This window comes from Paraburkholderia unamae (genome assembly GCF_003268775.1).
GTDB lineage: Bacteria > Pseudomonadota > Gammaproteobacteria > Burkholderiales > Burkholderiaceae > Paraburkholderia > Paraburkholderia unamae.
In genome coordinates, this window is the sequence record NZ_QLSU01000001.1 from 346030 (window position 1) to 460446 (window position 114417).

The 114417-nt window shown below is 65.5% G+C and carries 106 protein-coding genes and 1 pseudogene (2 of these 107 cut by a window edge); 53 read left to right on the plus strand and 54 right to left on the minus strand.

The genetic code is table 11. The annotated features are described in order from the left end of the window. Positions 1-452, plus strand: the final stretch of a protein-coding gene (locus C7401_RS01415) for an efflux transporter outer membrane subunit (protein WP_112169524.1). 1075 nt of this gene lie to the left of the window's left edge; the window shows 452 of its 1527 coding nt (coding positions 1076-1527); its start codon lies off the left edge, out of view; the stop codon is at positions 450-452. Between the two features lie 19 nt (positions 453-471). On the opposite strand, the gene pbpC is transcribed toward C7401_RS01415, so the two are convergent. The 3 genes from pbpC to C7401_RS01430 all read right to left on the minus strand — a co-directional run bounded on the left by pbpC (position 472) and on the right by C7401_RS01430 (position 9964). Beyond that, entirely contained in the window at positions 472-2745 is a 2274-nt protein-coding gene (pbpC, locus tag C7401_RS01420) for a penicillin-binding protein 1C (RefSeq protein WP_112169526.1), read from the minus strand. Continuing rightward, complete coding sequence (locus C7401_RS01425; protein WP_112169528.1) at positions 2742-8807, minus strand: alpha-2-macroglobulin family protein; 6066 nt, start codon at positions 8805-8807, stop codon at positions 2742-2744. Before C7401_RS01425 ends, pbpC begins: the two co-directional genes overlap by 4 nt. A gap of 368 nt (positions 8808-9175) precedes the next feature. After that, entirely contained in the window at positions 9176-9964 is a 789-nt protein-coding gene (locus tag C7401_RS01430) for an SDR family NAD(P)-dependent oxidoreductase (protein ID WP_112169531.1), read from the minus strand. A gap of 111 nt (positions 9965-10075) precedes the next feature. On the opposite strand from C7401_RS01430, the gene C7401_RS01435 reads away from it, so the two are divergent. Next, positions 10076-10636, plus strand: coding sequence for a TetR/AcrR family transcriptional regulator (locus tag C7401_RS01435; RefSeq protein ID WP_112169533.1), 561 nt, complete (start codon positions 10076-10078; stop codon positions 10634-10636). A gap of 145 nt (positions 10637-10781) precedes the next feature. Here the strand turns inward: C7401_RS01435 and C7401_RS01440 are convergent, their stop codons facing one another. Next, positions 10782-11096: a DUF4148 domain-containing protein gene (locus C7401_RS01440; RefSeq protein ID WP_112169535.1), complete on the minus strand. Its 315-nt coding sequence runs from the start codon at positions 11094-11096 to the stop codon at positions 10782-10784. Positions 11097-11358: 262 nt separating this feature from the next. Here C7401_RS01440 and C7401_RS01445 point away from each other — a divergent pair, with 262 nt between their 5' ends. After that, on the plus strand, positions 11359-12753 hold the full coding sequence (locus tag C7401_RS01445; protein WP_112169537.1) for a selenium-binding protein SBP56-related protein: 1395 nt from the start codon (positions 11359-11361) through the stop codon (positions 12751-12753). Between the two features lie 14 nt (positions 12754-12767). Continuing rightward, a complete protein-coding gene (locus C7401_RS01450; protein WP_112169539.1) occupies positions 12768-13415 on the plus strand; it encodes a hypothetical protein in 648 nt (215 codons plus the stop codon). Positions 13416-13438: 23 nt separating this feature from the next. Here C7401_RS01450 and C7401_RS01455 read toward each other — a convergent pair. The 3 genes and pseudogenes from C7401_RS01455 to C7401_RS44230 form a co-directional block, all read right to left on the minus strand. Further along, a pseudogene (locus C7401_RS01455) lies at positions 13439-13816 on the minus strand (Rossmann-fold NAD(P)-binding domain-containing protein); the annotation flags it as partial. Between the two features lie 444 nt (positions 13817-14260). After that, positions 14261-15895, minus strand: coding sequence for a P-loop ATPase, Sll1717 family (locus tag C7401_RS01460; protein WP_258396792.1), 1635 nt, complete (start codon positions 15893-15895; stop codon positions 14261-14263). 27 nt (positions 15896-15922) lie between these two features. After that, positions 15923-16186: a hypothetical protein gene (locus C7401_RS44230; protein WP_146757871.1), complete on the minus strand. Its 264-nt coding sequence runs from the start codon at positions 16184-16186 to the stop codon at positions 15923-15925. Between the two features lie 565 nt (positions 16187-16751). Between C7401_RS44230 and C7401_RS01465 the strand changes: the two genes are divergently transcribed. From C7401_RS01465 to C7401_RS46065, 3 genes are all read left to right on the plus strand, one after another. Then, positions 16752-17555, plus strand: a complete 804-nt coding sequence (locus tag C7401_RS01465; RefSeq protein ID WP_112169541.1) for a lipid II flippase Amj family protein — start codon at positions 16752-16754, stop codon at positions 17553-17555. A gap of 60 nt (positions 17556-17615) precedes the next feature. After that, positions 17616-18326, plus strand: a complete 711-nt coding sequence (locus C7401_RS01470) for a Type 1 glutamine amidotransferase-like domain-containing protein (RefSeq protein WP_258396793.1) — start codon at positions 17616-17618, stop codon at positions 18324-18326. Positions 18327-18597: 271 nt separating this feature from the next. Beyond that, complete coding sequence (locus C7401_RS46065; protein ID WP_373864415.1) at positions 18598-18918, plus strand: helix-turn-helix domain-containing protein; 321 nt, start codon at positions 18598-18600, stop codon at positions 18916-18918. A gap of 16 nt (positions 18919-18934) precedes the next feature. Here C7401_RS46065 and C7401_RS01480 read toward each other — a convergent pair whose 3' ends face one another. Next, entirely contained in the window at positions 18935-20125 is a 1191-nt protein-coding gene (locus C7401_RS01480) for an MFS transporter (RefSeq protein WP_112169545.1), read from the minus strand. A gap of 766 nt (positions 20126-20891) precedes the next feature. On the opposite strand from C7401_RS01480, the gene C7401_RS01490 reads away from it, so the two are divergent. After that, positions 20892-21743, plus strand: coding sequence for an NADPH-dependent oxidoreductase (locus C7401_RS01490; RefSeq protein WP_112169548.1), 852 nt, complete (start codon positions 20892-20894; stop codon positions 21741-21743). A 94-nt stretch (positions 21744-21837) separates the two neighbouring features. Next, positions 21838-22749: a ketopantoate reductase family protein gene (locus tag C7401_RS01495; protein ID WP_112169550.1), complete on the plus strand. Its 912-nt coding sequence runs from the start codon at positions 21838-21840 to the stop codon at positions 22747-22749. A gap of 111 nt (positions 22750-22860) precedes the next feature. Here C7401_RS01495 and C7401_RS01500 read toward each other — a convergent pair whose 3' ends face one another. The 5 genes from C7401_RS01500 to C7401_RS01520 form a co-directional block, all read right to left on the minus strand. After that, complete coding sequence (locus tag C7401_RS01500; protein WP_112169552.1) at positions 22861-23310, minus strand: PaaI family thioesterase; 450 nt, start codon at positions 23308-23310, stop codon at positions 22861-22863. A 146-nt stretch (positions 23311-23456) separates the two neighbouring features. After that, positions 23457-24746 carry a benzoyl-CoA 2,3-epoxidase subunit BoxA gene (gene boxA, locus C7401_RS01505; protein WP_112169554.1) on the minus strand — a complete coding sequence of 430 codons (1290 nt, stop codon included), beginning with the start codon at positions 24744-24746 and terminating at the stop codon, positions 23457-23459. A 54-nt stretch (positions 24747-24800) separates the two neighbouring features. Continuing rightward, positions 24801-26228 carry a benzoyl-CoA 2,3-epoxidase subunit BoxB gene (gene boxB / locus C7401_RS01510; RefSeq protein WP_112169556.1) on the minus strand — a complete coding sequence of 476 codons (1428 nt, stop codon included), beginning with the start codon at positions 26226-26228 and terminating at the stop codon, positions 24801-24803. 68 nt (positions 26229-26296) lie between these two features. Next, positions 26297-27967 (minus strand): 2,3-epoxybenzoyl-CoA dihydrolase, encoded by a 1671-nt coding sequence (gene boxC / locus C7401_RS01515; RefSeq protein ID WP_112169558.1) that lies wholly within the window; start codon positions 27965-27967, stop codon positions 26297-26299. A 122-nt stretch (positions 27968-28089) separates the two neighbouring features. After that, on the minus strand, positions 28090-29037 hold the full coding sequence (locus tag C7401_RS01520) for a helix-turn-helix transcriptional regulator (RefSeq protein WP_112169560.1): 948 nt from the start codon (positions 29035-29037) through the stop codon (positions 28090-28092). A gap of 156 nt (positions 29038-29193) precedes the next feature. Here C7401_RS01520 and C7401_RS01525 point away from each other — a divergent pair, with 156 nt between their 5' ends. The 5 genes from C7401_RS01525 to C7401_RS01545 all read left to right on the plus strand — a co-directional run bounded on the left by C7401_RS01525 (position 29194) and on the right by C7401_RS01545 (position 34963). After that, positions 29194-29664, plus strand: coding sequence for a DUF4863 family protein (locus C7401_RS01525; protein ID WP_112169562.1), 471 nt, complete (start codon positions 29194-29196; stop codon positions 29662-29664). Positions 29665-29734: 70 nt separating this feature from the next. Then, positions 29735-31369: a benzoate-CoA ligase family protein gene (locus C7401_RS01530; RefSeq protein ID WP_112169564.1), complete on the plus strand. Its 1635-nt coding sequence runs from the start codon at positions 29735-29737 to the stop codon at positions 31367-31369. A gap of 10 nt (positions 31370-31379) precedes the next feature. After that, positions 31380-32228 (plus strand): alpha/beta fold hydrolase, encoded by an 849-nt coding sequence (locus C7401_RS01535; protein ID WP_112169566.1) that lies wholly within the window; start codon positions 31380-31382, stop codon positions 32226-32228. 354 nt (positions 32229-32582) lie between these two features. After that, positions 32583-33944, plus strand: coding sequence for a sensor histidine kinase (locus tag C7401_RS01540; protein WP_224039285.1), 1362 nt, complete (start codon positions 32583-32585; stop codon positions 33942-33944). Next, a complete protein-coding gene (locus tag C7401_RS01545; protein WP_112169568.1) occupies positions 33941-34963 on the plus strand; it encodes a response regulator in 1023 nt (340 codons plus the stop codon). Before C7401_RS01540 ends, C7401_RS01545 begins: the two co-directional genes overlap by 4 nt. A 71-nt stretch (positions 34964-35034) precedes the next feature. Here the strand turns inward: C7401_RS01545 and cqsA are convergent, their stop codons facing one another. From cqsA to C7401_RS01575, 6 genes are all read right to left on the minus strand, one after another. Further along, positions 35035-36336, minus strand: coding sequence for an alpha-hydroxyketone-type quorum-sensing autoinducer synthase (cqsA, locus tag C7401_RS01550; RefSeq protein ID WP_112169570.1), 1302 nt, complete (start codon positions 36334-36336; stop codon positions 35035-35037). A 642-nt stretch (positions 36337-36978) separates the two neighbouring features. Next, the gene (locus C7401_RS01555) at positions 36979-38148 is read right to left on the minus strand and encodes a GGDEF domain-containing protein (RefSeq protein WP_112169572.1); all 1170 of its coding nucleotides are present in this window, start codon (positions 38146-38148) and stop codon (positions 36979-36981) included. Positions 38149-38259: 111 nt separating this feature from the next. Further along, positions 38260-38745 (minus strand): DoxX family protein, encoded by a 486-nt coding sequence (locus C7401_RS01560; RefSeq protein ID WP_112169574.1) that lies wholly within the window; start codon positions 38743-38745, stop codon positions 38260-38262. A 30-nt stretch (positions 38746-38775) separates the two neighbouring features. After that, positions 38776-39561: an HvfC/BufC N-terminal domain-containing protein gene (locus C7401_RS01565; protein WP_112169576.1), complete on the minus strand. Its 786-nt coding sequence runs from the start codon at positions 39559-39561 to the stop codon at positions 38776-38778. Then, positions 39558-40394 (minus strand): MNIO family bufferin maturase, encoded by an 837-nt coding sequence (gene bufB, locus C7401_RS01570; RefSeq protein WP_112169578.1) that lies wholly within the window; start codon positions 40392-40394, stop codon positions 39558-39560. Before bufB ends, C7401_RS01565 begins: the two co-directional genes overlap by 4 nt. 28 nt (positions 40395-40422) lie before the next feature. Beyond that, positions 40423-40692: a BufA1 family periplasmic bufferin-type metallophore gene (locus tag C7401_RS01575; RefSeq protein ID WP_112169579.1), complete on the minus strand. Its 270-nt coding sequence runs from the start codon at positions 40690-40692 to the stop codon at positions 40423-40425. A gap of 416 nt (positions 40693-41108) precedes the next feature. Between C7401_RS01575 and C7401_RS01580 the strand changes: the two genes are divergently transcribed. The 8 genes from C7401_RS01580 (at position 41109) to C7401_RS01615 (ending at position 47333) form a co-directional block, all read left to right on the plus strand. After that, positions 41109-41681 carry a sigma-70 family RNA polymerase sigma factor gene (locus tag C7401_RS01580; protein ID WP_112169580.1) on the plus strand — a complete coding sequence of 191 codons (573 nt, stop codon included), beginning with the start codon at positions 41109-41111 and terminating at the stop codon, positions 41679-41681. Further along, positions 41678-42319 carry a DUF1109 domain-containing protein gene (locus tag C7401_RS01585; protein WP_112169581.1) on the plus strand — a complete coding sequence of 214 codons (642 nt, stop codon included), beginning with the start codon at positions 41678-41680 and terminating at the stop codon, positions 42317-42319. Before C7401_RS01580 ends, C7401_RS01585 begins: the two co-directional genes overlap by 4 nt. A gap of 58 nt (positions 42320-42377) precedes the next feature. Continuing rightward, positions 42378-42665, plus strand: a complete 288-nt coding sequence (locus C7401_RS01590) for a DUF2795 domain-containing protein (protein ID WP_112169582.1) — start codon at positions 42378-42380, stop codon at positions 42663-42665. A 142-nt stretch (positions 42666-42807) separates the two neighbouring features. Next, a complete protein-coding gene (locus C7401_RS01595) occupies positions 42808-43158 on the plus strand; it encodes a response regulator (protein ID WP_112169583.1) in 351 nt (116 codons plus the stop codon). A 231-nt stretch (positions 43159-43389) separates the two neighbouring features. Beyond that, entirely contained in the window at positions 43390-43608 is a 219-nt protein-coding gene (locus C7401_RS01600; protein ID WP_112169584.1) for a hypothetical protein, read from the plus strand. Positions 43609-43794: 186 nt separating this feature from the next. Next, complete coding sequence (locus C7401_RS01605) at positions 43795-45984, plus strand: phosphocholine-specific phospholipase C (RefSeq protein WP_112169585.1); 2190 nt, start codon at positions 43795-43797, stop codon at positions 45982-45984. A gap of 72 nt (positions 45985-46056) precedes the next feature. After that, positions 46057-46707: a TetR/AcrR family transcriptional regulator gene (locus tag C7401_RS01610; RefSeq protein WP_112169586.1), complete on the plus strand. Its 651-nt coding sequence runs from the start codon at positions 46057-46059 to the stop codon at positions 46705-46707. Positions 46708-46808: 101 nt separating this feature from the next. Further along, positions 46809-47333: an RrF2 family transcriptional regulator gene (locus C7401_RS01615; RefSeq protein ID WP_112169587.1), complete on the plus strand. Its 525-nt coding sequence runs from the start codon at positions 46809-46811 to the stop codon at positions 47331-47333. A 9-nt stretch (positions 47334-47342) separates the two neighbouring features. Here C7401_RS01615 and C7401_RS01620 read toward each other — a convergent pair whose 3' ends face one another. Beyond that, positions 47343-48548 (minus strand): NAD(P)/FAD-dependent oxidoreductase, encoded by a 1206-nt coding sequence (locus C7401_RS01620; protein ID WP_112169588.1) that lies wholly within the window; start codon positions 48546-48548, stop codon positions 47343-47345. A 286-nt stretch (positions 48549-48834) separates the two neighbouring features. Continuing rightward, complete coding sequence (locus C7401_RS01625) at positions 48835-50073, minus strand: YbfB/YjiJ family MFS transporter (RefSeq protein WP_112169589.1); 1239 nt, start codon at positions 50071-50073, stop codon at positions 48835-48837. Between the two features lie 263 nt (positions 50074-50336). Here C7401_RS01625 and C7401_RS01630 point away from each other — a divergent pair, with 263 nt between their 5' ends. Then, the gene (locus C7401_RS01630) at positions 50337-51131 is read left to right on the plus strand and encodes an SDR family NAD(P)-dependent oxidoreductase (protein ID WP_112169590.1); all 795 of its coding nucleotides are present in this window, start codon (positions 50337-50339) and stop codon (positions 51129-51131) included. A gap of 118 nt (positions 51132-51249) precedes the next feature. Here C7401_RS01630 and C7401_RS01635 read toward each other — a convergent pair whose 3' ends face one another. From C7401_RS01635 to C7401_RS01645, 3 genes are all read right to left on the minus strand, one after another. Next, positions 51250-51414 (minus strand): DUF1328 family protein, encoded by a 165-nt coding sequence (locus C7401_RS01635; RefSeq protein WP_027820439.1) that lies wholly within the window; start codon positions 51412-51414, stop codon positions 51250-51252. 325 nt (positions 51415-51739) lie between these two features. Further along, positions 51740-52585 carry an alpha/beta hydrolase gene (locus tag C7401_RS01640; protein ID WP_112169591.1) on the minus strand — a complete coding sequence of 282 codons (846 nt, stop codon included), beginning with the start codon at positions 52583-52585 and terminating at the stop codon, positions 51740-51742. Between the two features lie 145 nt (positions 52586-52730). After that, positions 52731-53057: a hypothetical protein gene (locus C7401_RS01645; protein WP_112169592.1), complete on the minus strand. Its 327-nt coding sequence runs from the start codon at positions 53055-53057 to the stop codon at positions 52731-52733. Between the two features lie 80 nt (positions 53058-53137). Between C7401_RS01645 and C7401_RS01650 the strand changes: the two genes are divergently transcribed. Next, positions 53138-53833: an SOS response-associated peptidase gene (locus C7401_RS01650; protein WP_112169593.1), complete on the plus strand. Its 696-nt coding sequence runs from the start codon at positions 53138-53140 to the stop codon at positions 53831-53833. A gap of 43 nt (positions 53834-53876) precedes the next feature. Here the strand turns inward: C7401_RS01650 and rhaS are convergent, their stop codons facing one another. From rhaS to rhaM, 6 genes are all read right to left on the minus strand, one after another. After that, complete coding sequence (gene rhaS / locus C7401_RS01655) at positions 53877-54884, minus strand: rhamnose ABC transporter substrate-binding protein (protein WP_112169594.1); 1008 nt, start codon at positions 54882-54884, stop codon at positions 53877-53879. Positions 54885-55009: 125 nt separating this feature from the next. Continuing rightward, positions 55010-56029 (minus strand): ABC transporter permease, encoded by a 1020-nt coding sequence (locus C7401_RS01660; protein ID WP_112169595.1) that lies wholly within the window; start codon positions 56027-56029, stop codon positions 55010-55012. After that, positions 56022-57077, minus strand: a complete 1056-nt coding sequence (locus C7401_RS01665; protein WP_112169596.1) for an ABC transporter permease — start codon at positions 57075-57077, stop codon at positions 56022-56024. Before C7401_RS01665 ends, C7401_RS01660 begins: the two co-directional genes overlap by 8 nt. After that, complete coding sequence (locus C7401_RS01670) at positions 57074-58615, minus strand: sugar ABC transporter ATP-binding protein (protein WP_258396795.1); 1542 nt, start codon at positions 58613-58615, stop codon at positions 57074-57076. Before C7401_RS01670 ends, C7401_RS01665 begins: the two co-directional genes overlap by 4 nt. Before the next feature lie 32 nt (positions 58616-58647). Further along, complete coding sequence (locus C7401_RS01675) at positions 58648-59553, minus strand: amidohydrolase family protein (RefSeq protein ID WP_112169598.1); 906 nt, start codon at positions 59551-59553, stop codon at positions 58648-58650. Between the two features lie 20 nt (positions 59554-59573). Continuing rightward, complete coding sequence (rhaM, locus tag C7401_RS01680) at positions 59574-59888, minus strand: L-rhamnose mutarotase (RefSeq protein ID WP_112169599.1); 315 nt, start codon at positions 59886-59888, stop codon at positions 59574-59576. A 203-nt stretch (positions 59889-60091) separates the two neighbouring features. Between rhaM and C7401_RS01685 the strand changes: the two genes are divergently transcribed. Further along, positions 60092-61084, plus strand: a complete 993-nt coding sequence (locus C7401_RS01685) for a LysR family transcriptional regulator (protein WP_112169600.1) — start codon at positions 60092-60094, stop codon at positions 61082-61084. A 28-nt stretch (positions 61085-61112) separates the two neighbouring features. Here the strand turns inward: C7401_RS01685 and lra1 are convergent, their stop codons facing one another. The 8 genes from lra1 to glpD all read right to left on the minus strand — a co-directional run bounded on the left by lra1 (position 61113) and on the right by glpD (position 70377). Next, entirely contained in the window at positions 61113-61895 is a 783-nt protein-coding gene (lra1, locus tag C7401_RS01690) for an L-rhamnose 1-dehydrogenase Lra1 (protein WP_112169601.1), read from the minus strand. Between the two features lie 41 nt (positions 61896-61936). Beyond that, the gene (gene rhmD, locus C7401_RS01695; RefSeq protein ID WP_112169602.1) at positions 61937-63115 is read right to left on the minus strand and encodes an L-rhamnonate dehydratase; all 1179 of its coding nucleotides are present in this window, start codon (positions 63113-63115) and stop codon (positions 61937-61939) included. 23 nt (positions 63116-63138) lie between these two features. Further along, the gene (locus tag C7401_RS01700) at positions 63139-64485 is read right to left on the minus strand and encodes an MFS transporter (protein WP_112169603.1); all 1347 of its coding nucleotides are present in this window, start codon (positions 64483-64485) and stop codon (positions 63139-63141) included. Between the two features lie 95 nt (positions 64486-64580). Next, complete coding sequence (locus C7401_RS01705) at positions 64581-65333, minus strand: SDR family NAD(P)-dependent oxidoreductase (protein WP_112169604.1); 753 nt, start codon at positions 65331-65333, stop codon at positions 64581-64583. After that, entirely contained in the window at positions 65330-66193 is an 864-nt protein-coding gene (locus tag C7401_RS01710; protein ID WP_112169605.1) for a fumarylacetoacetate hydrolase family protein, read from the minus strand. The genes C7401_RS01705 and C7401_RS01710 overlap by 4 nt, the downstream gene beginning before the upstream one ends. A gap of 223 nt (positions 66194-66416) precedes the next feature. Then, positions 66417-67133, minus strand: a complete 717-nt coding sequence (locus C7401_RS01715) for an MIP/aquaporin family protein (protein WP_112169606.1) — start codon at positions 67131-67133, stop codon at positions 66417-66419. Between the two features lie 109 nt (positions 67134-67242). Continuing rightward, positions 67243-68745, minus strand: a complete 1503-nt coding sequence (glpK, locus tag C7401_RS01720) for a glycerol kinase GlpK (RefSeq protein ID WP_165841784.1) — start codon at positions 68743-68745, stop codon at positions 67243-67245. Positions 68746-68826: 81 nt separating this feature from the next. Continuing rightward, positions 68827-70377 (minus strand): glycerol-3-phosphate dehydrogenase, encoded by a 1551-nt coding sequence (gene glpD / locus C7401_RS01725; RefSeq protein WP_112169608.1) that lies wholly within the window; start codon positions 70375-70377, stop codon positions 68827-68829. Positions 70378-70933: 556 nt separating this feature from the next. Here glpD and C7401_RS44805 point away from each other — a divergent pair. Continuing rightward, positions 70934-71092, plus strand: a complete 159-nt coding sequence (locus C7401_RS44805) for a hypothetical protein (protein ID WP_181565480.1) — start codon at positions 70934-70936, stop codon at positions 71090-71092. Positions 71093-71172: 80 nt separating this feature from the next. Here C7401_RS44805 and C7401_RS45445 read toward each other — a convergent pair whose 3' ends face one another. Further along, positions 71173-71628 (minus strand): DUF2471 family protein, encoded by a 456-nt coding sequence (locus C7401_RS45445; RefSeq protein ID WP_258396796.1) that lies wholly within the window; start codon positions 71626-71628, stop codon positions 71173-71175. 12 nt (positions 71629-71640) lie between these two features. Between C7401_RS45445 and dinB the strand changes: the two genes are divergently transcribed. After that, a complete protein-coding gene (dinB, locus tag C7401_RS01735) occupies positions 71641-72795 on the plus strand; it encodes a DNA polymerase IV (protein ID WP_112169788.1) in 1155 nt (384 codons plus the stop codon). Between the two features lie 26 nt (positions 72796-72821). Here the strand turns inward: dinB and C7401_RS01740 are convergent, their stop codons facing one another. The 3 genes from C7401_RS01740 to C7401_RS01750 form a co-directional block, all read right to left on the minus strand. Then, the gene (locus C7401_RS01740; protein WP_112169610.1) at positions 72822-73949 is read right to left on the minus strand and encodes a pyridoxal-phosphate-dependent aminotransferase family protein; all 1128 of its coding nucleotides are present in this window, start codon (positions 73947-73949) and stop codon (positions 72822-72824) included. Between the two features lie 279 nt (positions 73950-74228). After that, positions 74229-74660: a hypothetical protein gene (locus C7401_RS01745; RefSeq protein ID WP_112169611.1), complete on the minus strand. Its 432-nt coding sequence runs from the start codon at positions 74658-74660 to the stop codon at positions 74229-74231. A gap of 36 nt (positions 74661-74696) precedes the next feature. Continuing rightward, a complete protein-coding gene (locus C7401_RS01750; RefSeq protein ID WP_112169789.1) occupies positions 74697-75626 on the minus strand; it encodes a LysR family transcriptional regulator in 930 nt (309 codons plus the stop codon). Between the two features lie 99 nt (positions 75627-75725). On the opposite strand from C7401_RS01750, the gene C7401_RS01755 reads away from it, so the two are divergent. Together C7401_RS01755 and C7401_RS01760 are read left to right on the plus strand one after the other, a co-directional pair. Then, positions 75726-76232, plus strand: coding sequence for a GNAT family N-acetyltransferase (locus C7401_RS01755; RefSeq protein ID WP_112169612.1), 507 nt, complete (start codon positions 75726-75728; stop codon positions 76230-76232). Positions 76233-76646: 414 nt separating this feature from the next. After that, entirely contained in the window at positions 76647-78311 is a 1665-nt protein-coding gene (locus C7401_RS01760; protein WP_112169613.1) for an MFS transporter, read from the plus strand. A 59-nt stretch (positions 78312-78370) separates the two neighbouring features. Here the strand turns inward: C7401_RS01760 and C7401_RS01765 are convergent, their stop codons facing one another. Then, positions 78371-79207, minus strand: coding sequence for an IclR family transcriptional regulator (locus tag C7401_RS01765; protein WP_181565471.1), 837 nt, complete (start codon positions 79205-79207; stop codon positions 78371-78373). A gap of 139 nt (positions 79208-79346) precedes the next feature. On the opposite strand from C7401_RS01765, the gene C7401_RS01770 reads away from it, so the two are divergent. The 7 genes from C7401_RS01770 (at position 79347) to C7401_RS01800 (ending at position 87535) form a co-directional block, all read left to right on the plus strand. Continuing rightward, positions 79347-80426, plus strand: coding sequence for a cyclase family protein (locus C7401_RS01770; RefSeq protein ID WP_112169615.1), 1080 nt, complete (start codon positions 79347-79349; stop codon positions 80424-80426). A gap of 10 nt (positions 80427-80436) precedes the next feature. Further along, positions 80437-82047 carry an AMP-binding protein gene (locus C7401_RS01775; RefSeq protein WP_112169616.1) on the plus strand — a complete coding sequence of 537 codons (1611 nt, stop codon included), beginning with the start codon at positions 80437-80439 and terminating at the stop codon, positions 82045-82047. Continuing rightward, positions 82044-83216, plus strand: coding sequence for an acyl-CoA dehydrogenase family protein (locus C7401_RS01780; protein ID WP_112169617.1), 1173 nt, complete (start codon positions 82044-82046; stop codon positions 83214-83216). The genes C7401_RS01775 and C7401_RS01780 overlap by 4 nt, the downstream gene beginning before the upstream one ends. A 48-nt stretch (positions 83217-83264) precedes the next feature. Further along, entirely contained in the window at positions 83265-83993 is a 729-nt protein-coding gene (locus C7401_RS01785) for an SDR family oxidoreductase (protein ID WP_112169618.1), read from the plus strand. 59 nt (positions 83994-84052) lie between these two features. Further along, positions 84053-85279 carry an ABC transporter substrate-binding protein gene (locus tag C7401_RS01790; RefSeq protein ID WP_112169619.1) on the plus strand — a complete coding sequence of 409 codons (1227 nt, stop codon included), beginning with the start codon at positions 84053-84055 and terminating at the stop codon, positions 85277-85279. A gap of 65 nt (positions 85280-85344) precedes the next feature. After that, positions 85345-86490 (plus strand): NADH:flavin oxidoreductase/NADH oxidase, encoded by a 1146-nt coding sequence (locus tag C7401_RS01795; RefSeq protein ID WP_112169620.1) that lies wholly within the window; start codon positions 85345-85347, stop codon positions 86488-86490. 142 nt (positions 86491-86632) lie between these two features. Then, positions 86633-87535, plus strand: a complete 903-nt coding sequence (locus C7401_RS01800) for a LysR family transcriptional regulator (RefSeq protein ID WP_112169621.1) — start codon at positions 86633-86635, stop codon at positions 87533-87535. A 21-nt stretch (positions 87536-87556) separates the two neighbouring features. Here C7401_RS01800 and C7401_RS01805 read toward each other — a convergent pair whose 3' ends face one another. The 3 genes from C7401_RS01805 to C7401_RS01815 all read right to left on the minus strand — a co-directional run bounded on the left by C7401_RS01805 (position 87557) and on the right by C7401_RS01815 (position 89874). After that, a complete protein-coding gene (locus C7401_RS01805) occupies positions 87557-88441 on the minus strand; it encodes an MBL fold metallo-hydrolase (protein WP_112169622.1) in 885 nt (294 codons plus the stop codon). A gap of 66 nt (positions 88442-88507) precedes the next feature. Continuing rightward, complete coding sequence (locus C7401_RS01810; RefSeq protein ID WP_112169623.1) at positions 88508-89170, minus strand: 3-oxoacid CoA-transferase subunit B; 663 nt, start codon at positions 89168-89170, stop codon at positions 88508-88510. Further along, on the minus strand, positions 89167-89874 hold the full coding sequence (locus C7401_RS01815) for a 3-oxoacid CoA-transferase subunit A (protein ID WP_112169624.1): 708 nt from the start codon (positions 89872-89874) through the stop codon (positions 89167-89169). The genes C7401_RS01810 and C7401_RS01815 overlap by 4 nt, the downstream gene beginning before the upstream one ends. 241 nt (positions 89875-90115) lie before the next feature. Between C7401_RS01815 and C7401_RS01820 the strand changes: the two genes are divergently transcribed. From C7401_RS01820 to catC (C7401_RS01835), 4 genes are read left to right on the plus strand one after another with little or no spacing between them, the layout of a single operon-like run. After that, positions 90116-91435, plus strand: coding sequence for an acetyl-CoA hydrolase/transferase family protein (locus C7401_RS01820; protein WP_112169625.1), 1320 nt, complete (start codon positions 90116-90118; stop codon positions 91433-91435). A 21-nt stretch (positions 91436-91456) separates the two neighbouring features. After that, on the plus strand, positions 91457-92806 hold the full coding sequence (locus C7401_RS01825; protein ID WP_258396814.1) for an MFS transporter: 1350 nt from the start codon (positions 91457-91459) through the stop codon (positions 92804-92806). 42 nt (positions 92807-92848) lie between these two features. Further along, entirely contained in the window at positions 92849-93169 is a 321-nt protein-coding gene (gene mmlI, locus C7401_RS01830) for a 4-carboxymethyl-4-methylbutenolide mutase MmlI (RefSeq protein ID WP_112169627.1), read from the plus strand. A 47-nt stretch (positions 93170-93216) separates the two neighbouring features. Beyond that, positions 93217-93495, plus strand: coding sequence for a muconolactone Delta-isomerase (catC, locus tag C7401_RS01835; protein WP_112169628.1), 279 nt, complete (start codon positions 93217-93219; stop codon positions 93493-93495). 21 nt (positions 93496-93516) lie between these two features. Here catC (C7401_RS01835) and C7401_RS01840 read toward each other — a convergent pair whose 3' ends face one another. After that, the gene (locus C7401_RS01840; RefSeq protein ID WP_112169629.1) at positions 93517-94296 is read right to left on the minus strand and encodes a DeoR/GlpR family DNA-binding transcription regulator; all 780 of its coding nucleotides are present in this window, start codon (positions 94294-94296) and stop codon (positions 93517-93519) included. A 147-nt stretch (positions 94297-94443) separates the two neighbouring features. Between C7401_RS01840 and C7401_RS01845 the strand changes: the two genes are divergently transcribed. The 3 genes from C7401_RS01845 to C7401_RS01855 all read left to right on the plus strand — a co-directional run bounded on the left by C7401_RS01845 (position 94444) and on the right by C7401_RS01855 (position 97180). Next, the gene (locus C7401_RS01845; RefSeq protein ID WP_112169630.1) at positions 94444-95832 is read left to right on the plus strand and encodes a nucleobase:cation symporter-2 family protein; all 1389 of its coding nucleotides are present in this window, start codon (positions 94444-94446) and stop codon (positions 95830-95832) included. A 144-nt stretch (positions 95833-95976) separates the two neighbouring features. Next, positions 95977-96579, plus strand: coding sequence for a helix-turn-helix domain-containing protein (locus C7401_RS01850; protein WP_112169631.1), 603 nt, complete (start codon positions 95977-95979; stop codon positions 96577-96579). Between the two features lie 52 nt (positions 96580-96631). Continuing rightward, positions 96632-97180, plus strand: a complete 549-nt coding sequence (locus C7401_RS01855) for a GNAT family N-acetyltransferase (RefSeq protein WP_112169632.1) — start codon at positions 96632-96634, stop codon at positions 97178-97180. Between the two features lie 8 nt (positions 97181-97188). Here the strand turns inward: C7401_RS01855 and C7401_RS01860 are convergent, their stop codons facing one another. Further along, positions 97189-97497 carry a hypothetical protein gene (locus tag C7401_RS01860; protein ID WP_112169633.1) on the minus strand — a complete coding sequence of 103 codons (309 nt, stop codon included), beginning with the start codon at positions 97495-97497 and terminating at the stop codon, positions 97189-97191. A gap of 353 nt (positions 97498-97850) precedes the next feature. Here C7401_RS01860 and C7401_RS01865 point away from each other — a divergent pair, with 353 nt between their 5' ends. After that, positions 97851-98132: a hypothetical protein gene (locus C7401_RS01865; RefSeq protein ID WP_112169634.1), complete on the plus strand. Its 282-nt coding sequence runs from the start codon at positions 97851-97853 to the stop codon at positions 98130-98132. Positions 98133-98249: 117 nt separating this feature from the next. On the opposite strand, the gene C7401_RS01870 is transcribed toward C7401_RS01865, so the two are convergent. Continuing rightward, positions 98250-100535 (minus strand): NADP-dependent malic enzyme, encoded by a 2286-nt coding sequence (locus C7401_RS01870; RefSeq protein WP_112169635.1) that lies wholly within the window; start codon positions 100533-100535, stop codon positions 98250-98252. Between the two features lie 152 nt (positions 100536-100687). Between C7401_RS01870 and C7401_RS01875 the strand changes: the two genes are divergently transcribed. After that, positions 100688-101653 (plus strand): LysR family transcriptional regulator, encoded by a 966-nt coding sequence (locus C7401_RS01875; protein WP_112169636.1) that lies wholly within the window; start codon positions 100688-100690, stop codon positions 101651-101653. A 25-nt stretch (positions 101654-101678) separates the two neighbouring features. Here the strand turns inward: C7401_RS01875 and C7401_RS01880 are convergent, their stop codons facing one another. Continuing rightward, positions 101679-102464 (minus strand): DinB family protein, encoded by a 786-nt coding sequence (locus C7401_RS01880; protein WP_112169637.1) that lies wholly within the window; start codon positions 102462-102464, stop codon positions 101679-101681. Positions 102465-102603: 139 nt separating this feature from the next. Then, positions 102604-103926, minus strand: a complete 1323-nt coding sequence (locus C7401_RS01885) for an MFS transporter (RefSeq protein WP_112169638.1) — start codon at positions 103924-103926, stop codon at positions 102604-102606. 314 nt (positions 103927-104240) lie between these two features. Here C7401_RS01885 and C7401_RS01890 point away from each other — a divergent pair, with 314 nt between their 5' ends. The 8 genes from C7401_RS01890 (at position 104241) to C7401_RS01925 (ending at position 110336) form a co-directional block, all read left to right on the plus strand. Beyond that, a complete protein-coding gene (locus C7401_RS01890; protein ID WP_112169639.1) occupies positions 104241-104984 on the plus strand; it encodes an IclR family transcriptional regulator in 744 nt (247 codons plus the stop codon). A gap of 105 nt (positions 104985-105089) precedes the next feature. Continuing rightward, positions 105090-106142 (plus strand): cyclase family protein, encoded by a 1053-nt coding sequence (locus C7401_RS01895; RefSeq protein ID WP_112169640.1) that lies wholly within the window; start codon positions 105090-105092, stop codon positions 106140-106142. A 45-nt stretch (positions 106143-106187) separates the two neighbouring features. After that, a complete protein-coding gene (locus C7401_RS01900; protein WP_112169641.1) occupies positions 106188-106889 on the plus strand; it encodes an SDR family oxidoreductase in 702 nt (233 codons plus the stop codon). A 2-nt stretch (positions 106890-106891) separates the two neighbouring features. After that, positions 106892-107860, plus strand: coding sequence for a 3-hydroxyacyl-CoA dehydrogenase (locus C7401_RS01905; RefSeq protein WP_112169642.1), 969 nt, complete (start codon positions 106892-106894; stop codon positions 107858-107860). 60 nt (positions 107861-107920) lie between these two features. Continuing rightward, entirely contained in the window at positions 107921-109252 is a 1332-nt protein-coding gene (locus tag C7401_RS01910; protein ID WP_112169643.1) for a short-chain fatty acid transporter, read from the plus strand. Between the two features lie 49 nt (positions 109253-109301). Beyond that, entirely contained in the window at positions 109302-109586 is a 285-nt protein-coding gene (catC, locus tag C7401_RS01915) for a muconolactone Delta-isomerase (protein ID WP_112169644.1), read from the plus strand. Positions 109587-109598: 12 nt separating this feature from the next. Next, positions 109599-109895, plus strand: coding sequence for a YciI family protein (locus C7401_RS01920; RefSeq protein WP_112169645.1), 297 nt, complete (start codon positions 109599-109601; stop codon positions 109893-109895). Positions 109896-110159: 264 nt separating this feature from the next. Next, entirely contained in the window at positions 110160-110336 is a 177-nt protein-coding gene (locus C7401_RS01925) for a DUF1328 domain-containing protein (RefSeq protein ID WP_112169646.1), read from the plus strand. 10 nt (positions 110337-110346) lie between these two features. Here the strand turns inward: C7401_RS01925 and C7401_RS01930 are convergent, their stop codons facing one another. The 3 genes in view from C7401_RS01930 to C7401_RS01940 are tightly spaced (at most 13 nt apart) and all read right to left on the minus strand, a layout consistent with a single transcriptional unit that may run on beyond the window. Then, positions 110347-111297, minus strand: coding sequence for a dimethyl sulfoxide reductase anchor subunit family protein (locus C7401_RS01930; protein WP_112169647.1), 951 nt, complete (start codon positions 111295-111297; stop codon positions 110347-110349). Beyond that, positions 111298-112182 carry a 4Fe-4S dicluster domain-containing protein gene (locus C7401_RS01935; protein ID WP_112169648.1) on the minus strand — a complete coding sequence of 295 codons (885 nt, stop codon included), beginning with the start codon at positions 112180-112182 and terminating at the stop codon, positions 111298-111300. 13 nt (positions 112183-112195) lie between these two features. Next, a protein-coding gene (locus C7401_RS01940) for a molybdopterin oxidoreductase family protein (RefSeq protein WP_112169790.1) crosses the window boundary here: on the minus strand, positions 112196-114417 show its 3' portion. Its footprint extends 634 nt past the window's final position; 2222 of the gene's 2856 nt are visible here — the last part of the coding sequence; the start codon falls outside the window, past its right edge; it ends in the stop codon at positions 112196-112198.

Sequence of the window (114417 nt, forward strand, 5' to 3'; positions counted from 1 at the left end):
CGGCCAACGGCCAGCGCGCCCGCGTGCGCGCGGCCGAAGCGGCGACGGGCGGCGCGCTCGCGCATTTCGACGGCGTGGTGCTCAATGCGCTGCGCGAAACGCAGTCGAGCCTTGCGACCTACGCCGCCGACGACCAGCGCGCCGATTCGCTTCGCACCGCTTACGATTCCGCGAAGCAGTCGGCGGACGAAACGCATCGTCTCTATGCCGCGGGCCGCGAACCGTTCCTCTCCGATCTCGACGCCACACGCACGCTCACCAGCGTGCATGCGCAGGTGGCGGCGGCCGAAGGCCAGGTTGCGCTCGACCAGGTGCGCTTGTTCCTCTCGCTTGGCGGGGGCTGGGAAGGCAACCGGGAAGCGGAAGCACAAAAGGCATCGCCGCAGGGATCGCATCCTGGCTCGCAGAACGCGAATGCGCCGTCGGCAGCCTCGGCTGCGTCCGCGGACTAGGGCGCTTATCGCCTATCGCTCAGTGCGCCGCGCCGACTTGCGCGGCGTCGGCGCGCATTGACTTGGGCGGCTTCGCATTCGCGCCGCGCACCTCGAAGCGCACCGTGTCGGTCACCTGCCCGCTCGCATCGACGAGTTCCAGCCGATGCTTGCCCGGCCACGGCAGCCACGCCACGCGCGCGGCGCCGCCCAGTGCCTTGCCGTCCAGCCGCCAGTTCACGCGCGCCGTCGACCCGCTGGCGCGCTCGAACCATACGCGCTGACGCTGCGCGGGAATGTCGGGATCGAGCGCGAAGATCGTGCCGTCCACGGGGCTGCCGATCTGCGCGGGGCCACGCGCGAGGTCGGCCGCGTTTGAGGCGAGTCCCACCTGCGGCGTTGCCGTGCCCGCAATGAACCACTCGTTGCGCGAGGGCTCCACCGCATCGGCGAACTGCACGCGCACGCGCTCCACGCCGGGCGGCGCGGCAGGCGCGACGCTCGGCACGCGCCGGTGCAGATAACCGACGAGCGCGGCCCACACCGGCGCCGCGCCGCTCACGCCCGAGACGTCCCACATCGGCGAGCCGTCCGCGTTGCCCACCCACACGCCCACCGTGTAGCGCGAGGTGTAGCCCACCGTCCAGTTGTCGCGCATGTCCTTGCTCGTGCCCGTCTTCACGGCGGAAAACATGCGCGTGTCGAGCGGGCTGTCGAAACCGAAGGTGCGCGTGCGGGCATTGTTGTCGGCCAGCACGTCGGTCACGATGAACGCGGCCTCGCGGCTGAACACGCGCGCCGCAACGCCATGCGGCGCCTGCGCGTCCGGCATCTCGACCACCGGCGCGACCACGCCGCCGTTGGCGAGCGCGCGATACGCGTTCGTGAGCGTGACGAGGCTCACGTCCGCGCTGCCCAGCGCGAGGCTGAAGCCGTAGTAGTCGCCGGACTGCGTGAGCGGCAGGCCGAGCGCCGTGAGCGTTTTCGCGAAACGGTGCGGCGTGACCATCACGAGCGTGCGCACGGCCGGCACGTTCAGCGACGAGCCGAGCGCGGTGCGCACGCTCACCCAGCCCTTGAAGCCCTTGTCGTAGTTCTGCGGCATGTAGAGGCCACCGCCCGCCGCGAGATCGAGCGGCGCGTCGTCGAGCAGCGAGGCGGTCGTCACGCGGCGCTCGTCGATGGCCTGGGCATAGAGAAAAGGCTTGAGCGTGGAACCCGCCTGGCGCAGCGCGAGCGCCGTATCGACTTCGCGCGCCTTCGATAGTCCGCCTGATGAGCCGACCCACGCGAGCACCTGGCCCGTCGCGTTGTCGAGCACGACGACAGCGCCGTCCTGCACGTTGCGCGGGTGCGCCCGCGCGTTGAGTTCGATGAGCGTGCGCGTGAGCGTGTCGCGCGCGTAGCGTTGCAGGTTCGGGTCGAGCGTCGAGCGCACGCGCATGCCGGGCGCGGGATGCACCGCGTTCGCGATCTGGCGCGCGAAATGCGGCGCGAGTTGCGGCGAGTTTGCGCTGCGGCCGTCGAACGACGCGTCGTCGCTCGCGCCGGCCGGACGGGCGAAGGCCATTTGCACGAAGGCGTCGAGGTTCGGACAGCCCTTCCCGGTGTTCGCAAGGTTCGCGGCGTTCGCCGCGTTCATGTCGCGCAAAATGCGGCATGCGCGCGTGGCGACCTTCGTATAGGGCGCGTTCGGCGCGCGGATCAGCGCGGCGGCCACGGCCGATTCGCGCTCGTCCAGGCCTGATGGCGCCTTGCCGAACAGCGTTTGCGACAGCGCCGCGAGGCCCACCGTCTCGCCGCGAAACGGCACGAGATTCAGATACGCTTCGAGTATCTGATCCTTGCGCCAGTCGCGTTCGAGCCGCAGCGCGTCCACCGCCTGCACGGCCTTTTGCGTGAGCGAGCGCTGGCCCGAGTGCTTCGGGTCGTCGTCGAGCAAACCCGTGAGCTGCATCGTGACCGTCGACGCCCCGCGTGTGCGCGTATTCCACAGGTTCGCCCAGGCCGCCGCCGCCGCGCCGCGCCAGTCCACGCCGCTGTGTTCGTAGAATCGTTTGTCCTCCGAAACAACGATTGCCTCGCGCAGCGCGGGAGAAACGTCCGCGAGCGCTACCCAGTCGCCGCGCCGCGCGGTGTGCTCGACCCGCGTGCGTTGCAGCGGCGTGCCGTCGCGCGCGAGCAGCACCCAGTCCGAGCTTTGCCACTCGCCGCGCACGTCGTCGAAGGTGGGCAGCGCGAACGCAGCCAGCGGCAGCAGCGCCACGCAAAGCGCGACGGCGGGCAACGCAGCCCTGTGCGCGCCGCGCCTCATTGCGTGGCCGCCTTCACGATCATGGGCGCGTTCGGCGCGACGCCGAACGTGGCCGGCGCGTACAGCGCCTCGACGCGCGTGGGCGGCAGCCCGAACGTGCCGACGTTGTTGAGCCGCACGGTGTACTCCACCGACACCTTGCCCTTGGGCAGATACTCGTAGTACGCGCGATAGCCGTCGAAGCCGCGCTCGACGAATGCGGGCCACGGGCCGTTCTCGTCCTGCTTCTCCCCTTGCGTGGCCACCGCCGAATCGCGCCCGAGCCCCGAGCCGAGGATGGTCGCGCCCGCAGGCACGGGGTCGCTCACGACCACCCAGGTCATATCGGTTTGCGCGTCGATATCGAGGCGCACGCGCACGACGTCGCCGCGCGTGTACGCGCCCTTCACCGCGGCGTCCACCGGCGTGACGGTCTTCGTGATGCGATAGCCCGCCGCGAACGGCGCGCGCAGCGCGACGGCGGCGAGGCTTTCCACGGTGGCCCACGGTTTGCCGGTTCCCTCCTGGGTCAGCGTGAGCGGCATGGCCGTGTGCTGCGCGGGCCACGCCAGCAGCGCGCTGCGCGCGGGCGCGGCGCGCGTGGCCGCAGTCGCGGTGCTCGCGGCACTCGCCGCTTGCGCGGGGGCGTTCCACGCAATCGTGCGCGACGTGTCGCCAAGCTGGATCTTCGTCGTGCCCGTTACCGGCTCATGCTCGAACGCGCGCGAGAAACGCTCCACCGCGAGCGAGCCGTACACGTTCGCCGTCGTCGTGCTCCACGCGCCGTTGCGTTGCAGCGCGAGCAGCCCCGCCACGAGGCGCGGCATGTCGTCCTTCCACGCGGGGTCGTCGGCGAAGGCGAGCGCGAGGCGCGCTGCGTTGACTTCCGGGCCTGTCATGAGCCACCACAGGTCGTCCCCGGCGGCGGTGGAGAACGTGAGCTGCGTGCCCTGCCACGTGAGGCGCGCGCGCAGGATCTGCCCGAGCTGCGCCAGTTTCGCCGCGCGATCGGGCACGTCGCGCATGCGCGCGAGCGCTTCGGCGTAATCGATCACCGCGGACGTGGGCCACTGGTTCGGCGCGATCTCGATCGAGCCGAATTGGCGCGCGTTCGCCGCGCCATAGCGCGAGAGTGCGTCGATGGCGGCCAGCTTGCGCAGATCGAGGTCGCGGCGCGGCGACCACGGATTGCGCTCGATGCGGCCTTCCACGAAGCGCGTGAGACCGTCCACCATCTTGCCGCGCAGGGCGTCGGACAGCGCGAATCGCGGGTCGAGCTTCGAGGCTTCGTCGCTCACCGTCAGCAGATACGCCGTGAGCGCGGTGCTGCCACGGCTCGCGCTGTCGTCGGCAGGCGGGAAGTAGTTGGCGAGACCGTCGCGGTCGAGATACACGGGCATGCGCGCGAGCACCGTTTGCCAGCGAGCGGGGTCACGCAGGCCGATCGCAATCGAGCTCTGCTGCTCGAGGCATGAAAACGGATAGCGCTCGAACCAGCGCCGCACGCCCTGCAAGCCGTCGGCGAGCTTCGGTTGCAGCGACACCGCAATGCCGCCGCGCAGCACGCCTGCCTTCGTCGCGCTCGCGTTCGCGGGCGCAGCGACGGGAATCGCGAGCGTGCCGTCCACCTGCGCGAGCGTGGCCTGCTGCACGGTCACGGGTATCGCCGCGCTCACCTGTTGCGAGAGCTTCACCGCATCGGCCGCGTGCGCGCCGCCCTGCTCCGCCGCGCTCACGTTCCACACGAGCGCGGGCCGTTCCGCTTCGGCGAGTCCCTCGGGCACCGCCACCGTCCACGCCACTTCACGCGACGCATTGGGCGCGAGGTCCACGGTCTGCGCGGCAAGCGCAACCGGCGGCGCGTTCGGCGTGACGAGCACCTTCATCGCGCGCGTGGTCGTATTGCGCAACGTAAATTGCGCACGGAACGTGTCGCCCTCGCGCACGAGCGGCGGCAGGCCCGAGATCAGTTGCAGGTCCTGCGTGCTCTCGATCGTCGCACTACCCGTGCCGAAACGCTCCGCGCCGCTCGCCGCAATCGCGACAATGCGAAAGCGCGTGATGGCGTCGTTCAGCGGCACCGTCACCTGCGCCGCGCCATTCGCGTCGAGCGTCACGCGCGGGTTCCAGTAAAGCAGCGTGTCGAAGAGTTCGCGCGTCGCGCCATGCCCGCCGCCGCCGCCCGCGGGCACCGCCTTGCGCCCGAAGTGCCGCCGCCCGACGATCTCCATTTGCGCGGTGGCCGTCTCCACGCCATAAGCGCGCTGCTGGAGCATGGCGTCGAGCAGATCCCAACTGCGGTTCGGCATGAGTTCGAGCAACGCTTCGTCAACGGCGGCCACGGCGATCTGCGTGCCTGCGGGCACCGGCTGGCCGCCAGGCAGTCGCACGCGCAACTGTACGTGCGACGTGCCGCGCACCGGGTAGCGCTTCGCATCGGGCGTGACGCTCACCGCGAGCCGGTGCGCCGCGTCGCCCACGCGAATCTGCGCGAGACCGTAGCGGTAAGCGGGCTTGGAGAGATCGACGAGCGGCGTGGGCGCTTCATACTGGCGGCCTTCATACCAGAACGCACGCGCCCATTCGAGCGGCGCTTTCCAGCCCCATGTGAAGAACGAATACCACGGCACTTCGTGAATGCGCCCGCGCAACGCGAGCACGGAAACGTAGACGTTCGGCCCCCACCTGTCGCTCACCTTCAATTCGACCGTTGGATCGCGCCCATCGAGCTGCACGACGTGCGTTTCGATGATGCCCTCGCGTTCCACGGCCACGAGCGCCGTGGCGAAGCGAAACGGCATGCGCACCTGGAAGCGCGCGGTCTCGCCCGGCTCGTAGCTCGTTTTCTCGGGCAGCACGTCGATGCGATCGGTGTTCTCGCTGCCGAACCACAGTTCGTCCTCGCGCGTGACCCATACCGAGGTCGTCGCCGTCGCGGCATGACCGTCGCCGTCGCGCGCCGTCGCCACGAGATCGATATTGCCCGCCTCCTTGAGCTTCGCGTCGCAGGTGAGCAGGCCGTGGTCGTCGCTCGTGCCGCTGCACAGCGTGCCGAGATCGCGCGTTTCGGTGTGGTTGTCGTAGGCGTAAAAGCCGCCCACCATGCGCTTGCGCGAGGTGGTCGTGATCTTCGCGACGCCGCGCACCTCGAGCTTCACGCCCGCGTGCGGCTTGCCCTGCAAGTCGAGCGCGAGCGCCGTGACCGGCACGCTCTTGCCCACCGACACCCAGCGCCCCGACTTGATGCCCGCCACCACGGCCGCGGGCCAGAGCGTGGCCGCGCCGCTGATGGTCTGCACTTCGCCGTTCGGGTCCGCGAAGGTCGCTTCGAGCGCGAGCCGCCTGGGCGCGTCCACGACCGGCAGGTTCTTCAGGACGATCTGTCCCGCGCCGTTGCGGTCGAGGGTGAGCGGCTCCTTGTCGGCCACGAGCTTCGCCACCTCGCTGTCTTCCTGCGCGCCGTTGTCCTCGTCTTCGGATGCGTTGTCGCCCTTGCTCGCGCTCACATACGGCGCGAAGCTGAAATCGCCGTACGTGGCGGCGAATGCGGGCGTAGTGTCCTTCACGAGCGCCGAGACCTGCACGGGCAAGCTCGAAGCCGCGCCGCCCGAAACATAGTCGATCTGCACCGCGACGGCCGCCTGCGTGGACGCGACCAGCGGCGACGCCGTTTCGTTGCGCACGCCTATCGTGCCCTTGAGCACCGGCAGGCGGAACGCTTCCACGCGGAAGCTGCCGCTGTCGTAGCTCATGTGGAGGGTGTCGGCGCTGGTGTCGCTGGTATTGTCGTCCGCCGTGTCGCCACCGTCGCTTGCTGCGCTCGCGTTTGCATTGCCGTCGTCCAGCGAAACGTCGTATTCACCCAGCTTCGCCTCCGGCGGCAATACGAAGGTCGAATCGGCCGTATGGTCAGCGGACCATTTGAGCGGCAAATGCCAGGTTTGCCCGCTGCCCGCATGGCGTATCGTCACGCGCGTGGGATATTGCTGCGGGAACGCGAAGCCATGCATGGTCTGCGCGCGGATGAAATGCTTCATCGAAACCGTTTCGCCCGCGCGCAGCAATGTGCGGTCGAATACGGTATGCGCGCGCACCGTAGGCTCCACGCTCGTGTCGGTCGGCACGTTGAAGCGCCACGACTCGATGCCGCGATTCCAGTCCGACTGCACGAAGGCCATGTCGGGACCGGTTTTCGGGTCGTCGATGCGCGCCGAGACGAACAGTCCGCTGTAACTGTTTTCGCCGCAGTCCCGGCGGTTTGAAAGCGGTCCGTCGATCTTCAGCAGTCCGTGCGAATCGGTCTTGCCTGTCGCGAGCGTGTCGCCGTTGCAGTCCGAAACGTGCACGTCGGCGCCTGCCACCGGCTCGCCCTTGTCGAGCGTCGTCACCCACACCACGCTGTTCTCGCGGCCCTGCTTGAAATGCACGCCGAGATTCGTGATGAGCACCGTCGTGCGCACGTACATCGGCGCGGGCTTGCCGAGCAGCGACGCCCCGAGCGAAGGCGACGCCAGCTCGATCACATAGAAGCCCGGCTTCGGCACCGGAATGCCCACCACCTCGAACGGCCGCAGCGTCTTCGGATCGGCCTTCGGCAGTGCGAGCGTCTGCACGCCGGGCTGGCCGTCGAGCAGGGAAAGCGAGCGCACGTCGATGATGCGCGCCTTCGCGCCGCTTTCGCCCGTGCCCTCGCCCTCATCGGCCGTGCGCGGGATCACTACCGGCGACTTCGCGCGCGCGAGCATGCCCGGCATCAGCTTGTCGATCTCCGTTTCGCTCATGCCGTAGCTGTCGAAGCGGTCGACGAGACGCATCCAGCGGCGCATGTCGAGATCGGATTGCACCGCGAGCCTGGCGAACTTCGCCTCGCCCGAGTTGAGCCCCTGCACGTGCAGGTCAGCCTCGACATTGCGCAGCGTGACCGGCACGAGCGGCGGCGTACCCGGCTCCGCATAGCGCTCGATAATGCCGAACGTCGAGGACGGGAATTTGGCGAGCGGCGGCATCGGCGCGGTGGCCGTGCGCAACGGGAACAGGTCGGCGTTGGCGAGCGGCCTCCCACTCACGTCCTTGAGGCCAGCGGGCGCGGTGATCGTGAGCGTCGTGTGGTCGGGCAACGGCGCGGGGAACGAGATCGACGATACTTCGGCATCCTTGTCATTCTTGTCGAAGGCCGGCGCGATTTCGCCCTTCGGCCCTTGCAGGCGGAACTGCTGCGCGTCGGCGCGCGCAATCGGCGCGCTCAGGTCGATGCGCACGGGCCGCAGCGGCGTGCACGGCGCCTTCGCGTTCTCGCGCTCGCAACTCATGCTCGCTGTAAACGGCGCACGCACGGTGAAGTCGAAGCGGCGCTCCACGTCGTTGGGCGTGCCGTTCGGGCCCAGCACGCCCTTGCCATAGACAAGCTGCATCTTCGCGCTGGCAGGCAGCATTTGCTGGCAGGCGAGCGTGAGCACGTTCGCACTGTCCTTCTCCAGCCGGAAATGCTTGAGCAGCGCCGCGCGCGTGGGCGCATCCACGCTCTGCACGGGAATGCGGTTGCCGAGTCCGCCCGACTCGCACCAGACGTGCTCGAGCACGGAGGCCGGCTTGGCGGGACCGTTGAGCTTGAGCACGAACACCTGGTGCTCCTCGATCTCGCTGCCCTCACCGCTATAGGGCCGCATGCTCACCGGGAACGGTCCGCCCGTGGAGAACGCGAAGCGGCGTCCGCCCAGCACGGCGTTGCCCGCCTGCGACTTGAGCCCGTCGACGAGGTTGACGCTGCATTGCGTGTCGGGCGGCAGGTCGGCGGCGAAGTCGTAGGCCCATGTCTTCGCGTCGATCCAGCGGCCTTGCCCCGCGCCTGCCGCCGCATTGCCGCACTGCACGCGCGCGGGGTCCTTCGCGTCGGGTGCGCCGAACGCCACCATCGCCTCGTCGAACTTCACCACCACCTGGCGCACCTGCGCCACGGTCCCCTGCGGCGAGACGCTCACCGTGCGCGCGGCGTGGGCGCGCCATGCCCACGCCATGCATGCGCCCAGCACCAGGGCAAGCGCGAACGTCCACCATCCGCCTGTTTTTTGTGTTATGCGTTGCATCGTCCGGTCCTCGTTTGCGCGTACGCCGCGCGACGATTGCCGCGCGGCGTGCGGTGAATGGTACAGGGCGGCGCGAGGCCGCGCGCCAGGAGTGGCCGGCGCAGCGCTCGCGCAAGCGGCGCACGCCGAACGCATGCGCCGGCGCACAGCATGCCGTGATCCGCGCGCCGTCCATATCGGAAAGCGCTGAATCTGCGAGCGGGCAAACGGGAAGGGAGCGGCTGAGGGAGGGAGGGGTCCAGCGAGGCGCGTGAGCGCGAACGAACGAGGGATGACGTGAGCGAGTGAAGGACCGGCGCGACGCACGCCGGATCCGGCGAGCGGTCATAGAGGCAAGCGACCCGGCGGGCCGCTTGCGAAACATCGGGCTACACGGTTTCGCGATAGCGCGCCGCGGGCTGCGATTGCCCGAAGTTCGCGAACATGGCCACTCGCGCGGCCTCGTAGTCGGCCCACTGCTGCGCGTCGGGCAGCGGCGGGATCGTCACCGTTTCGCGGCGGTCGTAGCCCACCAGCGCCGCATCGACGAGATCGCCCGCTTCCATCACGGCCGGCAGCGCATTCACATCCTTGCCCGAGCGCTGCCAGATCTCGGTGCGCGTGGCGCCGGGCACGACAGCCTGCACATACACGCCCTTCGGCCCGAGCTCCAGATGCAACGACTGCGAGAAGTACAGCACGAACGCCTTGGTCGCGCCGTATACGCTCGAACGGAACTCGGGCGCGAGGCCGATCACCGAGCCGATGTTCACGATCGCCCCGCGGCCCTCGCGCGTGAAGCGCGGCGCGACGGCCGCGGCGAGACGCGCGAGCGCCGTCACGTTCAGATCGACAAGGCCGCCCACGGCTTCGGGGCCCTGCTCGACGAACGTGCCGGGAAGGCTCGCACCGGCATTGTTGATCAGCACGCCGATGCGCGAGTCGGAGGCGAGGCGCGCTTCGAGCTGCACCAGGTCCGCATGCGACGCGAGATCGGCGCGCCGGATTTCCACGTTCACGCCATCGCGCTCGCGCAGCCGCGCGGCCAGGTCCTCCATACGGGCGCGGTCGCGCGCCACCAGCACCAGATCGTGGCCGCGCGCGGCGAACCGATCGGCATAGACAGCGCCGATTCCCGTGGACGCGCCGGTGATCAGCACAGCAGGTTGAGCAGACATCGAAACTTCTCCTTTGAGATTCCGTTTACATGATGAACGTCATGTAAACGGAATCATGATGACCATCATGTATAATGTCAAGCATCGATCGAAGCCAGAGCGGAGAAAACAATGAGGGTCAGTCGCGAGCAAGTGGCGATCAACCGCCAGCAGATTCTGGAGGCCGCCAGCCGGCTCTTTCGCGAACGCGGTTACGACGCGGTCACGGTCGCTGATGTGATGAGCGCCGCCGGACTCACGCACGGCGGCTTCTATGGCTATTTCAAGTCGAAGGACGACCTGGTCGCGCAAACGCTCGCCCATGTGTTCGAGCAAGGCGAAGGCGGCGACGCCGATCTCGCGCGCTACGCGGCGCGCTATCTCTCGCCCGCGCATCGCGACAACGTGGCGGGCGGTTGCCCCATGGCGGCGCTGGGCGCGGAAACGGCGCGGCAAACCCCCGAAGCGCGCGCGGCGATGGCCGCAGGCGTGGAGCGGCAGATCGAGCGCTTCAGCGCGGGCATGGAAACGGGGGACGCCGCGGCGGCGCGGCAGGCGGCGATCGGCGGCTGGGCCGCGATGGTGGGTGCGGTCGTGCTCGCGCGACTGTGCGACGATCCGGCGTTGTCGAACGAGATCCTCGAAGCCACGCGCGCGTGGATTGGCGAACGCGAGGCTGCGGCGCGCGACTGAGGCCGCGCTGGCCGCCGGCGCTCATGAGCCACGCTCACGCGCCCGATAAAAACGCCCGTGGCCGCGCAATGGCGCGGCCACGGGCGTTTATTACTACGTCATGCGAATCAAATGCCGCTCAACGCGGCCACTGAACTCAGTTCAATCAGTGCGCGTTATAGATCGGCGGCGAGTAGCTGCTGACCGCACCATCGGTGCGCGAACCGCTTTGCGAAGAACCATTCGTGGCGGGACCATAGCCGCTGGTTTGCGCATTCACACGCGACTGTGCCTGCTGCAAATCCGCCGGATAGTACAAGTCGTTCACCGAGGGGCGATAACCGGCGGCTTCGAGCTGCACGAGTTCGCCGCGCACCTGTGCACGGGTCACGGGACCATTATTGCCTTGCGACTGAGCAAACGAAACGGCCGGAACGACCAGCACGGCGGCGAGCGCAACGGCCTTGATAAGCGATTTCATGACCAACCTCCATTAACTTGATTGAATCGGCGCAGTTTCCTGCCTGCATCCGTTGGGTACCAGTGTAGGAAGATGAGCCATGCGAATAAACGCTACGAACGCGAATTCACTGTTTTCGCAGAACGTATAATCGCCGCGCGTCGCGCTCATTGCCAAAATGCATAAGCTTCTATCGCCACGGAATATGGAACACGTGCGCAACGCACTGTCGCTCTCTGGTGCATGATGAGGACTCTTTCGAGTAATCGATGAGGGGGTGACAATGGCGAAGTGGCAACCCGACCCGACCTTCTACCCGTCCGCGCGCCTCGCGGCCGACGCGCCGGCGGAAACACTGGCCTATGTGGCGAGCTTCGACCCCACGCGCAGCGTGCCCGATTCGCTCGACGTGGTCGATCTGGACCCGCGCTCGCCGGAGTTCGGCCGCATCGTGCATCGGCTGCCCATGCCCAATGTCGGCGACGAACTCCATCATTTCGGCTGGAACGCATGCAGTTCGTGCCTCTGCCCCAACGCGCCCCATGCCCATACGGAGCGCCGCTATCTCGTGGTGCCGGGGCTGCGCTCCTCACGCATCCATATCGTCGATACGAAGCCCGACCCGCGCCGCCCCCATATCGCGCGCGTACACGAGCCCGAGAGCGTGGCGCAACGCGCGGGCTACACGCGCCCTCATACGGTGCATTGCGGGCCGGATGGCATTTACGTGACATCGCTTGCCAATGCGCAGGGCGAGGCGCCCGGCGGCATCTTCCTGATGGACCACGAAAGCTTCGACATACTCGGCCAGTGGGAGATCGACCGCGGCCCGCAGGAGCTAGCCTATGACGGCTGGTGGCACCTGGGCTACGACACGCTCGTCACGAGCGAATGGGGCCTGCCCGCGGCCTTCGAAAACGGCCTCGTGCCCGAGGTGCTGCTGGGCGGACAGTACGGCCACCGCCTGCACTTCTGGGATCTGCACACGCGCAAGCACAAACAGGTGCTCGATTTCGGCGCGGAAAACCAGCTCGTGTTCGAACTGCGCCCCGCGCACAACCCCACACGGCCTTATGGCTTCGTGAATTCGGTGATCAGCCTGAAGGATCTCTCCGCCTCCATCTGGCAGTGGTATCGCGACGGCGACGCATGGGCGGCGCGCAAGATCATCGAGATTCCCGCCGAGCCCGCCGACCCCGAACATCTGCCGCCGATGCTCAAGGGCTTCGCGGCCGTGCCGCCGCTCGTCACCGACATCGCGCTTTCGCTCGACGACCGCTTCCTCTACGTGGCGTGCTGGGGCACGGGAGACCTGCGCCAATACGATGTATCGGACCCCGAACATGCGCGCCTCACCGGTTGCGTGCGCATCGGTGGCATCGCCGCGCGCGCCGCGCATCCCCGGGCTCCCGGGCGGGCGCTGAACGGCGGCCCGCAAATGGTGGAGGTGAGCCGTGACGGCCGCCGCGTGTATTTCAGCAACTCGCTCTATGGCGCCATCGACGCACAGTTCTACCCCGAAGGCATCGACGGCTGGATGGTGAAGCTCGACGCCGCGCCCGACGGCGGCATAGCCTTCGACGAGCGTTTTTTCATCGACTGGCCCAAGTCGCACCGTCCGCACCAGATCCGGCTCGAAGGCGGTGATTGCTCTTCTGATTCGTACTGCTATCCATAAGCGCCGGAACAGGCATGAATGACCTCTTCGGCGCACACTGGGCCGCCTGGGCGGCGGTGGTAGGCAGCGGCGTGTTTCACGGCGCGAATCCGGCGATGGGCTGGCTCTTCGCGACCGCGCTCGGCCTGCAACGCGGCAGCCGCGCCGCGCTGTTGCTCGCCCTGCCGCCTATCGCGCTTGGGCATGCCGCGTCGATCCTGCTGTTCACGTCCTCGACGGCGGCGCTGGGCGCGCACTTGCCGGGCGCCGCGCTGCATTGGGGCCTCGGCGCGCTCCTGATCGGCTGGGCCGCGTGGCAGCACGCGTTTGGGCACCGGCACCGTGTGCGCGTGGGAATGACCGTTGGCTTCGTCGGGCTTGCGGCGTGGTCGGCGTTGATGGCGACGCTGCACGGCGCGGGACTGATGCTGATGCCGGCCATGCTGCCGCTGTGCGGCGGCGGCGCGGGCGGCCTCGCGTCGGGCGCAGGCAACCCGCTCGCCGTCCCGCTCGCGCTCACCGCGCTGCACACGCTCACGACGCTCGCCACCACGGGCGCCATCGCCCTGCTCGCCTACGAGTACCTCGGGCTCGGCGTGCTGCGGCGCGGCTGGATCAACTTCGACTGGCTATGGCGCGGCGCGCTCGTGGCCACGGGAACCTTGATGATCGCCACCGCTTGAGCCGCGAACGCCTGCCATCCACCTCAATTGCCCGCCGGATAATCCGCGCTGAGACTCGCATCGCGCCAGGCCTCGATCTCGGCCAACGCCGCGCGCAAGCGGTTCGTCACCGCATCCACGCCAAACGCACCGAGCACGAGATGGCGCGGCGGCTTTTCCGCTTCGGCAATGCGGATCATCGCCTGCGCGGCCCGCGCCGGATCGCCCGGCTGATGACCGCTGCCTTCGGCGGTGCGCTTCATGCGCGCGCCCACCGTTTGCGCGTAATCGTCGATACGGTTCGGCGTCTGCACGAGCGAGCGGCCCGCCCGGTCCGTGCGAAACGGCCCCGGCTCCACACAGGTCACGTTGATGCCGAGCGGACCGGCTTCCGCGAGCAGTGAATCGGAGAATCCCTCGACGGCGTGTTTTGATGGTGTTTACTCAAACAACCCGTCGCGCAAACCGGGAAAGCCTTGCTGTGCAAGGCCTTCCGGTCAGCGGTTCAGACAATCAACCACCCAGCGACCGCTACACGAGCTGGCTCGACCCGGCCAGAAGCGGTCTTTCTCAGTGGGTTGGCAAATGTCTGTTGACGAGCGACGAGCTGCCATTTTGCTAGGCGACGTCCGGCGATTCGGCTGACTGACCTACATCCTATTGTAATTTCCGCTTAAGCGATCCGTTCGCAGGCGCCTCGCCAAGGCACAGCATTTGTCATCACAACCCGCAAAGCGATTACTTTTTATAACGATCGCCCTATGAGTTATAAATAGCATTGTCTGGAGTGCCTCCTGAAATCCTCCCTCTTTGTTACGGACGGCAGTTTCGGCTTTCGCCACTACGGCGCCCCACATATCCTCTATTTAGTTCGGCTTCACGCCAAGTCTCGCCCACGCCATGGGGTGAATGAACACCTCCGAGTTGGCCCGAATTTGCCCGTCTCCAGGCGCATTAATATCCATATAAGCCCAAATCTGACTATTGAAAGAAGACAGCTTTAGACCCACTACGCCTATCGAGTAAAGCGCCTTTATAAGCTCAACGCGGAACGCATGAGCGTTATCATTATTTATAAATGCAAATCCAGCGCGAATTACTGGATCAGTTGCATACTCACCATCAAAACACTTGGTGACAGCAAAATCGTTGATGCGATCTTTATGAATCTGAGATAATCTGAATTTAAGCGGCATTTGCTCTATCAGTGGCAGATACTCCAAGAAACCTGGATAATGAGTAACCCACTCAAAACCCAGTGCATTCATTCGCGCCGCTGAATATTCTATTTCCGCATTACGAACCGTCTGAACCGTAACCTGCCCCTTTCCCTCAGACCGCTTTAAACATTCGTTTATAAATGAGATCGCATCCCTCGGGCGGTAGTGAGTTCGCTCCAGCAGATAATCAACAAAATCCTCTTTACCGATTTTCCTCGGAAATAAATCAACTAATTCGATTGACGACAAAGTATACTGCTCTCGCACCAGTCGAATAATTCGCTCATTGATCATCTTTATCAAAAGGGATTTTTCCCATCGAAGCTGCAAAAAAAGCGCGGCGTATTTTTCCTCTTGAAATCCTGCATCACGGGTTCGCTTAAACACTGTCTGAATAAGATCTTGGCGCAACGCCACAATTATCTTTACGTTCACAATGCTTCGGAAAGTCTTCACACATTCGATCAAAGCGCGAATCAGCCTGTACCGAAGTTCGTCATCGACCCAGTTTTCATCAAGGCGGTCAATAACAAGGTAGTATTTTTGCTGGGGATCCGTAAATATTTCCTCGTTCATCAATGCAATCACGTCGGCAAGCGCTTTAATTTGAATCGAATTTATAACGGTCTGTGCTTTGTTAACGACCTCCGTCTTACGCTCGTCCACTTTCTTGATGCTTCCGCTTACATCTGCCTTCAATGCACCGATGTCCGCTCCAAGCTTCGACGTGATTTCCCCCTCAAGCTTTTCCGTAACTTCTTTCACCCGATACTCGGTCTCTTGCCAAAATGTATCACCCCATTTTGACAAGTAATCAAAAGCACGTTCCTTAGCTTGATCTTTTCGCTTCAGTGCAGGAATAAATCCTGCGATCCAGCTACGAGTCTTCTCTTCGCTAGTGAGATGGCAACGCCGTTTTAGTAGCTCGACAGCAAAAACATGCTTCCAGAGCAGTCCGTAGAAAATATCTAGCTTAACCCCCGACTTCTCCAAGGTTACAAGAATATCGGAGTTTGAAAGATAATTGAGGGAGAGGTTTTCCGGAGAGACAACAATGACGTTACTCATCCTTTCAACCAAATGGTTGATCAACGCGGTCTTCCCTGATCCTGTCCGTCCGACAATTATGCGATGGGGTGATCGGCAGTCTTTCAGCGTTTCGAAGTCTCCCGTATCCACGAAACACGACGACAAAAAGTCTCCGTCTGATTCGGCGTCGAGCTCGCCGATTGACGCGCCGCGGCGAAGCCGGAAGTGAAAACCGTGATGGGTCTCTGTCATTTCAGTTTGAGCTTATTTGCCGTTCGATCATTTCGTTTTTCGCGTCGGGCGACGCTGCAAGCGAAGGCTTTCAGCGTACAGAATATCGGAAAATATGGTGGCGAACAAACCACCCGACATTGGAAAACGAAAGCGGATCGGCTTCGGCGTCGACGGGAAGGGCTGCATCGCGCGCACGTGCGCCTCAGTTCGCTTTGCGACGTAATCCAAACTAGGCGTCCATTCGTAAAGCCTTTCACTTTTCAGGTGCGTCGAAGAGACCCCGTGAGCGCCGCGCACGTCGTACACCATGCGCTTGGCCTACGAAAGAGTCCCATCCTGGACGGTATCCCGCATCGCTCAGGCGGGTGCACGATGAACAGCAACAACATGCACGTCGAGATATGGATCTGCTCCCTGCTTGCTAAGTCCATGCGGTGTTCGCTGGCGCCATCGTTCGAGGGAATAAAGAATTAACCCTTGAACAGGCGTCGCCCAGACTCGCGCAGAATTCGTAGTCGGGAGGCTGAGCGACCGTTTTTCGACGAGGTTTGGACGTTCAGAGAAGCGCACTGACGGTCAGCAATGGGTCGGGTCCGGCCAACGGCCTCGCCGACCGGCGTGAGCCCCTTCCGCAAGCCATCCACGCCTCTGTTGGATGATGTTTACTGATATGCATATCGCACGACCTGTGAAAGCCTTACAGGGCAAGGCTTCCCGGTCAGCAGTTCAGACGATCAACCACCTGGCGAACGCCACAGAGGCTGGCTCAACCCGGCCAATTCCGGTCACACGACGAGTGAACCAAAGTCGTCAACAATCGGAGCGGCAGTGTACAGTCGTAGGCTTCGATTCATGCCAACCGTGTGCCGACGACATGGACATTCAGCTGTTGATCATATGCGGGCTCACATTCGTAATCCACGTGATTGCGACGCTAGCGTACGCGGTTCGGATTGCCGGCGTTCGCACGCGCCGTATCGCCGTGTCATTCTCCCTATTCGGAATCATCGCCCTTGTTTCCCGGACGGCAAATTCCTTTCAGGGACCATTCATTGCGAAGCGGGTTGAACTGGATATCGCGCATCACCTGGAGCATGGTTTGCTCGGGGACTTTCGGCTTTTTCTGCTAACCGCCACGGTGGCAAGCACTGTCGGTGCGTTTCTGATTCCCACGTTTCAACGTTATTTCAGCCGCGCTGTCGACCACTTCCAGGCAAATCGCTCGATCCCTCGTCTGATACTCCATATCTTCAGTCGAGGAGGCGTCGGCTACATTCGGCTTGGAGCGCGGCTTCCGTCCCGACACAACGTCACCCAACTAGCGACTGGAGCAGGCGTTTCCTGGAGAGTCATCGGACTCAACGTAATCGCGATGGCGATCTGGACAGTCGGCGTTTTCGCGTCGCTCTATGCTGGATACCTGAAACCAGATCTGCGCGTTACATGTGCGAATCTGTCGTCCGTTATCAATGGCTTTGCGACGGTGGTGTTGGCCGTCGTCATTGATCCGCAAGTCTCAGTCATGACTGACGATGTAATTGAAGGTCGGATTTCGGAAAACAGCTTCCGGCGAGCAATCACAACCCTCGCGGGTGCGCGTGTGCTCGGGACGCTGTGCGCTCAGGCGGTGCTCGTCCCTGCGGCATTGATCATTGTTCGCATCGCCGAACTCATTTAGCGCTGCGACCCATACCGGAAACGTGCCTGGCATCGGGCGGCGAGCAAGTCCCATCCGACGATGGATTCCATTTCGTCGACAATCCCAAAACACTTTGAATTCGCCGGAGACTTCGCTGTGCGCATGTACCTTTCTTCCTTCGATGTGGGCGCCAGACCAGAACAACTCGTCGGCCTGGTCGGCGGTCAATTGCGAGCGGCAATTGTCGTCAACGCACTTGACCATCGCGAAGCGGCGCGCGCCCAATGGCTGGAGAGTCAGACAATCAAACTTCGAGCACTTGGCTTTACGGTGCAGGAACTTGATCTTCGGCAGTTCTTCGGAACAACCGATCGCCTGGATGAGACACTCGAGCAGTTCGACGCGGTATGGGTCAACGGTGGGAACGCATTCATACTTCGCAGGGCGATGAAGCAGAGCGGATTCGATGTCGTGATAGCGGAATTGCTCGAACGTGACAGAATCGTCTACTCGGGATTCAGTGCAGCGGCGGTCGTTGCGTCGAGCACGCTGCGTGCACTCGATCACGTCAGCGACCCCACCGAAGTTCCTCCGGGATACGATCCGGCAGTGGTCTGGGACGGACTTGGAATCTTGCCGTTTTCCCTCGTCGTGCACTTTCAATCCGATCATCCCGAGTCGGAGGCCGTCGGTGAGGAGGTCGCATTCTATGAGCGCCACCAAATGCCATACAGGACCTTGAAAGATGGCGAGGCTTTTGTCATGGACAGCATGCGGTGCGAGATCGTTGGCCCGTGCCGTTGCGAATGACCGGTATCCGGGACGGCAAGTGTCCCTTGCGGCACGGGTCCGGCCAACGGCCTTGCCCACGGGCGTGCCCCCCTTCCACGCGCCCTCTACGCCTCTGTTAAATGCCATTTACCTGTATAAATCGCCGCGCGAATCGCGAAAGCCTTACTGGGTAAGGCCTTCCGGTCAGCGGTTCAGGCAATCAACTACCTGGCGACCGCTACAGGGGCTGGCTCGAACCGGCCACAATCAGACGATGCATTTCCGAGCGCGCACGTCCGTCATCGTCCGCATGGCAGACCGTCGTCGAGCCGGGCGGTCGGGCATCGCACCGTCACGTCGTCAAACTCATGCGTCGGGTCGCACAGTTGCGCACGAATCGGGCGGGTCGATAGTCTCCGAATGGAAAGGTATCGGGCCGACATTCGGACGATGGCGTCAGCAGATGCGTCTGATGGGGTCCATCACGCTCGTTCTCCAAGGTGCGCCGATCACGCAGGTTGATCTGAGCAGCGGATATGAAAGCCAAAGCGCCCACGCCGTGGCCTTCAAAAAGCACTTCGGAATTTCGGCGTCCGGGTTTTGGCGTTCGGCCCAGCGCCTGGAGTCGTGATGACGTCCTCCTGTGTTCACCTACCCGGACTACCGGAGCGAACATGGATGATTGCCGCAAACGCCGTGAATGCTATCCCCGCCACACACACTCCGACCCAATGAAATCGAGGCCATGCATACGCGCCGACCGCTGACCCGAGCGCTCCGCCGCTGAAGTAGCAGACCATGTACACGGTATTGAGGCGACTGCGCGCTTCTGGTTTTAGCGCGAAAACACGCGATTGATTTGGCGTTTGCATCACCTGAAGGCCGGCGTCGAGTACGATCACGCCAATCGTCAATCCAGTCAGACTTGACGCACACGCCAGCAGAATCAAGAACGAAGTCGCAATGAGAAGAATGGCGAGCCATATGGCCGTACGCGGCCCGCGCCGATCAGCGAGCTTTCCAGCCCACGGGGCAGCAAGTGCACCGACCAGACCGACAATGCCAAACAACCCCGCACTCTGGGAACCGAGATGAAAGGGGGCGTCGGCCAGGAGCAGCGCAAGCGTCGACCAGAACAGGCTGAATGCCGCGAACAGGCTCGCTCCGATCAGGGCCGCTTCCCTCAAGCCACGCAATTCCACGGCAAGATCCCAAAGCGAAGCCACCAGCTTGCCATACGGCAACGCGGAGGTGGGCTGGCTTGCGGGCAGCGCATGGCGGACCACGATCGCCAATGCGGCCATCGCTACGATCGCAGCCCCAAACACAGCTCTCCAGCCCAGATACTGGCCGATAGAGCCTGACACTGTGCGCGCGAGCAAAATGCCTATCAGCAGTCCACTCATCACCGTCCCAACGGCCTGTCCACGGCGGGCTGGATGTGCAACTTCGGCAGCAAAGGGCCCCGCCTGCTGTGCCAACGTGGCAAAGACACCCAGCAGGAAACTCGCACCGATCAGAGTCAACAACGTCGGGGCTAAGGCGGCAATGAGCAGTGAAATACAAACCCCCGCTGTCTGCCACTCGATTAAGCGGCGTCGATCGAGTTTGTCGCCCAACGGAGCGAATAGCAGCATCCCGGTTGCGAAACCGATCTGGGTCGCAGCAGGCACGGCACCTGTCCACGAAGCGTAACCGGGAAAGGACCGCTGAATGCTCTCAAGCAAAGGTTGGTTGTAGTAGATATTTGCAATGGCCGTCCCGGCAATAATCGCCAGGATTGAAAACACACGACGCAAAGATTGATCCGGGCGGTTCGAGAGTGATGATGTTGGCATGGCGCGCAATCAAGATCCTTCATCGTCGATACCCTACCAGTGCATCAGACGTCGTCAGCCGCGATAAAGCGCCATGCGAATCGGTGCATGGATGCTTTTCGTGGGGCGTAAAGGGAGGCGCGGTAACGCTCGAGAAGCAGCGGGGGAAGTGGCGGTAGGCCGCTGCGAAGGCCGCTTAAAGGAGCCGCGATGGGAGCTCCAAGCGAGCTTGAATCTTAGCATGGTGCCGGGTTGAATGGCCGCGCAATGCGCGGGAGCCCTCGCTCTCACGACATTAGTCGATAGCCGAGGTCACAAGAGAGCGGATTTTCGCCAATAACGAACACTCGCCCGTTTATCGAGATCGTCCGCAACGGGTCGAGTCCGGCCAACGGGTCCGCCGGCGGGCGTGCGCCACTTCCGCAAGCCCTCTACGTCTCTGTTCGAGGCCGCGTAATAGCCCGGACCCCGGAAAGCCCGCGAGCCCCGCCACCGTTGTGATATTGATCACGTGGCCCTTGCGGCGCGCGCGCATACCGGGCAATACGGCGCGTGTGAGCGCGCAAAGGCCGAACGGCGCGGTGGAAGGCACCCGCGCGCGAAACCGGCTGGCGCGCGGGCGCAAATCCGGACGATAGCGGCCATGCCCAAAGTTTGCCGAAGCGCCAATCGCGCGAGCCATGTACCATACGGCGCTTGCGCATCCATGCAGCCCCATGCAGGGAACAACTCAAAAGCGCTTGCAAGCGCGCCCCGATTCACAGTCATTCGCCGGAGAAGAACCCCGATGTCCACCGTCACCGCGCCCGAACATGCCGATATCGTCGAAGCCGCACGCGCCCTCGAAGCACGCTATGGCACGCCCTGGTCCACCCCGCTGCCGGCCTGGAACGAAACGCTCGATACGCTGCTCGCGCATCGTTCGGTGCGCAATTACGCGGACCGCCCGCTGCCCGCGGGCACGCTGGAAACGCTGATCGCCGCCGCGCAATCGGCTTCCACCTCGTCGAATCTGCAAACGTGGAGCGTGGTTGCCGTCGAAAACCCCGCACGCAAGGCACGCCTTGCCGAACTCGCGGGCGGTCAGTCGCACGTTCGCGAAGCGCCGCTCTTTCTCGTGTGGCTCGCCGACCTCGCGCGCCTCGAAGCCGCCGGCGCGCGCAACAGTGCGAGCGTCGAAGGACTGCACTACATCGAAACGCTGTTCGTCGGCGTGATCGATGCCGCGCTCGCTGCGCAAAATGCTGTGGTCGCGCTCGAATCGCTCGGCATGAGCGCCGTTTATATCGGCGGCATCCGCAATCAGCCCGAGCAGGTGGCCGCCGAACTTGGCCTGCCGCCGCGCGTGCTGCCCGTGTTCGGCCTGTGCGTGGGCTACCCCGACGAAACGCAGCCCGCGCAGGTGAAGCCGCGTCTGCCGCAGGCGGTCGTGCTCCATCGCGAGCAGTACGATGCGCCCTCGCAAGTGGCCGAAATTGCCCAGTACGACGAAGTAATGGGCGGCTTCCAGACCACCCAGGGCTTGAGCGCGGCGGGCTGGACCTCGCGCTCGCTCGCGCGCTGGCGCAGCCGCGAGTCGCTGCACGGCCGCGACCGCCTGCGTGACGCGCTCAACGCGCTCGGCTTCGAGCTGCGCTGAACGCACCATACGATGGCCAGGCGCGCGCGGGTTGCATGATCCGCCGCGCCGCTCGACGAATGCGAAGTACGCACGCTCCAGAGGAGAAACGCAAATGAAAGTTGCTGTCATGGGCGCGGGCGCGGTGGGCTGCTTTTACGGCGGCATGCTCGCGCGCGCGGGACACGATGTGGTCTTGATCGGCCGACCGCAGCACGTCGAGTCCATCGCACGCGACGGGCTGCGTTTCGAAGCGCAGCAGTTCGACGAGCGCATTGGCGCGCCGCGCCTCACGGCCAGCACCGAGGCGGCCGCTGTCGCGGGCGCGGACCTCGTGCTGTTCTGCGTGAAATCGACCGACACCGAAAGCGCGGGCGCTTCGATCAAGCCGCATCTCGGCGAGCACACGCTCGTGCTCACGCTCCAGAACGGCGTGGACAACGCGGAGCGCCTGCGCGGCGTGATTACGCAGGACGTGGCCGCCGCCGTGGTCTATGTCGCCACCGAAATGGCCGGTCCGGGCCACGTACGCCACCACGGGCGCGGCGAACTCGTGATCGAGCCGGCGCGCGCGAGCGAAACCGCCGCGCGTGCGCTCATCGCAGCGGGCGTGCCCACGGAAATCTCGCCCAATGTGCGCGGCGCGCTGTGGGCCAAGCTGATCGTGAACTGCGCGTACAACGCGCTGTCGGCCATCACGCAACTCCCTTACGGGCGGCTCGTGCAAGGCGCGGGCGTGAGCGACGCGATGAGCGACATCGTGGCCGAATGCGTGGCGGTCGCGCAAGCGGACGGCGTGACCCTGCCGCCCGGCGTGGACGGCGCCGTGAGCCACATCGCGCAGACCATGCCCGGCCAGTATTCGTCGACGGCACAGGATCTCGCGCGCGGCAAGCGCAGCGAAATCGATCACCTCAACGGCTATGTCGTGCAACGCGGCGCGGCGCTGGGCGTGCCCACGCCCGCGAACAGGCTGCTGCAAACGCTCGTGCGTCTCATCGAGGACAAGGCGCACGCGGTGATTTAGGGCCGCCCTGGCCCGCGTATGCGTCCGGTAGCGTCCGGCAACGGCTGGGGCAGCTTCTCGCGGAAGATCGCGAAGCGCCCCATGCGCGAGCAAGCATGCACGCCGAAAACCTCAGCGTTCGAACACGAGCAAAGTGGACGTAGCCGAGGCGTAAAGCTTGCCCTGCGCGTCGGTGATGCTGGCTTCCGTGAAGGCTGCGCGCCGCCCGATGCTGAGCACGCGTCCTTCGGCGCGCACGAGGCCCGTATGGGCCGTCATGGGCCGGTGATAGGACACCTTCAGCTCCAGCGTGGTGTAGCCCTGATTGGGGCCGAGGCGCGAATGCGCGGCGCAGCCGCAGGCGGAGTCGAGCAACGTGGCGGCATATCCGCCGTGCACGGTGCCAATGGGGTTGTACACGTGAAAGCCGGGCGTGGCCTCGAACACGACGCGGCCCTCTTCCACCTCGGCAAGCTCGAAGCCGAGCGTGTCGCCGATGGACGGGCCGCGCCCGCCCTGCAACATGCGCTGCAACTGTTCCAGGCCGGTCAGGCCGGCGGGCAATTCTTCTACGAGGTTCATGGCGGCGGTCTCTGTCGAAAGGTCGCGCGTCTGCGCGCGCGGGTCAAATGGTGCAATCGCGGCGCAGCAACGCGCCGGTTCGCCATCGTACCGTTTTTCGAACGATCGTGCTTAAAGCGCCTGAAGTGCAACAGCCCGCCGAGGTTTCAATACGTCTCCAGGTGCAGTCGCCCTTCGCGCTTGAGCCGCTCCCACAGCGCCTCCCAGTCCATGCCGTGCTTGCCGGCTATCTCCTGGAGCGCTTGCAGCACGCCGTCTTCCATGCCCTTGAGCCCGCAAACGTAGATATGCGTGTTGCCGTCCTTGAGCAGTTGCGCGACGTCGACGGCGCGCTCGCGCATCGCGTCCTGCACGTAGCGCCTCGGCTGGCCCGGCGTGCGCGAAAAGGCCAGGTTCGTGTCGATGAAATCCTTCGGCAGATTCATCAGCGGTCCGAAGTATGGCAACTCCTGCTGGGTGCGCGCGCCGAAAAACAGCATGAGCTTGCCGGTGGCGCCCTTGAGCCGGCGGCGGCGGCGATATTCGGTCATCGCGCGCATGGGTGCCGAGCCGGTGCCCGTGCAGATCATCAGCAGGTGCGAGTTCGGATGGTTCGGCATGAGGAAGGTATTGCCGAACGGGCCGATCACCGTCACCACGTCGCCCTTTTTCAGGTCGCACAGGTAATTCGAGCACACGCCGTCGGTGGCGTTGCCGCTGTGGTCGCGCGTCACGCGCTTCACCGTGAGCGAGACGTTGTTGTAGCCGGGGCGCTCGCCGTCGCGCGGGCTGGCGATCGAATACTGGCGCGCATGGTGAACGCGTCCCTCGGCGTTCGCGCCAGGCGGCAGGATGCCGATCGACTGGCCTTCCAGCACCGGGAACGGCATCACGCCAAAGTCGAGCACGATGTGATGAATATCGCTTTCGGTGGCGTCGTCGGTGAGGCGATAGTTGCCCACCACGGTCGCCGTGGTGGGCGCCTTGTGCGTGTACAGGTGAACGTAGGGCCGCGCCGCCGACCACGGCGGCAGCGTCGAGCCGCGCACCATATCGGAGCCCGCGATGGGCGCGTCGGCGGCTTCGGGCGCGGCGTCTGATGCAAGATCGCGCGAGGAGCCGGCGGCGGCCTGGGCCGCGCCGCCGCTCTGAGGTGGCGCTTGCACCGGCGCACCCACCGAAGGATTCTGCGCGGGCAACTCGTCCCACGTGAACTGCTCGTCCGTGCCGTACACCTCGGCCTTCAGCACGTTGCGCCAGTTGTCGATCGCGCCGGTCGGGCACGGCGGCACGCAGGCCATGCAGGCGTTGCAGGTATCGGCCTTCACCACATAGTTGTTGCCGTCGTGCGTGATCGCGTCGACCGGACACGTCTCCTCGCACGTATTGCAGCGTATGCAGATTTCAGGATCGATCAGGTGCTGCCTGAGAATTTCCACGGGTACCGGACCGTTCATGTTTGTCTCCCGCCGCGGCGCGCGAACCAGGTGCCGCGCGGCGCGGCTGCCTCCTCAGTTGAAGCGCACGTACTCGAAGTCGACCGGCTGCCGGTTGATGCCCATGGCCGGCGGCGCGATCCAGTTGGCGAACTTGCCCGGCTCGACCACGCGCCCCATGAGCGAGGCCACATACGCGCGGTCCTCGGGCGTGGGCAGCCATTTCGCCTCGTTCGCCGCCCATTCGGCCTCGCCGATCACGCGGCCTTCGGGCGACACGCGCACGCCCGCGAAGGTGCCGATCTGGCGATTGAACGCCTTGTGCGGCACGGTGAGCCGAACGTCGATGCCCGCCTTCTCCAGCACCTTGTTCCAGCGGTTCACGCCCGCGATCGAGTCCTTGATGTAGTCGTCGCGCAGCACCTCGTTCATGGCGTTGAGCATCGGCACCTCGCGCTCCACCAGCTTGCCTTCCTGCACGTCCAGCAGCCGGTATTGCTGGCCTTCGAGACGATGGTCGTCGTCGCGTTTGGTCTCCTCGTAGCGGCCCTTCAGGCCCGAGCTATAGAAGATCGCGGCGTTCGACGAGTGATCGGCGCCGAACAGGTCGATCGTCACCGAGTAGTGAAAGTTCAGGTAGCGCTGGATCGTTTCGAGGTCGATCACGCCCGCGCCGCGCAGGCGGCTCACGTCGTCGGTCTTGAGCTCGTTCATGACCTGCGCGGTGCGTTGCACGACGCGCGAGATGCCTGATTCGCCCACGAACATGTGATGCGCTTCCTCGGTCAGCATGAACTTCGTGGTGCGGGCGAGCGGGTCGAAGCCCGACTCGGACAGCGCCGAAAGCTGGAACTTGCCGTCGCGGTCGGTGAAATACGTGAACATGTAGAACGCCAGCCAGTCGGGCGTTTTCTCGTTGAACGCGCCGAGAATGCGCGGGTTGTCGTCGTCGCCCGAGCGGCGCTCCAGTAATGCTTCGGCTTCCTCACGACCGTCGCGGCCGAAGTAGCGATGCAACAGGTAGACCATCGCCCACAGGTGCCGGCCTTCCTCCACGTTCACCTGGAACAGGTTGCGCAGGTCGTACTGGGAAGGCGCGGTCAAGCCGAGATGGCGCTGCTGCTCGACCGAAGCGGGTTCCGTGTCGCCCTGCGTGACGATGATGCGGCGCAGGTTCGCGCGGTGCTCGCCCGGCACGTCCTGCCATGCGGCTTCACCCTTGTGCGCGCCGAAGTGAATCGTGCGATCGGCCTCGCCCGGCGTGAGAAAGATACCCCAGCGGTAGTCGGGCATCTTCACGTGGTCGAAGTGCGCCCAGCCGCCCGCGTCCACGCTCACCGCCGTGCGCAGGTACACATCGTAGCCGTGCGAGCCGTCCGGCCCCATGTCGCCCCACCACGAAAGAAAATTGGGCTGCCACTGCTCCAGCGCGCGTTGCAGCGCGCGATCGTCGGCGAGATTGACGTTGTTGGGGATCTTTTCGCTGTAGTTGATCGTGGACATTTGAGTTCCTTGCGGCGGGCATCAACGGATGCGGCGGATACGGTGGCTGCGGCTATCAGATGGCGCGATCAAACGCGGGCAACGTCGAACTGCGCCTTGCTGCCCTTGCCGTACACCTTGAGCGCGCCCTTCTCGCCCACGGCGTTGGGCCGGTTGAAGATCCAGTTCTGCCACGCGGAAAGACGCCCGAAAATGCGCGTTTCCATGGTTTCCAGCCCGTTGAAGCGCAGGTTCGCTTCGAGACCCGTGAGCGCGTCGGGCGACATGGCCGCGCGTTCTTCCAGCGCAAGACGAATTTCGTCGGGCCAGTCGATATCGTCGGGCGAGGCCGTCACGAGGCCAAGGTGCTCGGCCTCGACGGGCTTCACGGCCACGCCGATCTTCGCGCGCACGGCGTCCATGGGTTCGGTTTCCTCATAGAACCGGCGCGCGAGTCTGGACTGCTGCGTGACCATCGGATAGAGGCCGAAATTCGCTTCGGAAAGCGTGATCGCCGGTTCCTCGTCTTCGTTCGCGGGCAACGCCGCCATATAGGCGCGGTCGGCGGCGAACGCCAGCTCGGCGAAGGTGCCCGCGAAGCACGAACCCGGCTCGATCAGCGCGAACAGCGAGCGCGAGGAAACGTCGATGCGCGCCAGCGTACGGCGCAGCATGCCGATGGTTTCGCGCACGAACCAGTGCTCACGGTGGGCGAGCAACGCGGCGTCGGCGGCGAGCACGGTGCGCGCGTCGCCTTCGGTCTTCAGGATCCACGTGCCGATGTCCAGCTCGTTGGTGCGCATGGTGAGAATCGCGTCGTCAAGCTCGCGGGCGAACTGTAGCGGCCACCACGACGCACCGGCGGCGACGATCGATTCGATGTCCGAAGCAGGCACCGTGGCGGGCGCTTTCGCCGTGAACGTGGCGGTGCGCTTCGCGCGGTCGATCGCCACTTCCACCGTAGCGTAGCTCAGGCCGCCGGCGTGCTCCACGCGCTCGACGCGCATGAGCGCCACGCCCTGCGCACCGGCCGGGCGGTCGCTCGCGGCGGCCAGTTCGAGCGCGCGCGCCTGCACGGCCGGGCCGAACTGGTTGGGCTTCACGACCTCATCGACGAGGCGCCAGGCCTTGGCCCGCTCGCCGCGAATGCCTTCCACCAGGGTACAGAAAATGTCGGCGCGGTCGTGGCGCACCTTGCGCTTGTCGGTCAGGCGCGTGAGGCCGCCCGTGCCCGGCAGTACGCCGAGCAGCGGCACCTCGGGCAGCGCGACCGACGACGACCGGTCGTCCACGAGCATGATCTCGTCGCACGCGAGCGCCAGTTCATAGCCGCCGCCCGCGCAGGCGCCGTTCACGGCGGCAATGAACTTCAGGCCCGAGTGGCGCGACGAATCTTCCATGCCGTTGCGCGTTTCGTTGGTGAACTTGCAGAAGTTGACCTTCCACGCATGAGCGGAAAGCCCGAGCATGAAGATATTCGCGCCCGAGCAGAACACGCGGTCTTTCAGGCTGGTCAGCACGACGGTGCGCACTTCCGGGTGCTCGAAGCGGATGCGCTGAAGTGCATCGTGCAGTTCGATATCGACGCCCAGGTCGTACGAATTGAGCTTGAGCTTGTAGCCCTCGCGAATGCCGCCGTCCTCGGCGATATCGATGCCGAGCGTGGCGACGGGGCCATCGAACGCGAGTTTCCAGTGGCGGTACTGCGAGGGATCGGTGCGGTAGTCGACTCGTTGCGGGGCGACGGCGGTTTCGGCCATGAGCGTCTCCAGATGCACATTCGTTTTAATGAACGATAGTGCAACACTCATTCGAAGTAAAGCACTTTAATGCACTTTACTTCAGGTGATGGGTAAACCCCATCCCATCTCGCCCCGGCTGCTCAGTCGATGCGCGGCGCCTCCGCGCCCAGGCGCGCCGCGAGGCGGTCGCGCAGTTGCAGGTAGGCGTCCGCGAGCGTCTTCTCGCTGGTGTCGAACGTCATGTCGGCGCGGCCGTAAAGCTCGCTGCGACCGGCCAGAATGCGCTTGAGGTCGTCCATCGCCTCGCGGTTGCCCGACATGGGCCGCAGATCGCCTTGCGCCACCACGCGGCGCATGTGCTCCTCGGGCGTGGCCTGCAACCAGACCGTGAAGCAGTGCGCGAGCAGCACGTTGAAGGTGGCGGGCTCCGACACGAGACCGCCCGGCGAGGCAATCACGGCGCGCGGGTGTTCGGCGACCACGGCCTCCAGCGCGCGGTGCTCGTAGCGGCGGTAGGCGCTCGCGCCATACAGCGAATGGATCTCGGAAGGCGGGCAGCCCGCAAGCTGCTCGATCACGCGCGTAAGCTCGACGAACGGCACTTTCAGCTCCTGCGCGAGCATGCGCCCGAGCGTGGACTTGCCCGCGCCGCGCAGGCCGATGAGCGCGATGCGCTCGTTGCGGTGCGGGTCGGCCGGCGCCTGCGAGAACATCTCGGCAAGCGCGATGCGCGCGCGCTGCAAGGCGGCGGGATCGCGCCCCTGCAACAGTTCGCGGATCAGGAGCCATTCGGCCGACGAGGTCGTGACATCGCCAATCACCTCGGCCAGCGGGCAACTCAGTGTGTTCGCGATCTGCCGCAGCACCAGCACCGAAGCGTTGCCCACGCCCGACTCCAGATTCGCCAGATGCCGCTCCGACAGCCCGGTCTCCGCCGCCAGCGTCTTGCGCGTCATGCCGCGCCGCGCGCGCAGCATGCGCACGCGCTCGCCCATGGCGGTCAGGAACGGATCGCGCTCCGCGCGCTCGGCCCGCGCCGCGTCGTCGGCCGCTTCCGCCGGGAGCTCGGCAATGTAAGTTTGCTTCATCTTCGGAGACCCTTAACCCCATCTAAATGTACTATAGTGCTTGACATGCATTTTGCGAACCGCTAATTTTCCGTCAAAAGATTGCCCGACCACAAATAGACGTATAGCGGCTTGCAGCAGCGCCCCGCCACCACGCGGGCACGATGGGAGACACGCATGTCACCGCAAGACTTCGAGCGCCTCGTCGCAGGCGTCACCGGGCAGATCGCCGCCCGTCCGCTCGATGATGCACTCGACGCATGGCTCAACGCCACCTGGCCGAACGGCAGCCCGACCTTCGAGGCGCTGGCGCAAGCCTGCCGGGCGGGCGTGGCGCAAGGCTGGCTGTGCAACCGTGAGGCGGGCGGCTTGCGCTACGGGCGCATCTTCAAGGCGCTGCCGGCCACGCACGGCTTCTCCGTCGACGTGGTGAGCATGAAAGATATTGCCGGTCCCCACCACACGCACCCGAACGGCGAGATCGACCTCATCATGCCGCTTACTGAAGGCGCGACCTTCGACGGCCGCCCGGCCGGCTGGTGCGTATACGGTCCCGGCAGCGCGCATCGGCCGACCGTCGCCAACGGCGCGGCGCTGGTGCTCTATCTGCTGCCCCAGGGCGCGATCGAATTCACGCCGCAAGCCTGAAGCGCCGGTTGTCCTGCCTCGCCCGACTGCCTCGCCCGCCGATAAAGACGCACAGAACGGAGACAATATCGTGGATACCCAGACAGCGTCGCCCGCGCAGCCCACGCCCGCGGCCGCGTCCCCCGCGCGAGGCGCCGAGCCGCCACCCGCGCTATTCAACTTCGCCACGCACCTTTTCGCGCTCAATCGCGCGCGCGCCGCGAAGACCGCCTATATCGACGACACGCTCACGCTGAGCTACGGCGAACTCGAAACCCAGGCACACCGCTTCGCCAGTGCGATGCGCGCGCTGGGCGTTCACGCGGAAGAGCGCATCCTGCTCGTGATGCTCGACACGATCGAATTGCCGATAGCGTTCCTTGGCGCGCTCCATGCGGGCATCGTACCCGTGGTCGTCAATACGCTGCTCACCCCGGCCGACTACGTCTATATGCTCACGCACAGCCGCGCACGCGTGGTGATCGCCTCGGGCGCGGTGCTGGCCAACGTGCGCGCGGCGCTTGCCGAAGCGCAATGCGAGGACTGCGAATTAATCGTCTCACAGCCGTTGGCCGAAAGCGCAAACAGCACGCCTGAATCGCCGCGTGTGCTCGCCGACCTGCTCGCGCGCGCCGAGCCCGCGCCGCGCGCCGCGCAAACGAACGGCGACGACATCGCGTTCTGGCTCTACTCGTCCGGTTCGACGGGCAAGCCCAAAGGCACCGTGCACACGCACGCGAATCTCTACTGGACCGTGGAGACCTACGCGAAACCGATTCTCGGCATACGCGAGAGCGACGTGGTGTTTTCAGCGGCGAAGCTGTTCTTCGCGTACGGGCTTGGCAACGGCCTCTCGTTTCCGCTCTCGGTGGGCGCGACCACGGTGCTGATGGCCGAGCGGCCCACCGCCGGTGCCGTGTTCGCGCGGCTCGTCAAGCATCGCCCGACCGTGTTCTACGGCGTGCCCACGCTCTACGCGAGCATGATGGCCTCGCCCAACCTGCCCGCGCGCGCCGACGTCGCGCTACGCATTTGCGCCTCGGCGGGCGAGGCGCTGCCGCGCGAGATCGGCGAGCGCTTCAGGCAGCATTTCGGCGCCGACATTCTCGACGGCCTCGGCTCGACCGAGATGCTGCACATCTTCCTCTCCAACCGCCCCGACCTCGTCGAATACGGCACCACGGGCCGCCCCGTGCCCGGCTACGACATCGAACTGCGCGACGAAACCGGCCGCCTCGTGCCCGATGGCGAGATCGGCGACCTGTATATTCGCGGGCCGAGCGCGGCCGTGATGTACTGGTGCAATCGCGAGAAGTCGCGCGCGACCTTTCTGGGCGACTGGGTGCGAAGCGGCGACAAGTACCGGCGGCTGCCGGGCGGCGCCTATGTGTACGCGGGCCGCAGCGACGACATGCTCAAGGTGAGCGGTCAATACGTCTCGCCCATCGAGGTGGAGATGGTGCTCATGCAGCACGACGCGGTGCTCGAAGCGGCCGTGATCGGCGTCGATCAGGGCGGCCTCGTGAAGACCTGCGCGTTCGTCGTGCTCAAGCAGGAGGCGCAGGACGCCGCGCACGACATGCTGGCCGAAACGCTGAAGGCGTTCGTCAAGACGCGGCTCGCGCCGCACAAGTATCCGCGCGACATCCTGTTCGTGGACGACCTGCCCAAGACCGCGACCGGTAAAATACAGCGCTTCCGCCTGCGCCAGCAGTTTCAGTCGTGACCGCCTCTCCATGAACGAAAGCGAATTCGCCACCCTGCCCGCCACCGCCGCGCGCGAAGCGCTGCGCATCGAATACCGCTGGATCGGCGCCGATGGTGCCGATCGTGCCGATGGTGCTATTAGCGCCGACGCGCCGCTCGCCGTGTTCCTGCACGAGGGCCTCGGCTCGATCGCCATGTGGAAGGACTGGCCGGCTGTGCTCTGCGCACGCCTTGGCATGCGCGGTCTCGTGTACTCGCGCCCGGGCTACGGCCGCTCCACGCCGCGCGAACACAGCGTGAAATGGCCCGTCGATTTCATGGCGCAGCAGGCGCGCGACGTCCTGCCCGCGCTGCTCGACGCGCTCGGTGTCGATGCCGCCGAACGCAAGCGCATGTGGCTCATCGGCCATAGCGACGGCGCCTCGATCGCCCTGCTCCACGCCGCCGCGTTTCCGGAGGCGCTCGCGGGCGCGGTGGCGATCGCGCCGCACGTGTTCGTCGAAGACATTTCCGTCGAAAGCATCGCGGCCGCGAAGGTTGCGTACGAAACCACCGGCCTGCGCGAGAAGCTCGCGCGCTATCACGATGACGTCGATTCCGCGTTCTACGGCTGGAACGACATCTGGCTCGATCCGGCGTTCCGCGCCTGGAACATCGTGGGCGAACTGGGCGCGATCCGCGCGCCGCTGCTCGCCATGCAGGCCTTCGACGACCACTACGGCACCATGGCGCAGGTGGAGGCAATCGGCGCGGCGGTGCCTCATGCGCACGTTCACGCGCTCGCGCAGGGCGGCCACTCGCCCCATCGCGACGCGCCCGGGCCGCTCGACGCAGCCATCGAGCAGTTCGTTTCCGCCCAACGCAAGCCTGGCGCCTGAGCGGCGCGCGCGCAAACCGCAAGGGGCCCGTCGCACGCGGGCGCCCCGCCATCGCCCCCTCGAACGCCCCCTCAAGCGTCCCCTCAAACACGCGGCGAACACGCGAATCGATGCGTTGCGCATAGCACGCCCCTGCAATTCCGGTAACGAAGCGTTTCCGGGGCCAAACCCGCCGCAACGTTGCAATCCTTTGGTGATATTGTCTTTCTTTGCCGCGGCGGCGAAAGGGTCCGACCACGCCAACCGGCCAGAGAACGGGGAAACGCGGCCAGGCGTTGGGCGACGCCGAAAAACAAAACGGGGCAGCAAGGCGAGACGAAAGAAGACCGGGCGGATCACGCGCCGGCCAGAACGATGAGCGATTCCATCCTGATGAACGTTTCGAGAACCTCGGCGCGACTGCGGCGGGTCTGGGCGTCGATGCGCCCGCGCTTCGTGCGCGCCTTCGCGCCCGCGTTGCGCAACCTGCAATACGTCAAGCGCCGCATGCGCCCGCTCGCCGTCGTGGCGAGCGTGGGCTTTCCGCTTTACTACTACGTCTGGAAAGACCTCTTTCCGCAGCCGTACGAAAATCTCACGCTGCGCCTGATCGGCTCGCTCGTTTTCGTCCCGATTCTCGCCTTCGAGCGCTGGCCCGCGCCGCTCAAGAAGTTGCTGCCGTGGTACTGGTACTGCGCCACGCTTTATGCGCTGCCGTTCTTCTTCACCTTCATGCTGCTCAAAAACAACGGCAATGAGGTGTGGGTGGAAAGCGCGCTGATCGCGGCGTTCGTCATGGTGCTGCTGCTCGACTGGCTCATGCTCGTGCTCCAGTTCCTCGTGGGCATCAGCCTCGCGGTGCTCGCGTACTGCCTCACCACCGACCCTGTCGTGCTCGGCCCGAACTACCTCACGCATCTGGCGATCTTCTCGTTCGCGGTGGCGATCGGCGCGGTGGCCAATTACGATCAGGACCGCATACAAATCGAACAGGAGCGCGCGATGCTCGCCACGGCGGGCAGCGTCGCGCACGAATTGCGCACCCCGCTCGTGGCGATTCGCGTGGGTGCGGCGGGTCTCATGCGCTATCTGCCCGCGCTACTCGATACTTATCAACTCGCCCAGCGCAATCGTTTGCCGGTGCCCAAGATACGCGTGGCGCATCTGCACTCCATGCAAGGCGTGGTAAGCCGTATCGAACAGGAAGCGTTGCATTCGAACGCCATCATCGACATGCTGCTCGCCACGGCGCGCTTCACGGGCGGCAACATGCAAAACGCAACGCAGTGCTCGATCGCGCATTGCGTGGAAACGGCGCTTGCGCGCTTTCCGTTTCGCGAAGGCGATCGCCGCCGCGTAATCTGCAATCTGCGCCCCGATTTTCAGTTTCACGGTTCCGAAATGCTAACCGTTCACGTTCTGTTCAATCTGCTGAAAAACGCCTTCCGGCATATGGGCAGCATCGAAGGTGCGCAAATTTCGATTCGCCTTGAATCAGGCCAACGGTCCAATCGCCTGATTTTCAGCGATACGGGCACAGGTATTTCCCCTGAAGTCTTGCCGCACATCTTCACGCGCTTTTATACTTCGACAACCGCCACCGATGACGTGACGCTCGGAGCAGGAATCGGGCTGGCATTCTGCCGCGATGTCATGCAAGCGATGGGGGGAGCGATAACCTGCTCCTCCGTAAAAGGCGAATACACCGAGTTCGTTTTGACATTCCCAGCGCCATGACGAAAGCCATTCAGCCGTTCTCCTATCCGACCACCGTCGCGTTCGTCGACGACAGCGCCGCGTTCCTTTCGAACCTGAGCCTGCAACTCGACCCCGACCTGGCGTTCCGCCTGTTCAGTTCGCCCACCGAGGCGCTGAAGTTTCTCAACGGCCGCGCGCAGGACCGGGCTGCCGAGCCGATCTTCAGCCCGTATCTGGACCGCACCGAGGAAAACGATGCGCATCAGGTCATCGCCATGCGCGTCGACGCGATCCGCAGCCTCGTGCACAACCCGGCGCGCTTCGAGTCCGTTGCGGTCGTGGTGGTCGACTACGACATGCCGGAACTGAACGGCATGGAGTTCTGCCGCCGCATTGCCGACCCGTCGATCAAGAAGATCGTGCTGACCGGCAAGGCCGACGAGCACCTGGCCGTGAAATGCTTCAACGAAGGCCTGATCGATCGTTTCATCCGCAAGCATGAAGTCGACGCCGTGGAAACGCTCAATCACGCGATTCGCGATATGCAGCGCGCGTATTTCGACCGCTGCTGCGGCACCGTGCTCGATGCGCTCGCGGTTTCCGAATATGCGTTCCTCAAGGACCATGCGCTCGCCGCGCACGTGAAGGGCATTGCCGACTCGCTCGGCGTCGTCGAGCACTATCTCTCGTACCAGCCGCACGGACTGCTGATGTTCGACGGCGTGGGCACCGCCTACCTGCTCATCATCCACACCGACGAATCGCTGCGCGGCGTGCGTGAAATCGCCGTCGAACAGGGCGCGCCCGCCAGCTTCCTCGCGGAACTCGACAGCCGCCGCAGCCTGCCCTATTTCTGGCGCACCGAAGGGTATTACCCGGCGCAGTGCGTGGAGTGGCAACCGTATATGCACCCCGCATCGGAGTTTCACGGCGACCGGCGTTACCTCTACGCACTCGTCAAAAAGCCGGCGGGACTCGCGCTCGACAACGTGATGCCCTACGACCAGCATCTCGACCAGCTCGACCGTGAAATTCAGGCAGCGTGGGATTCGCCCTGATTCCTGGCCAGGAATCGGGCTGGACCCACGCTCTCCCCGTCTCGCTCCACGCCGCCTTTATTGCTTCGACATCAAGCCGCCACGGCCACCAGCGGCATGTTCACCACCGCCTGCGGCACTCGCACGCGCGCACGGCCCGCGTGGCGCTCGTTGCGGCGCGTGGACGGCCAGTTCCACATCTGCACTTCGTCGCGAATGTCCTCGCATACATCGACGAGGCGCTCAAGCTCCTGCTCGCTCATGGCCGCGTTGATGGAGAGCCGCACGAGCGAGCGGTTCTGTGCCGTTGCGGGCGCACAGAACACCGAGCCGAAGATGCCGCGCGCTTCGAGGGCGTCGCGCAGCACGATGGTCTGCGGTTCCGGCCCGGCTTCCAGCGCGATGATCTGCGTTTCGCTGCCGTTGAGGTTGTAGCCGAGCTCGGCAAGCCGCGAACGCACGTAACGCGCATTAGCCGCGACGCGCGCACGCCGCCAGTCTTCGCGCTCGATCACGTCGAGCGTCGCCGCGAGGCCCGCTGTTTCGTGAGGCAGCAGCGTCGAGCTGAAAATGGCGGGCAATGCCTCGCACTTGAAATACTCCTGGAAACGGCGCGAACAACTGATGATGCCGGCGCGCCCCGCAAACGCCTTCGCAAGACTGGCGGTGCGGAAATGCACGCGGTCGATCAACCCCAGCTCGGCGACGAGCCCCGCGCCGTGCGGACCGTGCGTGCCGAGCGAATGCGACTCGTCGACAACCAGCACGCAGTCGTGCTCCGCGCACACGTCCGCAATCGCCGCGAGCGGCGCGACGCTGCCATTCGTGCTGTACACCGAATCGACGATCACGATCCCCGCCCCGTAGCGCTGGATGCGCTGCTCCAGGTGATCGACATCGTTGTGGAAGAAACTGATTGCGCGCGCCCCCGCGCTGCGAATGCCTTCCCAGAGCGACATGTGCGCCATCATGTCGACATACACCGGCGTCTGCGCATTCGCGATCGACTGAATCAGCCCCGTGTTCGCCGCGAACCCCGACTGGCATATCACGCTGGCTTCGGCACCCATATAGGAAGCGAAGCGATCTTCGAGTACGAGTTGCGGGCAATCGTCGCCGTGCAGGAATACGCCCGACATTAAAAGCCCGTTGCCTTCCGAGCGGATGCTCATGCACATTGCATCGAGAATCTCGGGATGCCGCGCGATCGAAAGGTAATCATTACTCGAAAGATGCAAGGCATCGATATCCGCCACGCGTCCCTTCATGATGTGCCCCCCGGCCCAGCTCTCCTGCACGCGTTCGGTGTAATACCGATCGACACGCGCTGCGAGGAATGCGGGCAATGCCGCGTCGTTGTTTTGTGCGTTACGCCAGTTGCTGCCAACTTTCATCTCAGGCTCCTTGTGGTTAAAGGCCGCCTCCGGACGCGACGTGTGTTGTCAGAATGGTTTCCGGAGGTCAGTCCCGTAATGCGCCCGCAGCGAAACCCCACGCGCAATGAGGCATGGCGTGAAGGTCCCGGCCACGGGCATTTGAATGTGGGTATTGCAATGACTGGCGAGCGCGTGAGTCGCGGCGCGCAGCCGGGGGGCAGTCCCGGCCGGCGGCGCCAGAGCGCGCTTGAGTGCGGTGCGGATCCGTGCGCAAGCGCGAAGCGAATCCGAAAACCAATGCGGGCACCGGGCGCCGCTGGCAGGCACCTTCCTATCCGCACGGATCTCGCTTCGCGTGATCGTCACAGGTTACAAGGGAAAAAATGCCTGCTCGAAAATTTGAGGCGCGCCACGAAGGTTATCGAGACCCAGCACGTCATGCAGCGAAAACCGATTCACGCTGCATGCGACGTCAGTCGCGCCATTGATAATTATCGTTTAAAAACAGCGGTGTTATGCGTTCGAGGTACGCAACTATGCGAAGCGCATGGAGAATTGACAAGGTTGAAGTGAAGCATCGCCAAAGGGCGCAATGCATTCATTCACAACGCATAAATGCGGGATGGGAATCGGTAAAAGACGGATAGCCGTATAAAAGCGTCACGCGGCAACCACGCAATCGCGCCCGCGCGTTTTCGCGACATAGAGCGCGGCATCGGCTCGCGCCATCAATGCAGCAAGCGAGTCTTGCGCCTGGAGTTCATCCACGCCCGCGCTGAATGTGAGGCCTTCGTGGCCGCCATGTTCCGGTTCGCGCGCGTGGGTGTCGGCGCTGCGGCGCACGGCCAGCGTCAGCACGCGCAATTCGTCGAGACGCCGCACGGCTTCCTCGCGCGTCATGCCCGTAAAGAACAACGCGAATTCCTCGCCGCCCAGCCGGCCGAATGCGTCGGAGGCCCGCACGCCGCCCTTCACGATGCGGCCGAATTGCGCGAGCACGCGATCCCCGGCCGCGTGCCCGTAGTGATCGTTGATCGACTTGAAGTGATCGATATCGACAATGGCGAGCGTCACCCGCTCTCCTGTGCCGCGCGCCGTGTCGAGCATCGCGTTCGCCTGCGCGAGAAAGGCGCGGCGCGTGAGCGCGCCGGTCAGTTCGTCCTGGTTCGCGAGACGCTCCAGCCGCTCGGCCATGCGATCGTGAGCAAGCAGCACCATGCCGATGGACAGCGAGGGCAACACGAGAATGCCGAGCGCGAGCCACGCCACATTGAGCGGCGTGAAGTCGAGCAGCCCGTGTTGCATCACGAAGCCGCTGCCGTACATGGCGCCGCGCAGCGCATGCGCGAACGCACCGAGCCATGCCGAGAGCGTCACGAACCGGTAGCTGTAGACGGGCCGCGCGGGCGGCCGGCAGCGCAACGCAAGCCAGCCTATCGACGTGTAGATGGCGGCATGAAAGGCGGAGACGACGGCAACGCGCGCGCCGAGACTGGGTTCGGCCCAGTACCACCAGACGATGCCCGCCGCGAGCGCCGCGACGCCCGCGTAGGCGAGCGGCACGCGCGGCTTGAGCCCGAAGAACTGGCGGCAGCCTTCGAGCACGCGCACGACGGCCAGCGCGAGCAGCACGTTCGATACCAACACCGTGAGGACGGGCACGCCGAGCCGCTGAAGGCCCGCGAGCAGGAGCGCGACGCTCGCCATCACATAAGCGCCGATCCAGCGCCCCACACCGGGAATACCCGCAGGCCGCAGCGAGCCGAGAATGGCCAGGCTCATGATGCTCGAAAGCACCGTGACGAGAAGGATATTGACCGGATCGAGCATGGGCAGCAGTGCCTGGGTCTTGGCGTGGCCAACCCACAGCGTGGTCTGAGGATATGCCCGAGTTTACGGCATCCTTCGAGAAAACATTCGGCATCTCCGCATCTAGAGGGTTTACTCGATACCGAGCTTGCGGTCGAGCGAGAAGCGCCCGCCGCCGCGCGCGATGAGATAGAGCATGAGCCCGGCCCACGAGAGATGCGTGGGCCACGCGTCCGGATAGACGAACACCTCGATCACCGTCGTCATGCCGAGCAACGCGAGGGCCGCGCCGCGCGTGGCAAGTCCGAGCACGAGCAATAACGGGAAAAAATGCTCGGAGTAGGCGGCGATGTGCGCGGCGATTTCAGGCGGAATCAGCGGGATGCGGTATTCGTCGCGAAAGAGCGCATAGGCGCTGGGCGTGATCGTGAGCAGGCCGCTTACCTTCGTGCGCCCCGAGAGAAAAAAGATGGCCGCAATGGCGAAGCGGCAAACGAGCGCGAGAAACGAGTGGCCGATCAAGCGCGACGCCATGCCCGCCGCCAGGTTCCAGAGCGAGCGCAGACGCAGCAACGGCGTTGTGGGGGCGAGCGACGCCCGCTTGAGATGAGATTCCATGACATCCTCCGCTTCATTGGGACTACGAATTCATTGGGACTGCGATCTGTTGGCTTCACCCGGCGTGGCGGCCGCCAGCGCTCCGTGCGAAACCAGGTCCGCGAACCACGCGCCGAGGTCCGCGCCGGGTTCGGCGGACAATGCGCGTTCCAACGCCTCGCCGAGCGTGGCGCCCGCGGCGCACGCATCGAGCATCGCGCAAGCGCCTGGACCAAGCGAAGCCCACGTGACGCCGCCGAAGCGGCGCAGGATCAGCACGCCCTCGCCGCGCCATTCGAGCGGATCGGGCAAGGTGTCGCCGGCGCGGTTCGCGCTCCATATCGTGCGAACCGGCTGGGCATCGAACCACGCCCAGCGCGCGCTCGCGTGCGTGCGCACGCGCAGGCGTTCAAACGCTTCGGGCGTGAGCGAGACGAATGCCGATGCGTCGAGAGAGACGTCGTCGGCCGCCGTATGGGCTTCGCACCAAAGCCGGTCGAGCCGCGCCACGCCGCCAAGCCAGGTGAGCTCGCGCGCCGATTCGCAGTCCGCCAGGAACGCCGGAAACGTTGCGCCGTACATCAGGAGCCGGGCGTCTTCTGGCGGCGTATGCCGCGCGTACTCCATGGCCGCCGCGTCGAACCAGGCCTTGCCCACGAGGCGCGCGACGGCGGGGAAATTGGCCGCCAGCGCATCCACGCAGCCCTTGAACACCGTGTTGCGATACACGGCAAAACCCGGCTGCGCGGCGAGCGCGGCCACGCGGGCATCGAGCGGCGCACCGCCATCCAGCGCCGCGACGAAGGCGTCCTGGAAACGCGCAAGCGAGGAAGTCATGCCGGCACCTCCTGAGCATCGAGCAGCGCCTGCGCGTGTTCGCGCTCCGCGAGCAGCACGTCGAAGGCCGGGATGTGATCGTCGCGCTCGATCAGCGTGGCGCAGGGTCCGGTACGCGCGAGCGCGTGGCGATACAGCGCCCATACGGGCTCCGCCACGGGCGCGTCGTGCGAGTCGATGAGCAGCGGCGTTTGGGCGTCGGCGCTGTGGCCGGCCAGATGGATCTCCAGCACGGCCTCGGCCGGAAACGCATCGAGCCAGGCATAGGCGTCGAAGCCCATGTTGCACGCGCTCACGTAGACGTTGTTCACGTCGAGCAGGAGCCCGCAGCCGGTGCGGCGCACGAGTTCGGCGAGAAAGTCCGTCTCGCTCCATTCGTGCCCCTCCACACGCACGTAGTGCGAGGGGTTTTCGATGGCGATACGCCGCCCCAGCACGTCCTGCGTGCGCGCGATGTTCGCGGCGATGCGCGCGAGCGCGGCGCCGTCGCGCGGAAACGGCAACAAGTCGGGGCTATAGCGGCCGCGCCACGCGGACCACGCCAGATGCTCCGAGACCAGTACCGGCTGCACGCGTGCAGCCAACGCCTTCAGGCGGGCGAGATGAGCGGCATCCGGCGCGCCGTCGGCGGCGAGCGAAAGCGCCACGCCGTGCAGCGCGACGGCATGACGCTCGCGCACCGCCTCCAGCCAGGCCAGCCGCGGGCCGCCCTCGATCATGTAGTTCTCCGGATGAACTTCGAACCAGAGTGCGCGCGCGTTGCAGGCGCGCGCTTCGTCGTAATGCTGCGGCTTGAGGCCGAGACCGGCGCCGCAGGCGTCGAGCGTGTTCATGATCGTGGGGCGGCAACGTGGCAGGGGCTCAGGATTCCATCGGCGTGAGCGAGCCGTGGCCATGCGGCGTCTTGATCCCCGTGCAGGTGCCGGCCGGGACGTTCTTGAACTCGTTGCCCTGGTAATCCATTTTCGAAGTGCCCGCGCAAGTCGTGCCCGCTCCGGCCTTGCAGTCGTTGTGGCCGGCGAGCGCGACGCCGTAGCACTTCTCCATGGCGCCCTGGGCGTGCGCGACGGTCACACCCGTCGCGAGCGTAGCGAGAATTGCGGCGGCGGCGGAAAGCTTAAGAGTACTCATGATATTGACTCCATCGATTGTACAGACAAAGAGGACGGCAGTTTCGATCGCCTTCGCCATTGCCACGCAGCGTTGGCGATCTGCCAGCTAGTTCGGCCTGCCGCTCGCGGCGGTTACAGCGCAGCGCGCGTTCGAAGCGGAAAATATTTTTGCGTGGCGCTGTAACCGCGCGGCCCGGTCGAACGAATGGCATGCGGACCAACACGAAGCCCGCTACCCTCGCCGCGCCACTGACAGCCAATGGAAAGGAAACACCCGAAGGCACCCCGCCGCGCACCCCCCGCACTTGACGAACGCCCCGAAGGGCCGCGACCATGCCTGAGATGCCGTACCGCGCACCGCAACCCGCGCCTCGCCCTGCCCCCCCGCGCGACCGGCGGAAACCTTTGCGCACCAACCTGTAACCAACGGCCAAGATGAATCGAACTACGGGTAACGAGCTCGTGCGCGGCGCCGAGGAGCGGCTCAGGGCCTTGTTCGTGCGCGGCCTCGCCGGCGACACGGCGGCGTATCACGCGTTTCTCGCCGATCTCACCGCCCACTTGCGCGGCTTTTTGCGCAAGCGGCTGTTCTTTCTGCAAGACGACGTGGAGGATCTGGTGCAGGAAATCCTGCTGGCCGTGCACAACGGACGCCACACGTACCGCCCCGGCGAGCCGCTCACGGCCTGGGTGCACGCGATCGCGCGCTACAAGCTGACCGACTACTTTCGCGCGCGCTCGCGCCGCGAGGCGCTCAATACGCCGCTCGACGACGAGCTGGAAATCTTCGCGACGAGCGACGCCGAGGCCGCCGACGCCCGCCGCGACCTGAGCACAATGCTCGAGCAGTTGCCCGACCGCCAACGCCTGCCCATCCTGCACGTGAAGCTGGAGGGGCTCTCGGTCACGGAAACGGCGAAGCTCACCGGGCTTTCCGAGTCGGCCGTGAAGGTTGGCGTGCACCGCGGGCTCAAGGCGCTCGCGCTGAAATTTCAGAACGGATCATGAAGACAGAGGACCTCATCACGCTGCTCGCCACGGGCGCCGCGCCCGTGGATCGCCACGCGCTCGCGCGCCGCTTCGGCGTGGCGCTGCTCGCGGGCGGCGCCGGCTCGACGCTGTTGATGGCGCTCGTGTTCGGCGTGCGCCCCGACCTCGCGCGCGTGGCGGCTACGCCGGTGTTCTGGCTCAAGGTCGCGCTGCCGTTCTTGATAGGCCTGGGCGCGCTCGCCGCGAGTACGCGCCTCGCGCGGCCGGGCGCCCGGCCCGGTTATGCGTGGGCGGCGATCGCATGGCCCGTGGCCGCCGTGTGGATCGCGGCCGCCGTGCTCGTGTGGCTCGCGCCGGCGCACGCGCGCCTGCCGCTCGTGCTCGGCCAGACCTGGCGCGTGTGCCCGCTCAACATCGTGTTCCTTTCGGTGCCGGGTTTCATCGCCGTGTTCTGGGCGCTGCGCGGTCTCGCGCCCACGCGGCTGCGCGCGGCGGGCTTCGCGGGCGGCCTGCTAGCAAGCGCCACCGCGACGCTCGCTTACTGCCTGCATTGCCCCGAGATGGCGGTGCCGTTCTGGGCCGTCTGGTATCTGCTCGGCATGGCGATTCCCGCAGCGGTGGGCGCATGGCTCGGCCCACGCCTGCTGCGCTGGTAAAAACGCGCGGCGGGAATGCCCCCTGCGGGACGCGTGGCGACCTTCGAAGGAGACGCCGATGAAGCCCGCCCCCGCTTGCGATGCCACCGAGGCTGCCAACCGCGCCGACCTGCGCGCCCTCACCCTACGCGTGCTGCTCGCCCTGGAGCGCGTGAACTGGCCCGCGCACCCCGCCACGCTGATCGAAAGCGCCGAACACAGCGGCGCGCCGAGCGACGTGGTTCAAGCGCTTCGCCAGTTGCCCGATGAGGCGTTCGGCAGCTTCGCCGAGGTGTCGGCGTCGATCGTCGCGGCGCAACTGCGCGCCCATGACGCCATGACGCCGGGCCATGCCGGCCGCCGCTGAGCCCGGCCGAGCGGCCGCGCACCCCGGGAACGGTTTTTGCGGGCTCCCGAACGATCGCCGGGCGCCCACGGCCCGCCGCGACGCAACCGCGTAGAACAAGGCACGGCCGCCACGATCGGCCGCGCCGCTCAGGTAAAGACGTATGGCTACCGTATTACTCGTCGACGATGACAGCAACGCGCTCGATGCGCTGAAGGAACTGGTCGGTCAGGAAGGTTATCGGGTCAGAACCGCGGCAGACGGTTCGGACGCGTTGCAAAGCGCGCTCGACGATCCGCCCGATGTCGTAATCTCCGACTGCATGATGCCGCACATGGACGGCCTCGCCCTCATGCGGGAAATGCGGCGCAGCAGCAAGCTCGCGGGCGTGCCGCTCGTGCTTGTTTCCGCGCTCGTCACCCCGCCCGCCGACGCCGACGTCGTGGGTTTTCTGCGCAAGCCCTTCGCGGTCTCCCAACTGCTCGATATCCTGCGTCGCGTCGCGGCGCCCTGACGCTTTCACGTCCGCCCCGCGCTCGCGCGTTCCCGCAACGCGTGAACGATTTACAGCATCGTTGTAGCCGATCGCGTGCTTCGTCATCCTGATCGACTCGTTCCCGCATTCGTCAGGCATGGCACGACCGATGCTGCACGATGGATGCGACCGGTTTTCGCGCCGGCATGGGTTCGCACCCCCAACCGCATCGCGTTGTAAAGCGGTGCGCTCACCTTCCGGAGGATCGACATGAGCGAATACGCAGGCCGCTCGCACGACGAACGCGTGGCGCAGCGCAATCACGGCAAGCAGCACGACAAGCAGCGCGCCCTGGAGCCGCCCGGCGGCGACATGGCCGTGCACGGCACCGAGCCCGACGCCACCCACAGCAGCGGCGAACTTTCGCAGCAAGGCAAGGATGTGTGGCGCAAAGGCGCGGGCATCGACGGTGGTGGCAAGAGCGATTGAAGGGGCGATTGTGGCGCAGCCTGCCGAACGGCGGGCCGCATGCCCCCAACTGATTAGCATATCGAATCACTACCCGCGACAGCGCATCGCACCGCACAAGAAGGGCGCGACCCTTTTCAGTGCACTTGCGCGGCCAACGTGTCATGCTAATGCTCGCGAACACAACGACAACAACGCCTGCTCACCATGACACCGATGGACCGCCGCGATTTCCTGCGCGCCGCCGCCGCGGGCGCTGCGCTCAGCCTGTTTCCGCCCGCTATTCAGCGGGCGCTGGCCATCCCCGCCAACAACGCGACCGGGACGATTGCCGATGTCGAGCACATCGTCGTGATGATGCAGGAGAACCGCTCGTTCGATCACTATTTCGGCACCTTGCCGGGCGTGCGCGGGTTCTCTGACCGCATCACGATACCGCTGCCCGGCGGAGCAACCGATGGCAAAGCCGGTGACAAAACCGGCGGCAAAACCGGCGGCAAAACCATCTGGCAGCAAAGCGACGGCACGCGCACGATCCTGCCGTTCCACCTCGACAGCCGCAAAGGCAACGCGCTCCTCGCGGGCGGCGCACACACCTGGCGCGACGCGCACGCGGCCTGGGACAACGGCCGCATGACGCATTGGCCGAAGTTCAAGGGCAATGCCTCGATGGGCTACCTGCTGGCCGACGACCTGCCGTTTCATTTCGCGCTCGCCAATGCCTTCACGATCTGCGACGCCTATTACTGCTCGCTGCACGGCGGGACCAATGCGAACCGCCTCTTCCTCTTTACCGGCACCAACGGCCCGACGGCCTCGCCCTACGCGGTGGTCGACAACAACGGCTGGGACAATCTCGGGCCGCCCGGCGTGGGCCTCACGTGGACCACTTACCCGGAACGTCTGCAAGAGGCCGGCGTAACGTGGAAAGTCTACGAAAACCAGCCGGACAACTACACGGACAATCCGCTCGTCGGCTTCGCGCGCTATCGCAAGGCTCATGCGGCGCTGGAAGGCTCGCCCGAATTGCCCTGGACGAGCGAACTCGACGCGCGCGAGCCGCTTTACAAGGGCATCGGCAACACGATGGCCGATGGCGGCTTTCTGCAAGCGCTCAAGGACGACATTGCCGCGAACCGGCTGCCTCAGGTGAGCTGGATCATCGCGCCCAAGGGCTATTGCGAGCATCCCGCCGTTTCGACGCCGGGCCAGGGCGCGTACTACCTGCAAACGCTGCTCGACACGCTCACCGAAAACCCGGAGATCTGGAGCAAGACCGTGCTCTTCGTGAACTACGACGAGAACGATTGCTTCTTCGACCACATGCCGCCGCCCTGCCCGCCTTCGCGCACCCGCGACGGCGGCTACGCCGGCAAGTCGACCGCGAGCACGCGCCACGAATACTTCAGCGTGCCGAACCCGAACGGCGACAGCGCGCCCGTTGAGCCCGACGACCTGCCGTTCGGCCCGGGGCCGCGCGTGCCGATGATCGTCGCCTCGCCTTGGAGCACGGGCGGCTTCGTGAACTCCGAAGTCTTCGATCACACCTCGGTGCTGCGTTTCATCGAGCGGCGCTTTGGCGTGCGCGAACCGAACATCAGCCCATGGCGCCGCGCGGTGTTCGGCGACCTGAGCTCGGCCTTCAACTTCAGCATGCCGAACGAAAAGCCGTCGCTTGGCTTTCCCGCGCCAACCCGGGCGCAGGCCGACGCGCAAAACGTGCAGCAAGGCGCGCTCAAGCGCGTGCCGCTGCCGCCGCCCGGCTCGCAAAGCATGCCCACGCAGGTGCGCATCGCACGTCCTTCGCGCGCGCTGCCCTACCGGCTCCATGTGGACGCCGGCGTCGATGCGCGCCGCCACAGGGTTCAACTCGAATTCGGCAACGAAGGCACGGCGGGCGTGGTGTTTCATGTGTACGACCGCCTGCGTCTCGACGCCATACCGCGCCGCTACACCGTCGAGGCGGGCAAGACCTTGAGCGACACGTGGACGCCCGCCGCCGGAAGCGACGGCGCGTACAGCCTGTGGGTCCTGGGACCGAACGGCTTTCATCGCGCGTTCGAGGGCAACGTGCGCGCCGCCGCACACGGACCGAACCCGGAAGTGCGCGTGCGCGACGACGCGGCGAACAACGCGCTCGGCCTGAGCATGGCGAATCACGGGCACGCCGAAACGAGCGTTACCGTCACCGCCAACGCCTATCGCGACGACGGCCCCTGGACCTATACATTGCGCGGGCGCGAGCCGGTCGAGGCGACCTGGCCGCTCGCGGCTTCGGGAGGCTGGTACGACTTCACGCTCAGCGCGGAGAACGGCGTGACGCGACGTTTCGCCGGGCGCGTCGAAACCGGCAAGGACAGCGTGAGCGATCCGGCAATGGGCCCATCAAGCCCGTGACCCTGTGACGCCTCGCATATTCAATATCGAATGATATAAAATGTGCGTTATCCCCGCTCACAGGAGCCCGCCATGGGCCGCCCCCGCGAATTCGACGAATCCCAGGTGCTCGACGCCGCATGCGCCGCGTTCTGGACGCACGGCTATGAAGCAACCTCGACTCGCGAGCTGGTGAAGGTCACGGGCCTCACGCAGCCGAGCCTCTACAACGCGTTCGGCGACAAGCGCGCGCTTTTTCTGCGCGTGATCGAGCACTATCTCGACCGCACGCTGCGCGAGCGCATCGCGCGCCTGGAGGCGTCGGCGTCGCCGGGCACGGCGATCACCGCGTTCTTCGGCGAAATCGTGCAGCGCTCGCTGGACGACGGCGACCAGCGCGGCTGCCTGATGGTGAACTCCGCGCTGGAAGCCACACCCGAAGACGAAACGCTGCGCGCCGCGATTACGGCCGAGTTCACGCAAATTCGTGACTTCTTCCTGCGCTGCCTCGAAGCGGGCCAACGCAGCGGCGAAATCTCGCGCACGGTCGCGGCGGACGTCGCCGCGCAACATCTGCTTGCCGTGCTGCTCGGCCTGCGCGTGATCGCGCGCGTGCATCCCGAACCCGACTGGCTGGTCGGCGCGGTTTCGCCCGCCCTCACGCTGCTCGGCTTGCTGCCGGCCGCCGGCCGCGAACGCGCGGCAGCGAAACAGGCCGCAAAACAAGGCGCTGCACGCGCTTGACGCCTCATGCGATTTCACACGAGATGTCTAGCGCGATGCCACGCGTGACGCCGCCGTGATACGCTCATAACTCCGATTCATTCTGTCGCGGTAAAGCGCTCATGGCCACTTCGTCTTTCATCAGCACCGGCGTCGAGTACGGTTTGCACTGCCTGCTTTATCTCGCGGGCACGCCCGCGGGCGTGCGCGAGGCGAGCGTGCGCGATCTCGCGCAAATGCAGGGCGTGCCCGCCGACTACGCCGCCAAGCTGTTCACGCGGCTTGCCAAAGCCGGGCTGGTGGTCTCGACCGAAGGCATTCGCGGCGGCTTCACGCTCGCGCGGCCCGCGAGCGATATCACGGTGCACGATGTCGTCGAAGCCATCGACGGCGACAAGCGCCTGTTCGACTGCCGCGAAGTGCGCACGCAGTGCGCCCTGTTCGACGACCACGCGCCCGCATGGGCCACGCGCGGCACCTGTTCGATCCACGCGGTCATGCAGGCCGCCGAACGCAGCATGCGCGAGGAACTCAAGCAGCACACGCTCGCCGACCTCGCCGCGCGCGCCAACGCCAAAGCGCCTGCCTCGCATGGCCGCCACGTGGTCGAATGGTTCGCCGACCGAGCGGCGAACCGGCGCGGCTAACGCTGATCGTCAGGCAACGACAATCCGGAGCGGGTCCGCGCTCGCGAACACTTCGTCGCGCTGCGCACGAGGCGGGTAGATCCACTCCGTGTTGATGCGGTGCTTGAGCGCCTTCGCTTCCTTGCCCTTGAGCTTCACTTCGCGCTCCCAGCCTTCGGTGTACACGGCGCCCCAGGGCCCGAGATCGAGGCACGTCACGTACTTCGGCTGACTGTACGCAATGCTCTCCAGGCCGAGCAGATCGGCCGCCACGTTGTGGCCCGCCGAGCGGCCCAGATTCATCGCGTGCTGGCACGACATCATGGTGTGATTGCCGGCGTCGTCGGTGGCCGCGCAAGCCACGTCGCCCGTTGCGTAGACGCCCGGCACGCCCTCCACCGCGAGATTGCGATCGACGTACAAGCGCCCGGCGGCGTCGCGGCGCGCCGGAATCTGCTCCGTGAGCGTGCTCGCGCGCACGCCCGCCGTCCAGATCACCGTGCTCGCTTCGATACGCTCGCCGTCCGCCGTCGTCACGCCGCCCGCATCCACCGCGGCCACGCCCGCGCCGAGCCGCCAGCTCACGCCCAGCTCGCGCAGCGCTTCCTCGATGACCGGACGCGGCCCCGCGCCCAGATCGGGCCCGATCGCCTCGTTGCGCTCCACGATGACCACGTTCACCTCGGCGTGCTCGCCAAGCGCGGCGCGCAGGCGCGCGGGCATTTCGGCGGCCGTCTCGATGCCCGTGAAGCCGCCGCCCGCCACCACGACCGTGTTGCGCGCCGGCGTTTCGGGTTGTCGCGCGAGCGCGAGCAGGTGCGCTTCGAGCTCGGCGGCCTCGTCGATCTGGTCCACGCTGAACGTGTGCTCGGCGAGGCCCGGAATGGCCGGCCGGAACAGGCGGCTGCCGGTCGCGAGCACGAGCCGGTCATAGGCCAGGGTCGTGGAGCGGCCGTCCACGGTCACGGCATCCACCTCGCGGCGCCCGGCATGAATGCGCTCGACCGTGCCCTGCACGAACTTCACGCCAACCGCGTCGAAGATCGCCTTGAGCGGCGCCTTCATGTTCGCCGGGCCCTCTTCGTACAGGCGCGGGCGCACGTGCAAATGCGGGTCCGGCGCGATCAGCGCGACCTCGACATCGTCGCGGCCGTTCGCGTCGATCAGACGCGCCGCGCTCAATGCGCTCCACATGCCGGCGAAACCGGCCCCGACAATCAAAATGCGCTTCGACATGGTCCATCTCCAGAAAATGGGGCGGGCGTGCGGCGCGGCTCGCGTGGCGCGAGCGGGAGTGCCGTGGCCTCGTAACTGAACAAAACTGAACGACTGAGGAAAACGCGCCGTCTCGTTGCAGCGCGTAACTCGGATTCTATGAGTCGCAGTTGAAAGACGCAAGTCCCGGTGATGGGACGCACTGTTGACCGATTCGTCAACGATCGCGTCAACGACGGCTTCAGGGGCACGTGGCAGCCCTGTACAAAGGGCCGCGCGTCAATGTCAGAAAACGTTCATGAAACGCTCAAGCCGGGCGCCGATTAAGCAATACGTCCGCGAGAAAAGCCAATGTGAGCGCCGCCGCCCCGCACGCGAAGATCAACGCGTAATTCTCTTGCGAATGCGAGAACAGCCATGAGTAGCCATAGCCGCCCAACGCCTGGAACAGCGCGAACGCCGTCGTCGCGCGGCTCCATGCCGCACGTTGCTCCAGATGATCGTGCGGCACGAGCTCATGAATGCGGCCCAGCGCGAGCGTGACGATGCCCGGCGTGAATGCGCCGAGCGTCAACGTCGCCGCGAAAATGGCCCACGTCTGGCTCGACACCGCGAGCAAGGCCACGGCGAGCGCCTGCAACAGCAACGCGACGCGCCAGGCCGCGCGAAATCCGATGCGATCGGCGCCCTGCCCGCATACGATCGGCCCCGCAATGGCGGCCACGCCATAAAACACCCAGTCGCGCGCGCCCGAGGCCGCGCCATGACCCAGACCGCGCGCCACATAGTCGACGAGCAGCATCATCGCCGGCACGAGCCCGAGTGCGTTCGCCGCATATTGCGCGTAGTGCAGGCGCAATGCGAAGACTGTGCGCGGCGCTCCGGCCGGACGATGCACAGGGGGCGGGACAGGCATTGAAGGCACGGGCGGCGCTGAAGGCACGTCGGCGCGCGGCCAGCCGTACCAGCTGATCGCCGTGAGCAGCAGCGCGAGCACGCCAAGGCCGATCCACGTATCGCGCAAGCCGTGATGCAGCAGCCAGGGAATCACGGTGCCCGAAGCGGCGATGCCAAGCCCGAGCCCCAGGAAGATCATGCCGCTCACGAAGCCGCGCCGCGCGGGCGGCACGTGCGGCAGGATCGACGTGGCGACGAGCACCATGATCGCGCCGCCCGCCACGCCCGACACGAGCCGCCAGACGAAAAACCAGCTCACGGAAAGCGGAAACGCACAGGCGAAAAACGCCGCCGTCGCGGCAAGCATGAGCAGACGCAATGCATGCCGGTTCGTGAGCGCATGCGCGATCGGCCGCCCGAGCAATGCACCGATCAGGTAGCCCGCGAAGTTCGCCGCGCCCAGCGTCACCGCCTGCGAGGCGGTGAACCAGTGCGCCTGAATAAGCGGAGGAATGAGCGGCGTATAGGCGAAACGCGCTAGCCCGATCGCGACGAAGCTGCCGCAAAGGCCCGCGAGCGTGGCGAATAGCGCGCGAGCGTCGAGTGCGTCCGGCACGCCCGCGCCGAGTGTGGAAGGTTGAGTGGACATGCAGTGAACCTCATGAAAACGGATAGCCGCCGGCAACGCCAACGGGCACGCAAATGCTCCTGGCGCGACTTGCCGCCGTTCTATATCACCTGATACAGTAAATGCGAATTCTATATCGATCGAAATAAAAAGCAAGATGGACGCACGTTCCGGCCGCGCGCAGTACACTGCCGGTTCCGTTCATCAGGGCCGCGCGAACCGCTGCGGCCGCCCGTCCGGCGCGCGTTCGCGCGGCGCCGCCAGCCCTCACACAAGGAACCCGGATGAAAATCGATCTGACTGGAAAACTCGCGCTCGTGACCGGCTCGGCAGCCGGCATCGGTCTCGCGGCGGCCAAGGGCCTCGCCATCGCCGGAGCCGATGTGATCGTGAGCAGCCGCAACGAAGGCAGCGTGCGCGAAGCCGAAGCCGCGCTGCGCACCGCCGCGCCCGGTGCGCGCGTGCAGGGCTTCGTTGGCGACCTCTCGAATGCTCAGGGGTGTGATGCGCTCGTGAAGGCGCACCCGCAAGTGGACATCCTCGTGAACAATCTCGGCGTTTTCCAGCAGCAGGACTTCTTCGAGATTCCCGACGAGGAATGGCTGCGCTTCTTCGAGACCAACGTGATGTCGGGCGTGCGCCTCTCGCGAGCCTACGCGAATGCGATGGTCAAGCGCGGCTGGGGACGCATCGTGTTCATTTCGTCGGAGTCGGGGTTGAACATTCCCGCCGACATGGTCCACTACGGTATGACGAAAACCGCGCAACTGGCGGTGGCGCGCGGCCTCGCGAAGCGCCTGGCGGGTACGGGCGTGACGGTGAATTCGGTGCTGCCGGGGCCCACGCTTTCAGAGGGCGTGGCGCAGATGCTCAAGGAGGAAGTGGCGGCAACGGGCAAGACCGTCGAGGAAGTCGCCGCGCAATTCGTGCAGACGCATCGCGCCTCGTCCATCATCCGGCGCGCGGCGAGCGTGGACGAAGTGGCGAACATGATCGTCTACGCGTGTTCGAAAGAAGCCTCCGCGACGACCGGCGCGGCGCTGCGCGTGGACGGCGGCGTGGTGGACACTATCGCGTGACGATCGTGTGATGCACGCGTGATGCCATAAGCGACACAAGCCGGCATGCACGTGCCGCCGGCCGCGTATGCAATACGCGGGCGGCGGCACGGGTTGCGCCGGTCAGGCCGGTGGACGGTTATCCGCGTCGCACAACGCCGAGCAGCAGCGTGACGAGGAAGACCACGAGGAAGATGAAGAACAGGATCTTGGCGATGGATGCCGCGCCCGCGGCAATACCGCCAAAGCCGAACACGGCCGCAATGATCGCGATGATGAAGAAAATGACAGCGTATTGAAGCATGACGTCCTCCTGTCTCCGGTTCGCTCCGGCTCAAGGTTGGTCGCCGCGCCCCGGCGCCGCGTGCGGCCGCTCGATGCCCGGCATCTGAATGTGCAGGACGGGTCTGACGATTGGCCCGCCCCTGCCAGTCCCATACAGCAATCGCGGTGCCCGGCTTTGGGCCGTGCGCTCGCCGGCGCAATCGCCCATGCCGCAAGCGCAAGGCACGTGCCGAATGAAACGATAACGAACGGAAAGTGTGCGGCGGGCGTGCAAATCGAACGGACGTGTGTCCTAAGCCGAACGGACGCGAGTCCTGAGTCGAACGGACGTGTGTCCTAAGCGATCACGCCGTTTGCGAATGCCAGCCGGCGCGGTGGAACGCCGTGGCGAAGAACAGCACCTGGTAGCGTATCGAATTCGACCAGTACGACCATGTATGGCCGCCCGGACGTTCCGCATAATCGTGCGGCACGCCGAGTTCGACCAGCTTTTCATGGAGCGCGCGGTTGGACTGCACGAAAAAGTCGCTCACGCCGCAGTCGATGGTGAGCGCGATATGCGCATGCTCGAAGTCCTGCGCGCTATCCACGATGGCGTTGTTGTTCCACACCGACGCGTGCCGCGTGGGATCGCCGAAAACGTGGGCGATGCCGGGCTCGTCCTCGCAGTTGCGCGGATCGACCGCGCCGCTGATGCTGCCCGCCGCGCCGAACGTATCGCGCCGGTCGAGCGCGATGCGCAGCGCGCCGAAACCACCCATGCTCAAGCCCGTGATCGCGCGCGCCTCGCGCGTGGCGATAGTGCGGAAATGCGTGTCCACATACGACACGACCTCGCTGCCCACATAGGTTTCGTAACGGCTGCGCGGGTCGAACGGGCTGTCGATGTACCAGCTCTCGTGGCCGCCGTCCGGCATCACGAGCATCACGTGATAGCGGTCGGCGAGCTTGCCGATCTGGGTGTTGGAGGTCCAGTCGGCATAACTGCCGCCCGAGCCGTGCAGCACGTAGATCACCGGAAAGCGCGCGGCGTGGTTGCCGTGCGCGTAGTCGTCGGGCAGCACGACGGTCGCGTCGAACGAGCGCTGCATCGCGGCGCTCGGGATCGAGACGATACGCGTCTGGTACGCCCAGACGGGAGCACTGAGAAGCAGCGCCAGAACGAGCCAGCACGCGCGGACGATTGCCATGAGAAGTCGCTCTTGTGTTGACTGCCACGAAAGAAAACGGCTTTCGGCGACTCTAGCAAGGACCACTTACAGCCATATTTCAGCGCGTCCGACGAAATGTCAGCAAACGCGGGGCAACCCACACACCGGCGCCAGGCGCCGCGTCTCAATCGCCGTTGCGCCGCCTGCGCCGCAGCCGCCCCTCCGGCTCGCCCTGATGGAGCAAACCTTTCTGCCGCGGCGTGAGCGGATCGCTCAGGCACGGCTCCGCGTCGAGTTCCCGCTCGAAGCGCTCCCACATGCCCGCAGGCGTATTCGCCGAGCCCACCCGCGTGCCGATCGTGAGCCGGATCTGGTTGGCGCGGCTGATGGTCGAGCGTAGCCGGTGAATCTCCCATAGCAGCCGCAGCACGACGGGCGAGGGATGCCGGTCGTAGATTTCAGCCAGTTCCGCCGCCGTGAGCGGAGGGAGGTGACGATGATCGCGTCCCATTTTCCGCCCCAAAACACTGTATATCCATACAGCCTATCACATGTCAGAATGATTCTGAAGGACGGGACGGAGAGACGACCATGTGCACGAACTACGCCGCAGCGCGCCGCGACTACCTTTTCAGGCATTACGGCGTGACGCCGCCGGACGACCCTTGGCGCGACGAGATCTACAAGGACTACGCCGCGCCGGTGATCCGCCGTGCGAGCACCGCGCCCGACGAACGCGAAGCGTTGCTGGCGACGTTCGGCATGGTGCCGCGCAAGCACATTCCGCCCGGCGTGAAGGTGTTCGACACGATGAACGCGCGCGCCGAATCCGTGGGCGAGAAGCGCAGTTTCAGCGGCGCGTGGAAGAAATTGCAGTTGTGCCTGATTCCGTGCGCGGCCTTCTTCGAACCGGACTACGAAACCGGCAAGGCCGTGCGCTGGCGTATCGCGCTCGCCGGCGGCGCACCGTTCGCCATCGCGGGCTTATGGCGCGAATGGGACGAAGGCGAGGCCGGCCGGGCGTACTCGTTCACGATGCTCACGGTCAACGCGAGCGATCACCCGCTCATGCAGCGCTTTCACAAGCCCGGCGACGAAAAACGCTCGGTGGTGATCGTGCCGTCGGCGGAATACGGGAACTGGCTCGCGAGCCGGTCGACGGACGAGGCGCGGACGTTTCTGAATCTTTATCCGGCGCAGGCCATGGTGGCCGAGCCCGCGCCGTTGCCGTCGCGCGCAACGCCCAGGCAGGATACGGATGCTTCACAACAAAACGACCCGGCATAGCCGGGTCGCTTCGCACTCCATGGCAACTGAACGCTAACCGACTTCAGAAGTTAAAGTTGTCGATATTCGAGGCGTCGAACGTCGTAGGCGGCCCGAGAATCACTTCGCCGCTCTTGCCGATCGTGCGCTTGCCGAGCTTGCCCGCCTCGAAGGACTCGCCCTCCTTGCCCGTGATCGTGCCCGAGGCGAGATTGGCCGCCGCATACGCGGCCAGATAGCCGAGCGCACCCGGATCCCAAAGCTGGAACGCCTTCACCGTGCCGTTCTTCACGAAGGCGCGCATCTGGTTAGGCGTGCCGAGCCCCGTCACGACCACCTTGCCCTTGCTCGGCGACGACGAGATATAGCGCGCCGCCGCCGCAATGCCGACCGATGTGGGCGCAACGATCGCCTTCAGGTTTGGATACGCCTGAAGCAAGCCCTGCGTCTCGACGAACGACTTCTGGTCGTCGTCGTTGCCGTAAGCGATCTTCACGAGCTTCATCTTCGAATACTCGGGCTTCTTCAGCTCGTCCTGCATCCACTTGATCCAGGTGTTCTGGTTCGTCGCGTTAGGCGTAGCCGAGAGAATCGCGAACTCGCCCTCGCCGCCCATGAGCTTCGAAACGAGCTGGATCTGGCCGCGCCCGATGCTCTCCGCGTTCGCCTGGTTCACGAAAATCTGCCGCCCCTCGGGCGCGGTGTCCGAGTCGAACGTGACGACCTTGATGCCCTGGTCCATCGCGCGCTTCAAATACGGCACGAGCGCATTCGCGTCGTTGGCCGCGATCACGATCGCGTCCTGGTGCTGCGTGGTGAGCGTATTGATGTACGAGACCTGCGAGGACGCGCCCGCGTCCGAGGGGCCCACCGCCTTGCCTTCGCCCTTGAACTCCTTGATCGCTTCCAGGCCGCCGTTATCGGCGATCACCTCATAAGGGTTGTTGATCTGCTTGGGCACGAAGGCGATCTTCAGCCCCTCCTTGATACCGGCCGCATGCGCCGCGACACCGCCGCCCACCAGCATCGCGCACAGCAACGCCGTGCACACGTGACGTACTGGCTTTCTCATGAATCGTCTCCTCGATGGATACCGGACGTGTCCGGTTGATTGACTGCCTGCTTGCGTCTTCTTGCGTCTTCTCTCGTCCTCTGGCGTCTGCTTTCGCCTGACTGCCCCCTCCTGCATGCCTGCCTTCACACCGCCCGTGCGAGCGCGCGACGATCGCGCAGCGTGCGCCAGCGCGCCGCGAGATTCGGAATCAGCACCGAAGCGAGCAGCAGCGCGCCGGTCACGATCGTGAGCGTCTCGCTCGAAACGTCGACGAGCGTGAGCGCATTCTTCAGCACGCCGACAATCAGGAGCGAGAGCAGCACGCCATACATCGAGCCGCGTCCGCCAAAAATGCTCACGCCGCCGAACAGCACCGCCGCGATCACCGAAAGCTCGAAGCCTTCGCCGTTGTCGCCGCGTGCGCTCGTGAATCGCAGCGTGTAGACGATGCCCGCGAGCGCGCTCATCACACCCGACAACACGAACAGGCGCAGCTTGATCTTCGGCACGTCGATGCCCGAGAACGCGGCGGCGGTGCTGTTCGCACCGATCGCGTAGAGGCCGCGCCCGAACGCCGTGGCTTGCAGGAGCACCGTGAACACGACGGCACACGCGGCGACGATCAGGAACGGCAAGGGAATGAACGTGCTCCCCAGGTTACTCATGCCAAAGAGCGTGTAGCCCGCCGGAAAGTCGGCAATCGCCTGATCGCCGAGCAGCACGTAGGCCAGCCCTCGAAAGAGCGCGAGCGTGCCGATCGTCACGGCGAGCGAAGGCAGATTGAGCTTCACGATCACGAGACCGTTGAAGAGGCCCGCAAGACCGCCCGCCACGAGCACGAGCGCCATGGCGAGCGGCATCGGCAGGCCCATGTGCCAGAGCACGCCCAGCAACGCGCTCGAAGCGCCGAGCACGGAAGCCACCGAAAGGTCGATTTCGGCGGCGACGATGATGAGCGTCATCGGCAGCGCCATGAGCGCGACTTCGGTCAGGTCGGCGAGCACGTTGCTCAGGTTCGCGCCGGTGAGGAACACGGGCGAGAGCACACGCCCCACCACGAGCGACGCGATGAGAATGACGACGAGCAGCGTTTCCCAACTGAGCGGCAAGCCGGGTTTGCGCGTGAGCAGCGCGGCGTCGGGTTTCGGTGCGGGCTTAGCCATGGTCGCGTTTCCTCATCATGCGCTTCGCCACGGAGCGGGCGAGCAATGTATCGGCGGCAATGGCGGCCACGATCAGCGCGCCCTGAATGGCCTGTTCCCAGAACGGCGAAACGTGCAGCACCACGAGCGCGATGCTGATCACGCCCAGCACGAGCGCGCCGAGCGTCGCGCCGAGTATCGTGCCCACGCCGCCCGTGATCGCGACGCTGCCCACCACGGCGGCGGCCACGACCTGGAGTTCGATGCCCTTCGCGGTGCTCGCATCCACGGTGCCGAAGCGCGAGAGCCACAACGCACCTGCGAAGCCCGCGATCGCGCCGCTGATCATGAAGCCCGTGGCGACGCGACGTTCCACGTTAATGCCGGCAAGGCGGGCCGCCTCCGGGTTCGAGCCGATCGCGTAGTATTCGCGCCCCGGCCGGAACTGCTTGAGGTAGACCGATAACGCGGCGAGCAGCACGAGCGCGATGAGCGCGAGCACCGGAATGCCGAGCATCGAGCCCGTGGCGAGGCGAGAAAACGCATCGGGCAGGCTCGTTGCGTTGATCTGGCCGCCATGCACCCACGCGTAATCCGCGCCGCGAAAAATATAGAGCGTGGAGAGCGTCGCGACGAGCGAAGGCACGCGCCCCACCGCCACGAGCAGCGCATTGATTGCGCCCGCAACGAGTCCGATGGCAAGTCCCGCGCCGAGCGCCACGATCACGGGCATATGCGGAAACGCGACATAGAGGCTGCCCACCGCGTAGGCGCTGATGCCGACCGTCGAGCCAACCGACAGGTCGATGTGCCGCATCAGGATCACGATCGTCATGCCCGCCGTGAGCAGGCTCACGATGGAGACGTTGAGCAGCACGTCGCGCAGGTTTTGCAGGTTGAGGAACTGCGGTCGCGCGAGCGCCGTGCCACCCACGATCAGCAGCAAGACCACGAAGAGCGTGGTCTCGCGGCTGCGGGCGATCGCTTCGGCGAGCGCGCCCGCGTTGCGCCGCTGCGTGCGCGGCTCGCCGCCGTGCAGCGGATGAGGAGAGGTCGAATGGCGCATCATGCCGCGTGCCCCAGGTGAATGTTGGTTTCGCCGAGCGCGGCGCTCATGATGCGTTCTTCGTTGGCGTCGGCGCGTGAGATGTCGGCGGTGATGCGGCCTTCGTGCATGACCAGCACGCGGTCGGCCATGCCGAGCACCTCGGGCAACTCGCTGGAGATCATCAGCACGGCCATGCCCTCTTTCACGAGTTCGGCGAGCGCGCCATAGACCTCAGCCTTCGCGCCCACGTCGATGCCGCGCGTGGGCTCGTCGATGATGAGCACCTTCGGCCCCGTGGCGAGCCATTTGCCCAGCACCACCTTCTGCTGGTTGCCGCCCGAGAGCGTGCCCACGGGCGCGTTCAGGTCGCTCGCTTTCAGGCGCAGGCGCGTGCCCCACTGCCCGGCAAGCTGCACCTCGCGCCCCGTCGAAATGAGGCCGAAGCGCACGAGCCGCCCGAGCACCGTGAGCGACGCATTGCGCGCAATGCTCAGTTCGAGCGCGAGACCTTGCTGACGGCGGTCTTCGGGCACGAGCGCGAGTCCCGCTTTCACGGCGGCGGCGGGCTTGCCGGTCGCGAGCGGCTGGCCCGCGATCTGCACTTGTCCCGCATCGCACGGGTCGATGCCGAAGATTGCGCGCGCCACTTCGCTGCGCCCCGCGCCCACGAGCCCCGCCAGCGCGACGATCTCGCCTGCCCGCACATCGAATGAAATGTCCTTGAATACGCCGCGCCGCGTGAGTCCGCGCACGCGCAGCATCACCTCGCCTGGCTGCACGTCGGCCTTCGGATAGAAGGTGGCGAGGTCGCGTCCCACCATTTTCGCCACGATGTCCTGAGTCTTGAGCGTGGCCGTGGGCGCGTCGAACACCTTGGCGCCATCGCGCATGATCGTCACGTGCTGCGTGAGCGCGAATACCTCTTCGAGCCGGTGCGTGATGAAGAGTATCGCCACGCCGCGATCGCGCAGCGTGCGCGCAATCGTGAAGAGGCGTTCGACCTCGGGCAGCGAAAGCGCGGCCGTGGGTTCGTCCATGATGAGCACGTTCGCGTTGAGCGAAAGCGCCTTCGCAATCTCGATCACCTGCTGGTCCGCAATCGAAAGACCGCGCACGAGCCGGCCCGCCTTCAGTTCGACGCCGAGCGATTCGAGCAGCGCGGCGACCTCGCGGTGCATCGTGTCGTAGTCGATGCGTCCGAAGCGGTCCACGGGCTGCCGCCCCATGTAGATGTTCTCCGCGATCGAGAGGTCGAAGAACAGGGTGGGCTCCTGATAGATCACCGCGATGCCCGCGTCGCGCGCCTGCGCGGGCGTCGTGAACTGGCGCTCCACGCCGTCGATGCGCATCTCGCCGCCATCGGGCCGATGCACGCCCGCGAGTACCTTCACGAGCGTCGATTTGCCCGCGCCGTTTTCGCCGAGCAACGCGTGCACCTCGCCGGGCATGAGCTTCAAGCTGCCGTCGATGAGCGCGCGCACGCGCCCGAACGACTTGCTCGCGTTACGCAGTTCGAGCCTCGGCGTCTGCCCGGCTCTGACTTTCGCTTCTGCTTCCACGCCTGTCTCCATCGTTATCGTTGCGCGCACACTCAAATGCGGTAAATGCGCCCGGCGTTGCCGCGAAACAGCGCCGCCTGTTCGCTCTCGCTCGCGCCGCTCACGATCCGCGCATACGCATGCCAGAGCTGCGAATAGCCGCCGAACAACCGGTCCACCGGAAAGTTCGAGGCGAACATCGCGCGGTCCGCGCCGAATGCGTCGATCGTTTCGAGCACATAGGGGCGCAGGCTTTCCACGCTCCACGCGTGGTCGAACATCGCGAGCCCGCTGATCTTCACGGCCACGTTCGGACATGCCGCAAGCGCGCGCTGCCCTTCTCGCCAGGCGCGGTAGCCGGCGACGCTGTCGCGATCGACGAACATGCCCGCGTGGTTGACCACGAGCTGAATGCCGGGATGCGCGCGTGCGAGCGCGGCAGCCTCTTGCATCTGCGAGGGATAAATCTGCAAGTCGAACGAGAGACCGTGCTGTTCCAGCCGCGCGAAGTGCTCACGCCACGTCGCCTCGCGCATGTAGTGCCGTCCCACATAGTCGTAGAGCGGGTTTTCGTGAACATTGAGAATCTGGCGAATGCCGCGCGTGCGGGCGAACGCGGCGTGCGCTTCGAGCACCGCGGCGGCATTGGGCGCGCTCAGGTCGCAGGCCGCGACGATCGCGTCGGGAAACGCGCGCGCCTCTCCCGCATTCGCGGCGTTGTCGGCAATCGACTCCAGCCAGCGCGTTTCCTCCACCGGGTCCGCCGGATCGTGGTTCGCCTCGACGTGCACGACCTTGAGCACGTCGATGTCGCCGGCCTCGCGCAGCAGGTCGGCAGGCAGATAGTTGTGCGGGAACTCGCGTGCATCGCCCACGAATGACGTGCCGGGATTCGCGAGCCACGGGTAATGATGCGTATCGAGGTTCCAGAAATGAACGTGCGGATCGACGACCTGCATGACATGTTCCTCGCGTGTGCTCAAGGCAAGTGAAAGACCTGCACGAGTGGCTGCTGCAACGGCACGTTATGCGCGTCCGTCTGCATGATGTCGGCCATGAAATCCCACCATTTGCGCATGATGGGCAGATCGGGCAGCGCGTCCATCGTGTGGTCGTCGCGCCGTTCGAGCACGGCAAACAGGTGATGGGTCGCTTCGTCGAGAAAAATGCGGTAGTCCTTCACACCCGCTTCGCGCAGCGCGCTCGCGAGTTCAGGCCAGATTTCGCGGTGACGCCGCTCGTATTCGTCCCGCTTGCCGGGATCGAGCTGCATGCGAAACGCCATTGTCTCCATGATCGTGTCTCCGTCCAGCCTTGTCTCATCGTGCGCTTGTGTGTTCCTGGCGCGCTTTGCCTGGGTGTTTGCCCTGGCCGCGCGGCACGCAACGACATGCGTTTTTTACGTGGTTAGCCGCGTTGTGATCCGACTATAATTCCCGCATCGATAGCCAACCAATCCGATGTTGGGATCGGGCGATACACAAACCGGATCGCTCCATGAATCATCAAACCGCCGTCGTCGCACTCGTCAACCGGCTTCGATTCAAGCACCTCGCCCTGCTCGTCGCGCTCGACGACGCGCGCAACGTCCATCAGGCCGCCGACGCCATCAACGTGGCCCAGCCCAGCGCGAGCCGCATGCTGAGCGACATCGAGGAAGCCTTCGGCTTCCGCCTTTTCGAGCGCAACGCGCGCGGCATGCAGCCCACCGCGCTCGGCGTCGTCACGCTCGCCTACGCCCGCCGCGCGCTGGCCGAACTCACGCGCTTTGCCGACGACCTCGACGTCAAGCGGCGCGGCGGTCACGGCCAGCTCACCGTGGGCGCGATCATGGGCGCCGCACCCGACCTGCTCGCGCAGGCCGTCGCCACGCTCAAGACCGAACGGCCGCTGCTGCACGTGCGCATCCTCGGCGAAACAAGCGACCAGGTCGTGCAATTGCTGCATCGCCGCGAGGTCGATCTCGCGCTCGGCCGCCTGACCACGCCGCTCCAGCACAACGACTTCAGTTTCGAGCCGCTCGCGCGCGAAACGCTCGTGCTCGTGGTCCGTGCGCGCCATCCGCTTGCGCGCCGCGAACAGGTCACGCTTGCCGAACTGATGGACTGGCCTTGGGTCGCGCAGCCCATTACGAGTCCCGCGCGCGAGTTGTTCGAAGGCGAACTGGCGCGCGCCGGTCTCGGCACGCCCGCCAATCTCACCGAGTCGGCCTCGATTTTCGCCACGCTGCAACTGCTCGAAAGCTTCGACGCCGTGGCCATGCTGCCCGAGTCCGTTGTGCGCGACCACGTGCGCGGCAAGCTGCTCGTCGTGCTGCCGCTCGAAATCGGCAAGAGCCTGCCCGGCTTCGGCGTGCTCACGCGCAAGAACGAGCCGCTTGCCGAACCCGCCGAGCATTTCGTCGGCTTGCTGCGGCGTTTTTCGCAGCCGTTCAAGCAGGACGACGCCGCTCACGATGGCTCGCACACGGCCGCGCTCGCGTCACACTGACACTTCGCATGGGCACCTCGCCGCGCATTCATTGCAGGTTGACGAACAAGCCGCCGTCCACCAGCAACGCCGCGCCCGTGACATAGCGCGCGCGCTCGGAGGCGAGAAACACCACGCATTCGGCCACGTCTTCGGGCGCGCCCAGCCTGCCTAGCGGAATGCGCTTTTCGAAGTACGCGCGCTTGCTTTCATCGCTCAGGTCCTCGGCATTCAGGTCCGTGGCGATCGTGCCAGGCAGCACCGAATTGCAGCGTATGCCATAGGGCCCGAGCGCAATCGCGCACGACTGCATGAGCGAATGCACGCCGGCCTTCGTGGGCGTGTAGTGCGTCTGCATGCCGCCCCCCACCAGCGCGCTGATCGAACTCGTCGCCACGATCGCGCCGCCCGTGCCCTGTTCCTTCATTTGCCGCGCGACTGCCTGGGTCACGTAGAACGCGCCATTCAGGTTCACGCCTATCGTGCGTTCGAGCACGGCGGGCGGCATGTCCAGAAACGAATGGAACGGGCAGATGCCCGCATTGCTGGCGAGCACATCGACCTTGCCGAAGCGCTCCACCGTCTGTCGCACGAGGTCCACGCCCGTTTGCGGCGCGGCGACGTTGCCTTCCAGCGCGATGGCGCGGCGCCCGAGCCGCTCGATTTCGCCCAGCACCTCGTCGATCGCCGAGCGGCGGCCGTACGACGCGTCGTTGTCGCCCCAGTAGTTGATCGCGACGTCGGCGCCCTCGCGGGCGCTCGCAATCGCAATGGCGCGGCCAATGCCGCGCGAACCGCCGGTGACGATCACCACCTTGTCCTTGAGCAGCACGTGTCTCTCCTCTTTACCGTCTATTCGTGTCCAACGCGCGATCAGTGCGTGTAAGGCCTGGAAAGTTTGCAGTCCGGATTGAGCCGCACGCCGAAGCCCGGCGCGTCCGGCACCTTGAGCCGCCCTTTCACCGGCACCGGCTCGTCGAGCAGCAACGGCGTGAACATCGGCACCACCTTATCGGCCTTGGGCGCCATCATGAGGAACTCGGCGAACGGCGAGTTATGGCGCGTGACGACGAAGTGATAGCTGTACACCGAGGAGCCGTGCGGCACCACGAGCACGTTATGAGCGTCGGCGAGCGCCGAGATCTTGATGAGTTCCGTCATGCCGCCGCACCAGTTCACGTCGGGCTGGATCAGGTCGCAGCACCCCATTTCCAGCAGCATGCGAAAGCCCCAGCGCGTGGCCTCGTGCTCGCCCGTGGAGACCATCATGCCGCGCGGGACATTGCGGCGCAGTTCGGCGTAGCCCCAATAGTCGTCGGGCGGCAGGCACTCCTCAACCCACTTGAGGCCGTATTCGTTCGCGGCCTGCGCGAGGCGCGTGGCGTAGCGCACGTCGAGACTCATCCAGCAGTCGTACATGAGCCAGAAGTCGTCGCCCACGCGCTCGCGCATCGTGGCGAGCAACTCGATGTTCTTTCTGAGGCCTTCCTCACCTTCGGCGGGACCATGCCGCAAGGGCAGCTTGCCGCCGATAAAGCCCATCTCCTTCGCGAGGTCGGGGCGCGCGCCGGTCGCGTAGAACATCAACTCGTCGCGCACTGGGCCGCCCAGCAACTGATACACGGGCTCCTTGCGGATCTGCCCGAGCAAGTCCCACAACGCGAGATCGACGCCCGAGATGGTGTTGAGCACGACACCCTTGCGGCCATAGTAGAGCGTGGCGTAGTACATCTGATCCCACATCTTCTCGATGTCGGTCACGCGCTGCCCTTCGAGAAAACGCGCGAGATGCTTTTCGACGATGAACGCGCCGATCTCGCCTCCCGTGGTCACGGCAAAGCCTACGGTGCCGTCGCTCGCCTCCACTTCCACCACGAGCGTGCCGAGCACGTCGATGCCGAACGAGCGGCGGCTCTGACGATACTCGGGATAACGCGCCATCGGCGTGGAAATATGATCGTCGATCCAGTGGCCGTCGGGCTGATCGTGATAGTCGGCGCCGCCGCCGCGCACGGTGAAGGCTCGCACGTGTTTGATGGTTGGCATGGCCATGTGACGTAGCTCCTTGGAGTGGATTAGCGCGCGCGCCGCACGGGCGGCTCGAACGAGCGGGCCGCGGGCGTAACGGCGCGCGGCGCGACGATAAGAATGAGCAGCGCGGCGGCAAGGCTCGCGAGCCCGAGCAACTGAAGGCCCGCCGCGTGCGAAGCGAAACTGCGATCGGCGGCGGCGCGCAGCATGGGCGCGATGAAACCGCCCAGACCGCCCAGCGAATTGATGAGCGCAATGCCGCTGGCCGAGGCCGCGCCCGCGAGGTCGCGCGCCGGGAAGGTCCAGAACAGCGGCTGCGCCGCGATGAAGCCGCTTGCGGCGCAGCACAGGCCGAGCATCGCGACAAACGCGCCGGTCGTACCGCCCAGGCTCCCCGCCATGCCCGAAACCGCAATGCCCACGCCCGACATCACGAGCAACCGCACGGCCCAGGCGCGATGGCCGCCCAGGCGGTCCACACGGCGCGGCACGATCCAGGTGAGCGCCACGGCGCACAGCCAGGGCACGGCCGCGATCAAGCCCACCTTCAGGCCCACCGAAGCGCCCACGAGCGAGGCCACCTGCTGCGGCAAGAAGAAGATCACGCCGTACACGCTCATCTGGATCAGCGCATAGATTCCGGCATACGCGAGCACGCGGCGGTCGAACAACGCGGAGAGCGCATCGCGCGGACCGTGCGCGGCGGCCTCACGCGCATCGAGCTTGATGGCCGCGGCAAGCGCGCGGCGCTCGTCGGCTTGCAGCCAGCGCGCGTCCTCGGGTTTGTCGACGAGATACCAGTAAGCCCATACGCCCACGGCCGAGGCGAGGCCGCCTTCCACCAGAAAGAGCCACTTCCAGCCCGCCAGCCCCAAGGTGCCGTGCATATCGATCAGAAGTCCTGACAACGGGCCGCCGAAGATGAACGCAAGCGGCGCGCCGAAATAGAACACACCGATGGCCCGAGCGCGCGAGGACTGCGGAAACCACTGCGTGAGGTAATAGATGATGCCGGGAAAGAAACCCGCCTCGGCCACGCCCAGCAGGAAACGCAGCACATAGAACGAAGTGGGCGACTGCACCCACGCCATCGCCGCGGAAATCAAGCCCCACGTGACGATGATCCGGCACATCCAGATGCGTGCGCCCACGCGATGCAGCGCGAGATTGCTGGGCACTTCGAAAAGCGCGTAGCCGACGAAGAACACGCCCGCGCCGAACGCGAACGACGCATCGGATAGGCCGGTATCGTGTTGCAACGCCTTTTGCGCGAAGCCGATGTTCGCGCGGTCGAGGAACGCGAGCACGTACATCAGCAGCAGGAAAGGCAGCAGGCGGCGCATGGCCTTGCGGCCCGCTGACTCCGCCAGCGTTTGTGGTTCTGTCAACATCGGTGTCTCCTTGCCGACGCTTTTCTCTTACCGCCGCGCCGTTATTGTGATTCGTGCGCGGCGTGCGGCCGCCGCGCGCGTGGGTACCACCCGCCTCAGTAGGTCGCGCGGCCGCCCGAGAGGTCGAACACCGCGCCCGTGCTGAACGCACAGTCTTCGGTCGACAGCCACACGATCATCGACGCCGCTTCATCGGGCATCAGGAAGCGGTTCATCGGGATCTTCGAGAGCATGTAGTCGATATGCTGCTGCAACATGGAGTCGAAAATCTCGGTCTTCGCGGCGGCCGGCGTCACGGCGTTGACGAGCACGCCCTTGGTCGCCAGTTCCTTGCCGAGCGACTTGGTCAATCCGATGAGCCCGGCCTTGGATGCACTGTAGTGCGAAGCATTCGGATTGCCTTCCTTGCCCGCAACCGAGGCAATATTGACGATGCGCCCATAGCCCTGCTCGATCATGTACGGCACCACGGCGCGGCAGGTGAGATAGCAGCCGATCAGGTTCACTTCGATCACGCGGCGCCATACGTCCACGGGCAACTCCCAGGTGAGGCCGTTGCCGCCCGTGATGCCCGCGCTGTTCACCAGCGCGTGGATCGCGCCGTGCGCATTCACGGTTTGCTGCGCGGCCGCATCGACCGAAGCCGCGTCGGTCAGCTCGACCTTCACGGCCGAGACGCTGCCAAGCTCCGACAACTCGGCGCGCGAGCGCTCCAGTCGCTCGGCGTCGATATCCCACAGCGAGACCGCCGCGCCCGAGCGCAGCGCGCGCTGCGCCACGGCATAGCCCAGGCCGCGCGCGCCGCCCGTGACGACCATCACGCGATTCTTCATGTCGAGCTGATTCATTGTGCCTGCCCTCCTTGTTCGGCCACGAGGCGTTGACGTTGTTCGCCGAGCCCGCTCACGGCAAGACGCATGGTCTGCCCGGCGCGCAGATACACCGGCTCGGGCTTCTGCCCCATGCCGACGCCGGGCGGCGTGCCCGTCGAAATCACGTCGCCGGGTTGCAGGCTCATGAACTGGCTGATATAGGAAACGAGGGTGGCCACGTCGAAGATCATCGTGCGCGTGTTGCCGCTCTGATAGCGCTTGCCGTCGACTTCGAGCCACATGTCGAGCGCCTGCGGGTCGGCGATCTCGTCGCGCGTGACGAGCCAGGGCCCGAGCGGCGCGAACGTGTCGTAGCCTTTGCCCTTGTCCCACTGGCCGCCGCGCTCGATCTGCCACTCGCGCTCGGAAACGTCGTTGACCACGCAATAACCGGCCACGTGATCGAGTGCGCGCTCGCGCGAAACGTTGCGCGCAGGCTCGCCGATCACCACGCCAAGCTCCACTTCCCAGTCCACCTTTTTCGCACCGGGCGCAATGAGTACGTCGTCATCGGGACCGGTGATCGCGCTCGTGGCCTTGAGGAACAACACCGGCTCCTTCGGCACGGGCATGTTCGATTCGGCGGCGTGATCGGAATAGTTCAGACCCACGCAGACGATCTTGCCCACGCCGCCCACGCAGGGGCCCAGGCGCGTGCCCTCGGGCACGAGCGGCAAGGCGGCGAGATCGAGCGCGGCAAGCTCGCGCAGCGCGGCGGCGCCGAGACGCTTGCCCGCCACGTCGGGCACGACGCTCGACAGGTCGCGCACGCGCCCCTCGCCGTCGATCACACCCGGCTTTTCGGCTCCCTTACTGCCCCAACGGACCAGCTTCATGCGGCGTCTCCAGTGATTGGTGTAAGCGTTGCAGCCAATATAGGTGCGCCGCGATAGCCGAACAATCCGAAAGCCGCATGGGGCGATAGCGAAACCGGATCGCGCCCTTTACCCGTAAGCACGACGGCGCGCGCCAGAAAAGCAAAAACCCGCGAACGCCTGGGCGTTCGCGGGTTTTGTGCATCGCAACGCGCCTGTCAGCCAGGCGCGAAGGCTAAAGCCATCAGCTCATCGTGTGCAAATAGTGGTACAGCCCGGCCGCCGCCGCGCCGCCTGCCAGCGGCCCGAGCACCGGAATCCAGGCGTAGCGCCAGTCGCTGTCGCGCTTGCCCGGAATCGGCAGCAGCGCGTGCATGATGCGTGGCGAGAGATCGCGCGCCGGGCTCATGGCGTAGCCCGTCGGGCCGCCCAGCGAAATGCCGATACCCAGCACGAGCAGGCCCACTGGCAGCGCGTCGAGCGCGCCGAGCCCCACCTGCGGCGCGGCCAGATACAGCACGCCGAGAATCAGCACGAAGGTGCAGATCGCTTCGGTCAGCACGTTGTGCTTGACGCTGCGAATGGCAGGCGCCGTGCAGAACACCGCGAGCTTGAGGTCGGGGTCGGCCTCCTTCGCGAAGTGCTGGCGATACGCAAGCCACACGAGCAGCGCGCCGGCCATGCCGCCGAGCATCTGCGCGGCGACATAGCCGCCCACCTTCGACCACGCGAACTTGCCCGCCAGCGCGAGGCTGATCGTCACGATCGGGTTGAGGTGCGCGCCGCTGAACGAGGCGGTCACATAGACCGCCACGAACACGGCCATGGCCCAGCCCATCACGATGACGATGAGGTCGGCGCCCTTGCCTTTCGTTTTCGCCAGCAGCACGTTGGCCACGGCGCCGTTGCCGAGCAGCACGAGAATGGCCGTGCCGATAAATTCCGCAATATAGGGTGACATGATTGTCTGGTTGTCTCTCTATGCCCGCGCGGCGCACGCTGTACGTGTGCGCCGTTCACGGGTTATGTTAGTTCGTTATGCTTGTTTTTTTGAAACGGGCGCGCGCGGCTCAGTGCGAGTCGTCGGCCCAGGCCTTGGCCGCGCGCACCGCGCGCTGCCAGCCCGCACGGCAGGCGTCGACCTGCGCGGACGGCATCGACGGAGCAAAGCGCCGGTCGAGCTTCCACTGGCTTTGCAGCTCGCCCACGTTTTGCCAGTAGCCAGTCGCGAGGCCCGCAAGATAGGCCGCGCCGAGCGCCGTGGTTTCGGTGATGCGCGGGCGCACCGCGTCCACGCCGAGCAAGTCGGCCTGGAACTGCATGAGCAGGTTGTTCGCGCTCGCGCCGCCGTCCACGCGCAACTCGCCCACGCTGATGCCCGAATCCGCCTCCATTGCCGCGAGCACGTCGAGCGACTGGTAGGCGATCGAATCGAGCGCCGCGCGCGCGAGGTGCGCCGATGTCGTGCCGCGCGTCACGCCGAACAGCGTGCCGCGCGCATGCGCGTTCCAGTGCGGCGCGCCGAGACCCGCGAAGGCCGGCACGAGATAGACGCCGTCGGTATGCGGCACGCTCGCGGCGAGCGCTTCGATTTCCGGCGCGCTCTTGATGATGCCCATGCCGTCGCGCAGCCACTGCACGACTGCGCCCGCGATAAAGATGCTGCCTTCGAGCGCGTAATTGACCTCGTCGCCGATCTGCCAGGCGATCGTGGTCACGAGGTTGTTCTTCGACTCGATGGGCTTCGTGCCCGTGTTCATCATCAGGAAGCAGCCCGTGCCATAGGTGTTCTTCACCATGCCCGTGCTCGTGCACATCTGGCCGAACATCGCCGCCTGCTGATCGCCCGCGATGCCTGCCAGCGGAATTTTCGAGGCGAACACCGTGGTCTTGGTCGGACCGTAAATTTCGGACGACGAACGGACTTCGGGCAGCATGCTGCGCGGAATTTCGAGCGCGTCGAGCAACTCGTCGTCCCATTGGCGCGTGTGGATATTGAACAGCATGGTGCGCGACGCGTTCGTCACGTCGGTCACGTGCAGCTCGTGCTTCGTGAAGTTCCACACGAGCCAGCTGTCGACGGTGCCGAACGCGAGCTTGCCCTGACGCGCCTTTTCGCGCGCGCCCGGCACGTTGTCGAGAATCCAGCGGATCTTGGTGCCCGAGAAGTACGAATCGATCGGCAAGCCGGTCCTCGCACGCACCTTCTCTTCGAGGCCGCGCTCCTTGAGCGAGTCACAGAAGTCGGCCGTGCGGCGGTCCTGCCACACGATTGCGTTATAGATGGGGTGTCCCGTCTCGCGGTCCCAGACGATGGTCGTTTCGCGCTGGTTCGTGATGCCGATCGCGGCGATATTGGTGCCGTTCAGGCCCGCGCGCGTGACGGCCTCGGCGGCCACGCCGGCCTGCGTCGACCAGATTTCCTGCGGATCGTGCTCGACCCAGCCCGGCTGCGGATAAATCTGCTCGAACTCCTTCTGGGCCGTCGAAACGATGTTGCCCTGGCGGTCGAATAGCATGGCGCGCGAGCTCGTGGTGCCCTGGTCGAGCGCGAGGATGTACTGTTCCTGCATGTCTCTCATCTCCATCCGTACGTAGTTGTGATATCGCGCCGCATGAAGCGGCGCGTGGTGGGTACGTCAAAGCGGCGAACTTCAGTGCTGCGCGGTCGCCTTCGCGCTTGCCGCGGCAAACCAGCCGTCGATGGCGGCAGCCACGCCGTTCAGCGTGCCCGGCGCCACATGCAGGCCGAGCTTCGAGCGGCGCCACAGCACGTCTTCGGCGCGCGTGGCCCATTCGGCGTCGCGCAGATAGCGCAACTCGGCTTCGTAAATGCCCGGCGCCACTGGCGCGCCGAGATCGGAAAGCGATTGCGCCGCGCCAACCAGGCGCTCGGCGCGCGTGCCGTATGCGCGCGCGTAGCGGCGCGCGAGTGCGGCAGGCAGCCAGGCGTGGCGCTTCGCGAAGCTTTGCGCGAAGGGCTCGAAACGCGCCTGCGCGATGTCGCCGCCCGGCAGCGGCGCACCCGCCGTCCACGAGGGCGCCGCATGGCCGAGCGCGCCGCACAGCATGTCCGACGCTTCTTCCGCGAGCTTGCGAAAGGTCGTGATCTTGCCACCAAACACTGAAAGCAGCGGCGCACCCGCCGTTTCGTCGAGTTCGAGCTTGTAGTCGCGCGTGACGGCGGACGCGTTGGCCGCGCCCTCTTCCTCGAGCAACGGGCGCACGCCCGAGTAGGTCCATTGCACGTCGGCGGGTGAAATCTTGCGCTTGAAATAGCGGTTGATCGAGTCACACAGGTAGCGCGTTTCGTCGCCGTCGATCGACACCTTCGCGGGGTCGTTGCGGTACTCCACGTCGGTCGTGCCGATCAGCGTGAAGTCGTGCTCGTACGGAATCGCGAAGATGATGCGCTTGTCCGGGTTCTGGAAGATGTATGCGTGGTCGTGATCGAACAGGCGCTTCGTCACGATATGGCTGCCCTTCACGAGGCGCACGCTGTGCTGCGCTGCGCGCCCGAGCGCGCCGTGCAGCACCTCGCCCACCCACGGACCGGCCGCGTTGGCGACGGCGCGCGCGCGCACGTCGAAGGTGCTGCCGTCGGGGCGGCGCAGGATAGCTTGCCATTCGCCACGTTCGCCGCGCTCGCCGGCCGTGCGTCGCGCTGAAACGAGCTTCGTGCGCGTGAGGATCTGCGCGCCGCGCTCTTTGGCGTCGAGCGCGTTGAGCACGACAAGGCGCGCGTCGTCCACCCAGCCGTCGGAATAGACGAAGCCGCGCCGGATCGAATCGATGAGCGGTGCGCCGGCCGCGTGGCGGCGCATGTCGATGCCGTGCGAGCCGGGCAGCAATTCGCGCCGGGCCAGATGATCGTAGAGGAACAGCCCGACACGGATCAGCCACGCGGGACGCAGGTTCGGCATGTGCGGCATGACGAAGCGCAGCGGCCACATGATGTGGGGCGCCGCGCGCAGCAGCGTTTCGCGCTCCTGCAACGCCTTGCGCACGAGTCCGAACTCCCGGTACTCGAGATAGCGCAGGCCGCCGTGAATCAGCTTGGTGCTGGCCGACGAGGTATGCGAGGCGAGATCGTCCTGCTCGCAAAGGAGCACGGAAAGCCCGCGCCCGGCCGCGTCACGCGCGATGCCCGCGCCGTTGATCCCGCCGCCCACCACGAGCAGATCGTACCGGTTCTGTTGAGTCACCTGCTGTCCCTGGAAAAAGAAACGAACCTTGAAATGTTCGAATTCGAAATTTATCGAACATGAACGAAAAAGTAAAGGTTCGATTGGGCAAGCGGAGGGTGAAGGGAGGTGGGGCAGGTCCAGATTGATTTGTCGCTAAATTGAGGCCCGCTAAATTGATGTATTACAGAATTAATATTTACTTTTTTATTTCTTATATCGTCTAATGTTGCCTTGATTTTAATTTTATTAGATTTTTTCACCCATCAAAGGCCAGCCACCTTCCTCTCAAGGTGCCACATCCTCGATGCGTGGGAGCGATCATTCGAACGGAGTTGTGCTTCGAAATCGAACATTCGCGAAACAGGAATGATGTTTTCGCTGGAGCGTCCGGGTCGGCGGACGGCAAATCCAGGCCGTGCCCCCCAACCTCAGGTTGCCGCTAGGCACATCCAGGCCCGGGCTATGCGCGTCATCGGGGTCGACGCAGACAGATGGTGATTGGCGGCACGCCCGCGCAGGGCCGCCGCCGGACCGCTATTCGGTCTGACCTGCCAGGAGCCGCACGATGCTTACCTTGCCGATCTTCCTCATCGCCTTTTTCGCGATTATTGTGGCCATGCACCGCGGCGTGACCCGCAAGGCCGACGCAAAGCTACGCGCGCAGTTCGACACACAAGGCTCGGGCGGCGAGGCCCCGCGCCAGTTGATGCGCGGTTCCGGATATAACGTCTGACTTCCTGCGGGCGTCCGGAAGTCTGGACGATTGTTCGACGAAGAAGTGGCCGACCGCCAAAGCTTCTTCGTCCTTCCCCTTCAATCTGCCCGGCGCCACTCGTCGTCGATCGCCGCGAAAACCGGCGGGATGAAGTCGTGTGCCTCGAACGATACGGCGTGGTCGTCGTGCGGATATTCGGGAGCGTGCGGCGCTCGCAGCATGTCCACAATCCAGTCCGGATACCCTTCGTCCTCGAGCGACTCGAGGACTTCTTCCTCCATGGCGTGAAGCAGATTCCACGTCAGCACACCGGCTGAACGATAGTGCGCGACCACCGCGGGCGTCGTCATCTGAACCCACGCTTGCGCTGCCAAAAGATCTTCCATTGCTGTTCCTGTAACACGTGCCAACCACGATTCGTTTTCGCTGAATTTTCGCTGAAGTTTGTTGGCTGCACCGCCGAAACCATGCGGTAGAATACTGTGTAAATATACAGTATTCACCGACGCCAGCGCATTTTCGCCCGTGAGCCTCGCCCGTACCGCCAAAGTCATTTCAGCGTGACCATCCACCTACCGCGCCGAATTGCACATCTCGACATGGACGCGTTTTACGCGTCCGTGGAACTGCTGCGCTACCCCGAATTGCGAGGGCAACCCGTCGTGATCGGCGGTGGACGCAATGCGGTGCCGGAGACTTTACCCGACGGCACGCGCCGCTTCGCCCGGCTGCGCGACTATGTGGGCCGGGGCGTGGTCACGACTTCCACTTACGAGGCGCGCGCCTTTGGCGTGTTCTCCGCAATGGGCATGATGAAGGCCGCGCAACTCGCACCCGACGCCATTCTCCTGCCCACGGATTTCGATTCGTACCGGCGCTATTCGCGACTCTTCAAGGACGCGGTTCACACGTTCACGGACCAGATCGAAGACCGGGGCATCGACGAGATATACATCGACCTCACGAACGTCGATGGTGAATCCGGCGAACTCGGAGCCCGGATCAAGGCGGCCGTGCACGAGGCGACCAATCTCACCTGCTCCATCGCCATCGCGCCAAACAAGCTACTCGCGAAAATCGGCTCGGAGCTGGACAAGCCCAACGGTCTCACGCTGCTCACGATGGCCGACCTCGAGTCGCGCATCTGGCCGCTGCCCGCGAAGAAAGTGAACGGCATCGGGCCGCGTGCAAACGACCGCCTGGCAAGCATAGGCATCACAACGATCGGCGAGCTGGCCGCGGCGGACCTCGGGCTATTGCAGGAGCACTTTGGGCGCACCTACGCCGCGTGGCTGGCCAGAATCGCGCAAGGGCTCGACGATCGCGCCGTGGTGGTGTCCTCGGAGCCGAAGTCCATGAGTCGAGAAACCACGTTCGAGCGCGACATGCATGTGGTCCGCGACCGCGCCACGCTCACGCCCGCGCTCACACGCCTTTGCGAAAGAGTCACCGAGGACCTTCACCGCAAAGGATATCGCGGCCGCACGGTAGGCCTGAAAATCAAGTTCGCCGACTTCAAGATCGTCACTCGCGACCTCTCGCTGCCCGAACCGGTGGCGGATGCCGCCGCTATCCGGCGAGCGGTTGGCGAATGCCTGAAGCGGGTCTCACTGGATCGGCGCATCCGTCTCATCGGTGTGCGCATTGGCTCGCTAGAGCGCGCCGCGGATGGCGTATCCGCGGCGGCGCCGACGCAAGGCGAACTGCCTTTCGATTACTAACGTCTGTCGATGCTTGCGCGTTGCGGCTAGCTAATGCGGTCCAGTGCCTTGGCGAACCTGGCGACCGTGCCTTCGATGTCGTGCAGTTTGTCCAGGCCGAATAACCCGAGGCGGAAGGTTTTGAAATCTTCAGGCTCGTCGCATTGCAGGGGAACACCGGCCGCGATCTGCAATCCCTCGTCGGCGAACTTCTTGCCCGATCGTATGCCGTCGTCGTCGGTGTAGCTGACCACGACGCCCGGTGCCTGAAAACCTTCGGCCGCCACGCTTCGGAAACCCTTGGCAACCAGCAGTGCGCGAATGCGCTTGCCGAGTTCGAATTGCTCCGCTTGCACCTTGTCGAAGCCGTATGCCTCGGTTTCCTTCATCACGTTGCGCAGCGTCGCGAGGCTGTCGGTGGGCATCGTGGCGTGGTACGCGAAGCCGCCGTTCTCATAGGCTTCCATGATCTGAAGCCACTTGCGCAGGTCGCACGCAAAGCTGGTGCTCGTGGTGGCGTCGATCCGTTCGCGGGCGAGCGCGCCGAGCATGACCAGGCCGCAGCACGGCGACGCGCTCCACCCCTTTTGCGGCGCGCTGATCAGCACATCCACGCCGCTGGCCTCCATGTCGACCCAGATCGTGCCGGACGCAATGCAGTCCAGCACGAACATGCCGCCAACGGCATGCACGGCGTCGCCCACCGCGCGCAAATACGCGTCGGGCAGCATCATGCCCGAGGCGGTTTCGACATGCGGCGCAAAGACCAGGTCCGGCTTGTGTTCCTTGATCGCGGCAACCACTTCTTCGATCGGCGGCGGCGCATACGCGGCCTGCCTGCCTTGTTCGACCGGACGCGCCTTCAACACGATCGATTCGGACGGAATACCGCCCATGTCGAAAATCTGCGACCAGCGGAAACTGAACCAGCCATTGCGGATAACCAGACACTTCTTGTTCGTCGCGAACTGCCGGGCGACGGCTTCCATGCCGAATGTCCCGCTGCCCGGCACGACGGCGACCGCCTTCGCGTTGTAGACTTTTTTCAGGGAGCTGGAGATGTCGCGCATCACGCCCTGAAAGCGCTGCGACATGTGATTGATCGAGCGGTCGGTATAAACCACTGAATATTCGAGGAGTCCCTCGGGGTCGACATTGGGAAGTAAACCTGGCACGCTCGCCTCCGGTAAAGGATGATTAATGTGAGCCGTTAATGTGAGCCGTATTTGCGATTCGATACCGCTGTGATCCAAACAGGCTTTTTCCTCGACGAAAGCCGATTCTAACGAAAGCCGCCTGTGGCCTGGCGCATATTTTCGTGAGGCATCCGGCGCACGCACACAGTTGCGTGGTCGCCAAACGGAACACCGGCGGATTCAAGCGGCGCATGGCGGTTGTGCGACGCAACAGCCTGAGTGCGGATCAAGGCGGGAGCGAAACGGAGCCCGCTCACCTCATTGCCGCGCGGGCGGTTGCGGAGGTTGCGGATTATTGGCCGGGTTCGTATCGAACCGGCTCACGCTTTCGATCCCTCCCTGGTCGGCGAGCGCCGTGAGCCGAGCGTACAGCCACTCGGCGGTGTCCTTGTCGTAGACCGGTTCGCCGCCCACGTACACCGCATACGACTTCAGATACTTCGCCTTTTTCTCGGGGTTAGCGATCGTATCCTTCGTCCATTGATACAGCGGATACCGGCCCCGGCCCATGCGCTCCGCCTCTTCGACATAGCCGGCGAAGGCATCGAACTGACACGTCAACGTAGCGTTGCGCTCGCGCAGGACCGCTTCGATCACGTCGCGCCGCTCGTCCTGAGCATGCGCGCGCAACGCCTCGGCCAGGTCGGGCGCGACGGTGATGCGGATCTGGAATTGCCATGCTCCTGCCATGTATGCCTCCTGCGCAAACGTACAGCATAGCGCCCCTCAACGCGGTTTCGATTCCGGCACGGAATGCAGCAATTGATCGCGCAACCAGGTATGGGCAGCGGTGCCAACATGCCGCGTGTGCTGATAGATCTTCAGCGTGTATTGCGGCACCGCGAATGGCGCCGGAAAAATCGTGACGGGCGCGGCTTTCTGCAAGATCAGCGCCGCATGCTGCGGAACGGTCATCAGCAGATCCGTGTGAGCAATGATGAACGGTGCAGCGAGCACGCTCGGCAACTGCACGGCCACCTCCCGCGTCACACCGAGACGCTCGAGCACGAGATCGATCGAACCGCGCGTCTCATTCCACGGCGTCACCACCACGTGCCGCGCAGCGAGATACTGCGCCAGGGTCGGCGCGCGCCGGATCGACGGATGCCGTTTGCTCGCGATCACCACGTAATCGTCGGAGAACCAGTCGGTGCTCTCAACGCCCGCCGGCAACGGCAGTTCGTCCTCCTCATAGCCGAGCGCAAAGTCGATGCGGCCTGACGCAAGCTCGTCCGCCGATTCGCGGCCGCGCGAATACACCACCTTGAAACGCAGCTTCGGCGCGACCTTCTGCATTCTCGCGATAAATGCGGGAAGCACGGCAAACGCAGTGTAGTCGGTGGCGGCGAACACAAACGTGCGATCGCTTGCGGCGGCGTCGAACCGGCGCGTGGGCGTAAGTCCTGCGTTGAGCAATGCGAGCGCTTCGCCTATCGGGCGCATCATCCTTTCGGCCGCCGCGGTGGGCCGCATTTCATTGCCGACCCGCACAAACAGTTCGTCGGCGAGCGCGTTGCGCAGTCGCGCCAGCGCATGGCTCAACGCCGACGCGCTCATCGCCAGTTCGTCGGACGCCTGCCTCACCGAGCGGTGACGCACCAGCGCGTCGAACACGAGCAACAAATTCAGGTCAAGCTGGCGCAGCCCTTGATGCATGATGTTCATTCGACATTGAAGACAATGCAGTATATGCAGATTAGCTTTCGACTACCATGCTGGTCTTTCCCCTGGCATTTCCGGAACCGGCTCACGCTCATGGCACTCGATATCCGCCCCGCAGTCTCCAACGACGCCCCGCTCATCCTGCACTTCATCAGGGAGCTCGCCCGCTACGAAAAGGCCGAAGACCAGGTCCTCGCGACCACGGAAACGATTACCGCCTCGCTGTTCGGCCCCCAATCACCCGCCAAAGCGCTGATATGCGAACTCGACGGCGAACCGGTGGGGTTTGCCGTGTACTTCTTTTCGTATTCGACGTGGCAAGCCAAACCCGGCCTGTATCTCGAAGACCTTTACGTCTCGACCGACGCGCGCGGCCAGGGCGCGGGCAAGCGCCTGTTGCAGCATCTCGCCGCGATCGCCGTGGAAACGGGCTGCGGACGCTTCGAATGGAGCGTGCTGGACTGGAACGAGCCGGCAATCGGCTTCTACCGGTCGATCGGCGCGAAACCGCAAAGCGAATGGATTCGCTACCGCATGGAGGGCGACGCCATTCGCGTGTTCGCAGACTCCGCCGAGCATCCGGCCCTTCGCACCGCATAAATCGCCGATCACGGCATCACGGGGGCAGCGCGAGCGCGTTGCCCACAACCGTGACTTTCCCATAAGGTTGTTAGCACAACCAATGTGCGCACCGCGCCATCTCCCGACGTGCTACGCCATTCGAACTACCCCCCAACGCAGGCCGCAGGCACGCGTTCACAGTGTGAACGGATCGCTGAATAGCGGTTGAAGCGCCCTTCCCCATTCGCTCAAATCATTGGCACGCACGCCGGCTTTCGGCTTGCTGCCGGCCGCCTGGTGAAATCCCTGGCGCACCGGCATGCGCGGCCGCTTCGGGCGCGAGCGTGCGCAGGCTGGGCAATCACGCAGTCCTGGAATGTTCGAAGGCGAAGACACAACCGAAAGCCGTGTCCGGCGAACCGGCGCGGCAACAAGAACCAGGAGACAACGGATATGGCACAGGAAAGTCTGGACGCCCTCGCCGGGCGCGCCTCACCCGCGCCCGCCTCGCGCGGCGTGACGAGGGTGCTGGTCAGCGCGTCGGTCGGCACGGTGTTCGAATGGTATGACTTCTATCTCTACGCGTCGCTCGCGCCGGTCATTGCGAAGAAGTTTTTCGCGGGCGTCGACCCGCGCACGGGATTCATCTTCACGCTGCTCGCGTTCGCCACGGGCTTCCTGTTACGGCCCTTCGGCGCGCTGGTGTTCGGCCGGCTCGGCGACCGCCAGGGACGCAAGTACACCTTTCTCGCAACGATTGTCGTCATGGGCCTGTCCACCGTGTGCGTGGGCGTGCTGCCGGGCTACGCCGAGCTTGGCGTGGTCGCGCCCGTGATCCTCATCGCGCTGCGCATGACGCAAGGTCTGGCGCTCGGCGGCGAATTCGGCGGCGCGGCCACCTATGTCGCGGAAAGTTCGCCGCAAAACCGGCGCGCGCGCAATCTCTCGTGGATCGTCTCGACCGGCGCGATCGGCCTGCTCATGTCGCTGCTGGTCGTCGCGCTGTGCCGCGCCGTGACGGGAAGCGCGTTCGAGGACTGGGGCTGGCGCCTGCCGTTCCTGTTTTCCTCCGTACTCCTTGCGATCTCCGTGTATATCCGGCTTTCCATGCAGGAGTCGGCCGTGTTCGCGCGACTGCGGCAGGAACAACGCCAGTCGCACGCGCCGATACGCGAGCTGTTCGGCGACCCGGCCCACCGCAAGACCATGCTGATCGCCTTCTTCGCGGTGTGCGCGCCGATTGCCGTGATCGCCTACACGGCGACCGTTTATCCGCTGTTCTTCATGACCGAGACGCTGAAGATCGACGCGCAAACCACCAACCTCATCATGATGGGTGCGCTGTGCACGTCGCCGCTCATGTACTGGATCTTCTCGGCGCTCTCCGACCGCGTAGGCAGAAAGCCGGTCATGCTGGCCGGCTACGTGCTGATACTCGCGACGCTGTTGCCCGCCTATCGCGCCATGACGCACCTGGGCAATCCGGCGCTCGAACGCGCGCAGGCGCAAGCGCCGGTGGTGCTGCATGCCGACCCGGCAAGCTGCGCGATCCAGTTCAACCCCACGGGCACGCGCCATTTCACATCTTCGTGCGACGTCGCGAAGCGCCTGCTGTATCGCTTCTCGGCAAGCTTCGCGACCGAGCCGCTCGCGGCCGGTGCGCAAGCGTGGATCGGAATCGGCGGGCAACGCTACGACGTGCCGACCATGAGCGGCGCGGACAGCGCCGCGCGTGAAAAAGCGCTGGCGTCCACAGTCTCGTCCGCATTGCGCACGGCGGGCTATCCGGAAGGCGCGGAGCCTTCCAGCGTCAACGCATGGGGCCTGTTCGGGCTGATGATCTGGATGATGCTGCTGCAAAGCATGATCTACGGTCCGGGCACGGCCGTGCTCGTCGAGATGTTTCCCGCCCGCATTCGCTACACCGCGATGTCGTTTCCGTATCACCTCGCCACGGGTTGGATAGGCGGCCTGCTTCCGGCAGGCGCGTTTGCACTGAGCGCGCAAACGGGCAGCATCTATGGCGGCCTGCTTTATCCCGCCGTGTGGCTGGTGCTCGGCTTCATCGCAACGGTGTTGTTCTTCCGCGAGACGCGCAACAACAGCATCCACCACTAACGCTTGTGCTCATGCAAGCAGGCGGGCAGGCGGCCTGCCGCCTGCCCTCGCATTCGTGCTCACTCGTCCGGGCTCCCGTGCACGGGGAAGCGTGACTGCGATCTGCGAATTTCTTCGCGCACGAGCGCCGCGATCCATTCGCGCCGGCTCTTGCCCATGCGCGAGAGCACCGACGCCACGCTGAGCGCCGCATAGTTGCCCCTGCTGATCTCGAACGCGGCGCCCACGCCCCCGGCGCCCGCCGTGATCATGTTCTCCGTTTCCGAATAGCCCGTGCGGCGCGTGCGCTGCACCAGATCCTTCATGCGCTGGCGCGTGATGCCCATGCGCTCGTACTCGACCCGATGGCGCGTGAAGATGGCGTCGATTTCCGGGTCGGGAAGCTTGGAGAGTAGCGCGAGACACGCCGTGCCCACGCCCAGCAAACGCAGGTTGCCGGGCAGCAGCGTGTGCGCCTTGATGGGATGGTTGCCCTCCTCCATGTGCAGGCAATGCCCGTAGTCGCCATTGCGAATGAGGAGGAAAACCGTGTCCTCGGTCTGACGCGCGATGGAGAGTAGCATGGGGCGGCAACTGACGAGCACGGGGGCACGGCTCATGGCGGTCAGTCCCAGTTGCATGGATTCGATGCCGAGCCGGTATTTGCGCGTGACCGCTTCGCGCTCGACGAACCCTTCGTGCGCGAGCCCCGCGAGCAGCCGGAACGCCGTGCTTCGATCGAGCCCTGTGGTGGCGAGCAGTTCCGCCAGGTCGACGCCGCGTTCATGAGCGGCCGCCACGCACTTGAGCAGGCCTAACGCACGAGAAAGACTTTGCGTGCCTGCAACGCCTGACGCGTGGGCTCGCCCATCCTGTGCGGCGACGGCCTCGCCGCTCAAATCTTGATCGCTATTCATGTTCACAATGTGATCGAATTCGCCAAGCGTGCTTGTAGTGTAATCGATGTTCGTCTGCAATGGAGCGCAAGAACAGGAACACGACCTTCCATCGTTGCGTTGCCAACAAGGTGACGCCGTCATCAAAAAAGGAGACAGGATGAGTCAGTACAAAGCGTTCCATGCCCCCCACGCCAGGCCCGTGGAGGGCGCCACCAGTTCGCGCTGGAAGCAGCGTCCCGCCCAATCAAACTGGGGCGACTTCGGCCCCGATGATCAATTAGGAAGGCTGAATTTGATCACGGCGGAGAAGGTTCGCCAGGGTGCGGCCGAAGTCCGCGAAGGACGCTCGTTCTGCCTGAGCCTGCCGCTCGACTACCCAGGCGGCAACGCGCTCAATCCGCGGCGTCACCCGCCGGTCATCAAACCGACGCCCAGAAAGCTCGGGCTGGGCATGAACTTCGAACTGTCGCGCGAAAACCGCGATTTCACCGACGTCGTTTGCGACGACTACGCCCAGTTGTTCCTGCAATATTCGACGCAATGGGATGCGCTCGCGCACGTAGGCGGCCATTTCGACGTGGACGGCGACGGTGTGGACGAGCTCGTCTACTACAACGGCTTTCGCGCGGGTGCGGACGTGCTCGCACCGGCCGACGACCCGCGCCTCGACGGGCAGTCGCGCGCGCTCGCGCTAGGCATCGAGAAGATCGCGGAGCATGGCGTGCAAGGGCGCGCCGTGATGGTCGATCTGCACGCCCATCTCGGTGACGCACACCGGATCGTGAGCTACCGCGACCTCGATCGCATCATGCGCGAGGACGGCGTGGTGGTCGAGGCGGGCGATATCCTCTGCCTGCACACGCGGTTCGCGCAGCTCGTGCTCGAGCGCAACAAGCAGCCCGAGCCCGACATGCCCGAGCGCTTTGGCGCCGCGCTCGACGGGCGCGACCCGGAGTTGCATCAGTGGATCATCGACACCGGCATCGCCGCGATCGTGGCCGACAACTACGGCGTGGAGTCCGTGCCCGCGCGCGCGCAGTCCGGGCCCTGTGCCTTCCTCCCGCTTCATGAGCTTTGCCTCTTCAAGCTCGGCATGCCGTTCGGCGAGCTTTGGTACCTCACGCCGCTCGCCACGTGGCTGCGCGAGCACGGCCGCCATCGCTTCCTCTTGACGGCGCCGCCGCTGCGTTTGCCGGGCGCGGTCGGCTCGCCGGTCACGCCCATCGGCACGGTCTGAGCGAGGCGCTATGTCCGAAACCACACTGTTCGAATGGATCGAGCGCGCGCCGCCCCCGGCCACGGCGCTCGTGTTCGGCGATACGCGCATCAGCTATGGCGAATTGCGCGAGCGCGCGCAGCGCATTGCGGGCGGCCTGAACGAGGCGGGCATCGGCCGCCATGACACGGTCGCACTGTGGCTGCCGAACCTGCCTGACTGGCTCGCCATCGCGCTCGCCTGCGCGCGCCTCGGGGCGGCCGTGCTGTGCCTGAACATGCGCTATGGCCCGAAGGAAGTGGGCCAGTTCATGGAGCGAACCGGCTGCAAGGCGCTTTGCTACATGCCTTCATATAAAGGGAAGGACTACGAATCTCTGTTGCGCGCCGTGGATTCCGCTTGCCTCGCCGCGCTGCAATGCGTGGTGGCGGTGAGCGAGACGCACGAGCGCGCCCCGGCCGCGCGTGCGCCGCACGCACCAGAGGGCGCTCGGGCGATCGATCTCGAAGCGCTGGCTTGCGCCGCGCCATTAGCACTTGCGCCCGCACAACCCGAAGACGCCTGCATCATCCTCTCGTCGTCGGGCACCACGAGCCAGCCCAAGCTGATCGTCCACGCCCAGGGCCGCGTGCTGCATCATGGCCGCGACGTGGCGGCCGCCTTCGGCATCGGCCCCGACGACGCCCGCCTGCTGCTGGCCATTCCGCTCTGCGGCGCGTTCGGCTACACCATTGCAATGACCGCGCTCGCCGCCCACGCGCCGCTCGTTCTCATGGAAAGCTTCGACCCGGCCGAAACGGCGCTCGCGATGGTCGAGCATCGCGTCACGCACATGTTCGGCACGAACGACATGCTCGACAAGATCCTGGCGGCCACCGGCACGGACTGGACGCCGCGCGACCTGCGCATGTATGGCCACGCCAATTTCACGCCGGGTCTCGTCGATCTGCCCAAACGCGCCGAAGCAAGAGGCATCCTGATGCGCGGCTGCTTCGGCATGAGCGAGACGCTTGCGCTGTTTGCCGCGCAACCTGCCGACGCGCCGCTGGATCGGCGCGCGCAATCGGGCGGCGTGCCGCTCGCGCCCGACGCGCGCATACGCGTGCGCTGCCTGCGCACCGGCGCGCTGCTCGGCGCGGGCGAGCCCGGCGAACTGGAGATCGCCACGCCCGACATCATGACGGGCTATCTCGGCAACGCCGAAGCCACCGCGAAGGCTTTCACGCCGGACGGCTTCCTGCGCACCGGCGACATCGCCTGCCTGACCGGCGACGGCGGTTTCAACCATCTGTCGCGCATCGGCGACGTTCTGCGCATTGGCGGTTACCTCGTCAACCCGCTGGAGATCGAGGAAGTCGTGCTGGCCTCGTCCGGCGCGCACGCATGCCAGGTCGTGGCCGTCGAAGCACAGGGAAGCGCACGCCCCGTGGCGTTCGTCGTCGGCAGCGAGGCCTATGTTCACGAGGAGCACACGTTGCTCGCCGCATGCAAGGCGCAACTGGCCATTTTCAAGGTGCCGGTGCGCATCTTCCGGATCGGTGCATTCCCCGTTACGCCCAGCCCCAATGGAGAGAAAGTGAAAAAGAACGAGTTGCAGGCCATGGCGAGAGAACTGCTCGCTTCCGGGGAGGCACGGTCATGAGTCGATGGTCGCATTGGGACTGGCCGTTCTTCGACGCGCAACACGAGACCACCGTCGAGCGCCTTCATGCCTGGCGCGCTCGCTACGCGCAAATCGAACCATCGCTCGCGCAACAGCCGCTCACTGAACAATGCAGGCTGCTCGCCGCCGAACTGGGCAAGGCGGGACTGCTGGGCTACGCGGTTCCGCGGCTGGCTGGCGACACGCCGCCGTCGGTCGATCTGCGCTCCGTTTGCTTGATCCGCGAAGCGCTGTCCTATGACAGCGCGCTCGCCGATTTCGTGTTCTCGATGCAGGGCATCGGCTCCGCGCCGCTCTGGTTGTTCGGCAGCGAAGCGCAGCGCTCGCGCTACCTCGACGGCTGCCGCGAAGGCCGCACGCTCGCCGCCTTCGCGCTGACCGAACCCGGCGGCGGCTCCGACGTCGCCGCGATCACCACGCGCGGCGAACGGCGCGGCGAGCGCTATGTGCTCAACGGCGCGAAAGCCTACATCTCGAACGGCGGCATTGCGGACTATTACGTGATCGTCGCGCGCACCGAAGATGCACCCGGTGCGAAGGCGCTTTCCGCTTTTCTTGTCGATGCGCGCACAACGGGTTTGAAGGCCAGCGCGAATGTGGAGATCGTCGCGCCCCACCCGCTTGCCGAACTCGAACTGCACGACTGCGAAGTGAGCGCCGACTCGATGCTCGGGCAACCCGGCGAAGGGTTCAAGGTGGCGATGGCGGTGCTCGACATCTTCCGCTCGTCGGTCGGCGCGGCGGCCGTGGGTCTCGCGCGCCGCGCGCTGGACGAAACCGTCGCGCGCATGAACGCGCGGACGCTGTTCGGCAAGCCGATGGCGGAAATGGACACCGTACGCATGCGCGTGGCGGATATGGCGCTCGACACCGAAGCCGCGGCCTTGCTGGTCTACCGCGCGGCCTGGCAGCGCGACGCGCGCCGGGCGGCGATCACACGCGAGGCGTCGATGGCCAAGCTCGGCGCGACCGAAGCCGCGTTTCGCGTGGTGGACAGCGCCGTGCAGCTATTCGGCGCGCTGGGCGTTACGCAGGGCTGCGTGATCGAGCGGCTCTTTCGCGACGTGCGGCCCATGCGCATTTACGAGGGCGCTTCTGAAATCCAGAAACTCATCATCGGCCGCAAGGTGCTGGCCGCCTGCCCTTGACGCGGGCTTCGCCCGCGACTTTTCCACTTTGGACAGACAGGAGCATTCATGACAACCAGAAAACGCGTGCTGGTCACAGGCGCGAGCCGGGGTATCGGGCGCGCGGCGCTCACACGTCTGCGCGAGGACGGCTATCAGGCGATTGGCGTCGCGCGCACGCGCCCCGCCGATCTGGAGGACGACGCCGACTTTCACTGCTGCGACCTGGACGATCTCGCGATGACACAGGAACTCGTCACGCGGCTCGCCAACACGGCACCGTTCTACGGCCTCGTGAACAACGCCGCGATCGCGCACACGACCTCGCTCGACGACACGCGGCCCTCGGACATGGAGGAAGCGCTGCGCGTGAACGTCAGTGCCTCACTGGTGTGCGCGCAGGCGCTGGTGCCGGGCATGCGCGAGCTAGGCGCGGGGCGCATCGTGAACCTCTCCTCGCGCGCGGCGCTCGGCAAGATCAATCGCACCGCATACAGCGCGACCAAGGCGGCCGTGATCGGCATGAGCCGCACGTGGGCGCTGGAGCTGGCGCCCTCGGCCATCACGGTCAACGTGATCGCGCCAGGCCCCATCGCCACCGAAATGTTCCACACCGCGAGCCCGCCCGAGGATCCACGCACGCAGGCGCTAATGGCCGCCGTTCCGTTGCAGCGGGTGGGCACGCCGGAAGAAGTGGCGCACCTAATCGCGTTCCTGCTCGACGAGCGCTCGGGCTTCGTGACCGGACAAACGCTCCATATCGACGGCGGCTTGACCACCAGTAACGTTCGCATTTGAGGAATATTCGCACGCGTTGAAAAACATATGCCGCCCGCCCGGGCGGTAAGGAGACCATAATGAAATCCGTCCATGCACTCCATCGTGGCGCGCTCGCAGGCATGCTGGCCGCGCTGGCGCTGTTCGCCGGCACGCCCCGGGCGCATGCCGAGGAAGGCGTGAAGATCGGCCTGATCCTCGACATGACCGGCGTTTACTCCGATATCTCCGGCAAGGGCAGCGTGACAGCGGCCCAGTTGGCCATCGACGATTTCGGCGGCAAGGCGCTCGGCCACAACGTGGAGCTGGTCGTGGGCAACAGCCAGGGCCATGCCGATACGGCAGCCACCACGGCACGGGAATGGTTCGACGTGAAGCACGTGGACGCGATCATGGACGTGACGGGGTCGTCGGCCGCGCTCGCCGTGCTCAATATCGCCCGCGCCAAAGGCAAGATCCTGTTCCTGAGCGGGCCCGCATCGGACCGGCTGACCGGCGATCTCTGCACGCCCACCTCGGTGCATTATGCGTACGATTCGTACGCGCTCGCCAACTCGGTCGCGCGCACGGTGGCGAACCAGGGCGGCAAGCGCTGGTACTTCATCACCGCCGACTACGCCGGCGGCCACGACATCGTGGGCGCCGCGCGCACGGCGCTCGGCCAGTCCGGCGCGAGCGTGCTGGGCGAAGTGCCGGTTCCGCTCGGCGCAGCCGACTTTTCGTCGGCCGTGGTGCAGGCCCAGAACAGCGGCGCGGGCGTGATCGGTCTCGCCAGCTTTGGCGGCGACCTCGTGAATGTCGTCAAGGCGGCGCGCGAATTCGGCGTGCGCCCGGGCGGCCCGCAACGCATGGCGAGCCTGCTCATGTACATCAACGACGTGCACGCCATTGGCCTGCAAACCGCCCAGGGCATGGTGCTTTCCGAAGCGTTCTATTGGGACATGAATCCGCAAACGCGGGCGTTCTCGCGCCGCTACTACGAAAAGGTCAAGGCAATGCCGAACATGAGCCAGGCGGCCGTGTATTCCTCCGTGCTGCATTACCTCAAGGCCGTGCAGGCGGCGAATTCGACCGACGCCACCGTCGTGATGCGCAAGATGCGCGAGATGCCGGTTTCCGACTTCTTCGCGACGAACGGCCGGATTCGCGAAGACGGGCTCATGGTCCACGACATGTACCTCTTCCAGGTCAAGAGTCCGGCGGAATCGAAATATCCCTGGGATTACTACAAATTGCTCGCGACGATTCCCGCCGACAAGGCGTTCAGGTCGCTCGCGCAAAGCGGCTGCCCGCTGGTCAAGCCGTAATACGCTCTCGCGAGCGGAGCAGAACGTCAATCCGGTCGATCCGGCACGCCAAAACAGGAGCCACCATGCCGACCGCCATGCTGTTTTCCGGGTTCCGCTTGCGCGATCTGCAACTGAAGAACCGGATCGTCGCCTCGCCGATGTGGCAGTACGCCGCCAACAAGGGCTACCCCACCGACTGGCATCTGATGCATCTCGGACGCTTCGCGGACGGCGGCTGCGGCCTCGTGTTTCAGGAGGGCACGAGCGTCGAACGGCGCGGCTGCGGCACGACCGGCGATCTGGGCCTCTGGGACGACCGCTTCGTCGAGCCGCTCGCGCGCATCGTCGCTCTCATCAAGGCGAACGGCGCGGCCGCGGGCATCCAGCTTCTGCATTGCGGGCGCAAGGCCCGCACGCGAGCGCCCACGCAAGGGCGCGGCTACCTGGAGCGAACGCCCGATATCGAGGACTGGGACGAGTGGGAGCCGATATCCGCGAGCGCGGTCGCGCTCAAGGAAGGCATGCCCGCGCCGCGCGCCATGACGCCTGGCGATATCCGCGCGGTCGTCGACGCCTACGCCGCGGCGGCCTCGCGCGCGCGGCGCGCGGGCTATGACGTGATCGAGTTGCACGCCGCGCACGGCTACCTGCTCCACCAGTTCCTCTCTCCCGCAACGAACCGGCGCGGCGATGCGTACGGCGGCAGTCTCGCCAACCGCATGCGCCTCGTGATCGAGATCGTGGATGCGGTGCGCGCGAACTGGGACGACGCCAAGCCGCTGTTCGTGCGCGTGTCATGCGTGGACGGCGCGGGCTGGAGCGTGGACGACACCGTCGTGCTGAGCCGCCAGCTTTCGCTGCACGGCGTGGACGTGATCGATTGCACCTCGGGCGGCCTCGTCGGTTCGCCATTGCCCTCGCATGCCGCGCCCGATTATGGCTATCAGGTGCAGTATGCGGAGCACGTCAAGGCGCATACCGGCATGCCGACCGCCGCCGTGGGGCTGATCGTGCATGCGCGCCAGGCCGAGGCGATCCTCGCGGCGGGCCGTGCCGATCTCATCCTGCTCGGCAGGGAACTGATCCACAACCCGAACTGGGCAATCGACGCCGCGCTCAAGCTCGGCGTCGACGGCGCGGCGGCGCACTGGCCGCCTCATATCCGCTATTGGCTGGAGCGCCGTGCGAGCGCCACGCCGGGCTTCGTGCCCTCCACATTCGCACCTTGAAACACGGCGTTTCGGCGCACGCCCTCATCGGCTTGCCAGCGAGAATTGGCGAATACCACAATAGCCCGCGCCACGCCGCGCTGCTACATTGAGCATTTATGCGGGCGCGAACGACTCGCTCCGCCGCTGCCGGTTCTCGCCTATGCATTTCGATCTCGCCGACTTCCGACTCGTCAGCAATATTGCCGAGGAGTCGAATCTCACGCGCGGCGCCGCGCGCTCGTTCCTGTCCGTGCCGGCCGCAAGCCAACGCATCAAGAACCTCGAATTCACGCTCGGCATCAAAGTGTTCCAGCGCTCCAGTCAGGGCGTGGCGCTGACCGAGGCCGGTCGCGCCTATCTGGATCATGGCCGGCGCATCCTCGCGCAAATCGAGCTGCTGACCAGTGAATTGCAGGCGTTCGGCAGCGGTCTGAAAGGACAACTGAAGATCCAGGCCAACACGACGGCGATCACCGAATTCATGCCGCCCGTGCTCGGCGCCTTCCTGCGCGACCATCCCGAAGTGCAGATCGACATGCGCGAAAAGCTCAGCGACGAAGCCGTGCGCGCGGTGCGGGACGGTGCGGCCGATATCGCCATCATCTCCGGCACGGTGCCGACCGACGGCACCGAAGTGCGCCGCTTCGCGCGGTCGCGACTCGTTGCCGTGGCCCCGCTCGATCATCCCGTGGCGAACAGAAACAAGGCACGCTTTCAGGACTTGCTGCAACACGAATTCGTCGCGCTGCTGGACGGCAGCGCGACCCAGGAGTTCCTGCGCCAGCATGCGCTCGCGCTGCACGAGAACCTCAGCGTGCGCGTGCAGGCGGCGGGCTTCGACGCCGTGTTCCGGCTCGTGGAAGCGGGCATCGGCATTGGCGTGATGCCCGAGATCGTCGTGCAACGCATGAACAGCCGCGCCACCGTGCACGTGTGCGAGCTCGACGAGCCGTGGGCCACGCGCGAATATCAGCTATGCGCGAAGGCCTTCGAGTCGCTGCCCTCGTTCGCGCAGGACCTGGTTCGCCGCATCATCGCGGCCTACGACAGCGAGTCGCCGTAAGCCGCGACGCATGCGCGCTGTTCAGCGCAGCGGCTCGAATGCGAAGCCGTTACCCTCGCGGCGCACGTAGCCGCAATACGGGTCGCCGAAATGCACCGGCAGAATGAGCGCCTCGCGCTCGGCGGCCGCTTCGAGAAACGCGTGGCGCGTGCTGCGCGCCTGGTCGGGCCACAGGCAGTAGCCCGAATTCACCTCGGGACAGGCAATCTGGATCGGGTTGTGGCAGATGTCGCCGCTGAACACCGCCTCCTCGCCGCGCGAGCGGATGCGAAACGCCACCTGCCCGGGGCTGTGCCCCGGCGCGGCTTCGACCTTCAGGCAATCGGCGATCTCCATGCCCGGGCGCATCATGACGGCAAGCCCCGCATCCACGACCGGCATCACGCTGTCGTCGAACGCGTCGCCGAACACGTCCACGCCTTCCACCTTGTTGCGCCCCGCCTTGCAATAGAGAAAGTCGTCTTCGGGGAGGTAGTAGCGCGCGTTAGGGAACGTGGGCGTCCAGCGGTTGTCGAGCCAGCGCGTATTCCAGCCCACGTGGTCCATATGCAGGTGCGTGATGGCGACGTGCGTGACCTTGTCGAGCGGCGCGCCGGCGGCTTCGAGCCATTCGGGCACGAGCGTATTGAGCCGGTGCATGCGTGCCATGCCTTCGCGCGGCTTGCCGTTGCCCACACCCGTATCGACAACGATGATGTTGCCGCCCGCGTGCACGACCCACAATTGCACGGTCAACACGAAGCGGTTCATGTGCGGCACCCAGTGCTGCGGTGCCATCCAGTCGCGATTGCGTTCGAGCGCCGCCGGATCGAGATCCGGCAGCAGGAATTCCGGCGGATGCGTGGGGCCGGAGTATTCGTGAATGCGGGTGATGCGCACATCCCCGATCATCATGGTGTCGATCATGGTCGTCGTTTCGATGGGTTCGTGTCCGGGGCGCGGAGCGCGAAGCGCGCCCCGCGCGTGGTTCGATTATGCCGCCGCAGCGTCGCGCGCGAGCGCGAATCGCAAGGGCGCGGCCGTGGCGGCCTGCACGTCCTGTGCGCTAGCTTGGCCGGTGAGTTCGATCACCGTGAGGCCTTCGGCGCGCACGTCGATGACGGCGAGGTCGGTGTAGATGCGCGTCACGCAGCGCATGCCCGTGAGCGGGAAGGTGCACTCGGGCAGGATTTTCGGCGCGCCGTTGCGGTCCACGTGCTCCATCACGACGAACACGTTGCGCGCGCCCACGGCCAGATCCATAGCGCCGCCCACGCCGGGAATCGCGTCGGCGTCGCCCGTGTGCCAGTTCGCGAGGTCGCCGTGCGTCGACACCTGGAACGCGCCGAGCACGCAATAGTCGAGGTGGCCGCCGCGCATCATCGCAAACGAGTCGGCGTGATGAAAGAGCGCCGCGCCCGGCAGCAGGCGGATCGGCTCCTTGCCCGCGTTGATGAGATCGGGGTCCTCTTCGTGCGGCGCGGGCTTGACCCAGCGGCCGAGCACGCCGTTCTCGCTGTGCAGGATCACTTCGCGTTCGGCGGGAATGTGATTGGCGACCAGCGTAGGCAGCCCGATGCCGAGATTCACATATGCGCCTTCGGGAATATCGCGCGCCACGCGCGCGGCCAGCGCATTGCGTTGTTGCGGGGTCATGCGAGCGCTCCTGCAAGAGATTCAGCGGCGGACGGCGCGGCAGCGCCGCGCACGACGAGGCGATCGACGTAAATGCCGGGCGAGACGATGGCTTCGGGGTCGAGCGTGCCGAGCGGCACGAGTTCGGACACCGAAGCGACGGTGCGGCGCGCGGCCGTGGCCATCACGGGGCCGAAATTGCGCGCGAGCCGCCGGTAGACGAGATTGCCCCAGCGGTCGCCGCGTTCGGCCTTCACAAGCGCGTAATCGAGCGGCAGCGCATATTCGAGCACCTGGCCGCGCCCGCCGATCTCGCGCGTTTCCTTGTGCTGCGCGAGCGGCGTGCCATAGCCCGTGGGCGTATAGAACGCGCCGATACCCGCGCCCGCCGCGCGCAGCCGCTCGGCGAGCGTGCCCTGCGGGCACAGTTCCAGCTCGATGCGGCCCTGGCGGTACAGGTCGTTGAACACCCACGAGTCGGGCTGGCGCGGAAACGAGCAGACGATACGCGCCACGCGCCCCGTTTTCAGCAATGCGGCGAGGCCGATTTCCGCGTTGCCCGCGTTGTTGCTGACGAGCGTGAGCTCGCGCGCGCCGCTCGCGATCAGCGCGTCGATAAGGTCTTCGGGCACCCCGGCGTTGCCGAAGCCGCCGATGCCGACGACCGCGCCGTCGCTCACGTCGGCGAGCGCGCTTGCGGTGTCGGGCCAGTATTTGTCGATCATGTCTGAGGAATTCCGTGGTTGGACGGTTCCGCCACGATAGCGCCGCACGGCGCGCGCACCCATTCGATTTTTTGAAAGACCGCGTTTCAGCATCGCGCTTCATAGCCGCGTTCATAGCCGCGCTTCATAGCCGCGTTTCGCCAAACCAAACGGCGCGCTCCGAAAAACGAAATTCCCAGCCGCGCGGCGCGCACCGAAGATACGTTCAGCCCTTTCACCCTCGTTGCCGGAGTCCGCGTTCATGCCTTCGTCCCCGCTTTCCCCGCTCAGTGCCGCCGCCGTCGATCTCTCGCGCCATGTGCGCGCCGGCGACCGCATTCACTGGGGACAAGGCGAAGCGCAGCCGCGCACGCTCATCAAGGCGCTGCTCGAACAGCGGCATCGCCTTGGGCGCGTCGCGGTCCTGCTCGGCGAGTCGCAGGCGGGCCTGTTGCAGCCCGAGCACACGGACGCCATCGACTTCGCGACCTGGTGCGGCTACGGCGGCAATCAGGCGCTCGTGCAGGCGGGCGTGCTCGACGTGTGGCCCTGCCACGACGCCGCGCTGCCCGCGCTGATCCGCGCGGGCGAGTTGCGTGTGGACGTGCTGTTCCTCCAGGTGTCGCCGCCCGACGCGCTCGGGCGCTACAGCCTCGGCTGCGCGATGGACACGCTGCCGGCCGCGCTCGACACCGCGCGCGTGGTGATCGCCGAGGTGCATGCGGGCGTGCCGTGGACGCATGGCGAGCGCTACCTGAACCGCGAGGACTTCGACGTGCTCGTCGAAGCCGATTACCCGCTGGACGCGCCCTCCGCTGCCGATACCATCGACTCCACCGACGCCCGCGTACGCGCCATCGCGCGCCACGCCGCCGCGCTCATCGACGACGGCGCGACGCTCCAGAGCGGCCCCGGCGCGATTCCCGACGCGATCCTCGCGCAACTCGCCGACCGCCGCGGCCTGGGCCTGCATACGGACACCGCGGGCGCGGCGGTCGTGGAACTGGCCGCGCGCGGCGCACTCACGAACGAGCACAAGCGCGTGGATCGCGGCATCGGCGTAGCGGCCCGGCTCGCGGGTGGCGCGCGCCTGCGCCGCCACGCCGCGCACGACGAGGGCCTCTCACTACGCGGCATCGACTACCTCCACGACCCGGCCGTGCTGGCGCGGCTCGACCGCTTCACGGCGATCAACACGGCCATCGAAGTCGATCTGGGCGGCCAGGTCAACACCGAAGTCCGCGGCGGCTATTACGTCGGCGCGGTGGGCGGCGCGAGCGCGTTCTCACGCGCGGCGCGCGCGAGCCGCGGCGGCCTCGCGATCGTTGCGCTCACATCGACCCACGGACATCGCAGCCGCATCGTCGCTTCGTGCGGCGGCCCGATCGGCATCGCGCGCAGCGACGTGGACGTGATCGTGACCGAATACGGCGTGGCCGACCTGCGCGGGCGCGGGTTGTGGGCGCGCCTGCGCGCGATGCTCGACATCGCCGCGCCCGAGCACCGCGACGCACTCGAAAGACAAAGCCACGAAACGCTGCGCGGCGCGGGCGTGGACTGGAGCCAGCTCGTCGGCGCCTGAGCGCGGGCACGTATCAAGGCAATTCGACCACAACCCGACAACAACCCATGCGCGGGCACGACCCGCGCGCTCAAGGAGACAGCGATGTTCGACTGGTACCGTTCCGGCTCGACCGAGGAAAGGAAAACGTTCTGGGCCTGCTATGCGGGCTGGGCGCTCGAATCGTACGATCTACAGATGTTCAGCTTCCTCATGCCATCACTGATGGTGCTGTGGACCCTGACCAAGCAGCAGGCCGGCATGCTCGGCACGGTGGCGCTGCTCGCCACGGCGCTCGGCGGCTGGATCGCGGGCATTCTCGCCGACCGCTACGGCCGCGTGCGCATCCTCATGTTCACGATCCTGTGGTTCACGTTCTTCGGCGTGCTCGCGGGCTTCGCGACCTCGTTCAACCAGATGCTCGTAGCGCGCACGATGCAGGGCTTCGGCTTTGGCGGCGAGTGGGCCGTGGGCGCGGCGCTCATGGCCGAAGTCGTGCATCCCGAGCGGCGCGGGCGCGCGCTCGGTTTCGTCCAGTCGGGCTTTTCGCTCGGCTGGTCGGCGGCGGTGCTCGTTTCGACGGCGATCATCGCGTGGCTGCCGCCCGACTGGGCGTGGCGCGTCGTGTTCTGGGTCGGCGTGATCCCGTCGTGCGCGGTGATCTTCATCCGGCGCAACGTGAAGGAATCGACGTCGTTCACGAAGGCCGCGCGCAACACCGCGCCGCAAGCCTCGCTGCTCTCGGTATTCAAGCCGCAGTACGCACGCTCCATCATGCTGGCGAGCCTGCTCGTCATCGGGCTTCAGGCGGCCTGTTATGCGATCCTGATCTGGATTCCCTCGCTCATGGTGGAGCGCGGCCTTGCCGCCGGATCGATGATCGTCTCCATTCTCGTGATGGCCGTGGGCGCCTTCTTCGGCTTCGTCAGCACTGCTCACTTTGCCGACACCGCCGGCCGCCGCCCGGCGCTCATCTCGCTCTCGGTGCTCGCGTGGGTCGTGACCGTGTGCTACATGCTCGTGCCCGTGAATCCGCTGCTCATGCAAGTGCTCGGCTTCTGGGTGGGCTTCGCCGCCATCGGCATGTTCGCGGCGCTCGGCCCCTTCCTGAGCGAGCTGTTCCCCACCCGCGTGCGCACCACCTGCATGGGTTTCGTGTACAACGTAGGCAAGTCGATCGGCGCGACGGCGATCGTCGGCGTGGGCTGGCTTTCGGCGCATACCGGGCTTGCGCATGCGATCGGCCTCTTCTGTCTCGCCGCATATGCGATTTCCACGTTCGCCATGCTGATGCTGCCCGAAACGCGCGGCGTGAGCCTCGACGACATCGACGCGCAACTCGACGACGCTACCGACAACGCACAAGCGGCGCAAACATCGGCCGCAGGCTAAACACCGCACCATCATCACCACGATTCCACCTGGAGACAACCCATGATCCGCATGCTGTACCTGCTGGCGAAGCCGGCCACGATGTCCGACGCGCAGTTCGCCGCCGAATGCCGGCGTCACTACGACATGTCGCACGACATTCCGGGACTCGCGAAATACGAAGTCCGGCTCATCGCACAGCAGCCCACCGATACGCACGTGCCCTATATGGACGTGGGCCGCGTGGACGCCATCGGCGAGTGCTGGTTCGAAGACGAGGCCGCGTATCGCCTCTATATGGAATCGGACGTGCGCAAGGCCTGGTTCGAGCACGGCAAGACCTTTATCGGCGCGCTCAAGCCGTTCGTCACGCAGCCCGTGTGACGCGGCACGCCAACGCCCCTCACCACTTCATCAAGGAGACAACGCTCATGCTGTTTTGCGTGGAAATGAAAGTCGAAATCCCCGAAACGCTCGACGCGCAACGCGTGGAAGCGATCAAGGCCGCCGAAAAGGCGCGCGCCACCGAAATCCAGCGTGCGGGCAAGTGGCCGCATTTGTGGCGCGTGGCGGGACAGTATTCGAACATCAGCATCTTCGACGTGGCGAGCAACGACGAACTGCACGACCTGTTGTCGAGCTTGCCGCTCTTTCCGTATATGCAGATGCGCGTGGTGCCGCTCGCGCGGCATCCCTCGTCTATTGCCTGAGCGCCACTGAAACGCGCCCGCCTACGCCGCGACGTGCACCTGCGTGCCCGCGGCGGCCACGGCCTCGTTCATTTCGGCGGGCAGCGGCTGGTCGGTGAAGAGTGCATGGATCTGGCTCAAATGCCCCTGGCGCACGAGCGCCGGGCGGCCCACTTTCGAATGGTCCGCCACGAGGTAGACCGTGCGCGCATGCTCGATGATGGCCTGCGCCACGCGCACCTCGCGCGTGTCGAAGTCGCGCAGCGTGCCGTCGTGCTCGATGGCCGACGTGCCGACGATGGCGTAATCTACCTTGAACTGGCGGATGAAATCGATGGTGTGCTCGCCGACGATTCCTTTGTCCCACGGCCGCACCACGCCGCCCGTGATCATCACTTCGCAGTCGGGATAACCGCTCATCACGCTCGCCACGTTGAGGTTGTTCGTGACGACACGCAAGCCCCGATGACTGTGCAGCGCACGCGCGACTTCCTCGGTCGTCGTGCCGAGGTTGATGAAGAGCGAAGCCTGGTCGGGAATATGCTGGGCGGCAAGCGCCGCGATGCGACGCTTCTCGTCATGGAACATGTGTTGCCGCGCGCTGTACGAGAGATTCTCCGCACTCGTGGGCAGACTCGCGCCGCCGTGATAGCGGCGCAGGAGATTCATGTCGGCGAGCCAGTTCACGTCGCGGCGGATGGTTTGCGGCGTGACGTCGAAATGCGAGGCGAGATCGTCGACCGTGACGAAGCCGTCACGTTGCACCCATTCGAGCATTTCCTGCTGGCGAGCATTCAGGGTGAGGCGCGGGTCTCGTGTCATTGGCTCGGTGTACTGGCGTTTGAGGACTGGCCCTATTGTAAGGGCTAACCGTGCGCTGCCCGATGGTGCGTCCGGTGGTGCGTCCGAGGGCCGCCCTGGCGCTTCGGCTAAAATGCCGGGTTTTCCTTCTTCACCAGCCCTTTAGCGATGCAATCCGCCTCACCCGCGCGGCCCGCCGCCCCCGGCGCCGACGACACCGAACACGCCCACGACCTCGTCTACGGTCCCGAAGACCGCCCCGCTCCGACCATCGCGTTCGTCGCGGCGCTCCAGCATCTGCTGGCGATCCTCGTGCCCATCGTCACGCCGGGCCTCCTGATCTGCCAGGCGCTGAACGTCTCCAGCCGCGACACCACGCTGATCGTCTCGATGTCGCTCGTCATCTCCGGCATCGCCACGTTCCTCCAGTGCAAGCGCGTGGGGCCGCTCGGCGCGGGCCTGCTCATCGTGCAGGGCACGAGCTTCAACTTCGTCGGCCCGTTGATCGCGGGCGGCAGCCTCATGGTCAAAGAGGGCGCGGCTGTCGAAACGGTGATGGCCGCCATTTTCGGCGTCGTCATCGCGGGCTCGTTCGTCGAGATGGCCGTGTCGCGCATCCTGCCCTTCATCAAGCGGCTCATCACGCCGCTCGTCACAGGCATCGTGGTGCTGCTGATCGGCCTCACGCTCATCAAGGTCGGCCTCATCAGCATGGGCGGCGGCTACGGCGCCATCGCCAAGGGCAACTTCGCGAGCGTGCAGAACCTCACGCTCTCGGGCCTCGTGCTCGGCACCATCATCGTGCTCAACCGCGTGCCCATTGTGTGGGTGCGCAGCACCGCGCTCGTCATCGCGCTCGCGATCGGCTATATCGTTGCGGGCGCAATGGGTCGGCTCGACTTCACCGGCGCGCGCGAAGCCGCGCTGTTCCAGATTCCGACCCCGTTGCACTTCGGCCTGGGCTTTTCGTGGTCGCTGTTCGTGCCCATGCTGATCATTTACCTCGTCACCTCGCTCGAAGCGATCGGCGACGTGACGGCCACCAGCAAAATCTCGAAGGAGCCCGTGGAAGGCCCGGTGTGGATGCGGCGCATCAAGGGCGGCGTGCTCGTCAACGGCTTCAACTCGCTGCTGGCCGGCGTGTTCAACACCTTCCCCAGCTCCGTTTTCGCGCAGAACAACGGCGTGATCCAGCTCACCGGCATCGCGAGCCGCCACGTGGGCCTCTGGATCGCGGGCATGCTTGTGGTGCTGGGCCTGTTCCCGCCGGTCGCCGGCGTGCTCCAGGCCGTGCCCGAGCCCGTGCTGGGCGGCGCCGCCATGGTCATGTTCGGCGCGGTTGCCGCTTCCGGCATCAACATCCTCGCGGGCACCCGGCTCGACCGCCGCGCGCTGCTCATCATCGCCGTTTCGCTGGCGCTCGGTCTGGGCGTTTCGCAGGTGCCGGAAATCCTCACGAGCCTGCCGCACGCCCTGCGCAACGTGCTGGAGTCGGGCGTCGCCACCGGCGGCATCTGCGCACTCGTGATGAACTGGTTCCTGCCCGAAAAGCCATGATGGACGGAACGCTCGACTGAGCGATGCAGTGAGCGCGCGGCCCGCTTGTCAGCGCATGGGCCGCGCGCTTTTTTATTGACCTCGAATTCCAATTTATTGGATAATGACTCCATCATCCTGGAAACAGATCAAACGGACAGGCAGATGGACACGCAAACCGACAGCCCGGCGGACACCGGCATCAACGAGCGCATCGCGCGCTGCGTGCGCGACCTGCGGGCCACCCGCGGCCTGACGCTCGACGCGCTGGCCACGCGCAGCGGCGTGAGCCGCTCGATGATTTCGATGATCGAGCGCGGCGCCGCCAGCCCAACTGCCGTGGTGCTCGAAAAACTCGCGGCCGGGTTATCGGTGACGATGGCAAGCCTGTTCGGCGCGAGCGGCGAAAGCGCGCCCGTGGAGCCGCTGGTGCGCCGCGATCAGCAGGCGCAGTGGCGCGACCCGCAGTCGGGCTATACGCGCCGGAGCGTGTCGCCGCCCAACTGGCCCTCGCCCATCCAGCTCGTCGAGGTGGATTTTCCGGCGGGCGCGCGCGTGGCCTACGAAACCGGCAGCCGCGAGAATGTGATTCACCAGCAGGTCTGGGTGCTGCAAGGGCGCATCGACGTCGAACTGGGGAGCCAGCGCCACACGCTGCACCCCGGCGACTGCCTCGCCATGCGGCGCGACCAGCCACTCATTTTCAGCAATCCGACGTCGCATGCCGCGCGCTATGTCGTCGCCATCTGCGACATGAGCGGCGCCTGAAGCCGCGCGACGCCCTGAACCCGCCACCCTTCTCATTTAAACAGGATTCCCTATGAATTCGAAGTCACAGAGCGATCATGTGAGCTTCATCGACTGCAACGAAGCAGACCATGCAGCGGCGATTCTCGAAATCCTCAACGACGCGATCGTCAACTCCACGGCGCTTTACGACTACAAGCCGCGCGCGCCCGAAGCGATGGTCACGTGGTTCGGCACGAAGCGCGCCAACGGATTTCCGGTGGTGGGCGCGGTGGACGAAGCCGGCACGCTGCTCGGCTTCGCGAGCTGGGGCACGTTTCGCGCGTTTCCCGCCAACAAGTACACGGTCGAGCACAGCGTTTATGTACATCGCGACCATCGCGGCCGGGGGCTTGGCGAGCGCTTGCTCAAGGAGTTGATCCGGCGCGCGGGCGAGACGCAGATCCACGTGATCGTGGGCTGCATCGACGCCGCCAATGCCGGCAGCATCGCCCTGCATGCGAAGCTGGGATTCACGCACGCGGGCACGATCAAGGAAGCGGGCTTCAAGTTCGGCCGCTGGCTAGACGCCGCGTTCTACCAGCTCAATCTGGACATGCCCGCGCCGCCCATGGACGGCTGAAGCTCACGTCAACGAGAACGACGCGCGCGCCGCAGTGCGCGAGCCGCGCGCATTGGCGCACGCGCGGCGCACAGCGCCTGCGGCAACTCGCGCTCGCGCGCCGCGAGCGCCTGAGCGTCGCGCCGCCCTTGCCGGCGCACCACGAGCATCGCAACGCCTACCGCCACGAGCACGGCCGCGCGAAACGGCTGTGACTCGAAGTCGCGCTCCGGCACATGCAGCAGCATGATGGAAACGAAAACGGCGGCCTGAATGAGGATCGCCGACAGCGCGGCGACGAACAGATACGCGTGCAGGCGAGCGGTCGACAGCTTCATGGGGCGGCGCTCCGGCAAGTTGCGTGGACAACGATATCGCGTTGACTGTTTTTACCCGCGTCTTGCTGCGAGCACCCGGCGCGCGGCAAGACGTGAGTCCTGGGCAGGGTCATGCGATCGTGCCAGCGCCAAGCTGAAGAGAACCTTAAGCGTCACGCCTTGTAACGACGTTTTTTCGTCGGACAAAATCCTTTGCGCTCCTCTCTAACCAGCGCCTTTCATTGTCTTTCGTTTAGCCTCGATTCCCACGCATCGCGCTAAAGGTCCTTTGCTGCGTATTCAGCGCTTACGTAAGGTTGGCTTAAGCTGACCTCCCTAGTCTTGCAGGCAGCTACCTGTCAGGCAATGCAGTCATGAATCGTACTTATGAATATCGCGGCTACGCGATCCATGTGGGCGTCGAAGCAAATGGCGCCGTCCCGCTCGAACGCACCGAAGTCAAACGCCCTCGCTATGCGGCCGTCGTAACCGTCTCAACCCTTGCGGCTAACGACGCAACGGCCTCCCCCACACGCGCCCTGAAAATAGGCGACGCGGCCGGCATTCCCTTCCAGTCCGATATCGACGCGTTGATGGGCGGCTACAGCGCGGCCTGCCGGCTGATCGACGAACAGTTCGCCGAAACGGCAACATAAGGCAACCTGAGACACCCCGCGGCTATCTGATCCTTGCGCCAATAAAAAAACGCGCGACGGCAAGAAGCCATCGCGCGTTTTTCACCAGGACGCCACAAAGGCGTCCGTCGGATTCGCTTAGTCGCGGTTCGCCTGCAACACGGTCAGGGCGGCCATGTTGATGATGCGTCGCACCGTGGAGCTCGACGTGAGCACGTTCACCGGCGCATTCACGCCCAGCAGGAACGGTCCCACCGCCACGTTGCTGCCCGCGCCCGTCTTGAGCAGGTTGTAGGCGATGTTGCCCGAGTCCACGTTCGGGCACACGAGCAGGTTCGCCGCGCCCTTGAGCTTCGAATGCGGCAGGATGCGCAGGCGCAGCGCTTCGTCGAGCGCGCAGTCGCCGTGCATTTCCCCGTCGATTTCGAGGTCGGGATTCTTTTGCGTCACGAGCTTGAGCACTTCGCGCATCTTCGTGCCCGAGGCCGAGCTGCCCGAGCCGAAGTTCGAGCGCGAGAGCAGCGCCACCTTCGGCTGAAGATTGAGCCATTCCATCTGACGCGCGGCCGCCAGCGTGAATTCGGCGATCTGCTCGGCGTTCGGGTTGTCGTTCACGTGCGTGTCGACGATCGCGACCGTGCGCTTGTCGAGCAGCAGAATGTTCATCGCCGCATACGTGTTCGCGCTCGGGTGCATGCCGATGACTTCATCGACGAAGCGCAGGTGGTCGTGATACGCACCCACCGTGCCGCACACCATGCCGTCCGCGTCGCCCAGGCGCACCATCATCGCGCCGATCAGCGTGAGGCGGCGGCGCATTTCCACGCGCGCCATTTCCTTCGAAATGCCGTCGCGGCAACGCAGTTCCCAATAGGTCGTCCAGTACTGGTGGAAGCGCTCGTCGTACTCGGGGTTCGTGACTTCGACGTCTTCGCCGAGCTTCAAACGCAGGCCGAACTTCTCGATACGGGCGAGCAGCACTTCGGGGCGGCCGATCAGGATCGGGCGCGCCAGCTTCTCGTCGACGATCACCTGCACCGCGCGCAGCACGCGCTCTTCCTCGCCTTCGGCGAACACGATGCGCGACTTGCCGCCGTCACGCACGAACTGCTTCGCGGCCGCGAAAATCGGCTTCATGAACGCGCCCGAGTGATACACGAACTGCTGAAGCTCGTTCGTATAGGCGCCGAAGTCGTCGATGGGGCGCGTGGCCACGCCGTCTTCCATCGCGGCCTTCGCAACGGCCGGTGCGATACGCACGATCAGGCGCGAGTCGAACGGCTTCGGAATCAGGTACTTCGGGCCGAAGCGCAGGTCGTAGGCGCCGTAAGCCGCCGCCACTGAATCATTCAGTTCTTCTTCCGCGAGCTTGGCGATCGCATGCACGGCCGCGATTTCCATGTTGCGCGTGATGGTCGTTGCGCCCACATCGAGTGCGCCGCGGAAAATGTACGGGAAGCACAGCACGTTGTTGACCTGGTTCGGGAAGTCCGAACGGCCCGTGGCGAGCACCGCGTCCGGGCGCGCTTCGAGCGCGACCTCGGGGAAGATTTCCGGCGTCGGGTTGGCGAGCGCCAGAATCAGCGGCTTGTCCGCCATCTTCTTGACCATCTCCGCCTTGAGCACGCCGCCGGCCGACAGGCCGAGGAACACGTCCGCGCCTTCGATCACTTCGGAAAGCGAGCGCGCGGAGGTGTCCTGCGCGAAGCGCTCCTTGTCCGGATCCATCAGCGTCGTGCGGCCCTGGTAGACCACGCCGTCGATGTCCGTCACCCAGATGTTCTTGAGCGGCAGGCCCAGATCCACCATCAGGTCCAGACACGCGAGCGCCGCCGCGCCCGCGCCCGAGGTCACGACCTTGACCTTCGAAATATCCTTGCCCACCACCTTGAGGCCGTTCATGAACGCGGCCGAAACGGTGATGGCGGTGCCGTGCTGGTCGTCGTGGAAGACCGGAATCTTCATGCGCTCGCGCAGCTTGCGCTCGACCGTGAAGCAATCCGGCGCCTTGATGTCTTCCAGATTGATGCCGCCGAAGGTGGCTTCGAGGCTCGCGATGATGTCCACGAGCTTGTCCGGATCGCTTTCGGTGACTTCGATGTCGAACACGTCGATGCCCGCGAACTTCTTGAAGAGCACCGCCTTGCCTTCCATGACCGGCTTGGAAGCCAGCGCGCCGATATTGCCGAGACCGAGCACGGCCGTACCGTTCGTGATCACGCCCACCAGATTGCCGCGAGCGGTGTAGCGGAACGAGTTCTGCGGATTCTCGACGATCTCCTCGCAGGCCACGGCCACGCCCGGCGTATAGGCGAGCGCGAGGTCGCGCTGGGTGACGAGCGGCTTGCTGGCCGTCACCGAAATCTTGCCCGGGGTGGGAAACTCGTGGTATTCCAGAGCGGCCTGACGATCGGTCTTGTTCATGTTCCTCACTCGATAGGATGGGGCCCGGCTTGCGCGGCTGGAGGCTGGCGCGGCCCGGCGTGTTCGAATGAGGCGATTCTAGAGAGCCCTCATAAGGCGGCCATTTTGATTTAGTATGGGGCCATCATTTTTTGGTAATACCCCCGGTTATCGTGTCTTTCAGTATCGACGAAGTGACGAGGCGGTTGAATACGCGCCTGAAAATGCGCCATCTGGTCCTGCTCTTGCAGATCCGCCAGCACGGCTCGCTCACGCGCGTGGCGGAGCACATGGCGACCAGCCAGCCCGCCGTGACCAATGCGCTGGCCGAAATGGAGAGCATGTTCGGCGCGCCGCTCTTCGAGCGCTCCTCGCGCGGCATGACGCCCACGGCGCTCGGCAACGTGGTGCTCACGCGCGCCCAGGCCATGCTGCACGACCTCGACCACCTCGCGCGCGACATCGAAGCGGTGGTGGCCGGCCACGCCACGCGCGTGCACGTGGGCGTGATTCCATTCATCTCCGGGCGCACGCTGGCCGCCGCGATCCGCCTCACGCAATCGCGCCTGCCGCAACGCGTCACCATGACGATCCATGAAGGCACGAGCGACGCGCTCCTGCCGCAGTTGCGCGACCACACACTCGATATCGTGATCGGGCGGGCGTCTTCGGCCGTGGATGTCTCGCAGTTGCGCTTCGAGGTGCTGCATCAGCAAAAGCCGCGGCTCATCGCCAGCCGGCGGCTTGCCGCGCGGCTCGCGCGCAGCAAGCTCAACTGGGAAAAGCTCGTGGAGCTGGACTGGATACTGGGCGCGCCGCACACGCCCATCCGCGAGCAGATATCCGACCTCTTCCTGCACGCGGGCGTGGCGCCGCCCGTGCCGATCGTGGAGAGCTACACGTCGCGGTTGATCGGCGAAATGATCGGCACGAACGAGAACACCGTGTCGATCGTGCCCGCCGACATTGCCGAGGAACTCGTGCATTTCGCGGGCGTGGCGGTCGTGCCGTACACGCTCGACTGGACGCTGCCGCCCGTCGCCATGTTCACGCGTGCGGGCGCGCTGCGCGACGTGGACGCCACTTTCGGGCAGTCGCTGCGCGAGTTGTATCAGGAAGCGGAGAAGGCGCGCGGTTAGGCCTTGTTCCCGCTAATCACCGGCCCTAAGCCACATCCCGCAATTCGCTTTCGAGTTCATCGAGTTCCAGCGCATGCGTGCGGTCGTGGTCGAGCAACTCGCGCACGAGTTCTTCCAGCGTCATGCGCCGCACGCCGTCGCGCAGCCCGCAGCGCAACCGCTGCTCGGGCGTGAGGCGCTTGAGCGACGCGCAAAGACGGCGACGTCCTTCGCCGAACTCGCCCATCGCGGCGACGAGATCCTGGCGCATATATTCGCGTTCCTCGGCCAGCGCCGTGCCGTTCACGGAGGCGATTTCCGGCAGATGCGACTTGCGCACCGCGCTGAAACGCTCGGCGAAAACGGCATCGAGATCGCGCAAATGGCACGCGTGCTCCAGCAGCGAAAAGCCCGTGCCCTGCGGCCGGCGCGCCCATCGATTCATGGGCGTGCGCTTGACGAGCGCCGTGAAGCGCTCCGGCATCGTTGCGAGCGCGTCGATCACGGCCTCGAACGGCAGCGCGAGCGGCTGCGCGCTGAACACCGCGCCGTAACTGAATAGCGCCCCGCTCACACGCCCGCGCGCCTGCGCGACTTCATGCCCGTGGCGGCGCATCACCTCCGCCACGAGCGCGCCGCAATACTGGCGCGCCGTGGCGTCTTCGCCGATTTCCGGGAATTTTTGCGCGATTTCGCCAGCAACGGCCGCAATCGCGGCCACGCCGACTCGCGAGAGCACCGCGTATTCCGCGTAGCGATGCGGCGCGTCGATCAAGGCTTCCAGTTGGCCCGCGAGCGGGGTTGCCTTGAAACGGTCGAAGCGTGAATGCACCTTGCCTCCTAATAGCTCGAAACGTAACGTATCAAAACGATACGTTAATAAACGCGCAAAAGCAAGTGATCCAACGCAAACGGGGCGCAGGCTCCATCGCCCGCGCCCCGCTTGCCATGCAACGTCGAAATTCAGCGGATCAGGTCCGCGCCGTCACCACGCGCTGCGTCTCCAGCGTGCCCTCGGCTTGCATGCGCGTCACGAGCATCAGCGCGCAAACCAGCGTGATCAGCACATGCACCACGCCTAGCGCAACCACGGAAAGGATGCTGCCCGTCGCGCTCAGCAGGTACTGGCCGAGAATCGGCGTCGTACCCGCGAACACCATGCCGCAAATCTGGTAGGCGAGCGAAATGCCCGTGTAGCGCACCTGCGCCGGGAAAGCCTTCGCCAGCATGCCGGCCATGGCCGCGTAGTAGAGCGAGTGGGGAATCGAGGCGAGCGCCATGCCGATCATCGCGAGCTTCGTCGACCCGGTGGCGATCATCGAAAACATCAGCGGCAACGCGACGATCTCCGGCACGAGCATGTAGATGATCGCTTTCTTCAGGTCCATTTTCGTGGCGAGCACCGCACCGAACGGCTGCACGATCAACTGCACGACAATGGCGAACGTGATGACGCTCAGGAATTGCGTGCGGTCGAAGCCGATCGAGGTCACGGCCCACGAAAGCGCGAAGGTGGTCTTGAAGTAGGTGGCGGAAAGCGCGATCACGCAGGCGCCCACGCCCATCGCCACGAGCCCTTTGTGGTGACGCAGCACTTCGCCAATCGGCAGCTTCGCCACCTTGTTCTTCGCCTGCAATTCCTTCATCGCGGGAGATTCGTCCACGCTCATGCGAATGAAAAGCCCCACGCCCACCAGCACCGCCGACATCAGGAACGGCACGCGCCAGCCCCAGGTCATGAACTGGTGATCGGGCAGCATCGAGATCACGAGGAACGCGACCGTGGCGAGCAGATTGCCCGCGGGCGAGCCCTGCTGCGCAAACGCCGAATAGAGAATTTCCTTGCCCTTCGGCGCATGTTCCGAAGAAAGCACGACCGCGCCGCCCCACTCGCCGCCCATTGCAATGCCCTGGGTGAGGCGCAGCAGGATGAGCAGGACCGGCGCGAGCACGCCCACCTGGTTATACGTCGGCAAGAGGCCCATGAGCGTGGTGCAGCCGCCCATCAGCATGAGCGTGACGATCAGCGTTTTCTTGCGGCCCACCTTGTCGCCCAGGTGGCCGAACACGATGCCGCCGATCGGACGCGCGAGAAAACCCACCCAGAACGAGGCGAACGCGGCCAGCGTGCCGACCAGCGCATTCGTGGAGGGGAAGAAGAGCTTGCCGAGCACGAGCGCGGCCGCCGTGCTGTACGCGTAAAAGTCGTACCACTCGATCGTCGTGCCGACGAACGATGCGATACCCGCCTTGCGGGCCTGGCGATGCTGGGTGTCGAGGGGGGTTGCTGCCAAGGTACGTCTCCAGATTTCGATTTCGAGCGGCGGTTTCCTGAACGAAACGCGCCGGCTCCGGCGGCTTTTTCCAATCGGAAAGCGGCTTGGGTCATCACCCAAAAAGGGCTCGATATGACGTTCGAATACAGAACAATCTTTCAATTACCGAACAACTGCCGGAGGGTGCGGACTATCGGACGGTCGTGCTTTCCCGTCAACCAAGGGATAACCCGTAGCTCGCCCGAGCGCAGAACCGGCCGGGATTGCCGCGATTTAGGTGTTTACCCGTAATCGTATTGTCAGCTGGTTATCGATATGCCGATAATGCTCTCATGGATGTGAAAACAGCAGTGCGCGTCTTCGACGTGATCAACCTCTTTGCCGAAGTGCGGCAGCCGATGATCTACAGCGAGATCGCGCGTCGAACCGAGATCCCCCTGTCGAGCTGCCACGCGTTGTTGCAGACGATGGTGGCCAAAGGCTATCTGTACGCGCCGGGCGTGAAGGCGGGCTACTACCCCACGCAGCGGCTGCTGCATGTCGCGCGCGACATTTGCAGCGAGGACCCGCTCACGCTGATGTTCCAGCCGCTGCTTTCGGCGCTGCGAGACGCCACCGGCGAAACCGCCGCGCTCGCCACGCTCGCGGGCAACCGCGTGGTCTATCTCGACGTGATGGAGTCGCGCCAGAAGATCCGCTACAGCGACGAGCCGGGCGGCTTCATGACGATCGCCAGCGCCGCCGGCAAGGCGCTGCTCGGTGCGCTGGCCCCTGCGGCGCGGCGCAAGTTGCTCGACAGTTGCGCGCCGCAGTTGACGTCGAGCGACGGCTCGGTCATCGAGCGCGCCGCGTTCGAAAGCGAAGTCGACCAGGGCGTGGCGGACGGCTGGCATCGCTCGACGGGCCAGAGCGTGGAAGACGTGGCCGGGCTCGCGCGCGGCTTCCTGATTCATGGCGAGGCATTTGCGCTCGTCATCGGCGCGCCCAAGGCGCGCCTGCTGAAGAACGAGCAGAACGCCGTCAAGGCGCTGCTCGAGGTGTACGCGCAAATCCCGCCGTCGCTGCTCGCCGCCTGAGAGCCCTTGGGCGCCCCGGACACCTCGGACACCCGAATGCAGCGATGCGAGCGCGCAACCGGTCCATCCGGCCCGCGCGGCAAAGCTGAAGTGGAGGAAGACAACATGCGTTGGAAGAACCGGCCGGAAGGCTCGAACTGGGGCGACTTCGGTCCCGACGATCAACTGGGCCGCCCCAATCTCATCGGCGCCGAGCAGGTGCTCAAGGGCGCGCAGGAAATTCGCGCGGGCCTCACGTTCACGCTCTCCCTGCCGCTCGACTATCCCGGCGAGAGCAAGCTCAACGTGCGACGCCATCCACCCGTGCTGCGCCCGACATTTCGTGACGGCCTGCCCTATGTGAACTTTCCGTTCGCACGCAACGAAGCGGGCGCAACCGATGTCGTGAGCGACGACCAGGTGCTGCTCTCGCTGCAATACTCCACGCAGTGGGACTCGCTCGCGCACGTGGGCGCACGCTTCGACGCCAACGGCGACGGCGTGGCCGAAAGCGTCTATTACAACGGCTATCGCGCGAACGTGGACGTGGTCGGCCCGGTGGAATACCGCGCCGAGGCGAACTTCGCGCCCCACGCGTGCGGCGGCGAGCATAGCCACGCCGACGTGCTCGGCGTCGAGCACCTCGCCGTGAAGGGCATGCAGGGGCGCGGCGTGCTGGTCGATTTCACCGCGCATTTCGGCCGCGAGTTGCGCACCGTGGGCTACGACGACCTGATGCGCGTGATCGAAGCCGACGGCGTGCAGGTCGAGCGCGGCGACATGCTCGTGCTGCGCACCGGCTTCGCGGAGATGGTGCTGGAAATGAACCGCCAGCCCGACGAAGCCGTGCTGGCGAACCACTGTAGCGCGCTCGACGGCCGCGACGAGCGCTTGCTGCAATGGATCAGCGACTCGGGCATCGCCGCGCTCGCCGCCGACAACTACGCCGTCGAACGCTATCCCGCGCGCGCACCGGCCACGCCCGGCGAGCATCCGCTCATGCCGCTGCATCACCACTGCCTCTTCAAGCTCGGGCTGCCGCTGGGCGAGCTTTGGTATCTGCGCGATCTTGCTGTGTGGCTGCGCGAGCACAAGCGCTCGCACTTCATGCTCACCGCGCCGCCGCTGCGGTTGCCGGGCGCGATGGGCTCGCCCGTCACGCCGGTCGCCACCGTGTAATCAATCGATTCGTATTCCTCTGTTTTATTTGCATCCCAGAAGACCATGGCTAAAGAACGAGTCCTGATCACCGGCGGCGCCGCCGGCATTGGCGCCGCGTGCGCCGCGCGCTGCGAGGCCGACGGTTACGAGGCGGTCGTGATCGACCGCGTGGGCGACGGCATCATCGCTGACCTCTCCAGCGTCGAAGCGACCGCCGCCGCGCTCGCCCGCGCGCTGGAAGGCGGCCCGATCACGCGCCTCATCAACAACGTGGGCGTGGTCGTGCCCAACGACGCCGAGCATCAGTCGCTCGACGAACTCGAACGCGCGTGGGCGCTCAACGTGCGTTGCGCGCAGCAGTGCATGCAGGCGCTCCTGCCCGGCATGAAGGCCGCGGGCTTCGGGCGCATCGTCAATATGTCGTCGCGCGCCGCGCTCGGCAAGGAACTGCGCACGGCCTACTCGGCCACCAAAGCCGCGCTGATCGGCATGACGCGCGTGTGGGCGCTCGAACTGGGCGCGTTCGGCGTGACCGCGAACGCCATCGGGCCGGGCCCGATCCGCACCGAACTCTTCGACCGCGCCAATCCGCCCGGCGCGCCGCGCACCGAGGCCATCATCAACGCGGTGCCCGTGAAGCGCGTGGGCACGCCCGACGACGTCGCGCACGCCGCTTCGTATCTGCTCGATGCGCGCAGCGGCTTCGTGACGGGCCAGGTGCTCTATGTGTGCGGCGGCATGACCGTCGGCGTCGCGGGGGTGTGAGAATGACGAACCACGATCCGCGCACGCCGCGTCAGGCCGGCATTGTCGGCGCGGGCAGCATAGGCGTGGCGTTTGCGATCTGCTTCGCGCGCGCCGGCTGGCGCGTGCGTCTCTACGATCCCGACGCCGCGCGCCGCGCCGCCGCGCCGGAAGAAGTCGCATTGCGCCTGAATGACCTCACGCAATTCGCCCTGCTCGACGAAAGCGCGAACGACATCGCCGCGCGCGTGGAGATCGTCGACACGCTCGAAGCCGCAGCCGCCAACGCCGATCTCGTGCAGGAATGCGCGCCCGAGCGCGCCGAACTCAAGCGCGAGATCTTCGCGCAACTCGACCGCGCAGCACCTCCTGAAGCGATTCTCGCGAGCGCTTCGTCGTTCCTCGCGGCTTCGAAGTTCGTGGATGAAACGTTGGCCGGCCGCGCGCGCTGCCTCGTCGCGCATCCCGGCAACCCGCCTTACCTCGTGCCCGTGATCGAAGTGGTGCCCGCGCCCTTTACGTCCGGCGCGGCTGCCGATCGCGCCATCGCGCTTTACAGCGAAGCGGGCATGAAACCCGTGCGCGTGAAGCAGGAAGTGGAAGGGTTCATCTTCAACCGGCTGCAAGGCGCCGTGTTGCGCGAGGCGTATTGCCTCGTGCGCGACGGCGTGGCGTCGGTGGAGGACATCGACACCGTGATGCGCGAAGGCCTCGGTCCGCGCTGGTCGGTGATCGGCCCGTTCGAGACCGTCGATCTGAACACGCGCGGCGGCATTGCCTCGCATGCGCAGAAGATGGGCCCGTCGTACGAGCGCATGGGCGCCGAGCGCGGTCAGCACGATCCGTGGACGCCCGAACTCGTCGCGCAGGTCGCCGCGGCCAGGCGCGAAGCGCTGCCGCTCGATCAGTGGGACGAACGCGTGGGCTGGCGCGACCGCGAGCTCATGCAACTCGCCCGCCATCGCAAGACCATGAACCGGGACGATTCGTAGGCGCCGCAGCCGCGCGAGCAGAGACCCGACAACTATTACGATTCAGATAGAGACACAGCCATGCAGAAAGTCACCGCGTTCTTTACCGAGCTGATGCGCCGGTACTTACCCGATCCCTTTGTTTTCGCCATCGGCCTCACCCTGCTGACGATGGCCCTCGCCGTCATCGTGCAGGGGCAAGCCATCACGGCGCTCACCACGAGCTGGGGCAAGGGCTTCTGGGCGCTGCTCGCGTTCACCACGCAAATGGCGGTGATTCTCGCAATGGGCTATGTGCTCGCCACCGCGCCGCTCACCGACCGCTTCCTCAACCGCCTCGTCGCGCGCGTGAACGACCCGCGCATGGCGATCATCGTCGCGACCCTGGTGGGCGGCATCGGCAGCTATCTGAACTGGGGCTTCGGCCTCGTGGTGGGCGGCATCGTCGCGCGCAAGCTCGCCATGCGCGTGAAGGGCGTGCACTACCCGCTCATCATCGCCTCGGCCTATAGCGGCTTCACGCTCTACGGCCTCGGGCTTTCGGCGAGCATTCCCGTGCTGATCTCCACGAAGGGACATCCGCTCGAAGCGCAAATGGGCGTCATTCCGCTCTCCGAAACGATTTTCTCGCCCACCATGCTCATCACGAGCCTCGTGACGATCATCACGCTGCCGCTGCTCAACGCGTGGCTGCATCCGAAGGCGGGCCAGCCGATCAAGGAAATCGACCGCGCGCTCGAAGAAACGCAGCAGAAGGCCGCCGCGCTCGGCGTCGATCTCGACGAAGGCAACACGCTCGCCAACCGCCTGAACAACAGCCGCATTCTGAGCTACGTGATCGGCCTGATCGGCATGGGCTATGTCGCGCTGCACTTCGTGCAAGGCGGCTCGATCGACCTGAATCTCATCAACTTCTTCATTCTGTTCCTCGGCATCCTGCTGCTCGGCACGCCGATCCGCTATGTCGAGAAGCTCAACGAAGGCATTCGCACAATCAGCGGCATCATCCTCCAGTACCCGTTCTACGCGGGCATCATGGCGATCATGGCGTCGTCGGGTCTCGTCAATACGTTATCCGAAGCATTCGTGAAGGTCGCGACGCCCGGCACGCTGCCGTTCTGGGGCTTGATCAGCTCGTTCGTCATCAACTTCTTCGCGCCCTCGGGCGGCGGCCACTGGGTCATTCAAGGCCCGTTCATGATCGAGGCGGCAAAGACGATCGGCGCCTCCGTGGGCCATACCTCGACGGCCGTGATGCTCGGCAACGCATGGAACGATCTGGTGCAGCCGTTCTGGATCCTGCCCGCGCTCGCGCTTTCGAAGCTCAAACTCAAGGACATCATGGGCTACACGGTCATCATGATGTTCTGGATCGGCATCGTCTATTCGGTCGCCATTCTCGCCTGGGGCTGATCCGCTCCGGTCCGCCCTTCCCCGAACCCTGTTCCCAACGGAGATCCCCATGCTCTATCTCGTGCACATGCAGGTGCAGATTCCGCACGGCACCGACGCCGCCTTCGCCGACGCCCTGAAAGCGGAAGAAAAAGCGTTTTCGCAGAAGCTGCAACGAGAAGGCAAATGGCGCCACCTGTGGCGCGTGGCGGGCGAATACGCGAACTACAGCGTGTTCGACGTCGAGTCGAACGATGAGCTTCACACGCTGCTTTCCGCGCTGCCGCTCTTCCCGTTCATGAAGGTCAGCGTGACGCCGCTCGCCCAGCATCCCTCGGCCATCGCGCCGAACTGAGCGGAGCACACCATGGCCTTTCTCATCGAAACGTTCGACAAGCCCGGTCACGCCGACGTGCGCGCCCGCGAGCGCGACCTGCATCTGGAATTCCTCGCGCGCCACAAGCCGCTGCTGCTCGCCTGCGGCGCGAAGCTCAACGACGACGGCAGCGGCGCGGGCGGCGGCATTTATATCGTCGATGTCGAAACGCGCGAGGAAGCCGAGCGCTTCATCGCGCAGGACCCGTTCACGCTCGTCGACCTGTTCGAGAGCGTGAGGATCGTTCGCTGGCGCAAGGCTTACGTCGACGGGACCTGTTACCTGTAAGCCCTCCGCGCGCGCGTCGCGCAGTCCCTCTCGCGCAGTCCCTCTCGCGCAGTCCCCTCGGAAGGCGCCGTGCTCCCCCGTGCGGCGCCGGTTTGGCCCGGTGTGTGCCTTGCGCACGCCGGGCCGTTTTTCTTTCTGTGCTTTGGCTCGCCGGTGAGCGGTCAGCAAGACGCCGGGCACATCGATTGCTGGGCTGGTGCGGCGACAATCCATCGAGTCGCGCGGCCCGCAACGCCGCGCGCTCACGCGAGGAGGAAATCGATCATGCTCAAGCTGGCTCTGTTCTTCGCCGTGGTGGCCGTCATCGCGGCCTTGTTCGGCTTCACGGGCGTGGCGGCCGGGGCGGCCGCCATTGCCAAGATCCTGTTCTTTATCTTCCTGGTGCTGTGCGTGGTCTTCCTCGTGATCGGCTTCGTGGTCGCGAAGAAGGTCGTCGACTAGCCGGCGCCGTTCAGGCTGCGCGCTGGTAGTACAGGTTTTGCGGATGGCGCGCCTGTGCGAAGAAGAACCAGCGCTCCGCGAGGAGCCCCAGGTACTGCACGACGCACGCCGCGAGGAGCAGTGTCGCGGAAAGCGGATGGAGCCCCTGCGCAACGAGCGCGAGCGGCACGAGGAACGCGCCCAGCAGAAAGCCCCACTTCACGCGGCGCAGGGTCGCGTCCGACTGGCCGTGAAAGAACTCGCGCAGGTTGAACGCGCTTGCCGTGAAGCCGCGCGAAATCTGCCGCACCTTGCTCGCTTGAATACCGGTGGCGCTTTGCAGCGTCGAGCGCGGGCGCAAGCGTTCATTGCGCGCGAGCGTGGCCACGCGACTCACGCAGCCGGCCACCGTGAGCACGCATGCGGCGAGCCCCAGGCCCGGTGCGATATCGGGCGCGAGCCACGCGGCGCACGCCGTTGCGATCGTGAAGCCCGAAGCGCAACCGAGCAGCAGGAAGTTCACGAGCGTGAGCGGCGTGGCCCACTCCTGAAGGAAGCGCAGGCACGCGTAGATCATCGCAGTGCAGAAGAAAAGCCCGAGACTCGCGAGCACGGCAAGCGCGCCGATGGCGAGCGACCACGGCGCATTCATCCAGTGAGCGAGCCCGTACAGAAACGTCGTGCCGAGAAACACGGGCAGCGCGAGGCATTCGCGCGAGAGCCACGACGTGCGCCACATGGCAACCGCGCGCCACGCGCGCTCCGGGTGACCCAGATGGAAGAACGACGCGAGGAGCCCCAGCCCGCCGAGCACGAGCGCCAGCGCCGCGCCGAATTCATAAAAGGACGGCGGCACGTGAAGTAACGCACGCCAGGCGGGATGCAAACGCATGAGCAGTTCCGCGCCAAAAAGCGCGATTACGAGCCCCTGGCCCGCACCCGAAAGCGTGGTCAGGAAGACGACGGAAAATGCGGGTCTCATTCAAATCTCCTGGGTCGCCGCGGGGCGCGTGCGAGCGAACAGCGACTTCACGCGGGTTGCGAGGGCAGCCAGATTGAGCTTGCCCGCGTCTGGCTGATGATTACGCTGATCGCGCTGATCGGGCCGCTTCGTGCGCGGCGCGGCCGGCACGCCGCGCCGGATCGCCAGACTCACGAGGTCGATCGGTGCGCCCGAATCCGGCGCATTCACGGGTGCGGCCGCCGATGCCTCGCCGCCGCATCCACATGAACCTGAGCCGCAACCGCTCGCGGTCTTCTGGCGCGGCAGATAGTGGTTGGACGGCTTCGTCCCCCACTCCGGCATGAGCTGATAGCCGCCGCGCGCCTGGATCGCCTTCGAGGCATCCGACTCGGGATCGTGAATGTCACCGAAAATGCGCGCCGATGTCGGGCACGCGAGCACGCAGGCCGGCTTGCGGTCGCGTTCGGGCAGCGCTTCGTTGTAGATGCGGTCCGCGCACAGCGTGCACTTGGTCATCTCCTGGCGGGCTTCGTCGAGTTCGCGCGCGCCATAGGGGCAAGCCCATGAGCAATACTTGCAGCCAATGCACTTGTCGTAGTCGACGAGCACGAGCCCGTCTTCCTTGCGCTTGAAGCTTGCCCCGGTCGGACACACCGGCACGCACGGCGGATCTTCGCAATGCAGGCACGATTTCGGAAAGTGGATGGTGTCCGAGTCGGGGAACTCACCGGCTTCATAGGTCTGCACGCGGTTGAAGAACGTGCCCGATGGATCGGCGTCATAGGGCCGCACATCGGAGAGGCTGCCCGCCTGACCCGAGGTATTCCACTCCTTGCAGCTCGTCACGCAGGCATGGCACCCCACACAAACGTTCAGGTCGATCACCAGCGCCATTTGAGTCATTTCGGGGTCCTCCTTACTTGCGCTTTGCGGCATTGCGCAGACGCGCGGCGAATGCGCCGCGTCCCGCGAAATACGCCTGGATCCGCCCGACCGGCCCGGTCGAGCCCGGCAAGGGCTGCATCGGCGCGAACTGCGGCAACGTGTGGTCGGCATCGGCCTCGGCCGGATAGACGCGCACACGCACGTCGTACCACGCGGCCTGCCCCGTGACCGGATCGGAGTTCGAGACGCGCCGCGCGCCGTCGCCGGTGGGCAGTTCCTCGGTGATCAGGTGATTGAGCAGGAAGCCGCGTTGCGATTCGTTGGCATCGGGGCCCAGATTCCACGCGCCGGCCGCCTTGCCGATGGCGTTCCAGGTCCACACCGTGCCGGGCTCGACGGCTTCGCTGTAACGCGCCATGCAGCGCACTTTGCCCCATTGCGATTCGACGTAGATCCAGCCGCCGTCCGCGATGCCGCTTGCCTGCGCCGTGCGCGGATTGACGTACAGATAGTTTTCGCCGTGAATCTGCCGCAGCCACGCGTTTTGCGAGTCCCACGAGTGATACATGGCCATGGGGCGCTGCGTGATCGCCGCCAGCGGGAAGCGTTCGAGATCGGTCGTGGCGAGTTCCAGCGGCGCATACCAGAACGGCAGCGGATCGAAATAACGCTCCACGCGCTCGCGCAGATGCTCCGGCGGCCTGCGCCCCTGCGTCTTGCCCTGCGCCGCGAGCCGGAACTTCTGCATAACGTCCGAGTAGAGCTGGATAAGGATAGGCTCGCCAAACTTTCGAAAGCCCTTCTCGACCGCGAACTGCAAGTATGGCCCGTTCACGTTGCGCATGTACTGAATCTCCTCGGGCAACGTGTAGTGGAATACGCAGTTATGCTTCGCATACTGCTCCCACTGGCGCGGGTTCGGCTCGCCCACGAGCGCCTTGTCGCCATCCTTGCCGCGCCAGCCGATCAGGAAGCCGACGCCCGAGTCCGGCGCGGTCTGGAAGTTGACGACAAAGTCCGGATAGTCCTTGAACTTGCGCTCGCCGTCGGCCTTCATGAAGGCGGGCAACTTCAGGCGGCCCGCGAGTTCGACGAGCACTTCCTGGAACGGCCGGCATTCGCCGGTTCGCGGCAGCACGGGCACGCGCACGGAGTCGATGGGCCCGTCGAATTCGGAAATCGGCCGGTCGAGCATCGACATCGCGTCGTGGCGTTCGAGGTACGTCGTATCCGGCAGGATCAGATCGGCGAACGCCGTCATCTCCGACTGGAAGGCGTCGCACACCACGAGGAACGGAATCTTGTACTGACCGTCGGGCCCGCGGTCGGTCAGCATCTTGCGGACCTCGCCCGTGTTCATCGACGAGTTCCAGGCCATGTTGGCCATGAAGATCAGCAAGGTGTCGATGGGGTACGGGTCGCCGCGCCACGCGTTCGTGATGACGTTGTGCATCAGCCCATGCACCGCGAGCGGATACTCCCACGAGAAGGCCTTGTCGATACGTACCGGCTCGCCCGTTTCGTCGATGAAAAGATCGCCGGGCGCGGCGGGCCAGCCGAGCGGGCCGGAAGGCAGCGGCGTATTGGGCTTGACATCGTTCGGACTGCTGGGCGGTTTCGCCGAGGGCGGCACGGCGCGCGGATACGGCGACTTGTGCCGGAAGCCGCCCGGCCGGTCGATGGTGCCGAGCAGCGACATCAGCACGGCGAGCGCGCGGATCGACTGAAAGCCGTTTGAATGCGCGGCCAGCCCGCGCATGGCGTGAAACGCGATGGGGTTGCCCGTCACGCTCTCGTGCTTCACGCCCCAGGCGTCGGTCCATTCGATCGGCAGCGTGATCTTGTGCTCGCGCGCGGTTTGCGCCATTTCGGCCGCGAGGCGGCGAATGGTGTGCGCCGGGATGCCGGTGATCTCCTGCGCCCATTCCGGCGTCGTTTCGGCCACGCGCTCGCGCAGGAGCGCGAACGAGGGCGCGACGGGCGTGCCGTCGTCGAGCACATAGCGGCCGTCGAGCGCGGGCTGCGCACCCGGGGCATGGTGTGGCACCGCCCGGTTCGAGTTCACGTCCCACCACAGGTGGTTTTGCGGGAACAGCGGATTGCTCACGGCTTGGGCGGGGTCCTCCACGAACAGGCCAAACGTCTCGCTTTGCTCGCGCATGTCGAGCAGTTCGCCCGCGTTGGTGTAGCGCGCGACGAATTCATGGTCGTACGCGTCGGCCTTGATCAGCTCATGAATCAGCGCCATGAAAA

Coding starts and splice junctions, on each gene's coding strand:
- pbpC (WP_112169526.1), bottom strand. CDS start 2,745: ATGAGGCGCGGCGCGCACAGGGCTGCGTTGCCCGCCGTCGCGCTTTGC.
- C7401_RS01425 (WP_112169528.1), bottom strand. CDS start 8,807: ATGCAACGCATAACACAAAAAACAGGCGGATGGTGGACGTTCGCGCTT.
- C7401_RS01430 (WP_112169531.1), bottom strand. CDS start 9,964: ATGTCTGCTCAACCTGCTGTGCTGATCACCGGCGCGTCCACGGGAATC.
- C7401_RS01435 (WP_112169533.1), top strand. CDS start 10,076: ATGAGGGTCAGTCGCGAGCAAGTGGCGATCAACCGCCAGCAGATTCTG.
- C7401_RS01440 (WP_112169535.1), bottom strand. CDS start 11,096: ATGAAATCGCTTATCAAGGCCGTTGCGCTCGCCGCCGTGCTGGTCGTT.
- C7401_RS01445 (WP_112169537.1), top strand. CDS start 11,359: ATGGCGAAGTGGCAACCCGACCCGACCTTCTACCCGTCCGCGCGCCTC.
- C7401_RS01450 (WP_112169539.1), top strand. CDS start 12,768: ATGAATGACCTCTTCGGCGCACACTGGGCCGCCTGGGCGGCGGTGGTA.
- C7401_RS01460 (WP_258396792.1), bottom strand. CDS start 15,895: ATGACAGAGACCCATCACGGTTTTCACTTCCGGCTTCGCCGCGGCGCG.
- C7401_RS44230 (WP_146757871.1), bottom strand. CDS start 16,186: ATGGTGTACGACGTGCGCGGCGCTCACGGGGTCTCTTCGACGCACCTG.
- C7401_RS01465 (WP_112169541.1), top strand. CDS start 16,752: ATGGACATTCAGCTGTTGATCATATGCGGGCTCACATTCGTAATCCAC.
- C7401_RS01470 (WP_258396793.1), top strand. CDS start 17,616: ATGGATTCCATTTCGTCGACAATCCCAAAACACTTTGAATTCGCCGGA.
- C7401_RS46065 (WP_373864415.1), top strand. CDS start 18,598: ATGGCAGACCGTCGTCGAGCCGGGCGGTCGGGCATCGCACCGTCACGT.
- C7401_RS01480 (WP_112169545.1), bottom strand. CDS start 20,125: ATGCCAACATCATCACTCTCGAACCGCCCGGATCAATCTTTGCGTCGT.
- C7401_RS01490 (WP_112169548.1), top strand. CDS start 20,892: ATGTCCACCGTCACCGCGCCCGAACATGCCGATATCGTCGAAGCCGCA.
- C7401_RS01495 (WP_112169550.1), top strand. CDS start 21,838: ATGAAAGTTGCTGTCATGGGCGCGGGCGCGGTGGGCTGCTTTTACGGC.
- C7401_RS01500 (WP_112169552.1), bottom strand. CDS start 23,310: ATGAACCTCGTAGAAGAATTGCCCGCCGGCCTGACCGGCCTGGAACAG.
- boxA (WP_112169554.1), bottom strand. CDS start 24,746: ATGAACGGTCCGGTACCCGTGGAAATTCTCAGGCAGCACCTGATCGAT.
- boxB (WP_112169556.1), bottom strand. CDS start 26,228: ATGTCCACGATCAACTACAGCGAAAAGATCCCCAACAACGTCAATCTC.
- boxC (WP_112169558.1), bottom strand. CDS start 27,967: ATGGCCGAAACCGCCGTCGCCCCGCAACGAGTCGACTACCGCACCGAT.
- C7401_RS01520 (WP_112169560.1), bottom strand. CDS start 29,037: ATGAAGCAAACTTACATTGCCGAGCTCCCGGCGGAAGCGGCCGACGAC.
- C7401_RS01525 (WP_112169562.1), top strand. CDS start 29,194: ATGTCACCGCAAGACTTCGAGCGCCTCGTCGCAGGCGTCACCGGGCAG.
- C7401_RS01535 (WP_112169566.1), top strand. CDS start 31,380: ATGAACGAAAGCGAATTCGCCACCCTGCCCGCCACCGCCGCGCGCGAA.
- C7401_RS01540 (WP_224039285.1), top strand. CDS start 32,583: ATGAGCGATTCCATCCTGATGAACGTTTCGAGAACCTCGGCGCGACTG.
- C7401_RS01545 (WP_112169568.1), top strand. CDS start 33,941: ATGACGAAAGCCATTCAGCCGTTCTCCTATCCGACCACCGTCGCGTTC.
- cqsA (WP_112169570.1), bottom strand. CDS start 36,336: ATGAAAGTTGGCAGCAACTGGCGTAACGCACAAAACAACGACGCGGCA.
- C7401_RS01555 (WP_112169572.1), bottom strand. CDS start 38,148: ATGCTCGATCCGGTCAATATCCTTCTCGTCACGGTGCTTTCGAGCATC.
- C7401_RS01560 (WP_112169574.1), bottom strand. CDS start 38,745: ATGGAATCTCATCTCAAGCGGGCGTCGCTCGCCCCCACAACGCCGTTG.
- C7401_RS01565 (WP_112169576.1), bottom strand. CDS start 39,561: ATGACTTCCTCGCTTGCGCGTTTCCAGGACGCCTTCGTCGCGGCGCTG.
- bufB (WP_112169578.1), bottom strand. CDS start 40,394: ATGAACACGCTCGACGCCTGCGGCGCCGGTCTCGGCCTCAAGCCGCAG.
- C7401_RS01575 (WP_112169579.1), bottom strand. CDS start 40,692: ATGAGTACTCTTAAGCTTTCCGCCGCCGCCGCAATTCTCGCTACGCTC.
- C7401_RS01580 (WP_112169580.1), top strand. CDS start 41,109: ATGAATCGAACTACGGGTAACGAGCTCGTGCGCGGCGCCGAGGAGCGG.
- C7401_RS01585 (WP_112169581.1), top strand. CDS start 41,678: ATGAAGACAGAGGACCTCATCACGCTGCTCGCCACGGGCGCCGCGCCC.
- C7401_RS01590 (WP_112169582.1), top strand. CDS start 42,378: ATGAAGCCCGCCCCCGCTTGCGATGCCACCGAGGCTGCCAACCGCGCC.
- C7401_RS01595 (WP_112169583.1), top strand. CDS start 42,808: ATGGCTACCGTATTACTCGTCGACGATGACAGCAACGCGCTCGATGCG.
- C7401_RS01600 (WP_112169584.1), top strand. CDS start 43,390: ATGAGCGAATACGCAGGCCGCTCGCACGACGAACGCGTGGCGCAGCGC.
- C7401_RS01605 (WP_112169585.1), top strand. CDS start 43,795: ATGACACCGATGGACCGCCGCGATTTCCTGCGCGCCGCCGCCGCGGGC.
- C7401_RS01610 (WP_112169586.1), top strand. CDS start 46,057: ATGGGCCGCCCCCGCGAATTCGACGAATCCCAGGTGCTCGACGCCGCA.
- C7401_RS01615 (WP_112169587.1), top strand. CDS start 46,809: ATGGCCACTTCGTCTTTCATCAGCACCGGCGTCGAGTACGGTTTGCAC.
- C7401_RS01620 (WP_112169588.1), bottom strand. CDS start 48,548: ATGTCGAAGCGCATTTTGATTGTCGGGGCCGGTTTCGCCGGCATGTGG.
- C7401_RS01625 (WP_112169589.1), bottom strand. CDS start 50,073: ATGTCCACTCAACCTTCCACACTCGGCGCGGGCGTGCCGGACGCACTC.
- C7401_RS01630 (WP_112169590.1), top strand. CDS start 50,337: ATGAAAATCGATCTGACTGGAAAACTCGCGCTCGTGACCGGCTCGGCA.
- C7401_RS01635 (WP_027820439.1), bottom strand. CDS start 51,414: ATGCTTCAATACGCTGTCATTTTCTTCATCATCGCGATCATTGCGGCC.
- C7401_RS01640 (WP_112169591.1), bottom strand. CDS start 52,585: ATGGCAATCGTCCGCGCGTGCTGGCTCGTTCTGGCGCTGCTTCTCAGT.
- C7401_RS01645 (WP_112169592.1), bottom strand. CDS start 53,057: ATGGGACGCGATCATCGTCACCTCCCTCCGCTCACGGCGGCGGAACTG.
- C7401_RS01650 (WP_112169593.1), top strand. CDS start 53,138: ATGTGCACGAACTACGCCGCAGCGCGCCGCGACTACCTTTTCAGGCAT.
- rhaS (WP_112169594.1), bottom strand. CDS start 54,884: ATGAGAAAGCCAGTACGTCACGTGTGCACGGCGTTGCTGTGCGCGATG.
- C7401_RS01660 (WP_112169595.1), bottom strand. CDS start 56,029: ATGGCTAAGCCCGCACCGAAACCCGACGCCGCGCTGCTCACGCGCAAA.
- C7401_RS01665 (WP_112169596.1), bottom strand. CDS start 57,077: ATGATGCGCCATTCGACCTCTCCTCATCCGCTGCACGGCGGCGAGCCG.
- C7401_RS01675 (WP_112169598.1), bottom strand. CDS start 59,553: ATGCAGGTCGTCGATCCGCACGTTCATTTCTGGAACCTCGATACGCAT.
- rhaM (WP_112169599.1), bottom strand. CDS start 59,888: ATGGAGACAATGGCGTTTCGCATGCAGCTCGATCCCGGCAAGCGGGAC.
- C7401_RS01685 (WP_112169600.1), top strand. CDS start 60,092: ATGAATCATCAAACCGCCGTCGTCGCACTCGTCAACCGGCTTCGATTC.
- rhmD (WP_112169602.1), bottom strand. CDS start 63,115: ATGGCCATGCCAACCATCAAACACGTGCGAGCCTTCACCGTGCGCGGC.
- C7401_RS01700 (WP_112169603.1), bottom strand. CDS start 64,485: ATGTTGACAGAACCACAAACGCTGGCGGAGTCAGCGGGCCGCAAGGCC.
- C7401_RS01705 (WP_112169604.1), bottom strand. CDS start 65,333: ATGAATCAGCTCGACATGAAGAATCGCGTGATGGTCGTCACGGGCGGC.
- C7401_RS01710 (WP_112169605.1), bottom strand. CDS start 66,193: ATGAAGCTGGTCCGTTGGGGCAGTAAGGGAGCCGAAAAGCCGGGTGTG.
- C7401_RS01715 (WP_112169606.1), bottom strand. CDS start 67,133: ATGTCACCCTATATTGCGGAATTTATCGGCACGGCCATTCTCGTGCTG.
- glpK (WP_165841784.1), bottom strand. CDS start 68,745: ATGCAGGAACAGTACATCCTCGCGCTCGACCAGGGCACCACGAGCTCG.
- C7401_RS45445 (WP_258396796.1), bottom strand. CDS start 71,628: ATGACTTTGGCGGTACGGGCGAGGCTCACGGGCGAAAATGCGCTGGCG.
- C7401_RS01745 (WP_112169611.1), bottom strand. CDS start 74,660: ATGGCAGGAGCATGGCAATTCCAGATCCGCATCACCGTCGCGCCCGAC.
- C7401_RS01750 (WP_112169789.1), bottom strand. CDS start 75,626: ATGCATCAAGGGCTGCGCCAGCTTGACCTGAATTTGTTGCTCGTGTTC.
- C7401_RS01755 (WP_112169612.1), top strand. CDS start 75,726: ATGGCACTCGATATCCGCCCCGCAGTCTCCAACGACGCCCCGCTCATC.
- C7401_RS01760 (WP_112169613.1), top strand. CDS start 76,647: ATGGCACAGGAAAGTCTGGACGCCCTCGCCGGGCGCGCCTCACCCGCG.
- C7401_RS01765 (WP_181565471.1), bottom strand. CDS start 79,207: ATGAATAGCGATCAAGATTTGAGCGGCGAGGCCGTCGCCGCACAGGAT.
- C7401_RS01770 (WP_112169615.1), top strand. CDS start 79,347: ATGAGTCAGTACAAAGCGTTCCATGCCCCCCACGCCAGGCCCGTGGAG.
- C7401_RS01775 (WP_112169616.1), top strand. CDS start 80,437: ATGTCCGAAACCACACTGTTCGAATGGATCGAGCGCGCGCCGCCCCCG.
- C7401_RS01780 (WP_112169617.1), top strand. CDS start 82,044: ATGAGTCGATGGTCGCATTGGGACTGGCCGTTCTTCGACGCGCAACAC.
- C7401_RS01785 (WP_112169618.1), top strand. CDS start 83,265: ATGACAACCAGAAAACGCGTGCTGGTCACAGGCGCGAGCCGGGGTATC.
- C7401_RS01790 (WP_112169619.1), top strand. CDS start 84,053: ATGAAATCCGTCCATGCACTCCATCGTGGCGCGCTCGCAGGCATGCTG.
- C7401_RS01795 (WP_112169620.1), top strand. CDS start 85,345: ATGCCGACCGCCATGCTGTTTTCCGGGTTCCGCTTGCGCGATCTGCAA.
- C7401_RS01800 (WP_112169621.1), top strand. CDS start 86,633: ATGCATTTCGATCTCGCCGACTTCCGACTCGTCAGCAATATTGCCGAG.
- C7401_RS01805 (WP_112169622.1), bottom strand. CDS start 88,441: ATGATCGACACCATGATGATCGGGGATGTGCGCATCACCCGCATTCAC.
- C7401_RS01810 (WP_112169623.1), bottom strand. CDS start 89,170: ATGACCCCGCAACAACGCAATGCGCTGGCCGCGCGCGTGGCGCGCGAT.
- C7401_RS01815 (WP_112169624.1), bottom strand. CDS start 89,874: ATGATCGACAAATACTGGCCCGACACCGCAAGCGCGCTCGCCGACGTG.
- C7401_RS01820 (WP_112169625.1), top strand. CDS start 90,116: ATGCCTTCGTCCCCGCTTTCCCCGCTCAGTGCCGCCGCCGTCGATCTC.
- mmlI (WP_112169627.1), top strand. CDS start 92,849: ATGATCCGCATGCTGTACCTGCTGGCGAAGCCGGCCACGATGTCCGAC.
- catC (WP_112169628.1), top strand. CDS start 93,217: ATGCTGTTTTGCGTGGAAATGAAAGTCGAAATCCCCGAAACGCTCGAC.
- C7401_RS01840 (WP_112169629.1), bottom strand. CDS start 94,296: ATGACACGAGACCCGCGCCTCACCCTGAATGCTCGCCAGCAGGAAATG.
- C7401_RS01845 (WP_112169630.1), top strand. CDS start 94,444: ATGCAATCCGCCTCACCCGCGCGGCCCGCCGCCCCCGGCGCCGACGAC.
- C7401_RS01850 (WP_112169631.1), top strand. CDS start 95,977: ATGGACACGCAAACCGACAGCCCGGCGGACACCGGCATCAACGAGCGC.
- C7401_RS01855 (WP_112169632.1), top strand. CDS start 96,632: ATGAATTCGAAGTCACAGAGCGATCATGTGAGCTTCATCGACTGCAAC.
- C7401_RS01860 (WP_112169633.1), bottom strand. CDS start 97,497: ATGAAGCTGTCGACCGCTCGCCTGCACGCGTATCTGTTCGTCGCCGCG.
- C7401_RS01865 (WP_112169634.1), top strand. CDS start 97,851: ATGAATCGTACTTATGAATATCGCGGCTACGCGATCCATGTGGGCGTC.
- C7401_RS01870 (WP_112169635.1), bottom strand. CDS start 100,535: ATGAACAAGACCGATCGTCAGGCCGCTCTGGAATACCACGAGTTTCCC.
- C7401_RS01890 (WP_112169639.1), top strand. CDS start 104,241: ATGGATGTGAAAACAGCAGTGCGCGTCTTCGACGTGATCAACCTCTTT.
- C7401_RS01895 (WP_112169640.1), top strand. CDS start 105,090: ATGCGTTGGAAGAACCGGCCGGAAGGCTCGAACTGGGGCGACTTCGGT.
- C7401_RS01900 (WP_112169641.1), top strand. CDS start 106,188: ATGGCTAAAGAACGAGTCCTGATCACCGGCGGCGCCGCCGGCATTGGC.
- C7401_RS01905 (WP_112169642.1), top strand. CDS start 106,892: ATGACGAACCACGATCCGCGCACGCCGCGTCAGGCCGGCATTGTCGGC.
- C7401_RS01910 (WP_112169643.1), top strand. CDS start 107,921: ATGCAGAAAGTCACCGCGTTCTTTACCGAGCTGATGCGCCGGTACTTA.
- catC (WP_112169644.1), top strand. CDS start 109,302: ATGCTCTATCTCGTGCACATGCAGGTGCAGATTCCGCACGGCACCGAC.
- C7401_RS01920 (WP_112169645.1), top strand. CDS start 109,599: ATGGCCTTTCTCATCGAAACGTTCGACAAGCCCGGTCACGCCGACGTG.
- C7401_RS01925 (WP_112169646.1), top strand. CDS start 110,160: ATGCTCAAGCTGGCTCTGTTCTTCGCCGTGGTGGCCGTCATCGCGGCC.
- C7401_RS01930 (WP_112169647.1), bottom strand. CDS start 111,297: ATGAGACCCGCATTTTCCGTCGTCTTCCTGACCACGCTTTCGGGTGCG.
- C7401_RS01935 (WP_112169648.1), bottom strand. CDS start 112,182: ATGACTCAAATGGCGCTGGTGATCGACCTGAACGTTTGTGTGGGGTGC.